The sequence below is a fragment of the Type-E symbiont of Plautia stali genome, assembly GCF_059731115.1.
The window spans coordinates 403,396-518,738 of the sequence record NZ_AP035906.1 but is presented as its reverse complement, the minus strand read 5'-3'; the positions used below and the strand labels follow the sequence as shown (position 1 = coordinate 518,738).

At 55.4% G+C, this 115,343-nt stretch carries 101 protein-coding genes and 1 tRNA gene (2 of these 102 only partly in view); 46 read left to right on the top strand and 56 right to left on the bottom strand.

The window, feature by feature from the left end; genetic code table 11:
- The 4 genes from epmA to efp all read right to left on the bottom strand — a co-directional run.
- Positions 1-468: the 5' end (the start) of an elongation factor P--(R)-beta-lysine ligase gene (gene epmA, locus AC6I8L_RS02280; RefSeq protein WP_058961869.1), read on the bottom strand. The gene continues 510 nt to the left of window position 1, outside the view; the window shows 468 of its 978 coding nt (coding positions 1-468); it begins with the start codon at positions 466-468; its stop codon lies off the left edge, out of view.
- 159 nt (positions 469-627) lie between these two features.
- Entirely contained in the window at positions 628-762 is a 135-nt protein-coding gene (locus AC6I8L_RS02275; RefSeq protein WP_034826665.1) for an entericidin A/B family lipoprotein, read from the bottom strand.
- Positions 763-866: 104 nt separating this feature from the next.
- Positions 867-1,001: an entericidin A/B family lipoprotein gene (locus tag AC6I8L_RS02270; protein WP_034826667.1), complete on the bottom strand. Its 135-nt coding sequence runs from the start codon at positions 999-1,001 to the stop codon at positions 867-869.
- A gap of 55 nt (positions 1,002-1,056) precedes the next feature.
- Positions 1,057-1,623: an elongation factor P gene (gene efp, locus AC6I8L_RS02265; protein ID WP_034826669.1), complete on the bottom strand. Its 567-nt coding sequence runs from the start codon at positions 1,621-1,623 to the stop codon at positions 1,057-1,059.
- A 41-nt stretch (positions 1,624-1,664) separates the two neighbouring features.
- Between efp and epmB the strand changes: the two genes are divergently transcribed.
- Positions 1,665-2,693 (top strand): EF-P beta-lysylation protein EpmB, encoded by a 1,029-nt coding sequence (gene epmB / locus AC6I8L_RS02260; protein ID WP_058961868.1) that lies wholly within the window; start codon positions 1,665-1,667, stop codon positions 2,691-2,693.
- 71 nt (positions 2,694-2,764) lie between these two features.
- Here epmB and AC6I8L_RS02255 read toward each other — a convergent pair whose 3' ends face one another.
- The 4 genes from AC6I8L_RS02255 to AC6I8L_RS02240 form a co-directional block, all read right to left on the bottom strand.
- Positions 2,765-3,112 carry a DUF4156 domain-containing protein gene (locus AC6I8L_RS02255; RefSeq protein WP_034826674.1) on the bottom strand — a complete coding sequence of 116 codons (348 nt, stop codon included), beginning with the start codon at positions 3,110-3,112 and terminating at the stop codon, positions 2,765-2,767.
- Between the two features lie 198 nt (positions 3,113-3,310).
- Positions 3,311-4,963 (bottom strand): chaperonin GroEL, encoded by a 1,653-nt coding sequence (gene groL, locus AC6I8L_RS02250; RefSeq protein WP_034826677.1) that lies wholly within the window; start codon positions 4,961-4,963, stop codon positions 3,311-3,313.
- Positions 4,964-5,008: 45 nt separating this feature from the next.
- A complete protein-coding gene (locus AC6I8L_RS02245; protein WP_021507766.1) occupies positions 5,009-5,302 on the bottom strand; it encodes a co-chaperone GroES in 294 nt (97 codons plus the stop codon).
- A 195-nt stretch (positions 5,303-5,497) separates the two neighbouring features.
- Complete coding sequence (locus tag AC6I8L_RS02240) at positions 5,498-5,950, bottom strand: FxsA family protein (RefSeq protein ID WP_498014099.1); 453 nt, start codon at positions 5,948-5,950, stop codon at positions 5,498-5,500.
- A gap of 375 nt (positions 5,951-6,325) precedes the next feature.
- On the opposite strand from AC6I8L_RS02240, the gene aspA reads away from it, so the two are divergent.
- The 5 genes from aspA (at position 6,326) to AC6I8L_RS02215 (ending at position 11,930) form a co-directional block, all read left to right on the top strand.
- Positions 6,326-7,762: an aspartate ammonia-lyase gene (gene aspA, locus AC6I8L_RS02235; RefSeq protein ID WP_007886584.1), complete on the top strand. Its 1,437-nt coding sequence runs from the start codon at positions 6,326-6,328 to the stop codon at positions 7,760-7,762.
- 117 nt (positions 7,763-7,879) lie between these two features.
- The gene (locus AC6I8L_RS02230; protein ID WP_058961867.1) at positions 7,880-9,181 is read left to right on the top strand and encodes an anaerobic C4-dicarboxylate transporter; all 1,302 of its coding nucleotides are present in this window, start codon (positions 7,880-7,882) and stop codon (positions 9,179-9,181) included.
- An 83-nt stretch (positions 9,182-9,264) separates the two neighbouring features.
- The gene (locus AC6I8L_RS02225; protein WP_058961866.1) at positions 9,265-10,965 is read left to right on the top strand and encodes a protein-disulfide reductase DsbD; all 1,701 of its coding nucleotides are present in this window, start codon (positions 9,265-9,267) and stop codon (positions 10,963-10,965) included.
- Between the two features lie 66 nt (positions 10,966-11,031).
- Positions 11,032-11,610, top strand: a complete 579-nt coding sequence (gene dicD, locus AC6I8L_RS02220; RefSeq protein WP_058961865.1) for a division control transcriptional repressor DicD — start codon at positions 11,032-11,034, stop codon at positions 11,608-11,610.
- A 244-nt stretch (positions 11,611-11,854) separates the two neighbouring features.
- A tRNA-Phe gene (locus tag AC6I8L_RS02215) sits at positions 11,855-11,930 on the top strand.
- A 214-nt stretch (positions 11,931-12,144) separates the two neighbouring features.
- Here AC6I8L_RS02215 and AC6I8L_RS02210 read toward each other — a convergent pair.
- Positions 12,145-12,444 (bottom strand): helix-turn-helix domain-containing protein, encoded by a 300-nt coding sequence (locus tag AC6I8L_RS02210; RefSeq protein ID WP_058961864.1) that lies wholly within the window; start codon positions 12,442-12,444, stop codon positions 12,145-12,147.
- Positions 12,445-12,728: 284 nt separating this feature from the next.
- Here AC6I8L_RS02210 and AC6I8L_RS02205 point away from each other — a divergent pair, with 284 nt between their 5' ends.
- From AC6I8L_RS02205 to AC6I8L_RS02195, 3 genes are all read left to right on the top strand, one after another.
- Positions 12,729-12,995, top strand: coding sequence for an SDR family NAD(P)-dependent oxidoreductase (locus AC6I8L_RS02205; protein ID WP_058961863.1), 267 nt, complete (start codon positions 12,729-12,731; stop codon positions 12,993-12,995).
- A 341-nt stretch (positions 12,996-13,336) separates the two neighbouring features.
- The gene (locus tag AC6I8L_RS02200) at positions 13,337-14,848 is read left to right on the top strand and encodes a sialate:H+ symport family MFS transporter (protein ID WP_058961862.1); all 1,512 of its coding nucleotides are present in this window, start codon (positions 13,337-13,339) and stop codon (positions 14,846-14,848) included.
- Positions 14,849-14,861: 13 nt separating this feature from the next.
- On the top strand, positions 14,862-15,557 hold the full coding sequence (locus AC6I8L_RS02195) for an RraA family protein (protein WP_034826696.1): 696 nt from the start codon (positions 14,862-14,864) through the stop codon (positions 15,555-15,557).
- A 96-nt stretch (positions 15,558-15,653) separates the two neighbouring features.
- Here AC6I8L_RS02195 and AC6I8L_RS02190 read toward each other — a convergent pair whose 3' ends face one another.
- Entirely contained in the window at positions 15,654-16,574 is a 921-nt protein-coding gene (locus AC6I8L_RS02190; protein WP_034826698.1) for a DMT family transporter, read from the bottom strand.
- Between the two features lie 259 nt (positions 16,575-16,833).
- Between AC6I8L_RS02190 and AC6I8L_RS02185 the strand changes: the two genes are divergently transcribed.
- Genes AC6I8L_RS02185 through AC6I8L_RS02170 form a run of 4 tightly spaced genes read left to right on the top strand, consistent with a single transcriptional unit; the run spans position 16,834 to position 20,161 of the window.
- The gene (locus AC6I8L_RS02185) at positions 16,834-17,673 is read left to right on the top strand and encodes a transporter substrate-binding domain-containing protein (RefSeq protein ID WP_058961861.1); all 840 of its coding nucleotides are present in this window, start codon (positions 16,834-16,836) and stop codon (positions 17,671-17,673) included.
- Positions 17,674-17,675: 2 nt separating this feature from the next.
- Complete coding sequence (gene pxpB / locus AC6I8L_RS02180) at positions 17,676-18,386, top strand: 5-oxoprolinase subunit PxpB (RefSeq protein ID WP_058961860.1); 711 nt, start codon at positions 17,676-17,678, stop codon at positions 18,384-18,386.
- The gene (locus AC6I8L_RS02175; protein ID WP_058961859.1) at positions 18,383-19,369 is read left to right on the top strand and encodes a 5-oxoprolinase subunit C family protein; all 987 of its coding nucleotides are present in this window, start codon (positions 18,383-18,385) and stop codon (positions 19,367-19,369) included. The genes pxpB and AC6I8L_RS02175 overlap by 4 nt, the downstream gene beginning before the upstream one ends.
- Positions 19,370-19,390: 21 nt before the next feature.
- Positions 19,391-20,161, top strand: a complete 771-nt coding sequence (locus AC6I8L_RS02170; protein ID WP_058961858.1) for a 5-oxoprolinase subunit PxpA — start codon at positions 19,391-19,393, stop codon at positions 20,159-20,161.
- Positions 20,162-20,225: 64 nt separating this feature from the next.
- On the opposite strand, the gene AC6I8L_RS02165 is transcribed toward AC6I8L_RS02170, so the two are convergent.
- Positions 20,226-21,428: a pyridoxal phosphate-dependent aminotransferase gene (locus AC6I8L_RS02165; protein WP_058961857.1), complete on the bottom strand. Its 1,203-nt coding sequence runs from the start codon at positions 21,426-21,428 to the stop codon at positions 20,226-20,228.
- A 456-nt stretch (positions 21,429-21,884) separates the two neighbouring features.
- Here AC6I8L_RS02165 and nac point away from each other — a divergent pair, with 456 nt between their 5' ends.
- The 6 genes from nac (at position 21,885) to AC6I8L_RS02135 (ending at position 26,449) form a co-directional block, all read left to right on the top strand.
- On the top strand, positions 21,885-22,808 hold the full coding sequence (nac, locus tag AC6I8L_RS02160; RefSeq protein WP_034826712.1) for a nitrogen assimilation transcriptional regulator NAC: 924 nt from the start codon (positions 21,885-21,887) through the stop codon (positions 22,806-22,808).
- A gap of 114 nt (positions 22,809-22,922) precedes the next feature.
- Positions 22,923-23,339: an acetyl-CoA carboxylase biotin carboxyl carrier protein gene (locus AC6I8L_RS02155; protein ID WP_058961856.1), complete on the top strand. Its 417-nt coding sequence runs from the start codon at positions 22,923-22,925 to the stop codon at positions 23,337-23,339.
- A 131-nt stretch (positions 23,340-23,470) separates the two neighbouring features.
- Entirely contained in the window at positions 23,471-24,223 is a 753-nt protein-coding gene (locus AC6I8L_RS02150) for an SDR family oxidoreductase (protein ID WP_058961855.1), read from the top strand.
- 22 nt (positions 24,224-24,245) lie between these two features.
- Positions 24,246-24,941 carry an amino acid ABC transporter permease gene (locus AC6I8L_RS02145; RefSeq protein WP_058961854.1) on the top strand — a complete coding sequence of 232 codons (696 nt, stop codon included), beginning with the start codon at positions 24,246-24,248 and terminating at the stop codon, positions 24,939-24,941.
- A gap of 5 nt (positions 24,942-24,946) precedes the next feature.
- Positions 24,947-25,702, top strand: coding sequence for an amino acid ABC transporter permease (locus AC6I8L_RS02140; RefSeq protein WP_034826721.1), 756 nt, complete (start codon positions 24,947-24,949; stop codon positions 25,700-25,702).
- Positions 25,703-25,711: 9 nt separating this feature from the next.
- Positions 25,712-26,449, top strand: a complete 738-nt coding sequence (locus AC6I8L_RS02135; protein WP_045816006.1) for an amino acid ABC transporter ATP-binding protein — start codon at positions 25,712-25,714, stop codon at positions 26,447-26,449.
- 49 nt (positions 26,450-26,498) lie between these two features.
- Here AC6I8L_RS02135 and AC6I8L_RS02130 read toward each other — a convergent pair whose 3' ends face one another.
- The 3 genes from AC6I8L_RS02130 to AC6I8L_RS02120 all read right to left on the bottom strand — a co-directional run bounded on the left by AC6I8L_RS02130 (position 26,499) and on the right by AC6I8L_RS02120 (position 29,882).
- Positions 26,499-27,668: a Gfo/Idh/MocA family protein gene (locus AC6I8L_RS02130; protein WP_058961853.1), complete on the bottom strand. Its 1,170-nt coding sequence runs from the start codon at positions 27,666-27,668 to the stop codon at positions 26,499-26,501.
- 10 nt (positions 27,669-27,678) lie between these two features.
- The gene (locus AC6I8L_RS02125; protein WP_058961852.1) at positions 27,679-28,602 is read right to left on the bottom strand and encodes a TIM barrel protein; all 924 of its coding nucleotides are present in this window, start codon (positions 28,600-28,602) and stop codon (positions 27,679-27,681) included.
- Between the two features lie 254 nt (positions 28,603-28,856).
- Positions 28,857-29,882 (bottom strand): LacI family DNA-binding transcriptional regulator, encoded by a 1,026-nt coding sequence (locus tag AC6I8L_RS02120; protein ID WP_058961851.1) that lies wholly within the window; start codon positions 29,880-29,882, stop codon positions 28,857-28,859.
- 332 nt (positions 29,883-30,214) lie between these two features.
- Between AC6I8L_RS02120 and AC6I8L_RS02115 the strand changes: the two genes are divergently transcribed.
- On the top strand, positions 30,215-31,252 hold the full coding sequence (locus AC6I8L_RS02115; RefSeq protein WP_058961850.1) for a Gfo/Idh/MocA family protein: 1,038 nt from the start codon (positions 30,215-30,217) through the stop codon (positions 31,250-31,252).
- Between the two features lie 16 nt (positions 31,253-31,268).
- Entirely contained in the window at positions 31,269-32,150 is an 882-nt protein-coding gene (locus AC6I8L_RS02110) for a sugar phosphate isomerase/epimerase family protein (RefSeq protein WP_034827178.1), read from the top strand.
- Positions 32,151-32,291: 141 nt separating this feature from the next.
- Here the strand turns inward: AC6I8L_RS02110 and AC6I8L_RS02105 are convergent, their stop codons facing one another.
- Positions 32,292-33,302: a Gfo/Idh/MocA family oxidoreductase gene (locus AC6I8L_RS02105; RefSeq protein ID WP_058961849.1), complete on the bottom strand. Its 1,011-nt coding sequence runs from the start codon at positions 33,300-33,302 to the stop codon at positions 32,292-32,294.
- A gap of 100 nt (positions 33,303-33,402) precedes the next feature.
- Here AC6I8L_RS02105 and AC6I8L_RS02100 point away from each other — a divergent pair, with 100 nt between their 5' ends.
- From AC6I8L_RS02100 to AC6I8L_RS02090, 3 genes are all read left to right on the top strand, one after another.
- Positions 33,403-34,422 (top strand): LacI family DNA-binding transcriptional regulator, encoded by a 1,020-nt coding sequence (locus tag AC6I8L_RS02100; RefSeq protein ID WP_283216676.1) that lies wholly within the window; start codon positions 33,403-33,405, stop codon positions 34,420-34,422.
- A gap of 102 nt (positions 34,423-34,524) precedes the next feature.
- A complete protein-coding gene (yghU, locus tag AC6I8L_RS02095; RefSeq protein WP_038643540.1) occupies positions 34,525-35,406 on the top strand; it encodes a glutathione-dependent disulfide-bond oxidoreductase in 882 nt (293 codons plus the stop codon).
- Positions 35,406-35,696, top strand: a complete 291-nt coding sequence (locus AC6I8L_RS02090; RefSeq protein WP_058961848.1) for a DUF1330 domain-containing protein — start codon at positions 35,406-35,408, stop codon at positions 35,694-35,696. Before yghU ends, AC6I8L_RS02090 begins: the two co-directional genes overlap by 1 nt.
- Before the next feature lie 76 nt (positions 35,697-35,772).
- Here the strand turns inward: AC6I8L_RS02090 and AC6I8L_RS02085 are convergent, their stop codons facing one another.
- The 4 genes from AC6I8L_RS02085 to AC6I8L_RS02070 form a co-directional block, all read right to left on the bottom strand.
- Complete coding sequence (locus tag AC6I8L_RS02085) at positions 35,773-37,224, bottom strand: methyl-accepting chemotaxis protein (protein WP_058961847.1); 1,452 nt, start codon at positions 37,222-37,224, stop codon at positions 35,773-35,775.
- A 207-nt stretch (positions 37,225-37,431) separates the two neighbouring features.
- A complete protein-coding gene (locus AC6I8L_RS02080) occupies positions 37,432-38,346 on the bottom strand; it encodes a substrate-binding domain-containing protein (protein WP_058961846.1) in 915 nt (304 codons plus the stop codon).
- 73 nt (positions 38,347-38,419) lie between these two features.
- On the bottom strand, positions 38,420-39,199 hold the full coding sequence (locus AC6I8L_RS02075) for a TIM barrel protein (protein ID WP_058961845.1): 780 nt from the start codon (positions 39,197-39,199) through the stop codon (positions 38,420-38,422).
- A complete protein-coding gene (locus tag AC6I8L_RS02070) occupies positions 39,199-40,218 on the bottom strand; it encodes a Gfo/Idh/MocA family oxidoreductase (RefSeq protein ID WP_058961844.1) in 1,020 nt (339 codons plus the stop codon). The genes AC6I8L_RS02075 and AC6I8L_RS02070 overlap by 1 nt, the downstream gene beginning before the upstream one ends.
- A gap of 197 nt (positions 40,219-40,415) precedes the next feature.
- Here AC6I8L_RS02070 and AC6I8L_RS02065 point away from each other — a divergent pair, with 197 nt between their 5' ends.
- Entirely contained in the window at positions 40,416-42,374 is a 1,959-nt protein-coding gene (locus AC6I8L_RS02065) for a sigma-54-dependent Fis family transcriptional regulator (protein WP_058961843.1), read from the top strand.
- A gap of 191 nt (positions 42,375-42,565) precedes the next feature.
- On the opposite strand, the gene AC6I8L_RS02060 is transcribed toward AC6I8L_RS02065, so the two are convergent.
- From AC6I8L_RS02060 to AC6I8L_RS02045, 4 genes are all read right to left on the bottom strand, one after another.
- Positions 42,566-43,243 carry an SDR family NAD(P)-dependent oxidoreductase gene (locus tag AC6I8L_RS02060; protein WP_058961842.1) on the bottom strand — a complete coding sequence of 226 codons (678 nt, stop codon included), beginning with the start codon at positions 43,241-43,243 and terminating at the stop codon, positions 42,566-42,568.
- The gene (locus tag AC6I8L_RS02055; protein ID WP_058961841.1) at positions 43,240-44,427 is read right to left on the bottom strand and encodes a sialidase family protein; all 1,188 of its coding nucleotides are present in this window, start codon (positions 44,425-44,427) and stop codon (positions 43,240-43,242) included. Before AC6I8L_RS02055 ends, AC6I8L_RS02060 begins: the two co-directional genes overlap by 4 nt.
- Before the next feature lies 1 nt (position 44,428).
- Positions 44,429-45,850, bottom strand: coding sequence for a sodium:solute symporter family protein (locus tag AC6I8L_RS02050; RefSeq protein ID WP_058961840.1), 1,422 nt, complete (start codon positions 45,848-45,850; stop codon positions 44,429-44,431).
- 254 nt (positions 45,851-46,104) lie between these two features.
- Entirely contained in the window at positions 46,105-47,010 is a 906-nt protein-coding gene (locus AC6I8L_RS02045) for a LysR family transcriptional regulator (protein WP_058961839.1), read from the bottom strand.
- Between the two features lie 84 nt (positions 47,011-47,094).
- On the opposite strand from AC6I8L_RS02045, the gene AC6I8L_RS02040 reads away from it, so the two are divergent.
- Complete coding sequence (locus AC6I8L_RS02040) at positions 47,095-48,165, top strand: tartrate dehydrogenase (protein WP_058961838.1); 1,071 nt, start codon at positions 47,095-47,097, stop codon at positions 48,163-48,165.
- A 104-nt stretch (positions 48,166-48,269) separates the two neighbouring features.
- On the opposite strand, the gene AC6I8L_RS02035 is transcribed toward AC6I8L_RS02040, so the two are convergent.
- From AC6I8L_RS02035 to AC6I8L_RS02025, 3 genes are read right to left on the bottom strand one after another with little or no spacing between them, the layout of a single operon-like run.
- The gene (locus tag AC6I8L_RS02035) at positions 48,270-49,085 is read right to left on the bottom strand and encodes a carbohydrate ABC transporter permease (protein WP_034826777.1); all 816 of its coding nucleotides are present in this window, start codon (positions 49,083-49,085) and stop codon (positions 48,270-48,272) included.
- The gene (locus tag AC6I8L_RS02030; RefSeq protein ID WP_038643559.1) at positions 49,085-49,957 is read right to left on the bottom strand and encodes a carbohydrate ABC transporter permease; all 873 of its coding nucleotides are present in this window, start codon (positions 49,955-49,957) and stop codon (positions 49,085-49,087) included. The genes AC6I8L_RS02035 and AC6I8L_RS02030 overlap by 1 nt, the downstream gene beginning before the upstream one ends.
- A 58-nt stretch (positions 49,958-50,015) precedes the next feature.
- Complete coding sequence (locus AC6I8L_RS02025; protein WP_153012331.1) at positions 50,016-51,359, bottom strand: extracellular solute-binding protein; 1,344 nt, start codon at positions 51,357-51,359, stop codon at positions 50,016-50,018.
- 531 nt (positions 51,360-51,890) lie between these two features.
- On the opposite strand from AC6I8L_RS02025, the gene AC6I8L_RS02020 reads away from it, so the two are divergent.
- Together AC6I8L_RS02020 and AC6I8L_RS02015 are read left to right on the top strand one after the other, a co-directional pair.
- The gene (locus tag AC6I8L_RS02020; RefSeq protein WP_058961837.1) at positions 51,891-52,490 is read left to right on the top strand and encodes a GNAT family N-acetyltransferase; all 600 of its coding nucleotides are present in this window, start codon (positions 51,891-51,893) and stop codon (positions 52,488-52,490) included.
- A gap of 13 nt (positions 52,491-52,503) precedes the next feature.
- Positions 52,504-53,595, top strand: a complete 1,092-nt coding sequence (locus AC6I8L_RS02015; RefSeq protein ID WP_058961836.1) for an ABC transporter ATP-binding protein — start codon at positions 52,504-52,506, stop codon at positions 53,593-53,595.
- 99 nt (positions 53,596-53,694) lie between these two features.
- Here the strand turns inward: AC6I8L_RS02015 and AC6I8L_RS02010 are convergent, their stop codons facing one another.
- Both AC6I8L_RS02010 and AC6I8L_RS02005 read right to left on the bottom strand, forming a co-directional pair.
- Positions 53,695-54,816, bottom strand: a complete 1,122-nt coding sequence (locus tag AC6I8L_RS02010; protein WP_058961835.1) for an ROK family transcriptional regulator — start codon at positions 54,814-54,816, stop codon at positions 53,695-53,697.
- A gap of 26 nt (positions 54,817-54,842) precedes the next feature.
- A complete protein-coding gene (locus AC6I8L_RS02005; RefSeq protein WP_176505788.1) occupies positions 54,843-55,718 on the bottom strand; it encodes a glucosamine kinase nucleotide-binding domain-containing protein in 876 nt (291 codons plus the stop codon).
- Positions 55,719-55,985: 267 nt separating this feature from the next.
- Between AC6I8L_RS02005 and AC6I8L_RS02000 the strand changes: the two genes are divergently transcribed.
- Entirely contained in the window at positions 55,986-57,146 is a 1,161-nt protein-coding gene (locus AC6I8L_RS02000) for a Gfo/Idh/MocA family protein (RefSeq protein ID WP_160834344.1), read from the top strand.
- Between the two features lie 101 nt (positions 57,147-57,247).
- Here AC6I8L_RS02000 and AC6I8L_RS01995 read toward each other — a convergent pair whose 3' ends face one another.
- Positions 57,248-58,486, bottom strand: coding sequence for an MFS transporter (locus tag AC6I8L_RS01995; RefSeq protein ID WP_058962225.1), 1,239 nt, complete (start codon positions 58,484-58,486; stop codon positions 57,248-57,250).
- A 417-nt stretch (positions 58,487-58,903) separates the two neighbouring features.
- Between AC6I8L_RS01995 and AC6I8L_RS01990 the strand changes: the two genes are divergently transcribed.
- Both AC6I8L_RS01990 and AC6I8L_RS01985 read left to right on the top strand, forming a co-directional pair.
- Entirely contained in the window at positions 58,904-59,503 is a 600-nt protein-coding gene (locus AC6I8L_RS01990; protein WP_058962224.1) for a hypothetical protein, read from the top strand.
- Positions 59,504-59,786: 283 nt separating this feature from the next.
- The gene (locus AC6I8L_RS01985) at positions 59,787-62,177 is read left to right on the top strand and encodes a glucose/quinate/shikimate family membrane-bound PQQ-dependent dehydrogenase (protein WP_058962226.1); all 2,391 of its coding nucleotides are present in this window, start codon (positions 59,787-59,789) and stop codon (positions 62,175-62,177) included.
- A gap of 129 nt (positions 62,178-62,306) precedes the next feature.
- Here the strand turns inward: AC6I8L_RS01985 and AC6I8L_RS01980 are convergent, their stop codons facing one another.
- The 3 genes from AC6I8L_RS01980 to AC6I8L_RS01970 form a co-directional block, all read right to left on the bottom strand.
- Positions 62,307-63,518 (bottom strand): MFS transporter, encoded by a 1,212-nt coding sequence (locus tag AC6I8L_RS01980; RefSeq protein ID WP_058962223.1) that lies wholly within the window; start codon positions 63,516-63,518, stop codon positions 62,307-62,309.
- A 110-nt stretch (positions 63,519-63,628) separates the two neighbouring features.
- A complete protein-coding gene (locus tag AC6I8L_RS01975) occupies positions 63,629-64,519 on the bottom strand; it encodes a LysR family transcriptional regulator (RefSeq protein WP_034826801.1) in 891 nt (296 codons plus the stop codon).
- 179 nt (positions 64,520-64,698) lie between these two features.
- Entirely contained in the window at positions 64,699-65,067 is a 369-nt protein-coding gene (locus AC6I8L_RS01970) for a helix-turn-helix domain-containing protein (protein ID WP_034826803.1), read from the bottom strand.
- A 291-nt stretch (positions 65,068-65,358) separates the two neighbouring features.
- On the opposite strand from AC6I8L_RS01970, the gene AC6I8L_RS01965 reads away from it, so the two are divergent.
- From AC6I8L_RS01965 to AC6I8L_RS01955, 3 genes are all read left to right on the top strand, one after another.
- A complete protein-coding gene (locus tag AC6I8L_RS01965) occupies positions 65,359-66,018 on the top strand; it encodes a response regulator (RefSeq protein ID WP_034826805.1) in 660 nt (219 codons plus the stop codon).
- Positions 66,015-67,373 (top strand): sensor histidine kinase, encoded by a 1,359-nt coding sequence (locus AC6I8L_RS01960; protein ID WP_034826807.1) that lies wholly within the window; start codon positions 66,015-66,017, stop codon positions 67,371-67,373. The genes AC6I8L_RS01965 and AC6I8L_RS01960 overlap by 4 nt, the downstream gene beginning before the upstream one ends.
- A 445-nt stretch (positions 67,374-67,818) precedes the next feature.
- Positions 67,819-68,685 (top strand): nucleoside-specific channel-forming protein Tsx, encoded by an 867-nt coding sequence (locus AC6I8L_RS01955; protein WP_034826809.1) that lies wholly within the window; start codon positions 67,819-67,821, stop codon positions 68,683-68,685.
- A gap of 115 nt (positions 68,686-68,800) precedes the next feature.
- Here AC6I8L_RS01955 and yjdN read toward each other — a convergent pair whose 3' ends face one another.
- Both yjdN and AC6I8L_RS01945 read right to left on the bottom strand, forming a co-directional pair.
- The gene (gene yjdN / locus AC6I8L_RS01950) at positions 68,801-69,232 is read right to left on the bottom strand and encodes a VOC family metalloprotein YjdN (RefSeq protein WP_034826811.1); all 432 of its coding nucleotides are present in this window, start codon (positions 69,230-69,232) and stop codon (positions 68,801-68,803) included.
- 78 nt (positions 69,233-69,310) lie between these two features.
- Positions 69,311-70,213: a LysR family transcriptional regulator gene (locus AC6I8L_RS01945; RefSeq protein WP_034826814.1), complete on the bottom strand. Its 903-nt coding sequence runs from the start codon at positions 70,211-70,213 to the stop codon at positions 69,311-69,313.
- Positions 70,214-70,327: 114 nt separating this feature from the next.
- On the opposite strand from AC6I8L_RS01945, the gene AC6I8L_RS01940 reads away from it, so the two are divergent.
- From AC6I8L_RS01940 to AC6I8L_RS01925, 4 genes are all read left to right on the top strand, one after another.
- Positions 70,328-71,641, top strand: coding sequence for an amidohydrolase (locus tag AC6I8L_RS01940; RefSeq protein ID WP_058962222.1), 1,314 nt, complete (start codon positions 70,328-70,330; stop codon positions 71,639-71,641).
- Entirely contained in the window at positions 71,638-73,077 is a 1,440-nt protein-coding gene (locus AC6I8L_RS01935; protein ID WP_058962221.1) for a M20 family metallopeptidase, read from the top strand. The genes AC6I8L_RS01940 and AC6I8L_RS01935 overlap by 4 nt, the downstream gene beginning before the upstream one ends.
- Positions 73,078-73,300: 223 nt before the next feature.
- On the top strand, positions 73,301-74,821 hold the full coding sequence (gene abgT / locus AC6I8L_RS01930) for a p-aminobenzoyl-glutamate transporter (protein ID WP_058962220.1): 1,521 nt from the start codon (positions 73,301-73,303) through the stop codon (positions 74,819-74,821).
- Positions 74,822-75,009: 188 nt separating this feature from the next.
- Complete coding sequence (locus tag AC6I8L_RS01925; RefSeq protein ID WP_058962219.1) at positions 75,010-76,419, top strand: MFS transporter; 1,410 nt, start codon at positions 75,010-75,012, stop codon at positions 76,417-76,419.
- Positions 76,420-76,580: 161 nt separating this feature from the next.
- On the opposite strand, the gene AC6I8L_RS01920 is transcribed toward AC6I8L_RS01925, so the two are convergent.
- The 3 genes from AC6I8L_RS01920 to AC6I8L_RS01910 are packed head-to-tail and all read right to left on the bottom strand — an operon-like array spanning position 76,581 to position 80,433.
- On the bottom strand, positions 76,581-77,900 hold the full coding sequence (locus AC6I8L_RS01920; protein ID WP_058962218.1) for a c-type cytochrome: 1,320 nt from the start codon (positions 77,898-77,900) through the stop codon (positions 76,581-76,583).
- Between the two features lie 11 nt (positions 77,901-77,911).
- Positions 77,912-79,696 carry a GMC family oxidoreductase gene (locus AC6I8L_RS01915; protein WP_058962217.1) on the bottom strand — a complete coding sequence of 595 codons (1,785 nt, stop codon included), beginning with the start codon at positions 79,694-79,696 and terminating at the stop codon, positions 77,912-77,914.
- 2 nt (positions 79,697-79,698) lie between these two features.
- Positions 79,699-80,433 carry a gluconate 2-dehydrogenase subunit 3 family protein gene (locus tag AC6I8L_RS01910; protein WP_058962216.1) on the bottom strand — a complete coding sequence of 245 codons (735 nt, stop codon included), beginning with the start codon at positions 80,431-80,433 and terminating at the stop codon, positions 79,699-79,701.
- Between the two features lie 294 nt (positions 80,434-80,727).
- Here AC6I8L_RS01910 and sbmA point away from each other — a divergent pair, with 294 nt between their 5' ends.
- Positions 80,728-81,963: a peptide antibiotic transporter SbmA gene (gene sbmA / locus AC6I8L_RS01905; RefSeq protein WP_034826847.1), complete on the top strand. Its 1,236-nt coding sequence runs from the start codon at positions 80,728-80,730 to the stop codon at positions 81,961-81,963.
- An 87-nt stretch (positions 81,964-82,050) separates the two neighbouring features.
- Here sbmA and AC6I8L_RS01900 read toward each other — a convergent pair whose 3' ends face one another.
- From AC6I8L_RS01900 to AC6I8L_RS01885, 4 genes are all read right to left on the bottom strand, one after another.
- The gene (locus tag AC6I8L_RS01900; RefSeq protein WP_058962215.1) at positions 82,051-83,694 is read right to left on the bottom strand and encodes a dihydroxyacetone kinase subunit DhaK; all 1,644 of its coding nucleotides are present in this window, start codon (positions 83,692-83,694) and stop codon (positions 82,051-82,053) included.
- Between the two features lie 123 nt (positions 83,695-83,817).
- Positions 83,818-84,867 carry a 7-bladed beta-propeller protein YncE gene (yncE, locus tag AC6I8L_RS01895; protein ID WP_058962214.1) on the bottom strand — a complete coding sequence of 350 codons (1,050 nt, stop codon included), beginning with the start codon at positions 84,865-84,867 and terminating at the stop codon, positions 83,818-83,820.
- A 215-nt stretch (positions 84,868-85,082) separates the two neighbouring features.
- Complete coding sequence (locus AC6I8L_RS01890; RefSeq protein ID WP_034826853.1) at positions 85,083-85,292, bottom strand: YdgH/BhsA/McbA family protein; 210 nt, start codon at positions 85,290-85,292, stop codon at positions 85,083-85,085.
- 525 nt (positions 85,293-85,817) lie between these two features.
- Positions 85,818-87,005: an MFS transporter gene (locus AC6I8L_RS01885; RefSeq protein ID WP_034826855.1), complete on the bottom strand. Its 1,188-nt coding sequence runs from the start codon at positions 87,003-87,005 to the stop codon at positions 85,818-85,820.
- Between the two features lie 103 nt (positions 87,006-87,108).
- On the opposite strand from AC6I8L_RS01885, the gene AC6I8L_RS01880 reads away from it, so the two are divergent.
- Positions 87,109-88,059 carry an AraC family transcriptional regulator gene (locus AC6I8L_RS01880; RefSeq protein WP_097118970.1) on the top strand — a complete coding sequence of 317 codons (951 nt, stop codon included), beginning with the start codon at positions 87,109-87,111 and terminating at the stop codon, positions 88,057-88,059.
- Here the strand turns inward: AC6I8L_RS01880 and AC6I8L_RS01875 are convergent.
- The 6 genes from AC6I8L_RS01875 to gltP form a co-directional block, all read right to left on the bottom strand.
- Positions 88,056-89,600 (bottom strand): methyl-accepting chemotaxis protein, encoded by a 1,545-nt coding sequence (locus AC6I8L_RS01875; protein WP_058960097.1) that lies wholly within the window; start codon positions 89,598-89,600, stop codon positions 88,056-88,058. The two genes, AC6I8L_RS01880 and AC6I8L_RS01875, sit on opposite strands and share 4 nt — an antisense overlap.
- A 372-nt stretch (positions 89,601-89,972) precedes the next feature.
- Positions 89,973-96,056, bottom strand: a complete 6,084-nt coding sequence (locus tag AC6I8L_RS01870) for an autotransporter outer membrane beta-barrel domain-containing protein (RefSeq protein WP_058960096.1) — start codon at positions 96,054-96,056, stop codon at positions 89,973-89,975.
- A gap of 567 nt (positions 96,057-96,623) precedes the next feature.
- The gene (gene murP / locus AC6I8L_RS01865) at positions 96,624-98,063 is read right to left on the bottom strand and encodes a PTS N-acetylmuramic acid transporter subunit IIBC (RefSeq protein ID WP_058960095.1); all 1,440 of its coding nucleotides are present in this window, start codon (positions 98,061-98,063) and stop codon (positions 96,624-96,626) included.
- On the bottom strand, positions 98,063-98,974 hold the full coding sequence (gene murQ / locus AC6I8L_RS01860; RefSeq protein ID WP_058960094.1) for an N-acetylmuramic acid 6-phosphate etherase: 912 nt from the start codon (positions 98,972-98,974) through the stop codon (positions 98,063-98,065). Before murQ ends, murP begins: the two co-directional genes overlap by 1 nt.
- A 149-nt stretch (positions 98,975-99,123) precedes the next feature.
- Entirely contained in the window at positions 99,124-99,528 is a 405-nt protein-coding gene (locus AC6I8L_RS01855) for a type II toxin-antitoxin system HicB family antitoxin (RefSeq protein WP_058960093.1), read from the bottom strand.
- Positions 99,529-100,248: 720 nt separating this feature from the next.
- The gene (gltP, locus tag AC6I8L_RS01850) at positions 100,249-101,550 is read right to left on the bottom strand and encodes a glutamate/aspartate:proton symporter GltP (RefSeq protein WP_058960091.1); all 1,302 of its coding nucleotides are present in this window, start codon (positions 101,548-101,550) and stop codon (positions 100,249-100,251) included.
- Between the two features lie 581 nt (positions 101,551-102,131).
- On the opposite strand from gltP, the gene acs reads away from it, so the two are divergent.
- From acs to AC6I8L_RS01835, 3 genes are all read left to right on the top strand, one after another.
- Positions 102,132-104,087 carry an acetate--CoA ligase gene (acs, locus tag AC6I8L_RS01845; protein WP_058960090.1) on the top strand — a complete coding sequence of 652 codons (1,956 nt, stop codon included), beginning with the start codon at positions 102,132-102,134 and terminating at the stop codon, positions 104,085-104,087.
- 173 nt (positions 104,088-104,260) lie between these two features.
- Positions 104,261-104,590: a DUF485 domain-containing protein gene (locus tag AC6I8L_RS01840; RefSeq protein ID WP_058960089.1), complete on the top strand. Its 330-nt coding sequence runs from the start codon at positions 104,261-104,263 to the stop codon at positions 104,588-104,590.
- Positions 104,587-106,239, top strand: coding sequence for a cation acetate symporter (locus tag AC6I8L_RS01835; protein WP_034826878.1), 1,653 nt, complete (start codon positions 104,587-104,589; stop codon positions 106,237-106,239). Before AC6I8L_RS01840 ends, AC6I8L_RS01835 begins: the two co-directional genes overlap by 4 nt.
- Before the next feature lie 83 nt (positions 106,240-106,322).
- On the opposite strand, the gene AC6I8L_RS01830 is transcribed toward AC6I8L_RS01835, so the two are convergent.
- The 3 genes from AC6I8L_RS01830 to AC6I8L_RS01820 all read right to left on the bottom strand — a co-directional run bounded on the left by AC6I8L_RS01830 (position 106,323) and on the right by AC6I8L_RS01820 (position 108,102).
- Positions 106,323-106,868, bottom strand: coding sequence for a YfaZ family outer membrane protein (locus AC6I8L_RS01830; protein WP_034826879.1), 546 nt, complete (start codon positions 106,866-106,868; stop codon positions 106,323-106,325).
- Between the two features lie 120 nt (positions 106,869-106,988).
- On the bottom strand, positions 106,989-107,684 hold the full coding sequence (locus AC6I8L_RS01825) for an LrgB family protein (RefSeq protein WP_034826881.1): 696 nt from the start codon (positions 107,682-107,684) through the stop codon (positions 106,989-106,991).
- Positions 107,677-108,102, bottom strand: a complete 426-nt coding sequence (locus tag AC6I8L_RS01820; protein ID WP_034826883.1) for a CidA/LrgA family protein — start codon at positions 108,100-108,102, stop codon at positions 107,677-107,679. Before AC6I8L_RS01820 ends, AC6I8L_RS01825 begins: the two co-directional genes overlap by 8 nt.
- A 104-nt stretch (positions 108,103-108,206) precedes the next feature.
- On the opposite strand from AC6I8L_RS01820, the gene AC6I8L_RS01815 reads away from it, so the two are divergent.
- Entirely contained in the window at positions 108,207-109,109 is a 903-nt protein-coding gene (locus tag AC6I8L_RS01815) for a LysR family transcriptional regulator (RefSeq protein WP_058960088.1), read from the top strand.
- 30 nt (positions 109,110-109,139) lie between these two features.
- Here the strand turns inward: AC6I8L_RS01815 and AC6I8L_RS01810 are convergent, their stop codons facing one another.
- From AC6I8L_RS01810 to soxR, 5 genes are all read right to left on the bottom strand, one after another.
- Entirely contained in the window at positions 109,140-110,789 is a 1,650-nt protein-coding gene (locus AC6I8L_RS01810; RefSeq protein WP_058960087.1) for a Na+/H+ antiporter, read from the bottom strand.
- Between the two features lie 139 nt (positions 110,790-110,928).
- Positions 110,929-112,278, bottom strand: a complete 1,350-nt coding sequence (locus AC6I8L_RS01805) for an NCS2 family permease (protein WP_058960086.1) — start codon at positions 112,276-112,278, stop codon at positions 110,929-110,931.
- Positions 112,279-112,430: 152 nt separating this feature from the next.
- Entirely contained in the window at positions 112,431-112,718 is a 288-nt protein-coding gene (locus tag AC6I8L_RS01800) for a hypothetical protein (RefSeq protein WP_058960085.1), read from the bottom strand.
- A 158-nt stretch (positions 112,719-112,876) separates the two neighbouring features.
- On the bottom strand, positions 112,877-113,539 hold the full coding sequence (locus AC6I8L_RS01795; protein ID WP_058960084.1) for a glutathione S-transferase family protein: 663 nt from the start codon (positions 113,537-113,539) through the stop codon (positions 112,877-112,879).
- A gap of 44 nt (positions 113,540-113,583) precedes the next feature.
- Entirely contained in the window at positions 113,584-114,060 is a 477-nt protein-coding gene (gene soxR, locus AC6I8L_RS01790) for a redox-sensitive transcriptional activator SoxR (RefSeq protein ID WP_034826898.1), read from the bottom strand.
- 97 nt (positions 114,061-114,157) lie between these two features.
- Here soxR and soxS point away from each other — a divergent pair, with 97 nt between their 5' ends.
- Both soxS and AC6I8L_RS01780 read left to right on the top strand, forming a co-directional pair.
- Positions 114,158-114,586: a superoxide response transcriptional regulator SoxS gene (soxS, locus tag AC6I8L_RS01785; protein WP_034826899.1), complete on the top strand. Its 429-nt coding sequence runs from the start codon at positions 114,158-114,160 to the stop codon at positions 114,584-114,586.
- Positions 114,587-114,838: 252 nt separating this feature from the next.
- Positions 114,839-115,120, top strand: coding sequence for a YjcB family protein (locus tag AC6I8L_RS01780; RefSeq protein ID WP_034826901.1), 282 nt, complete (start codon positions 114,839-114,841; stop codon positions 115,118-115,120).
- A gap of 55 nt (positions 115,121-115,175) precedes the next feature.
- Here the strand turns inward: AC6I8L_RS01780 and AC6I8L_RS01775 are convergent, their stop codons facing one another.
- Positions 115,176-115,343, bottom strand: the 3' portion of a protein-coding gene (locus AC6I8L_RS01775; protein WP_034826903.1) for an ATP-grasp fold amidoligase family protein. 783 nt of this gene lie beyond the right edge of the window; only the last 168 of its 951 coding nucleotides appear in the window; the start codon falls outside the window, past its right edge — the gene reads right to left on this strand; its stop codon occupies positions 115,176-115,178.

Genomic DNA, 115,343 nt, shown 5'->3' with positions numbered 1-115,343 from the left:
ATGGCGAATAAATGCCTGCTGATACGATAAAGATTCGGCGCTATCGCACTCCAGCACCTGCTGCATCAGATCGTCGACTTCATTCATCAGGCGATACATATCGTAGTGAGGACGATACCACTCCAGCATGGTGAACTCAGGATTATGGTGGCGCCCTGCTTCTTCGTTACGGAAGCAACGTCCCATCTGATAGATTGGGCCACTGCCCGCCGCCAGCAGACGCTTCATATGATATTCCGGGCTGGTCATCAGCCACAGATCGCGCCCTTCCGCTGCACCTGGACCCACAAAGCGCGTCTGGAACGGCACCAGATGGATATCCGTGATGGTCGCCTGGCTCATCGCCGGGGTATCGACCTCCAGCACGCCGCGATCGGCAAAGAAACGACGAATCTCCGCCAAAATAGCGGCGCGTTTCAACAAATTGGCAATGGGTGCGCTCGGCTGCCAGCTTGCCGTTTCGCTCATGTTGGTGACTCCTTATACAGATAAGGGGGAGAAGTCTACCCGTATTGGCTACGGCAAACAACGGCGTGACGGGATCGAAGGCGTTAGCGGTGCTTTTTCAGACAAAGAAAGAGGGAATCAGGAAATCCGGTACGAAATCGGGTTTCGCACCGGTTTGGATCACTGTGCGCTGCGCTGAATCGCTTTGCCACCGGCCTGAACGTCCTCGCCAACACCACGGGTGGTGTTGCAGGCGGTCAACACAGAGGAAAGCACCAGAACAGAAAGAATCGCGACAATACTTTTCTTAAACATAGCCATATCCTTGTTGGTTGCAGTAAAAGTACAGCCATTCAAGCATAGACCTTATACACAACCTTGCTGGCTAAGCCGCTGAGAAAAGGCGGCGCCCTCGCAATTTATTTATCCGCTGCGCGTGAAATGGCACCGCCCAAATGGGAGACGTCTTCACCAAAGCCGTGGAAAGTGTTGCAGGCACTTAAAGCAGAAGAGACCAGCAACGCAAAAACAGCCAATTTCGCCATCTTTTTCATTATTCTGAACTCAAAGAGAAAAAAGGCGCATCGAGTGATGCGCCTGATTTGACGATTATTTTACGCGCGAAACGTATTCGCCAGAGCGGGTGTCAACTTTAACCACTTCGCCAATCTGCACGAACAGTGGAACTTTGATCACTGCGCCAGTAGACAGAGTCGCTGGCTTGCCACCGGTACCGGCAGTGTCACCTTTCAGACCTGGGTCAGTTTCGATGACTTCTGCTTCGATGAAGTTCGGTGGCTGAACCGCGATGGCTTTATCGTTCCACAGGGTAACGATACAATCCGCATTGTCCTGCAACCATTTGGTCACATCGTCCAGCACTTTAGATTCGATCTGATACTGCTCGAAAGACTCTGGGTGCATGAAGTAGTAGAAGTCGCCGTCGTTGTAAGAGTACTGCAGCGTCATATCACGAACGTCTGCGCCTTCGGCAGAGTCGGTAGATTTGAAGGTCTTCTCAACGCGAGAACCGGTCAGCAGACGACGCATTTTAACGCGTGCAAATGCCTGGCCTTTACCCGGTTTAACAAATTCACTGGCTTCGATGGCATACGGCTCGCCTTCGAACATGATTTTAAGACCGGGACGGAAATCGTTGCTAAGATAAGTCGCCATAAAGGCCCTCTGTAAATATTGAACTGGTAATAGCCAAAAAAATGGCAAACATTGTAACCCTAAATCCCCCCATCAGAGAAGATTGGTTGCAGCAACTTGCTGATGTTGTCACCGATCCTACTGAATTACTGCGACTTTTATCTCTCGAACAGCATGCGGATTTGGCCGCAGGCAACGATGCGCGCAAGCTTTTTGCGCTGCGCGTGCCGCGTGCCTTCATTCAGCGCATGACGCCGGGCAATGCGCACGACCCCCTTTTGCTGCAGGTATTAACCAGCCGTCAGGAATTTGTCGATGCGCCAGGTTACAGCACTGACCCGCTGGATGAGCAAAGTAGCGTGGTGCCCGGTTTACTGCATAAGTACAGAAACCGTGCATTGCTGCTGGTGAAGGGCGGCTGTGCGGTTAACTGCCGCTACTGCTTCCGTCGCCATTTCCCCTATCAGGACAATCAGGGCAATAAGCGTAACTGGCAGGCGGCGATCGATTACATCGCTGAGCATCCAGAACTGGATGAGATTATCTTCTCGGGTGGCGATCCGCTGATGGCTAAAGACCATGAGCTGGCGTGGTTGGTGGGCGCGCTGGAGAAAATCCCCCACCTGAAGCGTCTGCGCATTCATAGCCGCCTCCCAGTGGTGATCCCGGCACGTATTACCGAAGGGTTATGCCAGATTCTGGCCGAGACACGCCTGCAAGTGCTGATGGTGAGCCACATCAACCACGCGCAAGAGATTGACGATGAGCTGCGCTACGGCATGCAGATGCTAAAACGTGCGGGCGTCACTTTACTTAATCAGAGCGTGCTGCTGCGCAGTATCAATGATGATGCACACGCGCTGGCTAATCTGAGCAACGCGTTGTTTGATGCCGGCATTCTGCCCTATTACCTGCACGTGCTGGATAAAGTACAGGGCGCGGCGCATTTCTTTGTGTCGGATGATGAAGCCCGTGCGCTAGTGCGCCAGTTGTTAACCATGGTATCGGGTTATATGGTGCCGAAGCTGGCGCGCGAGATTGGTGGTGAGCCAAGTAAAACGCCGCTGGATTTACAGCTACGTCAGGAATAACCGCCGCGCGAGACATTGCGCCCACAAAAAAAGCCGCATCAGCGGCTTTTTTTTACATTTCTTTCATGCCATTACGGGCACTTATACACCTGACCAGACATTTTGCTGTCAAGCGGCGCGAAAGCTGAAAGCAGGTTCTGCGTTGGGCTGGTTGCACCGTAAATCACGTTGCCACCCATTTCTGCTGCACGGTTACGCAGGTCATTGGCTGCGCCACGCAAAGAACTGCCTTCACCGCCTGAACCGCTCAACCAGTTGCTCTGTGAGCCGGTGACATTGCCCAGCAGCTGACATTGGCTTCCAGGCTGTTGGTCAACGAAAGTGACACGCTGTCCGCCGGAACTCAGTTGATTGGAGCTGCTGCAGCCCGCCAGCAGTAAAGTCCCTACCGCCAGTCCGAGCAAGAGGTTAATCCGCATTGTAATCCCCATTTATTATCATCAGTGTCGGGCGGCAGCGTAGCAGAAAAGCGCACTTTTTTTCTGAACATTCATTGCCCTAAACCCGCAAAGCCGAAGTATTGCGCTCTTACTTATACCTTGTTCGCCGCCAAAAGAAAAACCCCCGACCGTTTCCGATCGAGGGTTTTTCACATGACTTAAGCAGTCAGGGGCAAATTACATCATGCCGCCCATTCCGCCCATGCCACCCATGCCGCCAGCGCCACCTAAATCAGGTGCATCGCCTTTAGGCAGGTCAGTTACCATCGCTTCGGTGGTGATCATCAGGCCCGCAACAGAAGACGCGTACTGCAGCGCAGAACGGGTCACTTTGGTTGGGTCCAGGATACCGAAGTCGATCATGTTGCCGTATTCTTCAGTCTGAGCGTTGTAGCCGTAGTTGCCGTCGCCTGCTTTCACGTTGTTAGCAACAACAGATGGCTCTTCACCGGCGTTAGAAACGATCTGACGCAGTGGAGCTTCCATTGCGCGCAGCGCAACTTTGATACCCACGTTCTGATCTTCGTTCTGACCTTTCAGGCCAGAAGCAGCGATTTTAGCTGCAACGCGAACCAGTGCAACACCACCACCAGCAACCACGCCTTCTTCTACCGCAGCACGGGTAGCGTGCAGGGCATCTTCAACGCGTGCTTTCTTCTCTTTCATTTCAACTTCAGTGGCTGCACCTACTTTCAGAACGGCTACGCCGCCTGCCAGTTTCGCTACGCGCTCCTGCAGTTTTTCTTTGTCGTAATCAGAAGTTGCTTCTTCGATCTGCTGACGGATCTGAGTAACACGGCCAGAGATTGCACCCTGATCGCCCACACCATCGATGATGGTAGAAGTATCTTTGTTGATCACAACACGCTTAGCCTGACCCAGATCTTCCAGAGTCGCTTTTTCCAGCTCCATACCGATCTCTTCAGAGATGACGGTACCGCCGGTCAGGATTGCGATATCCTGCAGCATTGCTTTACGACGGTCGCCGAAGCCAGGTGCTTTAACAGCAGCCACTTTCACGATACCGCGCATGGTGTTAACCACCAGGGTTGCCAGTGCTTCGCCTTCAACATCTTCAGCGATGATCAGCAGTGGCTTACCGGCTTTCGCAACCGCTTCCAGTACTGGCAGCAGTTCACGGATGTTAGAGATCTTCTTGTCAGCCAACAGGATAAACGGTGCATCCAGTTCGATTGCGCCGGTTTCTGGCTTGTTGATGAAGTAAGGAGACAGGTAGCCACGGTCGAACTGCATACCTTCAACGACGTCCAGCTCGTCTTGCAGGCCGGTGCCTTCTTCAACGGTGATAACACCTTCTTTGCCCACTTTATCCATCGCTTTAGCGATCAGGGTACCGACTGACTCGTCAGAGTTAGCAGAGATGGTACCTACCTGAGCAATGGCTTTAGTATCCTGGCAAGGAACAGACAGCGCTTTCAGCTCTTCAACGGCAGCAGCAACGGCTTTATCGATACCGCGCTTCAGGTCCATTGGGTTCATGCCAGCCGCAACGGCTTTCAGGCCTTCGTTCACGATAGACTGAGCCAGAACGGTTGCAGTGGTGGTGCCGTCGCCCGCAGCGTCGTTCGCTTTAGAGGCCACTTCTTTTACCATCTGTGCACCCATGTTCTCGAACTTGTCTTCCAGCTCGATTTCACGTGCTACAGAAACGCCATCTTTGGTGATGGTCGGTGCACCAAAAGATTTATCCAGAACCACGTTACGGCCTTTCGGGCCCAGGGTAACTTTTACTGCATCTGCCAGTACGTTCACGCCACGCAGCATTTTTACGCGCGCGTCATTACCGAATTTTACGTCTTTAGCTGCCATTTCAAATATCCCTTAAATTCGTTTCGTTCAGTGAATTACGCGTAATTACGCTTCGACAATCGCCAGGATGTCGCTTTCAGAGATGATCAGAACTTCTTCGTTATCGATCTTTTCAGTTTTGGCACCGTAGCCTTCGCTGAAGATAACCAGATCGCCAACTTTCACGTCCAGCGGCTTAACATCACCGTTTTCCAGGATGCGGCCATTACCCACAGCCAGAACTTCACCACGGGTTGATTTACCAGCTGCAGAGCCGGTCAGAACGATACCGCCAGCAGATTTAGCTTCAACTTCTTTACGCTTGACGATAACGCGATCGTGCAACGGACGAATTTTCATTTGGTAGCTCTCCTTTGAGAAGTCCAATCATTCAGTTTTTTGGGTTGAACCGGACTGCATGGCTTCCGGCCTCGTGGAGAGAGAGATAGGGTCACTAAAAAGGGCTTTCAAGGGGCAAAAAATAAAAAATTTTCGTTTTTGTAACCATTGACGAAAAAGACAGCAAAAAGGGCGACTCTCGCCGCCCTTCTCTTCTTATCGATCTTTATCGTGTCCGATTTGATCCTGATCTTTACGCTCGTATTCGCCATCCATGGTATAGCCACTGTCCGGCCCGGCGCCGGGTCCGCGCCACACACGCAGATGCGGCATTAATTTCAGCGTCAGATGCTTCTGCACCGGAGGCAACAGCAGCAACAAACCGAGGAAGTCAGTAAAGAAGCCCGGCAACAGCAGTAAGAAGCCCGAAATGATCAGTGAAACGCTTTTGGTCATCTCCGCTGCTGGGCTTTCATTGCGCGCCAGCTTCTCCTGCATCAGGCGGAAGTTCTTCATACCCTGGTTCTTCACCAGCGACACGCCGATGCACGAGGTGAAGATCACCAGCAACATGGTAAACAGCACGCCGAGGGCATGTGCAACCTGAATGAAAATTGAGATCTCAATCCAGGCCAGAACAAAAAAAATCACGAACGGTATCCAGCGCACCGATATCTCCTGTGAGTAGAGCTGCCTCGCTTCTTGCCAGGCAGCAGAAAGGGATGGTCTGTCTGACCGTATTGATAGAGATGGGCATCTCAACCCGCGATTTCAACCGATCCTGCCAAATTTTTCCCACTGACTTAAAATTGCGAACTACATCACATATCGTTATTACCGCTGGGCCAGTAAATGCCCGTAAAGTGATCTGTGCACAAACAATTCTGTAACAACAGAATATGATCGTGCCCGCCAGCCCGAAGATGGATAAAATGTCGGTGCTGGTAATCCACGACAATATAATTGCTTCACCTGCACAGTGATTGCCGCCCGACCATCCCGGTCGCCCGGCAGTGACACCGCAGAAATAATAAGAAGGTAATCATGGCGAACAACATTCGTATCGAAGAAGACCTGTTAGGCATGCGCGAAGTTCCGGCAGACGCTTACTACGGTGTTCATACTCTGCGTGCGATTGAGAACTTCTACATTAGTAACAACAAAATCAGTGACATACCGGAATTTGTCCGCGGTATGGTGATGGTAAAAAAAGCAGCCGCGCTCGCCAACAAAGAGCTGCAAACAATCCCTCGCAACATCGCAAACACCATTATTCAGGCCTGTGATGAAGTGCTGAATAACGGTAAATGCATGGATCAGTTCCCGGTTGACGTCTATCAGGGCGGCGCGGGCACCTCGGTCAACATGAACACCAACGAAGTGCTGGCAAACATCGGTCTGGAACTGATGGGCCACCAAAAAGGTGAATACCAATACCTCAACCCTAACGATCACGTGAATAAGTGTCAGTCGACCAACGATGCTTATCCCACCGGATTCCGTATTGCGGTTTACGCTTCAATTCTGAAACTGCTGGACGGCATCAGCCAGCTCAGTGAAGGCTTCCAGCGTAAAGCGGTCGAGTTCGAAAATATCCTCAAGATGGGTCGTACCCAGCTGCAGGATGCCGTACCGATGACGCTGGGCCAGGAGTTCCACGCGTTTAACGTGCTGCTGAATGAAGAAACCCGCAGCATCCTGCGCACCGCAGAACTGCTGCTGGAAGTAAATCTGGGCGCGACGGCCATCGGGACTCGCCTCAACACCCCGGATGGCTATCAGCAACTGGCGGTTCAGCGTCTGGCGGAAGTCAGTAATCTGCCTGTCGTCCCGGCAGAAGACTTGATTGAAGCGACCTCTGACTGCGGTGCTTACGTGATGGTGCACTCTGCGCTGAAACGTCTGGCGGTGAAACTATCGAAGATCTGTAACGACCTGCGCCTGCTCTCTTCCGGCCCACGTGCGGGTCTGAACGAAATCAACTTGCCAGAATTGCAGGCCGGTTCATCAATCATGCCAGCCAAAGTGAACCCGGTGGTGCCCGAAGTGGTGAACCAGGTGTGCTTCAAGGTTATCGGCAACGACATTACCGTGACCATGGCGTCAGAAGCGGGTCAGCTTCAGCTCAACGTAATGGAACCGGTGATTGGCCAGGCGCTGTTTGAGTCGATCAGCATTCTGACCAACGCCTGCTTCAACCTGCTGGAGAAATGCGTGAATGGCATCACCGCCAACAAAGCTGTTTGTGAAGCTTACGTGTTTAACTCCATCGGTATCGTTACTTACCTTAACCCGTATATCGGCCACCACAATGGCGATATCGTCGGTAAGATTTGTGCGGAAACCGGCAAGAGCGTACGTGAAGTGGTATTGGAACGCGGTCTTCTGACCGAAGCGGAACTGGATGACATCTTCTCTATCCAGAACCTGATGCATCCGACCTACAAAGCCAAACGCTACACCGACGAAAACGAACAGTAATCCGTTCCGGATCAAGTTGCCAAAAGCACGCCTGTATACAATACGGCGTGCTTTTTTCTTATTGGCGGCTACAACTTTAAGAGTCGAGATTTCCCCCACGGCTCAGGAGCGGAATGAATGGTGTTAGTGGAATTATTGATTGTCCTGTTGGCGATCTGGCTGGGTGCACGTCTAGGCGGCATCGGGATTGGATTTGCCGGCGGATTGGGCGTACTGGTGTTGACGCTGTTCTGCGGCATGAAGCCGGGCGCGATTCCCTTCGATGTGATCGAAATTATCATGGCAGTGATTGCCGCAATTGCCGCGATGCAGATTGCAGGCGGACTCGATTACATGGTCGGTTTGGCCGAGCGCCTGCTGCGCCGCCATCCACGTTACGTCACCTTCCTCGCCCCACTCGTCACCTATGTGATGACGCTGCTGGCGGGCACCGGACACACTGCGTTCTCGACGCTACCCGTCATCGCTGAAGTGGCCAAAGAGCAAGGCGTTCGCCCTTCTCGCCCACTGTCGATTGCGGTGGTCGCCTCGCAAATTGCCATTACCGCTTCGCCGCTCTCTGCTGCAGTGGTGTTCTTCGCGTCGATTCTGGAACCGCGCGGTGTCAGCTATCTGGCGCTGCTGGGCGTATCGATCCCAGCCACCATGGCTGCCATCTTCTGTGCCGCCGTGATCACCAGCTTTCTTGGTAAAGAGTTAAAAGAAGACGAGGTGTATCAGGCGCGCTTAGCCAAAGGTGAAGTCACACTGCGCGGAGAACGCGTCTATGACATTAAGCCTGGCGCCAAACGTGCCGTGCTGCTGTTCCTGATCGGCATAGCGGCAGTTGTACTCTACGCCACGGCGATCAGCGACAGCGTTGGGCTAATCAGCAACCCAGTGCTGCCTCGTAACGAAGCGATTGTGGTGTTTATGCTCACCGTTGCCACACTGATTTGCCTAACCTGCAAAGTCGATACCGGCGAAATCCTCAGCGCCAGTACGTTCAAATCCGGCATGAGTGCCTGTATCTGCGTGATGGGCGTGGCATGGCTGGGCGATACCTTTGTCAAAGCCCACCTGGCGGACATCCAGACTGCGGCTGGCGATATGTTGCAGAGCTACCCGTGGATGCTGGCGTTGATATTGTTCTTCGCTGCTACCCTGCTCTATTCACAGGCAGCGACCACCAAGGCGTTGATGCCTGCCGCCCTCATGCTTGGCGTATCCCCTCTCGCCGCCGTTGCCTCCTTTGCCGCCGTCTCAGCCCTGTTCGTGTTGCCGACCTATCCCACCTTATTGGCAGCAGTAGAAATGGATGACACCGGTTCGACCCGAATCGGCAAGTTTGTGTTTAATCACTCCTTTATCATTCCCGGCGTGTTGGCGATTGCCTTCTCCGTGGCGTTTGGCTTCCTGTTTGGTAGCCTGATTCTGTAGCGCCGTTACATCCTGAAAACCTCGTGGCGAGGCGGCCGTGCTATCATCGCGGCTCATTCGCCACCGGAGCTGATTACATCCTCATGGCTGCACGACTTTCTCGCCTGATGGGCCTTTGCCTCGCATTGCTGTTTTGCTTTTCAGCACAGGCCAATATCTTCTCACCTAACAATAACAGCCGCTTTGTGCCGGTGGATCAGGCATTTGGCTTCGATTTCAGCCAGCAGGGCAACCAACTCACACTGAGCTGGAAGGTGAAGGACGGCTATTACCTTTATCGTCAGCAGATTCATGTGACGCCGCAAAAAGCACAGATGGCACCGCTGGCTCTGCCGCCAGGACAGCCGCATGAGGATGAGTTCTTCGGCAAAAGCGAAATCTATCCGCAGGATTTACAGGTGCCGATCACTCTGCATCAGGCTGAGTCCGGTGCCACGCTCACGGTGACCTATCAGGGCTGTGCGGCCGCTGGTTTCTGCTACCCGCCCGAAACCCGCTCAGTGCCGCTCACTCCGGTTGCCGCCAATCACGATGCAACCGCCGTTAACGCGCAGCCTGCACAACAGCGCACGCCACTGCCGTTTTCACCGCTGTGGGCGCTGCTGATTGGCATCGGCGTCGCCTTCACGCCGTGCGTATTACCAATGTATCCGCTGATCTCCAGCATCATTCTCGGCGGCCAACGACGTTACTCTGCTGGCCGCCTGTTCGCGCTGGCGATGGTCTATGTGCAAGGGATGGCACTGACTTACACCGTACTCGGCATGGTGGTGGCCGCCGCAGGTTTACGCTTCCAGGCGGCACTGCAGCATCCTTACGTGTTGATTGGCCTGTCAGCGCTGTTCATCGTGCTAGCGCTGTCGATGTTTGGCCTGTTCTCGCTGCAACTGCCTTCCAGTCTGCAAACGCGCCTGACACTGTGGAGTAATCGTCAGCAAGGCGGTTCATTGCCGGGCGTGTTTATGATGGGCGCACTGGCGGGATTGATCTGCTCACCCTGCACCACCGCGCCGCTGAGTGCCATTCTGCTGTATATCGCGCAAAGCGGTAATCTGTGGGCCGGTGCGGGCACGCTGTGGCTCTATGCGTTCGGCATGGGCCTGCCGCTGGTTGCCGTAACGATGTTCGGCAACAAGCTGCTGCCGAAAAGTGGCCCGTGGATGCAGAGCGTCAAAGAGGGCTTCGGCTTTGTGATTCTGGCGCTGCCGGTGTTCTTACTGGAGCGTGTAGTGGGTGATGTCTGGGGCTTGCGTCTGTGGAGCCTGCTCGGCGTCGCGTTCTTTGCCTGGGCGTTCAGTCTCAGCCTGCGCGCTAATGGCAAATGGCGCATTCTGCAAATTGTGATGCTGGCGGCAGCACTAGTGGCCGCTCGTCCGCTGCAGGATTGGGCTTTTGGCAGCAGCGCCAGCGTGCAGTCTGTGGCGCATCTGCCGTTTAAAACCATTGCCAGCAGTGAACAACTGGATAGCGCACTTCAGCAGGCACAAGGTCGCATTACCATGGTCGATCTCTACGCCGACTGGTGCGTTGCCTGCAAAGAGTTCGAGAAGTACACCTTCAGCGATGAAGGCGTGCGTGCCGATTTGAGTCAGGTGCAGTTACTGCAAGCCAACGTCACCGCGAATAACGCGCAGGATAACGCCCTGTTGCAGCATTTACAGGTATTAGGCTTGCCCACCATTCTGTTCTATGATGCGCAAGGCAAAGAAATCCCTGGCTCACGCGTCACCGGTTTCCTTAACGCTGCCGACTTCCGCACGCATTTGCACAATCTGTCGCGTTAAACGACACTGGTTGCAGGACACTGCCCGTTCGTGCGCGAGCGGGCCCGCACTCCAGAGGAGAGTCACTTGCAACGTGAACAGATTCTTGAGCATGCGCTGAATGTGCTTGAGCAGAGCGGCCTTGCCGCCACCACTTCCCTGCAGCAGTTGGCCGGTGAGACCGGACTTGATGCAGAACATCTTGAACGTTTCTGGCCCGACCGTGACGCATTATTGTATGACGCGCTGCGCTATCACGGTCAGCAGATTGACAGCTGGCGCCGCCAGATACAGCTCAATGAACATCTCACTGCCCAACAAAAATTGCTGGCGCGTTACGACGTGTTAAGTGAGCACGTGAACAAAGGCCGCTTTCCCGGCTGCCTGTTTATCGCCGCCTGCAGCTTCTATCCGCAGCCTGACCAACCCGTACATCAGTTAGCCGAGCAGCAGAAACGCAGCTCATGGCAGTTCACTCATGAAATTCTGGTGGATTTGGCGCTGGATAATCCGACGATGGTGGCCGATCAAATGGAGCTGATTCTCGAGGGTTGCCTGAGCAAGCTTCTAGTGAAACGCAACGTGCAGGATGTGGCCACCGCGCGTCGTCTGGCAGAGGATGTGCTGAGTATCGCGCTGTGCCGGCAGAACGGGGCACTGGCCTAAACTTTCGCAGTAGGCCCTTAAGCCCGTGCATCATGCAGGTCATGCAGGTCATGCAGGTCATGCAGGTCATGCAGGTCATGCAGGTCATGCAGGTCACGCAATCCTGAGTACCGCTTTACCACCAGCGGGCACGTTGAGATTTTGCACATCCTGCCTGAAAAGCAAGCAATCAGTCACGATTGCTACGCTTTTTTGACGAAAGCCGTTGACGGCTGAAAGCCATTAGGGTTTAATGCGCCCCGTTGCCCGGATAGCTCAGTCGGTAGAGCAGGGGATTGAAAATCCCCGTGTCCGTGGTTCGATTCCGCGTCCGGGCACCAACATTCTGAAAACCCAGCTTATGGCTGGGTTTTTGCTTTTCTGCGTTTGTCGTTTTTGTCATTGCTCACTAACACTCCAGACTGACACAAAATGTTATGTCCCATCCTGAGGACTTAATCCATCAAACGGCGCGATAAGTCCCAAATTGAGGACATTACGCAGCATATTCGAATCACTTAACTCTCGCCTGCTCAGCTCAAATGGCCGCATTGCTTAAAGCAGAAAAGTGAGCCCATCGCCCGTTGGTAGTTCAACGTTCAGGCTCAGCTTCCCGCCTAATGCCTCAACATACTTTTTCAGGCTGGAGAGTTTTATCTCATCGCCTCGGGCTTCCATTACCGCTATGGCTGACGGTGAAACGCCCATTTTCTCAGCTAGCTGTACTTGCGAATGCCCCAGCTCTTCACGTAAGTGACGCAACTGAACACCAATAATTATTCCCGCAACTTTAACCTCAATTTTCTTCTGTGACTCATGAGATCGCTGTGCAATGAGTTCTTCAAGTTTAGGCATAGGGTATTGACCTCCTATTCGTCGGTATAAACCAGAAGTTATATTTGAAACATATCCGTTTTCAATACCAGAACGGTTAAGTGAGGTGGAAATAAAGTTGAACTGAGATACATCACGAATAAAATAGCAAATAGTCTGCAAAGTGCAGTTAGTTATAGGTAACGACCCTTTAGCTCAGAACCCATGAGCAGCATTCATAAGCTCATGCCAATTGCCCCTACAGTCATCAATGGCCTTCCCCGCTATGCTTGCCGCATCAGTCATTCCTCAAGGCGGGAGACACAATGAAAGAGATTATGATGGTTATCGGGCCAGGTGCGATTGGACAAGCCATCGCGCGTCGCGTGAGTCAGGGCAAAACTGTGCTGCTGGCGGACCTCAATTCGAGAAACTGTGCGGCTGTCGCACAAACCTTACGTGATGCCGGCTTTACGGTAGAAACCAGCCAGGTCGATGTCAGTTCGCGCCAATCGATTCAACATTTGGTAGCAGGCCACAGCGCTGGCAGCCCTCATAATGGGACCAGAAGGCGGCTACATCAGCGGCAGTGATTTTCTGATGGATGGCGGCGTGACGGCATCTTATTGGTATGGTGATTTGAAGCCTTGATTAATTTTTCCGCCGGAGTTAAAAACCGGCGGAAATTTAAAAACAACTCTCCAGCCATATTATTAATATATGCCACCATAACAAAACCCAATAAAATTAATTATCAGCAAGTTAAAAGGTAGCCTGATAATATTTCGTGATCCTCACTTCGTTAGCCGTAACACAAGATCCGTAACACGATAAATTCCCGTATTCTTGCTCAAACAGAACAATAACCTCCAATCACAGACTGAAATTTACGGTCTGGATTCCCCTACTCTGTTAATTACACCCGGAGTTTATCATGGCTGAAGAGACAATGGCTTTGACCTGGTATAAGCGGCTTAATCGCCAGCAATGGAAAGCCTTTTGGGCGGCCTGGATGGGCTATATGCTGGACGGATTTGACTTCGTCATTATCACATTAGTGCTTACCGAAATAATGGCGGAATTTAAAGTCAGCACTGCCGAAGCGGCTGCATTAATTTCGGCAGCCTTTATCCTGCGTTGGTTCGGCGGTTTAGCGCTCGGTGCCATGGGCGATAAATACGGGCGTAAAAGTGCCATGATCACCAGCATTATATTATTTGCTGGTGGCACCTTTGCCTGCGGTATTGCACCGAATTACACATGGATGTTTGTTGCACGTATTTTAGTCGGTATTGGTATGGCGGGAGAATATGGCACCAGCTCGGCTTATGCCATCGAAACCTGGCCAAAAGATATGCGCAATAAAGCCAGTGCATTCCTTAATTCGGGATTTTCTGCAGGCGCGATCTTGTCGGTGTTAGCCTACAGCTGGATTGTGCCGCTGTGGGGCTGGCGCGCACTCTTTTATCTCGGCATCATCCCGGTGTTTTTTGCTTTGTGGCTACGCCGTGCCATTCCGGAAGCTGAAGAGTGGGCAGCGGCAAAAGCCAGGGCGACCACACCCACCCTCACCATGGTAGATACCCTTTTCCGTGGCCCCAATCGTAAAAGCAACGTTCTCAACATCTTGTTGGGAGTGCTCGCGGCGGCGGCACTTTACATCTGTTTCGACCATCAAAGCTCAGGACTTGTCATCGCAGCATTAGCGCTGATCACCGCTGGCATATTTATTCGTTTTCTGGTGCAAAGCGGGGGAGATCGCTGGCCCACCAGCTTGATGCTCACGGTCACTATCGTCTGCGTATTTTTGTATGGCTGGCCGATTCACGCTCTTTTACCAACCTATCTGAAAACCGATCTGCATTACTCACCTGAAGTGGTGGCACTGGTATTTTCCTTCAGCCGCTTTGGTATGGGCCTCGGGTGCTGCGTGGCGGGGATTGCGGCCGATCGCATCGGCACGCGTAAAACCTATGTACTCAGCCTGCTGGTCGCCCAAGTGCTGATCATCCCGGTATTTATGCTCAACGGCTCAAACGTCTGGCTGCTATGCCTGCTGATCTTCCTGCAGCAGCTGTTTAGCCAGGGAGTGGGTGGCCTGCTGGCGAAAATGATCAGCGGCTATTTTGATACCGAGCAGCGTGCCGCCAATCTTAGCTTTATCTACAACATCGGTTCACTGGGAGGCGCATTGGCACCGGTGCTTGGTGCACTGATTGCCCAGCACGCATCGCTTGGCGGCGCACTGGGCGGGCTTTCCTTTGGCCTGACCTTCGTGGTGATGCTGCTGATTGGTTTTGATATGCCTTCGCGCGTGCAGCGTTGGTTAAAACCACAAGCCATACGTCATTACGACACCGTTGATGGCACGCCACTTTCCGGTGCATTCACCCGTGAAGATCGCGCCAATTCTTCTCTTACCCCTATAAATCCCAGCAAATCCTGACAGGAGAAATAAAATGACCGCAGGAAATCGTATTTATTTACGCCGTCCCTCCGATGCCGAACCGTTACTGGAAGCGTTCCGCCGTTTACCCGCGGCGGTAGTCGCCGACTGCATGAGTCGCTTGCCTGCGCTATCGGCAGAGATCAGCCTGAAAACGGCGCCTAAAGCCCCCATCATGTGCGGCCTGGCAGTGACCGTGAAGGCACGCTCTGGCGATAACCTGATGTTGCATAAAGCGCTGGATATGGCCGGGCCGAACGATGTCATCATCCTGTCGAATGAGGGTGACCGCAGCCAATCATTGATGGGTGAAGTGATGGCCACTTATGCCAGACAGCGTGGTATGGAAGGCATCGTGCTGGACGGCCCGGTGCGTGATATTGAGGGCTTATCACGTATGGATTTCCCGATTTATGCCGCCGGACATACGCCAGGTGGCCCTTTCAAAGATGGCCCAGGCGAAATCAACGTGCCGATTGCCTGCGGTAAAATTCACGTTTCACCTGGCGATATCGTATTAGGCGATGCCGACGGCGTGATCGTCATTCCCCGGCAGGACGCCGCGCGCATTCTCGAAGCAGCACAAGCTTACTTGATCGTCGATGAACACAACTTTGAGCTGGCGAAAACCGGTTCACTGGAACGCGGTTGGCTGGCGGAAGCACTGCAAAACAAGCAGGTAGAAATTATCGATGATGTTTATCGGTAACGTGCCAGCATGACAGCGAAGAATTGCACAGGTCATCATCCATGGTGGCCTGTCTTTCGCTGAGCGCGCAGCTAAAAAACCCGCAATAGCACCGCATCACGGTGTACTGCTCACCATCGCCAATTTGCGCTGACGGTTTTCACGCCATACCGCAAAGATTCCTGCCAGTGCCACAATCGATGCACCGAAGAGGGTTGTCGTGCCTGGCAGGCTGTTGAGAAACAGATAGCCAATCAGCATTGACCACACCAGCGTAGTGTAATCAAACGGTGCCAACAGCGAGGCATCAGCATAGCGCAGGCTGAGTGTCACCAGAATCTGTGCCAGACCGCCAAACAAACCACAGCCCACCAACAGCAGCCACTGCAAGCCAGTGGGCTTTATCCAGCCGAAAAATGCCGTTGCCAGGCCAATCAACGTCGTCATCAGCGAAAAATAGAACACGATCGCGCCCGGTTTTTCGATGCCATTCAAAAAACGGATTTGCACATTCGAGGTGGCCGTACAGAGTGCGGCAATCAATGCAAAAGCAACACCAAGGCTGGCCGTGGTACTGCTGGCGCCACCTGCCAGCACGCCGCCGCTAGCCGCAAGACTGGAGGAGAGCATAATCAGTATGCCCGACAATCCCACCACCACGGCCACCCAGCGCGACACGCGCACCCGTTCCTTCAATAGCATCGCCGCCATGATTACCGTGAAAAGCGGTGCGGCGTAACTCAGTGCCGTGGCATCAGCCAGCGAGATATACACCAGCGCCAGATAGTTAAAATACATGCCGCCGGTGCCGGAGAAACCGCGAATGAAATGGCCAAACAAATTGCGCGTCTTAAGATTCTCCAGCACGTTCCCCTGCACTCTCAGCCAGATTAACAGGGGAAATAGCGCGATAAAGCTGCGGAAAAAAATCACTTCGCCGGTGGGGATAGCACCGTTCAGACCTTTAACACAGGCCAGCATCAGCGTAGCGCTGAGTGCGGCGAATATCTTTAATAACACGCCTAATCGGGGATTCATGCTCTCACTCTTCTCTCTCTACCACGTGCAATCGGCGGGGTTGCCGAGAGGACAACGCGGCTTACACTAGGGTGAAAAATGTGCGCTGGATAACACTTTTTCGCTCTGCCTGAATAGAAATAACTTATCGCCATCGGTCATATCATTTCCCTATTGCATAACACGCTTTCCCTCTTTTTCGCCGCAAAACAAAGCCGATATAGTCCAGAAAAGCGAGATTTTGCGCTCCTAAGCAGTATCCACCATTGAGGGAATGCACATGACCATGAAAAGAGTGACCACCATTGGCTTGGCAATGCTGCCGTTGCTGGCTGTTTCGGCGGCGCAGGCAGATATGATGGCGAACATTAAATCGAGCGGTGAATTGAAATGCGCCGTTTACTCCGACGTACCGCCCTTCTCTTCGCCGGATCCACAAACGCGCCAGCTGGCTGGCATGGATATCGACCTGTGTCACGCTCTGGCCAAGCAGATGAACGTCAAACTGACTCTGGTGCCGACCTCTGTTGAAGCGCGTATCGCGGTGATCGCCACCGGCCGTGCCGATGTGTTGATTGCTAACCTGGCCTACACCAAAACGCGTGGTAATCAGATCCAGTTCAGCGATCCTTACTACGTGGCGAAAGAGATGCTGCTGGTGAAAGCGCCGCTGGCAGATAAACCACTGGACTATTTCAAAGGCAAACGTATCAGCGCCACCAAGGGCACCACGTCAGAGCAATCGATCCACATCAAAGGCGGTAAAGCCGTCACCTTCCAGGATTCTGCCTCCGCCTTCCTGGCGCTGGAGCAGAACAAATCGGTGGGCTTTGTCACTAACACCATGACCGGGATGAAAACCATCGCCCAGGCGAAAAAAGACGGCATCAATCTGGCGATGGTGAAAGAGCCGATGGCGCTGGAACCGATTGGTGTCGGCATGAAAAAGGATGAACCTGCCCTGCTGGCCAGCGTTAACAGCGGCCTGAAAGCGATGGACGACGATGGCACCATCGACAAAATCTGGAACACCTGGATTGGGCCAAATACCGAATACAAAATGGTGCGTGAAGAGCGCGTACAACCGCTCTCCAGCCTGAAATTTGAACCACTGGAATAATCATGCCCGTGATGTCGCACTCTGATATCCAGCCCGCCAGCGCATCTGCGCTGGCTTGTTCCTCTTCGATTACGCTCTCAACCATCGGGGCCCGTGCGTGGCTGGTGGAAGCACCGGGTGGATTTGATCTTTCCGCCCAGCGACGCGTCTGGTCATTAGCGCGTTTGCTTCAGGCGGATGAGGCGGTTGAGGCCCTGATCCCCGGCGTCACCAATCTGCTGGTGCTGTTCCGACACATCCCCGAGGACGAAGCGGCCATACGTGCCTCGCTGCATGCCGCCTGGGATCAAGCGCAGGCGATCAGTCCGCAGGGCAAACTGATTGAAATCCCGGTCTATTACGGCGGCGAGCACGCCACCGATCTGGATGCGGTTTGTCGTCATACCGGATTCAGCGCACGCGAAGTGGTGCGCCGTCACCATCAAAGCGAATACACCGTGTTTGCTCTTGGCAGCGCGCCGGGCTTTGGTTACTTGCATGGACTCGATCCGCAATTAGCCACGCCACGCAAGAAAGTCCCCTCGCTCAGCATGTTGAAAGGCACCGTTACCATTGGCGGCGCCCAGGCAGGTGTCTCTGCACTGACCGGCCCCAACGGCTGGAACGCCATCGGTTTTGCCGAGCTGGAAGTGTTTGATCCAATGGCAGAATCCCCCGCGCTAATGGCACCGGGCGATCGTATCCGTTTTCTGCCGCAGAGGATTGAACTGTGATCGAAATTGAACAGAGCGGCGCCCTGAACACGGTTCAGGATCTGGGGCGTTTCAACTTCCGCCATATGGGCGTCTCGGTGAGTGGTGTGATGGATCCGCTGGCACTGCGCGCCGGAAATCTGCTGCTCGGCAATGAAGAAAATGCCGCCGCCATTGAAGTTCAGCTGTTCCCATTCCGTGTGCGTTTTTTGCAGGACAGCAGCATTGCGGTAACAGGTGCGGATTGTCGCGCCACTTTAGACGGTGCGCCGTTGCCGCCCTGGTGGGGCTGCGGCGTGCGTGCCGGACAGGTGCTGGAAATGCGTTACCCGCGCAGTGGCGCACGCGGTTATCTCTGTATAGCAGGCGGCATTGATGTGCCAATGGTGCTGGGTTCGCGCAGCACGGCACTTCGTGGTGGCTTTGGTGGCCTGGAAGGCCGCCCGCTGCAGCGTGGCGATCGGTTGGCGCTGGGTGAAACACAGGCTTCCCCGTTGCCCAGCTGCGGTATTGGCATTGAGCCACCCGACAGCGCCCTGCGTGCACATTTCCCGCGTAACAGCGCAGGTGAGATTCAGTTGCGCGCCATTCCATCCGGCGAATATCCCTTGTTTGCTGCCGATGCCGGTCGCTTCTGGCAGCAATCATGGCAGGTCTCCAATCAAAGCAATCGCACCGGATATCGACTGGCGGGCGATCCGATTTTCCCGTCAAAAACCATTGAGATGCGTTCTTACGGGCTGATTCCCGGCATTGTGCAGGTGCCGCCCGGCGGCGAGCCGATCATTCAGCTCAGCGATGCCAACACGGCGGGCGGTTATCCCAAGATCGCCGGGGTGATTGAGCAGGATCTGTGGCGTTTAGGACAGGTATTACCCGGCCAATCGATCCAGCTGATCCAGAGCGATACGCGTGAGGCCATCGCCATCGAGCAACAGGTCGCAGGCTGGCTGAGCCGCTTACGTGTGAGCTGCCCACCGCTGCATAAAGCATTAACCGCATAATTTTCCGAAGGAACCCAAACCATGAAGATTGATGTGAACTCCGATATGGGCGAAGGCTTCGGCGTTTATCAACTGTGCGATGACGCCGCGCTGATGAAAGTGGTCTCCTCAGCTAATATCGCCTGCGGATTCCACGCCGGCGATCCGGCGATCATGACCCGAATGGTGCGACTGGCGAAAGAGAATGGTGTCGGCATTGGTGCGCATCCTGGCTTGCCCGATCGCCAGGGCTTTGGTCGTCGCGAGCTGCCGTTCAGTGCCGAAGAGATCTGCCAGCAGGTCGCTTATCAACTCGGCGCGCTGACAGCGATTGCTCAGGCAGAAGGCACGAAGGTGTCGCACTTCAGCTTCCACGCTGCGATGGGCAATATCGTCAATCGCGACGAGGCATTAGCGCAGCAGGTCATGACGCTCGTCGCCCGTATCAATGCAGATCTGATTGTGTTCGCACAACCCGATACCATCATTGAGCGAGCGGCACAGGCAGCGGGCCTGAAAACCCTGACGCTGTTCCTCGCCGACCGCGCTTACGATGCTCAAGGGCGCTTAGTGCCGCGCGGCATTGCCGGCTCGGTGATCAAAGAGGAAGCGGCGCTGCGTGCCCGCGTGCGGCAGTTCCTGCAGCATGGCACCGTCACCACCTTCGAAGGGGAAGTGATAGCCGTGCGTGCCCGGTCGATCCTGGTGCACAGCGATACGCCAGGCTCCCTGGCCCTCGCCACCATCGTACGCAGTGAAATCGAAGCCAGCGGCCATCAGGTGGCGCCGGCGGCAGAGGTGCTTGCTCAATAAGTTTTTTTGAATCGCCCAAATAAAAATGGCTGCCTTATCGGCAGCCATTTTTTTCGCCTTCCTTTTAACGGCAGCCAGCGCAGAATGCCGCAATACGATCGCAGCCCGTCTCTAAGCGCTCCATGCTGGTGGCGTAGGACAAGCGGAAATACGGGCTCATGCCATAAGCCGCACCCTGCACCGTCACCACGTGTTGCTCTTCAATCAGCGCCAGCACAAAATCGGCATCGTTGCTGATGAAGCGTCCACCGGCACTGGTCTTGCCGATCAACCCTTCAATGTTCACAAACAGATAAAATGCGCCTTCTGGCTTATGGCAGCGCAGGCCATCAATCGAGGTCAGACGCTCCAGCACGTAATCACGGCGTTCACGGTAAATGCGTGCGCGCTCCTGCAACAGATCTTGTGGACCTTCCAGCACCGCCACCGTTGCCGCCTGCGTCAGGGTACAGACGCCACCGCTGTTCTGGGTGTTCACATTGCTCATGGCTTTAATCAGCGGTGCAGGACCGCCGCAAAAGCCCAGACGCCAGCCTGTCATCGAATAGGCTTTCGAGACGCCGTTCACCGTCAGCACACGGTCATACAGGCGCGGTTCAACCTGCGCCAGGGTATAGAAACGTACATCGTCGTAGATCAGATGCTCATAGATATCATCCGTCATGATCCACACCTGCGGATGGCGCAGCAGCACGTCACCCAGCGCCTGCAACTCGGCTTTGCTGGCCACCGAACCGGTTGGGTTGCTCGGATAGTTCAGCAGCAGCCATTTGGTCTTGTCAGTGATCGCCGCATCCAGATCCGCAGGCAGTGGTTTAAAGCCATTCTCCTGCGCACACGGCAGCGGCACCGGAACACCACCGGCAAATTTCACGATATCGGCATAGCTGATCCATGACGGCGTCGGGATCACCACTTCATCGCCCGGATTGATGGTCGCCAGGACGGCGTTAAAGATGATCTGCTTAGCGCCACCGGCCGTCAGAATCTGGCTGACGTCATACTCCAGTTGGTTATCCCGTTTGAATTTCAGCTGGATAGCTTTGCGCAGCGCAGGCGTACCGTCGGTCGGTGGATAGCGCGTGTCGCCCGCGCGTGCAGCGGCGTAGGCGGCTTCAATCGCATGTTCCGGCGTGGGGAAATCCGGTTCGCCGGTAGAAAGTGCTACCACATCAACGCCCTGCGCCGCGAGATCGCGCGCTTTTTGGGTCATGGCAACGGAGGCGGAAACGGTCACATTCTTTAAACGATCGGCTATCTCGGGCATGTTCAATCCTGGGTTCGGGGGATGTCAGTTTTCCCTGAGCATAGGATTAGGGCCGAAGCCACGGATAATAGTGCTTTGTTGTGGTGATATAACACAAAGCGATGACTGGACCGACTGCACACTTCTGCCATAAAGGCGGCAGATTGACTCAGAATTGCGCGACAGGTCACGCCCGCACGCCTGACGGAATGTTAATAAAGTGTTACTTTCTTTCCCAGGTTACATCCCGAACCCACGATTTTCCTTGCCCGTCACTGGCAATGCTGATGGGTCAACTGCACTCATTCGGTGCAGCGCTGCATTTTTCAACACCCGCCATGCCGGCGGCTCACTAGCTCAGCACCAGACTCAGGAGGCCCGGTAGCCGTACCCTCCTGTCTGAGTTCAATAACGAAAGCTTATCCTGGCATCAACTTTGCTTGATGAGGATATGCGTTCTGTTTGAGGGAAGTGTCCATGAATCTTCGTCGCCTGAAGTACTTTGTTAAAATTGTTGACGTCGGAAGCCTGACGCAAGCTGCCGATATCCTGCATATAGCCCAACCCGCGTTGAGCCAGCAGCTGGCTACGCTGGAAGGTGAAGTCAATCAACAGCTGTTGATTCGCACCAAACGCGGTGTCACGCCTACTGAAGCCGGGAAAACACTCTATTCCCATGCACAGTCCATTTTGCGCCAGTGCGAACAGGCGCAAAGTGCGATTGATCTGGTCGGCGCTGCGCTGAGCGGCAGCGTTTCCGTCGGGCTGGCACCGGGCACAGCGGCGCAAAACCTGGCGCTACCGCTGATGATGGAAGTGCAGCAGCAGCATCCTGGCATCGTGCTCTATTTTAACGAGAACTTTGGCACCACCCTGAGCGAGCTGATCATGAACGGGCGTATGGATATGGCGGTGATTTACGATCATCGCACCATCCATGGCCTGCGCTTCATGCCGCTGATGAAAGAAGATCTGTGCTTCGTTTGCCCGTTCAGCCTGGCAAAACCGGTGAAAGAGATCCCGCTGTCACAGGTTGCGCAATATGATCTGTTCCTGCCACGTATCTACAACATCATGCGCAAAGTGCTGGATGACGCCTTCGTGCAGAACAATCTGCAGTACCGCGTGAAGTGCGAAATTGAGTCGCAAACCACCCTGAATGCGGCGTTGAGTGCCGGTCTGGGCACCACCATCATGCCGGAATCCGCCGCACGCGCGATGCTGAAAAACGGGGATACCTGGATGGCGAAGATCATCGAACCTGATGTGCAGGCCTCACTATCGTTCTGCATGTCGGATCATCTGCCACTTTCCCAGCCTGCCGAAGCAGTGAAATCCATTTTGCTGTCGCTAATGTCGCGCCGCAACGTGGAGAATCATCCACTGACCCTGGTGGGATAAGACCCGCTTATCACCGCAAAGCGAAACCCTCTTACAACCCGTCTGACGAACGCGCTAGATTGATTCGGTCTGTTGCCCGCTGCGGCGGGCGTGTTTCGCTTTGACGGGAACCCCATGGAAAAAACTGCGATACCGCTGCCGACGCTGCGTGCGTTGGCGCGCAAGATGCAACGATCCGGCCTTAACAGCCTGGCGTTAGAGGGCAAACAGTGGTCGGTGCGTCTGACGTTTGACCCGCCCTCCTTCTCATCCCCAACGGAGATCCCGACGCAAGCGTGCCCGCCCGTGACGCATCGCATTGGCGCGCCCCTGCCCGGCACACTGCTGCGTCGCCACCCACACAGCCAGCAAGATTTTGTCCAGCCTGGACAGCAGGTAGAACCTCAGGATCTGCTGGCGATGGTGCAGGTCGGCCTCCTGTACGTGCCGGTGCTCAGTCCCTGCAAAGGGCGGGTGCAGCCATTCCCCTCTGCAACGCGATCTGCGGTTGAATATGATGAAGAAATTCTTATTCTTCAATCGGATAATTAATCATTAATACGGTTATAAGGGGCTCTTATCGCCTCACAGTTTTTATGTCTTATGCCCTTGCGGCATAACTGCATAAAGTCAAAAAAGACCCATTACGCCGGACACACACCTGGCGAGACGAGGAAACACAAATGCCATTCTCAGATTACAAAACCGCGCTGGTGACCGGCGCATCGGCTGGTATGGGCGAAGCGATTGTTGAGCGCCTGTGCAAAGAAGGGATCACCGTGCACGCGGTGGCACGTCGTAAAGAGCAACTGGCCGCGCTGGCCGATCGCACTGGCTGCATCCCGCATGCCGTGGATGTCAGTGACGTCAATGCGCTGACCGCGCTGTGCAAAGACCTGGAAATCGATATCCTGGTCAACAATGCAGGTATCTCTCATCCTGGTTCGATTCTTGATGCCGACGAAAACGTGGTAGAAACCCAGGTCGATGTCAATCTGCGTGCCGTGCTGCACCTGTGCCGCTTGCTGGTGCCGGGCATGATGGCGCGTGACCGTGGCCACGTATTCAACATCACCTCGATTGCCGCCATCTACAACTTCAACGGCAACTCGGTGTATCACGCCACCAAAGCCGGGGTGCATGCCCTGTCACGCCAGCTGCGCGTGGACTGCTATGGCAAACGTGTGCGCATCACCGAAATCTGCCCAGGCCGCGTCGCCACTGATATTTTCGGCAACGTTTCAGGCGATCACGATGAGGCGCGTCGCCGCTTTATCGATGGCTTCGAACTGCCGCAAGCCAAAGATATTGCCGACTGCGTGGCCTTTGCGCTGTCTGCGCCAGTCGCCGTCAACATTGGCAACATCGAAATTACCCCGACGCTGCAGGTGCCGGGCGGTCTTTCCACTATGCGACCGGGCGACCGCACCGCGTAATACCGTACAATGAGGTAACTGTATGGCACTTGATTTCAGCAGTGTGATAACCGGCCATTACGGCCAGATGATCGTTGACGGAACGGTGGTCACCCTTGAACTGGCGTTGGGTGCCTGGCTGCTGGCGATGGTTCTCGCCCTGCTATTGGTGGTGGTCCGCCTGACGGAGAATCGTCTTGCCGTTGGCCTGGTTAAGGCGTATGTCTCCTATCACCGCAATGTGCCCACGCTGATTCAGTTGATGATGTGGTACTTCGCGATCCCCACCCTGCTGCCGGAATCGCTGCAGATGATGATCGTTGACTACAACGCCGAGTTTTTATTTTCTCTTATCGCGCTCGGGCTGTGCCAGGCCGCTTACTTCTCTGAAGATATCCGTAGCGGCCTGCGGGCCATTCCAGACGGACAGAATGAGGCCGCCCGCGCGCTTGGCATGAGCTATGTCCGCGCCATGCACTCGGTGATTTTGCCGCAGGGTGTGCGCAATGCGCTGCCATCCGTGGTCAATCACACCGTGCTGCTGTTCAAAAACACCAGTCTGGCAATGGTGATTGGCGTGGCAGACCTCACCTATGTGACGCGTGATATCGAGAACCAAACCTTCCGTACCTTCGAATCCTACTTAGTGGCAACCGTGGGTTACCTGTTCTTCTCCCTGCTGCTGATGGGCTTGGGCGCGCTGCTGGCCCGCCGCTTCCAGCGCGTTTACGCGAGGTAATGGCGATGTTTGAGATCTTCACCATTTTGCATGACAACGGCATGCTGCTGTTAATGGGCCAGTATCCTAACGGTCCGCTGGGCGGCGTACTCTGTACGCTTTTGATCTCCGTGCTGGCAGTATTGCTGGCCTTCCCCATCGGTGTGTTGCTCGGCCTGGCGCGTCTGTCGCCGTGGCGCTGGCTGAGCTGGCCCGCCACCTGTTGGGTGTATCTGCTGCGCGGCATTCCGCTGATGATGGTGGTGTTCTGGACCTACTTCTGCGTCCCGTTGCTGATTGGCCACAACATCAGCGGCTTCGCCACCATGCTGTGTACGCTGGTGATTTACGAAAGCGCCTACATCGCTGAGATCGTGCGTGGCGGCATTCAGGCACTGCCGCACGGCCAGTATGAAGCGTCACGCGCGCTGGGTATGAGCCACCTGAAAACCCTGCGTTTAGTGATTCTGCCGCAGGCGCTGTTTAACACTTTGCCGAGCCTGGTGAGCCAGCTGGTTTCGATCATCAAAGACTCCACGCTCGGCTACGTGATTAACGTGCCGGAGCTGACCTTTGCCGCTAATCAGGTCAGCAATCAACTGCTGACCAAACCGTTCCAGGTGTTCGCCATCGTGGCGCTGAGCTACTACATCATCTGCTTCAGCCTCACCTGGCTGGCTAACAAACTTGAAGCGCATATTGCGCAGAAACGTCGCCAACCGCCGCAGGCGAATCCCAGCGTAGCGCCCGCGGTGATGCTGACTAAAACCTCTTCGCAATAAGGAACCACTATGAGCCCGATGATCATGTTTAACCAGGTCAACAAATGGTACGGCGCGTATCAGGCGCTGACTGACCTGAGCGCCGAAATCAATACCGGTGAAGTGGTGGTGGTGTGCGGTCCTTCCGGGTCGGGGAAATCCACCTTGATCCGCACCGTTAATCGCCTGGAACCGATTGATAATGGCCAGATCGTGTTTGATGGCACCGACATTCACGGCAGCAGTACACGCCTCAACCATCTACGCACCCGCATTGGATTTGTGTTTCAGAGCTTCAACCTGTTCCCCCACGTCTCGGTGGCAGAGAACATCATGATGTCACCCATGAAAGTATTGGGCGTGAAGCGTGCCGAAGCGCGTAAACAAGCGGGTGAGTTGCTGGAGCGCGTTGGCTTATCACACAAAGCAGACGCCTATCCGGCGCAGTTGTCTGGCGGCCAGCAGCAGCGCGTGGCGATTGCACGTGCGCTGGCAATGAAGCCGCCGGTGATGCTGTTTGATGAACCGACCTCGGCACTCGATCCTGAAATGGTCGGTGAAGTGTTATCGGTGATGCGCAGCCTGGCGCAGGAAGGGATGACGATGATGTGCGTGACGCACGAGATGAATTTCGCGCGTGAAGTGGCGGACACCATCTGGTTTATGGATCAGGGGCAAATTCTGGAAAAATCGACGCCAGAGAAGTTCTTCACCCAACCGCAGCACCCACGTGCCCAGCGCTTCCTGAGCGATTTGCGTTCGCATTGATGCATCCCGGTCGGCAGAGCCGCCGACCGGTTTGTTGACTTCATCTCAATCAGCAATCCACCCACACCGCACCGGCATCCGCTGACTTCACGCACTGCTCTACCCAACGCACGCCCATCAATCCGGCATGCACATCGGGATACCAGAAGTCAGCCAGAAACGCCTCATCACCGCGATCGGTGGCATCCATCGCCAACGCAAAACGGCGATAGAGATTCGACCAGGCTTCAAACAAACCTTCCGGATGGCCGCCGCCGATACGGTCATCAGCCAGCGCACTTTTGTGCAGATAGCCCATACCACGCTCCAGAATCTGCAGCGGCTCACCCTGCACTTCATAGCGCAATTGGTTCGGCTGCTCATCCCACCACTCCAGACTGGCCTTCTCACCAATCACTCGCACTTTCTGCCCGTGCATCGAGCCACAGTTCACTGCCGAGGCCCACATGGTGCCGACCGCGCCATTGTCGTACTCCATCATCACAAAGGCGTTATCTTCCAGCGGCGCACGGGTTTTCACGAAACTCTGGCGGCTACACAACAGACGTTTCACCTGCAGTTTCGGCACCATGGTTTCGGCGATAAACAGCGGGTGCGTCGCCAGATCGCCCAGCACATAGCTGGGGCCAACAAAGCGTGGATCAACGCGCCACCTCGTACTTTCGTTTTGCAGTTCGACCGCTTCGTTATGGAAGCCGTGCGCGAACTGCATATTAATAATGCGGATCTCGCCGAGCAGCCCTTCCGCGATCATCTCGCGCGCCTGTTGGATCAGCTGATGGCCGGCATAACCGTAAGTCACACCGATGATCTTCTTCTTCTCGGCGCAGAGTTTTTCCAGCTCGTCCGCTTCTTCGGTGGTGAAGCACAGCGGCTTCTCACACACCACATGCAGACCGGCATTGAGCGCAGCACGGCAAATGGTGAAGTGGGTATTGTTCGGCGTGGCGATTGAAACGGCTTCGATGCCGTCTGCACGCGCCGCTTCCGCCGCGAACATCGTTTCGTAATCCGGATAGCAGCGATCCGCGTCGACGCCCAGTGATACGCCAAACGCACGGCCGCGTTCGGCGTTAAGATCAAATGCGCCCGCCTGCAACACAAAGTTGCCATCACGCAGTGCCGATGAACGATGGATGTAGCCAATCTGACTGGTACCGCCGCCGCCCACCATGCCCCAGCGCAGTGAACGATCCAGAGCTTTAATGCCGTTAATCATGATGATCTCCTCAGAATCCGACCGATTGCAGGTAGTGAAGGCTGGCAGTAACGTCGCGCAGGCTGGTGTCGGCGTTGCGGGGATCGCGCTCCTGCTCGATGGTGATCCAGCCCTGATAGTTGCGCTCAGCGAGAAACGCCCGCACTGCCGGATAATCAATCGCGCCTTTGCCAATCGGGCACATCACCCCTTCGGCGCAGGCGGCAAAGAAGTCCACGCCACGCGCAATCACATCGCGCCAGACCGCGTCATTCACATCTTTGAAGTGCAGGTAATCGATCCGATCCCAGTAACGGCTCAGATAAGGGATCGGATCCATACCGGAGTAATAAAGATGCCCGGTGTCGAGGCACAAACCGGCTACCTCATGCGGAATGTCCTGCACCAGTTGCTCCAGCTCGTCGGCGAACTCAATGCAGCCGCCCGCGTGCGGGTGGATCACCGCGCGCACGCCATACTCATCCCGGGCAATCTGGCTCAGGGTGGTGATGTGCTGCATCATGCGCTGCCACTCTGCACTGGAGAGGCGCGGCGCTTTATCTGACTGCCCGGCAAATCTGGCACGCTCAGGGTTACCGAAATCGATAATCACCAGGTAAGGTGCGGGCAGATTATCCGCGTGGGTTTTTTCGGCAGTAGGAACCTGCGATAGGTTGCGGCAGATGTTGTGTGTCAGTTCAACCATCGCCGGGAAATTGGCTTCGCTGACCAGATCGTCAAAGATCGTGCCCGCCACCAGCGAAAGCTGATGGGCTTCCAGCTGGTGACGCAGTTCAGCGGCATCGGTAGGCAAATAAGTCCATGGACCCAGCTCAATACTTTTGTAGCCCGCCTGAGCCGCTTCCGACAGGACTTTCTGCCAGGGTGGCAGGAAAGGGTTTTTAGGATCGTCGACACCCCAGCTGCAGGGCGCATTAGCAATGTGAATCGTCATGATCGTTCCTTGCGGTGTTGGATAGCGCAAGTATCAAATGAAAATTTCACCCACAGCAATCATGAAACATTCATTTTTTGATAGCGATCATGTTATTTTTCATCATTAAAATGATAGATAATCTATCAAATCCATAACTGGCGCCACTTTCAGGCCAACCACTCAAGTAATGCCAACGCATTCCCGGTCAGCCAGCCTGAGAGCGAATCAGGCTGACGCTTCTCATCGCGTCGCCAGACTTCGGTGCTCAGAGGCTAAAGATTCTCACGCGTAATGATCTCAAACGGCAGCGTGACCTGAGAGAAATGCTCACCTGATTCGACAGTTTGTTGAGTCGTGCGGACAAATTGCCGCACCATTTCCTCAATTTCATGGCGAATCATCACGGTGATTGTACCGTCAATCAGTGCCAGTTCGCCCTCTTTCACCGGGCCATGACAGATTAGCGCCACCTCGCGCTGCGGCTGCTGGCGTAACGCATGAATCACGCCTTCAATACCGCCACAGGGCGCGTAGATTAAGGCGAGATCGGCATGATCTTCCAGCAACTGACGCGTGGCGTGATAGCCGCCATCAATCGACTCATGGGTTTTCAGCGGCTCTAATACGCGTCGGGTGCTGTCCTGCTCGCGCAGATAGGAGCGGAAGCTGATCTCGCAGCTCTCCTGACAGGTAAAACGATGGTCGCCCACTAGCACGCCCACCGATCCCGGCTGATGCAGCAAATGCGAGGCCACCCAACCGGCAGTGCGTCCGGCTTTCTGATTATCCAACCCGAAATAGCCCGCATGTCCGCAGGGCGAGAAGTTGGAGAACAGGGCGTAAACCCGCACGCCCTGGCGTGATATCTGCTCGATGGCATGGCGGATCAGTGGGTGATCCAGCGCGACTAAGCCAATCACATCCACCTCTTGCGCCAGCTTGTGCAGTGAGGCCACCACAGCTGCCACATCATCAATGTCATGCCAGTAAAACCGTGGCTCACTGCCCGCAGGATGCAACGGTTGCGTCTGTTGCCTGAGGGCATCTGTCAGCGAGTGATAGAACGAATACGATTTTGATAGCAGCACAAAACCCATGCGCAGCGTCACGTGCGCGGACTGCGACTCAGCGCTGAAAGGCACAACCGGCGCCATGCGATAACCCAGTCGGTTGGCAGCTTCTAACACCTTCTGCTCGGTGGTCGCTCGAACCGGAGCCCGCCGATTCAGTACCCGATCCACCGTGGCGACGCCAACGCCAGCCGCATTGGCGATAGCGTTCATGGTGATTTTGCTCATCAACAGATTCCAGTTTGATAGTAAGTTATCAAAATAATGCCCGAAATGGACCGGGAGTGCGAAGACATTGCGGAGTAAATCGTCATCAAATCTCAATATTTGATAGAGAATCTCTCAGTAATTTGATCGTTATCGCAAAAATGAAATGATCCATTTCATTAAATTACCTACCGGAATAAATGTTTGATATTTTCCTGTTCGAGGACAGAGGTGAGGGCTGATGGATTTGCATCAGTAAATCCATAGAGGCGGCGGTCGCGCCTTTCTATAGTGAAAGCGATCTGCCTTATCGGCTCCCGGCACATGAACGACTCAATAATAACGGAGATGATATGTTCCCTCAGACCCTACCTGCACCTCGCCGTCCCCTTGAAAACCAGATCCCCGCGCTGCGCTGGGGCATTATTGGACCCGGCTGGATCGCCGACCACTTTGCCAATGCGTTGCGTCATCATACTCAGCAACAGCTGGTGGCCGTATCGTCACGCAGTCTGGAGAAAGCACAAGCTTTTGCCAGCAAATGGGATATCCCGCACGCCGTTGAAGGCCTTGACGCACTGCTGAGCCGCCAGGACATTGATGTGGTGTATATCGCCACACCGCACAATCATCACTTTCCTGATGGGCTGCGCACGCTGCAAGCGGGCAAGCATGTGCTGATTGAGAAGCCGCTGGCGCTCAATGCACAGCAGGCGTTGCAGTTGCAGCAGGAAGCGCACAAACAACAACGCTTGTGCGTGGAAGCGATGTGGTGTGATTTTGCGCCGAAATACGATGTGATCCGTCAATTACTGGCCGATGGCGCATTAGGAGATGTTCATACATTGATCGCCGATCATGGTGAATATTTCACCCAGGATCACCGCATTTTCAATCTCGATCTGGCGGGCGGGCCGATGCTGGATCTCGGCAGCTATTTGATCGGCTTCAGCGTGCTGGTCGGCGGCGCACCCGACAGCATTGTGGCGCAAGGCCAGCCTGCACCTGGCGGTGTGAATGGGCAAACATCGATGCTGCTGACCCACGGCAACGGCATGCACTCAGTGCTCAACACCACGCTGTTCAGCAACACACCGGGCACTGCCGTGATCGCCGGTCGTGATGCCACGCTTTATCTCGACGGCCAGTTCTATGCGCCGGGCAATTTCCGTCTCACCTCCAGCGATGGCCGCCATACGCTGCGCTGGGAAGAACCGACTAATCGCTATATTCAGCTCTGTCATGAAATCGAACATACCGCCTGGTGTATCCACCAGAGGCTGCTTGATTCGCCTGTCCGTCCGCTGGCCACCTCACTGGCCACGCTGCACGCCATGGATGAAGTCAGGAAGCAGATCGGTGTGGTGTTTAATGAAGAGCGCACCGCTTAACGATCAGGAGAACAACATGAAAATCGCTTTTGATGTGGATGTCATCAGAGAAATGGGCATCACGCGCATGGTGCATCAGGTGGCCGAATGGGGTTATAAGTACATCGAACAATCGCCCCATCCACAGATCAATCCGTTTTATAAACACCCGAAAGCCAGCCGGGAAATCATGCGCGAATACAAAAATGCGCTGAATGCCACTGGCGTGGAAATCTCATCGTTTATCACGGTTTATCGCTGGTCAGGCCCGGACGAGTTGCGTCGTCAGGCGGCGGTGAAGAACTGGAAACGCATGATCGAGATCGCCGTCGAGATGGGGGTGCAGGTGATCAATACCGAACTCTCCGGCAACCCGAACGAGCCGGAGATTTGTGAAGAGATGTTCTATCGCTCGATGGATGAGTTACTGCCGATTATCGAACGTGAAGGTATCCGCGTCGAAATTCAGGCACATCCGTGGGATTTCTGCGAACAAAGCAACGAAACGGCAGATATCGTGAAATCGTTCCGCAGCGATAACGTCAAATACATCTATAGCGCACCGCACACCTTCTACTACGACAAAGGCGTGGGCGATGTGAAAAACATGCTGCACTACGCGGGCGACGATCTGTCGCATATGTTGATTGCCGATACCATGAACCACACCAAGCACTGCCGCTATATCGTCAACCCACCGGGTGTCGATGCTACCATCCACCAGCACGTGGCGGTGGGTGAAGGGGAAGTGAACTTCGATGCGCTGTTTGAAGCGCTGCGCGAGATGGATTTCGCCAACCGCACCTATAAAGTCGGGGGAGAGTCGATTATCTCGGCGGCGTTGTTTGGCTATCCTGAGAAGATGAAATATCAAGCAGTGGAAACACGTGAATTAATTGAGCGTGAACTGCTGAAGTAGCGCGGCTAACGGCTAATAATTTCCCCCTCTTCCGTCGCGAGAGGGGGAATACATCGTGCCAATATTTAATCTATGAGCGGGGAAAACGCTCTGCCCATCGACACGCTCCCCCACCTGCGGGAGAGCGTTGGGATAACGGCATCAAATTGCCACCCACTCCACTTCGACAAATTCACCCCGCGTCAGTGATTGCTGTGCCGCCTCGGCAATCGCCTGCGCGCGCAGCCCGTCGATCAATCCCGGCAGCCCCTCGATTTTCTCTCCGCCGATATGACGCACAAACGCATCCAGATGGGTGTAATACGTCTCTTTCACCCGACTAAACCAGTCGGGATACAAGCCGGGCTGAGTGATGCCTTTGCCCTGATAAAGGGTCGCACCGCGCGATGACTGGCTCTCTGAAGCCAGCATCCCTTCACTGCCCATCACGCTGATGCGTTCGTCGTAGCCGTAAGCCGTACGCCGGGTGTTATCCAGCTGCGCCAAAGCGCCCTGCTGCATACGCATGATCAGCACCGAAGTATCGACATCAAAATCACGGATCTCCGGCATCGCCAATGCGGCACCGAGTGCGCCAACGGTGCTGACTTCATCTTCTGTCAGCCAGCGCAGCAGATCAAAAAAGTGGATCGCCTGATCGCGCATTTGGCCGCCAGAAGCTTGCAGATAACTGATCGGCGGTAATTCTGACGCGCGGCACACCATCTGAATCAGCTCAGTGCGGCCAATCAGCCCCTGTTTGAGCTGGGATTTAAGTTGCTGATGGCTGTGGTCAAAACGACGGTTAAAGCCGACGGTAACGGGAACCTGCACCGGAGTGATTTTTTCCACGACTTCCCGCGCGCGCTGCAACGACAGGTCGATCGGTTTCTCGCAGTACACCGCTTTGCCCGCCAGCACCGCCTGCTCCAGCAGTTCGGCATGGGTTGGCGTAGCGCTGGCGATCAGCACCGCGTCGATCCCATCACTGCTCAGCGCCTGCTGCACGCTGGCCGCTTTTGCGCCATAGCGCTGTGCCACCGCTTCGGCACGCGACGCATCGATATCACACACCAGCGCCAGCTCAACGCCGGGATGCGCTGCCAGGTTGGCAGCGTGCACCTGGCCGATAAATCCACTGCCAATCAAGGCAAAACGTTGCGGAGTCCGCATTTTAACGCTCCTTTTGTTCACACTTCGGAATAGCCGATGTTGTCAAAATAGCGCTTTCTGGCAGGCTAGCTGTACGCGGTTTTTGATGGAATTACCTCAGATGAAAGCACTGACGCTGGCGGAGCTGGCGAAGCAAGTAGGCGTGGGCGTGGCCACGGTTGATCGGGTACTCAACGATCGCGGTGGTGTGTCCCCGGCGATGACAAAAAAAATTCTGCAGGCGGCGCGGGATGCGGGTTTGAAGCGTATTTTGCCAGAGGAGCATCGCCATAGCTGGCAGATCGAAGTGCTGCTCAGCGGCAACGGCTCGTTCTTCTTCCAGCAGCTGGCACAGGACTTTGCCCGACTGGCTGATGAGCTGGGCTATCGTCGACTGCGCCTGCATCGCACGTTGATCCCGGAAAACGCCCCCGAGAAGCTGGCGGCACACATTGCGGCCAGTAGTAAGAAAATGGATGCGCTGATCGTTTTCGCCCATGAAAATCCGCTGATTTATGATGCCTTAGCGGCGTGTCAGGCGCGCGGCGTACCGGTGATCACTATGGTGACGGACCTGCCCAATGCGGCACGCCTGTGTCATGTCGGCATCGATCAATACAAAGCCGGACGCACCGCCGGGTTGATGCTTGGCAGTATGATCAATGCACCGGGCGATGTGGTGCTGGTGAGTGGCCGCGCAGATTACTCAGCACATCGTCAGCGCATTGAAGGTTTTCAAGCCGTGCTGGCGGAGCGTTTCCCGCAGCTGCGTCTGCGGGAAATTCTTGCCGGTCAGGATGAACGCGATCGCATCAGCCGTCTGCTGGAGAAAACCCTGGCCGGATCGCAAAATATCGTCGGACTCTACAACACCGGCCTCGGCAATACGCAGATTCACGAAGCGCTGGCGCGCCATCGACTCGGCGGCAAAGTGGTGTACGTGACGCATGAACTTTATGCCACCACGCGCCAGCTTTTTGAGAAGCGCGTGCTGACGCTAACACTCGATCAAAACACCCTGCGCCATGCTCAGCTGGCGCTGACCTTATTGCTAAAACATCTCGAAGAGGGTGAACAGCCTGACACCTACCAGTCCGGCAAAGTCGACTTTATGCTGTTTACGCAAGAGAACTTCGCATAATCACACTTTGCATCTCACCGCCAGCGCGGTTAAATCGCCTTCATCTGTCGCTGCTACACTCAGTAGCAGCAAAAAACGCAATCACAACAAGGCGAAATCATTATGTCGGAAAATCAGTATCAGCCCGCGAAAGTCTGGACCTGGGACCCGGAAGCCAAAGGTAACGGCGCAAAAACCAACCGTCCGTTCGCCGGGCCGACGCATGAGAAGACCCTGCCGGTGGGCAAACATCCGCTGCAGCTCTATTCGCTCGGTACGCCAAACGGCCAGAAGGTCACCATCCTGCTGGAAGAGTTGCTGGCCGTCGGGGCTAAAGAAGCCGAATACGATGCCTGGCTGATTCGCATCGGTGATGGCGATCAGTTCTCCAGCGGTTTTGTTGACGTGAACCCGAACTCCAAAATTCCGGCACTGAGTGACCACTCAGTGACGCCACCGCTGCGCGTGTTCGAATCAGGCAACATCCTGCTGTATCTGGCCGAGAAATTTGGTCACTTCATCCCGGCGGATATTGCAGGCCGCACCGAAACCCTGAACTGGTTGTTCTGGCTGCAGGGCTCTGCACCTTACCTAGGCGGCGGCTATGGTCACTTCTATTTCTACGCACCAGAAAAAATCGAGTACGCCGTCAACCGCTTCACGCTGGAAGCCAAGCGTCAGCTGGATGTGCTGGATCGTCAGCTCGCCAATAACCGATTCCTCGCCGGTGAGGAATACACCATCGCCGATATCGCCACCTGGCCGTGGTACGGCAACCTGGTGCTGAACAACATCTATGGCGGCGGCGAGTTCCTTGATGTGCAGTCGTACAAAAACGTGGTGCGCTGGGCTAAAGAGATCGCTGAGCGTCCAGCGGTGATTCGGGGTCGCAAAGTGAATAAGGCATTTGGTGCCGAACCACAGGATCAACTGCTGGAACGCCACGATGCCTCTGATTTCGATACCAACACCGAAGACAAACGTCAGGCGCGAGGAGAGCAGTAATGGCCGCTTATGTGGTGATGATTAAAGACGAAACGCTGGATAAAGATGAGCTGGCGACCTACGCGCAGAAAGCCGATGAGGCACGCGGCGATCATCAGATCACGCCGCTGGCATTTTATGGCGATCTTGAAGTGCTGGAAGGCCGTGAGGCGGAAGGCGTAGTGGTGCTGGAATTTGCGGATATTGATGCAGCAAAAGCCTGGTACCACAGCCCGGCGTATCAGGAAGCGAAAGCCCATCGGGTCAAAGGCGCGAACTATCGCGTGTTACTGGTCAAGGGTGTGGCTTAACCTGCCAACAGGGGCGCACTTCATTCGGTGCGCCCTGCCAGCCAGAGAAGTCGTGATTTATTCGTCTCGCCGGTGATCACTCCAGCCTGAATAACGCAATCGCCTGCTGTAATTGGTTGGCCTGCTGTTGCTGCTGATGCGCCACCTGCAAGGTTTCGGCCACATGCTGAACGTTGTGATGCACGCTGTGATCGATGCTATTAATACTCTGCTGAATCTGCTCGATGCTTAAATTCTGCTGCTCACTCATCTCAGACAGTTCGGTGACCAGCTGTGACAATCCGCTGATGCTGCTGTGAATCGCGCACATGGTCTGCGCTGCATGCTCAATCTGCACCCTTCCATGCTCGGTGCTCTGGCTGCTGGTATCCATCAGTTGGCGAATTTCGCGGGCGGCATTCTCGCTGCGCATCGCCAGGTTGCGCACTTCGCTTGCCACTACGGCAAAACCGCGCCCCTGACTTCCGGCGCGCGCCGCTTCTACTGAGGCGTTCAGTGAAAGAATATTGGTCTGGAAAGCGATACCGTCGATCAATGCTAAAATCACTTTCACCCGCTGTGACTCTTCGCTGATTTTCGCCATTGAGCCCATCGCCGACTGAATATTTTCCTCTCCGCGCGTCGCCACCGCGCGCGTGTCCCGCGCTAACGCGCTTGCGCTCTGCGCTTTATCACGCGTTAAGCTGGCGGCGATGCTGATTTCCGTCATCGCACTGGCCGCGACTTCCAGTGCCTGCGCCTGTTCATCGGTGCGGGTTGAAAGGGCGGCGTTGCGTTGCAAAATACTCTCAGACTCAGTCAGCAAGGCACTCACGCCAAGGCTCACCTGATGGAGCGTGCCATGCATGGTGCCTAATGTGGTACTGAAAGTACGTGCGAACGGGGTTTCGCTCTGCTGGGTATCCGCATTCAGCGTCAGATATCCGGCCTGCCGGTTGATCTGTGATGCCAGCTCTGCCACTTCGCTTGCGGAACGTGCATCGGCGGCCATCTGACGCGCAATCACCAGCAAGATGGCGGTCTGCGCCACCACAAACAGGGCATGGAACAGCACCATATCCCAGCCCGGATGATGGAACACCACCACGCCAAACAGATCGTTTTCCTGCAGATAATTAAACAGAATGTGATGCGTGGCCGCTGCTGCCGCGCCCATCAGCAGCGGGCGGATGTCGCGCCACGCCAGCAGTACCGACATCAACACAAATACTGAGAAGTGATATTCGGTTTCACCACCGCCGAGTTGAATCAGTAAACCTGCCCAGCCGATCAACAGGGCTGAGAGCACCAACCTTGAAGTCAGCGTGCCGCGCAGGACGGTGCCAAAGAAGGTCGACAGCAGTGCCAACGCAAGGCCAGCAATCAGCGCTACGGTTAAACTGTCATTCATCCACCCAACGCCGAGTGCAATCGGCCACAATCCCCAGTTGAGGATCACCGCAAGGCTATCTGCGCGCTGTGCAATACGTCGCAGCGAAACCATCTCCACCGGCGCGGCATCCGGGCCTGACAAGGGCGTTGCGATCATGGCAATTTTCCACACCAGAGGTTGATTAAGATGCCCAAACGTCAGGGCAAAATGCTCAGACTGAGTGGTGAAATTATCGGCGCGTTAATGGGAAAGTTTAGGACCGTGAATAATTGAAAGAGAAGGATGTGAGCAGGTTCACTTGAATGCGATGATTTCCCGGGCAGCACAGGCGCAACGTCGTGCGCCTGTGCCATGACGCTCAACTTACTTTGCAGCAAACTGCGCGTAGTTTTCCGGAGTGATGGTCTGATACGGCACCCAGTTGTACTCCTGCACTTTCTGTTTATCCAGCAGTGCCTTCGTCACCTGTACTGCACCGGTTGCCTGACCTTTAGCGTCCTGGAAAATGGTCAGTGTCATCTTGCCGTTCTTCACAAACTGCTGTCCATCAGGCGTGCCATCGATTCCCGCGACCAGAATCTTTTCATTTTTCGCCTGACTGAGCGCCATGATGGCACCAATCGCCATTTCATCATTGTTAGCGGCAATCGCATCGATCGGACGCTGGTTCAGCAACCAACTCGATACCACATCCACGGCTTCATTGCGCTGCCACTTGGCGGTCTGCTTCTCGATCACTTTCATGTCTTTATATCTGGCGATCACCGCTTCAACTGCACGGGTGCGCTCACGCGCTTCTTCATTGGACAGTGCGCCCATCAGAATCGCCACATTGCCTTTGTAATTCATCTTCTTCGCTAACGCTTCCATCTGCATCTCACCGCCCAATGCAGAGTCAGAACCCACATAAGCCATGTCGCCCGGCAGTTTCACTTCTGGCTTACGATTGACGAAAATCAGCGGGATATTGGCGTTTTTCGCGGCGGTGATCATCGGCAACACGCCCTGCGTATCGACGGGATTAAGGATGATGGCGTCCACGCCCTGGTTAATAAAATCATCAACCTGCTGCACTTGTAGTGCCACATCTCCTTTGGCATCCACGAACTGGCCGTTGAGCTGATTGGCCATTAACTCTGCCTGCATCTGCGTACGCAGAATCGAGACAAAGTTAAGGTCGAAGTTAGCCAGCGCGACGCCGACGGTGAAAGTTTTCGCACTGACGCTCAAACTCAGCAGCAGCGAGCACAGACAAAGCACGATGTTTCGGATGTTCATGAGGTGATTCCTGTAGGTTGAGGTTTTATTGTTATGACGCCGGGCAACAGGCAAATACCCGGCGGTAAAACGCTTAAATCGTGAAGTGATCGCGGAACTGCTCTAGCGCAGCGGTGCTGTCACCACTGGCCCAGCCCTCCATCGCTACCGTGCCGCCGTAACCCACTTCCTGCAGCGCGCGCGCGATAGCACGATAGTTGATCTCGCCGGTGCCCGGCTGCTGGCGGCCCGGGACGTCCGCCACCTGAACTTCGCCAATCGCGGAACCGCTGCGGCGAATCAGCTCAATCAAATTGCCCTCGCCAATCTGCGCGTGATAAAGGTCGAGATTCATCTTCAGCGCCGGGCTGTTGACCGCTTCCACCAGTGCCAGGGTATCGGCAGCCAGCGCAAACGGGGTGCCGGGATGATCGACCGGCAGGTTGAGGTTTTCGAGGGTGAACACGCGCCCGGCGCGCTCGCCCAGTTGCGCCACTTTGCGCAAGGTATCGACCGCTTTCAGCCACATCGCACCGGTTACCACTTCCACAGGTTTGACCGGCAAGCCTTTGTCATCCAGCCCGGTGCCGTGCAGATTTAATCCCGGGCAGTTAAGCCGTTCAGCCACCGCCAGCGAGGCTTCAGCACTTTGCAGCAGCTGCTGGATCTCGTCATCGTCGGTGAGATTGCCGGTGAGATAGCCGGTCATGGAGGTGAATCGCGCACCTGTGGCGACCAGCGCATCAATGTCTTTATTGGTCCATCCCCAGATTTCGACGCCAAACCCCAGCGCGTGAATGCGTTTCACACGCTCGACGAAAGGCAGATCGAGGAACACCATCTCGGCACAAACTGAGAGTTGATAAGCAGCCATTAGCGCGCTCCCACTTTGACAGGCAGGTTGTGGGTGACCGATTCAATACAGGCCAGCGCAATCTCCAGCGCATTGCGCGCGTCTTCGCCGGTGGCGCGCGGTGTTTCACCGGTGCGGATACAGCGGGCAAACTCGATCATTTCCGCCACATAAGCTTCGCGCAGCAGATCCGAATCCATGCGCGAGGTCTCCATGCTGATGCCGCTGGCGCTGTAGCGCACACAGTTAGAAGAGGTGATATGGCCCGCCTGCAGCATCCCTTTGCTGCCAAACACTTCGCCGCGCACGTCATAGCCGTACACTGCCTGGAAGTTGGCTTCCGCAATGGCTATCGCTCCGTTATCAAAGCGAATGGTCACCACCGAAGTATCCAGTAAGCCTTTATCTTTGAAGTCCGGGCGCACCAGCGCATCGGCGATGGCATACACTTCCACCGGCTTCGCCCCGTGGTTGAAATGCAGCAGGGTGTCAAAATCGTGGATCAGCGTTTCGAGATAAATGGTCCACTGCGGGATGCGCGACGGATCGTGCAGCGCCGGATCGCGCGTTACAGAACGGCTCAACTGCGTAATACCGTTCTCGCCTGCCTTCACTGCCGCAATCGCCGCCGCAAAACCCGTATCGAAACGGCGATTAAAGCCCACCTGCAACACTACGCCTGCGCTTTTGGCGGCGGCAATCGCGCGGTCAGCTTCCTCCAGCGTGACCGCCATTGGCTTCTCACAAAATACGTGCTTACCGGCATTCGCAGCGGCAATCACCCACTCGGCATGGGTGCGAGCGGGCGCCGCAATGGCAATCGCATCAATTTCAGGATCGAGTAGCAGCGCATGCAAATCGCTATAGGCTTTCGCGACACCCAGCTTGCTGGCGAGCTTTTCCGCCGCACCGGGCTGCGGATCGGCGACGGCTGCCAGCGTGGCGCCGGGGACGCGATATGCCAGATTCTCGGCGTGGAAGCTGCCCATTCGCCCTGCGCCAATCAGACCAACACGTACCGGTTGAAGATGAAATGTCATAAATCATTCCTTACTGTTTTGGATATGTTCGTTCGGGACAGGTGAGATAGGCATTTCATTGCAATCCAGATGCCAACTAAAAAGGGGCAATTTATGTGAGGAACCACACAGCGTTGCGCTTTGAATTGGTCATAAACTTTACATGTCAACTTCACATGTCAATAAAATGGACATTCCAGATTGACCAGGAGCCTCTGATGCGCGCCAGCGAACGTTTGCCGTTTAAAGATGAAAGCGACCCGATTTTCAGCCTGCCGGAAGGGGCTGAAGCGGGCGAATGGGATACCTTGCTCTGGCAGGGCTGGCACAGCTTTGTCCGGGGGGAACAACCGGGCTGGATGCGGCGCAGTATCTTGCAGTCATGGCAGCGATCGCAGCAGCGCGCCATCGATCCACACACCTTCATCTACACTTCGCCTCCTGCGGATGAGCTGAAGGTCATCCTGGCGCACAATGCCGAGCTGATTGCGGTGGCGCGTAACGTAATGGAAAACCTGCTGGCCTATAACCCGGATGGCCATATCAACCTCACCGACGCGCAAGGTGTCACGCTGCATTTTTGCGGCGCTGATTTGACGCCGATTGGTAGCATCCTGAGCGAAGAGGTGCTCGGCACCAACTGCACAGCTCGTTGCCTGATTGAGCAACGGCTGGTGTATGTGTTGAGCGGTGAAAACTGGAAGATCGATCTGCGTAAGCGCCACTACCAGTGCGCAGCCGCGCCGATTCGAGATGCCAGCGGCCAACTGCTCGGCGTGCTCACACTCACCGCCACACCGGATAACTTTAATGCGCACACGCTGGGCACGGTACAGGCCGCTGCAGAAGCGGTGGGACAACAATTAATGTTGCGCAGTTTGCTGGCAGAACAACAGTCGATCCTGGAAACCCTGAATGAGGGCGTGATCGTCTGCGATCGCCACGGACGGATCAAAACGTTAAACCGCTATGCGCGGCAGATCTTTAGTGGTCTCGATCCTCAAGCCGGGCCGATTGATGTGTTACTGCAACCCCAGGGAGGATCGCTGCTGACCATGCCATTCTGTAATGACCGTGAGTTGCAGTTTATCCCGGACGGCGTGCAGCCCCTCTCCTGTCTGATTTCATTGATGCCGGCACCCGATGGTGGACGTGTGCTGTCTCTGCGCGAGAACCAGCGCATCCGGGCGATTACGCGGCAGGTAATGGGCGTCAGCGCCAGTTATACCTTTGAGATGATTCGCGGCCACGCTCCGCGCGTGCAGCAAGCCATTCAGAAGGCACGCGCCAGCAGCCGCACAGATAGCACCGTGCTGTTAAGCGGTGAAAGCGGCACCGGCAAGGAGCTGTTCGCGCAGGCGATCCATAACGCCAGCCCACGACATCAGGAGCCCTTTATCGCCCTCAACTGCGGCGCCCTGCCGCGTGACCTGGTGCAGAGCGAACTGTTTGGTTATGTCGATGGCGCATTCACCGGCTCCCGGCGCGGCGGCTCAGCGGGAAAATTCGAGCTGGCGGATGGCGGTACGCTGTTTCTGGATGAAATTGGCGAAATGCCGCTGGAGGCGCAAACCAGCCTGCTGCGCGTATTACAAGAGAGTGAAGTGGTGCGTATTGGCGCCGCGCATCCGCTGAAGGTCAATGTGCGCATTATTGCCGCCACGCACTGTAATCTGCTGGATGCGGTGGAAAAAGGCGCCTTTCGCCGCGACCTGTATTACCGTCTTAACGTGATTTCATTAGCCATTCCGCCGTTGCGAGAACGTCAGGAAGATATTCCAGGTCTGGTGAATACGTTTATTCAGGCGCTCTGTACCCGCTTGAAACGTATCGCGCCGCAGGTGTCGTCTGAAGCCATGCACTGCTTGCAGACGTGGCACTGGCCGGGCAACGTGCGTGAACTGGAGAACCTGGTCGAACGCATGGTGAATTTGTGTGAAGGGCTGGAGATTGGCAAGCCGGATTTGCCGGAAGAGATGACGCAGCGCGTCTCGCCGCCACAATCCAGCGTTTTAACATCATTGCAGGAGAATGAGCGTCAGCATGTATTGCAGGTGGTGAGTGAGCAGAAAGGCAACCTGCGCCAGTCAGCACAGCAACTGGGGATTTCACGTACCGCGCTGTATAACAAACTGAATGTCTGGCAGGTGGATGTCACGGCCTTGCGAAGGAGATAGGTTAAAAAGGGTTCATGTGCTTCCTTTAGCCCACCCGCTCTCGTCCCAACACTCCCTGAATCCCGGACGGGATTCAGGGAAGACGGATGAGGGGGAGCATATTGACCGCTATCTACAATGACGCTCTACCGCAAATCATTCACTCTTGCCCGGTGATTGCATCAGCTGCGGATAACAACACGAATCGCTATCTACAACGACGCTCCACCGCAGATAACCAATTCCTGCCCGGTTATTGCATCAGCAGCGGGGGACAGCACAAAACCCGCCAGCGCCGCCACTTCCTCCGGCTTGATGTAGCGCCCAATGGGCGGCAGCTTGGGTGGTGAACTGGCACGGCCAGGTTGCAGCAACATGGGCGTTTCAGTGGCACCGGGCGCGATCACATTCACGGTGATCCCCTGCGGCGCTAATTCAGCCGCCCAGCTGCGCGCCATCCCAACCATTGCCGCTTTGGTGCTGACATACTGGCTGCGATGAGCGGCGCCGCGTGAAGTGCGACTGCCGATCAGCAAAATACGATCGCCCTGCGTCATCTGCGGCTGCAACGCGTTCGCCATGATCTGCGCCACCTGCACATGCAGATACCACAGGCGCGCGCTCTGCTCCTCATCGAGATCGCCGAGCGGCGCTGCCGCCATCATGCCTGCGGCATGCACCAGCGCATCCACCTTTGGCAAAGCGGCCAGCGCCTGCTTCAGCAAACTGGCATCGAACAGATCCACGCTCACCGAGGTAAAGCCCGGATGATCTTTCTTGACCAGTGTGCGACTGAACCCCGTCACCTGCCAGCCCTGCGCCAGCAGATGATCAGCAATCGCCGCGCCAATACCTGAACTGACACCCGTGACCAGCGCGTGTCGACTCATTTTTCGCCCCTCACCCACGCTTCGTTAACGCGGACGTACTTAATCGCCTGACGGAAATAGGTGTAGGCGATATGCAGTGCGCCGTCCTCACTCTGCTTGATGCTGGGATAGGAGAACTCACGGTTGAGTTTCTGCTGCGAATTGTTGGTCATGCAGTAGCCGTCGCCTTCATCGAGATGACGCTGCCACGGCCAGCTTTTGCCGCCGTCTGGGGAGATGGCCAGCGTCATCGGTGCGCGCGGTGCGCCCCAAAATGCGGTGCGTCCGCTATGCACCACCGGTTCAGCGGCCACCGCCACATCGTCATCCTCATCTTCGATTTCGTCATACAGTGACAGGCGACGCTCGCTGGCATCTTTGGCGCTCATGGCGTTGAACACCAGCGCCAGATGGCCGTTGTTCAGCGTGGTCACCTGAATTGAGGAGTTGTTGTTGGGCAGTTCCGTCGCCACCGGCGCACTCCAGCTTTCACCACCGTCAACAGAACGACTTTGGTAGATAAAGTCTGCCCAACGGCTGCGATACAGCGCCAGTAAGCTACCATCCTGCAATAAAGTAATGTTCATGTGCACGCAGCCGAGGCTATCCGGCACCGCCACATCTCGCCAGCTTTTGCCTTTATCGCTGGAGATTTTTACCGCGCTAATGTCGTCATTACCGACCCATTTTACGCCCGGCTGAGTGCGGCAATAGAACACCGGCAACAGCCAGTTGCCATTCGGTAACACCGTAATCGGCTGGCGAATAAAGGTGCCGGGCTGATCGAGCAGCGTGTCGATGGCGCTCCAGCTGCGGCCAAAATCGCGTGACTGGCGATAGCGCACAATCGCCGTGTCCTGATTACCGGACTTCTGCGCTGTCCATAACAGCCACAATATCTGGTCAGGATCGAGGAACAGCACCGGATTCTGCTCAGAGCGCGTCGAATCATCAGAAAGTTTCTGCGCCTCACTCCACTGGCTGCCACCTTGTTCCAGGCGCGAGCACCACACGGAGATATCGGCAATCCCTTCCTGCGTGCCACCAAACCAGACACACAGCAGGTCGCCGTTGGGCAGCGGCAGCAGATTAGCGGCATGATTCTGCGGACAGACCGAAGGCAGCATCGCCGTGAGCTGCTGCGCATCCCGCGCGTGCGGATGAAGGTTACCGTTACGTTCGACGGTAATCGTTGAATCGGTCATATCAGGCTCCACTGTTTTGCATTGAAGATTTTGGTGCTTTTTTGTCGTGCGTTTGTGCCGAAGGGATCAGGCGATCAATCACCATGATCGCTGCAGGCGTAATCAACGCCACGTACATATTGTTGATGCCGAACGGATCGCCGAGCAGATACCAGACGGTGGTGACCACGCAGGCCCCAATCAGACCGGCATTCGCCCCGCGGGTACTCTTATAGAACGGCAGGTAGAAGGCAATAATCGCCACCACCGAGATCGACAGACGAATCGCGCGGGTGAAGAAGGAGAGCTTCAGCACCTCGGGGACGAACAGCACCAGGATTAACGGCAGGAAACCAATCAGCAGCGACAGCCAGCGCGTCATACGGAATTCACGTTCTGGCGTTGGGTTGCGATACGGCACATAGAAATCTTTCACCACCAGCGAGGCAATCGCCAGCGCCACGGTACTAACACTGACGAAGATGGAGGCCACCAGCGAGGTGGTCACAATCCCCGCCAGCCATGGGCTCATATCCTGCAGGAACACCGGCAGTGCATACAGGCTTTTGATATCCGGATGCAGGTACTTCGCCGCCACGCCAATCAACGCAATGGCAATCGCAATCGGCATGCAAAAGAAGAAGGCAACCCAGGTTGCACGCTTAGCGGATGCGGCACTTTTGGTGGAAGCGATGGCCTGAATCACAAACTGGGTGCAGAAAATCGAACCGATGGTGCCAATCATCCAGGCAAATATGGTGCTGGCCCCAATGTTACCGTCCCACGTCCAGTAGAAATGCGGCATCTCTTTGATCATCGGGCTAACGCCGCCGGTCATATGCAGTGCGACGCCGAGAATGATCAGGATACCGATATATTTCAGCCCGCTGTGCAGCAGCGTGACCCAGGCAATGCCCTTCATGCCACCGAACATAAAGTAGAAGGTACTGACGATTGCGGTGATCACGGCCGCCGTGGTGAGATCGAGGTTCAACACGGTCGAGATCGCCGCTGCGCCGCTCACATAGTTCCCCACGTTCACCAGCAGCAGCGCATAGATCATGATGAGGGAAATGATGTTCTTGGTTGAGTTGCCGTACCGTTCGGCAATCGCACCCGAAATGGTGATTTTGCCAGTGTTATAGATGCGCTTAACCAGCAGGAATCCAAACAGCGGGAAGCCAATCGCGGCACCAATCACCGACCAGGATGCGGCAAACCCACCTTCAAACGCCGCCTGGGCGGTACCAATGGTCGATTTTGCGCCAATGTACTCAGACATTAACATCACACCCACAACAAAAGCCGGCATCACGTTGGATCCCGCCATAAAGTCGCCGCTGTTTTTACTGCGCAGATGCCAGGTCAGCCAGGTGGTAAACAGAATATACGCGATGACGATCCCGACAATAATCATCATCCCTTCTGCAGAAAACTGTTTCATTTTAGCCTCATTGATAACGTAGGGTCGTGGCCTGCGCTGGGCTTCACGCTTGCCGTTAATGAGGTTGCCTGTTTTGTTATTTTAGTGTCTGTGCACAAAGGCAACCCTGTTTATGCTCATTGATTTATTTCACTCACATGAGAAAGAATTCACGCATAAGCAGGGCAATTTATAGGCTAAATAGCCAATGATTTGTTTGATCATGCTCACAAACAGTCAATGATGATTATAAATAATCAAATATTATTTAATAGTTACAAGGCGGACTGCAAAAAATCCACAAAGGCGCTAATGCGGGCGAGTAACTGACGCTGTGGCCGCCATACGGCAAAAATATCCCCGTCCGCGCTGCTCCATGCGGGCAGCACATGCAGCAGATCGCCGCGTTCAATCATGTGCTGGGCATCCCACCAGGAACGCAGCAAAATGCCGTGCCCATCCATCGCTAACTGCATCGCCACTTCGCCATCGTTGGTGATCAGGCTGCCCTGCACTTTTTGCGTCACCTGCTGCTGGCCATCACTCAATCGCCACAATGCGAAATCGCTTTCGTACTGGCGTAGCAAAATACAGTTGTGCTGCGCCAGCGCCGCAATACTGTCAGGCAGGCCGTGACGTTGCGCATAAATCGGGGCGCAGCATAGCACGCGGGGATTGGTGCGTAACTTGCGCGCGATGAGTCGCGCATCGGGCGGTTCGCCAATACGGATATCAATGTCGATGTGCGAATCGATGAAATTCAGTGGCTGGCTGCTGAGTTGTAATGATAACGAGACTTCAGGATGCAGCGCAGCAAAACGGGACACGCAGGGGGCAACATGGCGGCGACCAAATCCAAACGAGGCGTTAATGTTCAGGCTGCCACGCAGCACCGCCGCCTGACTGCTCACCGACTCCTCCAGTTCTGCCAGTTGATCCAGCAACGGGCGAGCCCCTTCCAGATAGCGTTTTCCTTCAGCGGTGAGCTCCAGCCGCCGCGTGGTGCGTTTAAGCAGTTGCACCCCCAGACGCTGTTCAAGGTGGCTGAGACGTTTGCTGACGGCGGGCAGCGACAACCCCAGTTCACGCGCCGCAGCGGTTAAACTCTCCAGCGCGGCGACGCGCACAAAGAAGGCCAGATCGTCGGTGGAGGTGCGCGATTCTCTACTTTTATTCAACATTGGCTTGCCGCTCAGGCTAATTATTTCCCGGTGATGCATGGTTATACTGCGTTCAGAACATCAACAGCAACCTGCGAGAACCCTATGAGCGGCAAAACCTACAAAATCGCCGTCATCCCTGGCGATGGCATTGGCAAAGAAGTGATGCCAGAAGGCATCCGTGTAATGGATGCAGCGGCAAAGAAATTCGATATTTCTCTGGAGTGGCAATGGTTTGACTTCGCCAGCGCTGAATACTGGCAAGAGCACGGCAAGATGTTGCCGGATGACTGGTTCGCCACCCTCAGCCAGTTTGATGCCATCTATTTTGGCGCGGTGGGCTGGCCGGATGTGGTACCGGATCACGTGTCGCTGTGGGGATCGCTGCTGCAGTTCCGCCGCGAATTTGATCAATACGTCAACCTGCGTCCGGTTCGCCTGATGCCGGGCGTCAAAGCGCCGCTGGCCAATCGTCAGCCCGGCGATATCGATTTCTACGTGGTGCGTGAAAATACCGAGGGCGAGTACTCGTCCGTCGGCGGCACCATGTTCCCTGGCACCGACCGCGAGGTGGTGATTCAGGAGACGGTGATGACGCGTACGGGCGTCGATCGCATCCTGAAGTTTGCCTATGAGTTAGCGCAGAAGCGTCCGAAAAAACACCTGACCTCTGCCACCAAATCGAACGGCATTGCTATCACCATGCCATATTGGGACAGCCGCGTCGAAGCCATGGCACCGAGCTATCCGGAAGTGAAAGTCGATAAGTATCATATCGATATTCTGACCGCGAACTTCGTGCTGCATCCGGACTGGTTTGATGTAGTAGTGGCCAGCAACCTGTTTGGCGACATTCTGTCGGATCTCGGCCCGGCCTGTACCGGCACCATTGGTATTGCCCCTTCCGCGAACATCAACCCGGAAGGGAAATTCCCGAGCCTGTTTGAACCGGTACACGGCTCAGCGCCGGATATCGCGGGCAAAGGCGTGGCAAACCCGATTGGACAGATCTGGTGTGGTGCGATGATGCTGGAGCACCTCGGTTACGCCGAAGCGGGTGCCGCCGTGCTGGATGCCATTGAGCGCACCCTGGCCGCCGGTAATAGCCTGACGCGCGACCTCGGCGGCAGCGCCTCAACGGAAGAGTTGGGTGCGGCGATCGCAGCAGCGCTTTAAATAGGCTTAACGGATGCGCCCGCTATCAACTCGGGCGCCCCAATGGCCACGGCCTGTAATGTTCGCAGTTGCAGGTGCTCACAGAGTCGTGCTCTGGCGCACCCCTACTTCACCGCCCCTTCCGTCACTCCGCTGATAAACTTGCGCTGGAACACCAGGAACACCGCCACCAGCGGCATGATCACAATCATCGCGCCCGCCATTAGCACCGGAATATCAATGGTGTTTTTGTTCTGGAAGAACATCATGCCGATTGGCAAGGTGCGCAGTTCATCCTTGTTTACCAGAATCAGCGGAATCAGGAACTCATTCCACGTCCAGATAAACAGCAGCAGCGCCAGCGTCGAGAGCGTCGGCCAGATGGCGGGCACCAGAATGCCCCACAGGATTTTGCGCCGGGATGCACCATCCATCACTGACGCTTCAACCAGTTCACGTGGCACCTGTTGCAGTGCAGTGGCAATCATCAACGTGGTGAACGGCAGTGATAAGGCAATTTGTGGCAGGATCAGCGCCAGATACGTGTTCGTCAGCCCCATCCAGCGCAGTTCGTGGTAGAGCGGGATAATGAAAGCCTCGCTCGGTAGCACCATGCCCAGACCCAGCATCGCCGCTATTACTTTCTTACCGGGGATTTTCAGCCAGGCAAAACCAAATCCCGCCAGAATCCCTAACAAAATGCTGCTGATCACCACCGGAATCACCACCAGCACCGAGTTCATAAAGTAGACGTTGAAGTGCCCCTGCTGCCAGGCCGTCACGTAATTTTTAAAGTTCAGCGATGAAGGTAGCGTGAACACGCCCTGAAACAACTCCATCTGGGTTTTGAACGAGGTCATCAGCGCCATTAAAAACGGCAGGATGGTCATCAGCGCGACAATCCAAATCAGTGCGCGTGAGACAACAGGCGTACCGCGCATCAGTGACGCTCCCGAATAGCAAAATGAATACAGGCGTTGATCATCAGCACAATCAACATACTGAACACGGCCACCGCAGACGCGTAACCAAAGTAGTGCAGATCAAAGCCCTGCTTATACATAAAGATGTTGGTCACCATAGTCGACGTACCCGGCCCGCCTTGCGTCATCACATACACCAGATCAAAGGCCTTCAGGCTGGCAATCACCGTCAGCAGCAGCGCGATGCGCAACTCCGGGCGCAGCGAGGGCAGCGTGATACGCATAAACTTCTGGCGGCGAGAAGAACCATCCAAATCGGCGGCTTCTAACAGCGAAGGATCCATGCGCTGTAATCCAGCCATAAACAGCACCAGACAGAATCCAAAGAAATACCAGGTGGCGACAAAACCCACTGCCGGTAACGCCCAGGTGAAATCCCCCAGCCACGACAGAGCCAACTGCGGCAAGCCAATCGCGCGCAGGAACTGATCGATAGGACCAAACGCTGGGTTATACAGCCAGCGCCACACCACGCCCAATACCGCCATCGGCATGATGTAAGGCAGGAAAAACAGAATACGCAATACGCTGCGCTCTTTGCCGTTGCGCGTTTCATACAGGAAGCTGCACAACAGCAGACCGACGCCAATTGGCAGCAAGGTGTAAAACAACATCAGCAGCGCGTTGTTGCCGAGCGCCACCCAGAACACCGGATCCTGGAACATGCGCACGTAGTTGCTGATACCGGTGAAAATCGGCAAGGAGGTGCCATCCCACTCGGTGAAACTGATGCCGAGCGAGGCCAGCAGCGGCAGGAGTAAAAACACCGCATAGACCAGTACGGCAGGCAGAAGATAGAGCGCATTGCGCCAGGCAGATTTGTTCAGCATAACCTTACTCGCTTGCAGGCTAATTCACGGCCCGGCATTGCTGTCGGGCCGGACATCATCAGTGCTTCAGGGTTTTCAGGTAACGTTGATAGTTGTTGTCGAAATTGGTGACCATCTGCTCCGGCGTCTGTCTTCCGGCCAGTAACAGCTGCACGTTCTGATTCAGCTCGGCGTTCATGGTCGGCGTGGCCCAATCCAGATAATGGCCGAGGCCATCATGCTCGTTGAGGGTCACCCAAACCTGATATGTCTCTGCCAGCAACGGGTTATCCGCCGGGATTTGTGCATTCTTGCTGGTGCCTGCCGGCAGGAAGCCCACTTTCAACCAGCGGTTAGCCATCTCATCCGATACGATGTAATCGATAAATTTGGCCGCCGCATCCTGCTGCTCTTTGGTTTTCGCGGTGTTGGTGATCGAGAACGCCAGATCGGTACCGCCCACCATTAGCGCATGTTGCACACCCTCACCCATCGGCATCGCCGCGAAGTGCACATCTTTATTGTCTTTGAACTGACCGAGATACCAGGTGCCACTCACCAGGAACGCGGCCTGACCATTCTGGAACAGCGTGGCCGCATCATCATGGCCAATGCCTTCGAAGCCAGGGAAGAAGTAGCCTTTATCTTTCCAGCTTTTCATCATGCTCGCCGCTTTCACCAGCTTGTCGTCTTTGAAGGTGCCGCCGACGTCGTAAATCAGATCGTCGAGGGCTTTGCGATCTTTACTCTCAATCTGTGCTTCCCATACCGTACTCAGCAGCTGCTGGCCCATATTGCCATCCAGCAGGCCGAGCATCATCGGCGGCGTACCCGCGGCTTTCAGTTTCTCCATTGCCGCTTCGAGTTCAGGCAGGGTTTTCGGTACCGCAACACCCGCTTTGTCCAGCAGCGCCTTGTTGTAATACAGCCCCACCATTTCACCGAGACTCGCCACGCCATACAGTTTGCCGCTACCAAAGTCTTGTTTATCAGACCAGCGGTTACGCTTGAGGATCGAATCCGGGAAGCGCGTGCTCCAGCCGTAAGTTTTGGCATAATCGTCCAGCGGCCACAGCAGTTTGTCTTTCACCAGCGAACCCATATCGCCACCGCCCTGATTGACCTGCGCGATTTGCGGGCCATCACCGGCAGTCAGCGCCAGCTTCAGTGGAATGCGTGTGTCTTCAAAAGAGTGAACCGAGCGCTGGATGGTAATGCCCGGATTCTTCTGCTGGAACGCTTTAACTGCTTCATCCACGGCTTCGGTTTGCTGCGGATAGTTATAAATATCCCATTCGTTCAGCGTGACCGCTTGTGCCGTCGCCAGGGTCGCACCGAGCAAAATCCCGGCTGAAACCAGACGCGACACACTGCGCAGTGAGCTTTTCATACGGGACGGACGTTTGGTTGAATCACACATCATGCTCGGTTTCTCCAACAGATGACTGGCATCCCTTCATCGCGACACCTGCATGTCCTGGCAGGTTGATTCAGCAGCAGTAATAACGACGTTAATTCATACTTACTTTATGCACAAAAGAAAGTCAAACACCCTCACTGCGGAATTTTTGCTCTGTGATACAGTGCAAACTGTGAGAAGAAAAGCGGGCTATGCAGTAGAGAATTCTGCATGGCAGCCGCTGAAGCGCACACCATAAGAAGACATAGCCCTGCCGACAGCACAAATCACTCACGCCATTCAGCCGCATTAACCCACTGACAGACCATATGAAAATTCTATACTTATTGAGAGAGGTGAGAGGCTTCTGCGGCAAAATCATCCCAGAACACAGGCACCACAGGCTCTGCGCCGCTTCACGTGGCCGTTCACGCCACCGTCCCCCCTCAGGATTTACCTCGATGTTGTGCGGTAGCGCAATTATTACACCTTGAAAACTAAGTCAGCTTTATTTACCGTAAAATCTGTTTATCTCATGACCACAGAGGCATCACCATGACGGCTAAAGGTGTTATTCGCCGCGCCAGCGAGAGCGATTTTCCGGCCCTGTCGCGCATCTGCTTAGAAACGGCCAATGCGGGCACTGATGCCACCGCGCTCTATTCCGACCCGGCACTGCCCGGCCTGCGCTTTGTCATTCCCTACGCGCGCTTTGCGCCTGACTTCGCTTATGCCATTGAAATAGAAAGCAAAGTGATGGGTTATGCGGTGGCAGCACCGGATACACGCGCCTTCGAAGCAGAACTGGATGCGCATTGGTGGCCGCCACTGCAACAGCAATATCGCGACTACACGCCGCGAGCCCCCCTCGACAGCAAAGTGCTGGATGCCATTTTTCAGCCGGATGCCGCTGCTGAACAACTGGTAGCGCAATGGCCTGCACATCTGCATATCAATCTGCTGCCGCCGGCCCAGCAAGGCGGCTGGGGACGAAAACTGATTGAGCAACTGCTGCAGGACCTACGCGCCGCTGGCGTACCGGGTGTTTATCTGGGCGTAAGCCTGCAAAACGAGAAGGTGTGCGGCTTTTATCAACGTCTCGGTTTCACGCCCATTATGCGCAGCAACGCCATCTACATGGGCCAACTACTCTGATTGAGGCATCACCATGACCAGCCTGCATCTGCAAAGCGTTAAAAAGTCCTACGACCATGTGAATGTGATTCACGGTATCGATCTCACCATTAACAGCGGCGAGTTCGTGGTGTTTGTCGGCCCTTCCGGCTGCGGTAAATCGACCTTGCTGCGCATGATTGCCGGGCTGGAGGAGATCAGCGACGGCAAGCTGTTGATTGAAGGCGCAGACATGACGCACCAGCCCGCCACCGAGCGTGGCATTGCCATGGTGTTTCAGTCCTATGCGCTCTATCCGAATATGACGGTGCGCGGCAATCTGGCTTACCCGCTGGAAGTGATGAAGAAATCCAAAGCGGAAATTGAGAAAGCGATTAACCAGACGGCGGCGCGTCTGCATCTGACGGAACTGCTGGATCGCCTGCCACGTGCGCTCTCCGGCGGCCAGCGTCAGCGTGTGGCCATCGGTCGTGCCATCATCCGCCATCCACGTATTTTCCTGTTTGATGAACCGCTCTCCAATCTGGATGCTGAGCTGCGGTTACAGATGCGCATTGAGATTGCTCGCCTGCACGCCTCACTGGGCAACACCATGATTTATGTCACGCACGACCAACTGGAAGCGATGACGCTGGCCGATCGCATCGTCGTACTTCGCCAGGGCAAAATTGAGCAGGTGGGTGCTCCGATGGCGTTGTATCACGATCCCGACAATCTGTTTGTCGCCGGGTTTATCGGTTCTCCGAAGATGAACTTCCTGCAGGCGGAAATTGCCACGATCGCACCAGGTGCCGTGCAGTTGCGCGTGCCTGCCTTAGGCATTCACACGCTGACCATGAAGATCGACGCAGCCTGTCATGAAGGGCAAAAAGTCACATTGGGAATTCGACCTGAACACTTCTCGCCGGCTAATCAGGATACCGATGCGCTGAGCTTTAGCGCTGATTTGTCATTCAGCGAGATGCTGGGGCACACCAACTATCTTTACCTGGATATCGGTGAGGAGAAGTTACTGGTGATTGAGGAGCGTAACGCGGCAGAACATGAGATTGGCGACCGCGTCAGCTATCAGATCAATGCTGAGCGCGGAATGTTGTTTGATGAGCAGGGATTGCGCCTGCGTTAAGCGCCTGAACGAAGCAAGCGCCGTAGTTATGCTACGGCGCTCTCCTTATAACGAGTGAACAACGTCGATGCAGATCGCGCCACTACAGCTATTGCTGCTTTAAGACACCGTCTCTTCATCAGCCTGCGCCGCCAGTAAATCCAACAGCTTATTCACCGCAAAACCTGCCGCACCCTGTGCCCACATCCGATTCGACTCAGTGAGGAACTGCAGCGGCGTCATCTGCGGCGTGATCTTCAGGCGATAGGTCTGGAAGCTCTGCGTAATGTGGTCGAGCAGGATGCGCGAGGCCATCTGCGGCTCCATCGCCAGATACACCACGTCAGGATCGTAAGCCACCGACAGATTCGCCAGCGACATGCCCAGATGCTGCCCGGCCTCCGCCAGCGCGCTAAGCACTTCAGGTGTGGGCTGGCTATCCAGATCGCGTAACGTCTGCGGCAGCGCCTCTTTCAGTGAAACTGCCACACGCTGCAAAATCGCCTGTGACGAGGCGACATCTTCCAGCAAACGTTCGGAGCCATCACCGAGCAATGACACACCAATCTCACCGGCTTTGCCATGGCGGCCGCGATAGAGCTGGCGATCCAGCAAGATTCCGGCCCCAATCCCTTTGCCAAAGGTGGCGATCACTGCTGACTGCGCATGGCCCAATTGACCAAATACCAGCGCGGCCATGGCTAAGGCATTGGCATCATTTTCGATAAAGACCGGCAGTGAAAAACGTTCTTCCAGCAGGCGTGCAATCGGCACGTTGTTCCAGCCCAGCGCGCGTGACAAGACGCAAACGCCGTTGCTGGCATCCACCAGCCCCGAGAGTGCAAGCCCAATGGCACCGACTTTCTTTCCTTCCACACCACGCAAAAACTTCGCCAGCGCATCACCCAGTTGCTTGGGGGTCATCGCGCCTGAAGGGATCTGCTGTTCGCCAATAATGTTGCCGCTGAGATCGGTTAAGACGATCAAATTACGTTCGGCGTTAAGCTGAATGCCCACCACACTGGCGTGATCCGGGTTGAGGCCGAGCAGGGTTTTCGGTCGTCCCATTGATACACGACGCAACCCCAGCTCCTGCACAATACCGCCGGAGAGCAAGCGGTTGGTGGCCTGCGAAACCGTGGACATACTCAGGCCGCTACGGACTTTGAGGTCAGACTGGCTGATTGGCGCATTTTCGACAATCAGCCGCAAAATGCGTGCAGTTACGTTGGGAGCGCTCATGGATCTCTTTTTTAAGTTAGAAGAGGCTAAGCCGGTTGCTGGCTGAACTGGCTGGCAAGGCGCAGTGCGCCGCTTAAGGCATCGCCCTGCGGCGGCACAAGCTGTGCAGCAATCTCGGCCGGTAACCAGGGCTGAATCGGCACCGCAAGCCCCCCCATCAGGGCCAGTTTGCCGTGACTGCGTGCCAGCAAGGGTTGCACCATCTGCACGATATCGGCAGCGGCCTGCTGCACCAGCGCAATGCCATGGGGATCGCCCTGCTGTGCAGCGGCAAAGACTTCAGGTACCACGCTGCCCCACTCGGCGGGTGTTGCCTGCTGTGACCAGAGTAACATCTGTTCCGGGCTGTGTTGATGCAACGCCATAATACGTTCAGTCAGCGCTGAAGCAGGCACGATAGCTTCGTGCGCCAGCAACGCTAAGCGCCGTGCACGGCGTCCAAGGATGGCGCCTGAACCGGCATCCGACAGGGCAAAACCCCAGCCACCCAGCAGGGTAAACTGCGCGCCGTCCCAGGCTGCGCCCTGGCTGCCCGTCCCGACAATCAGCACCGCGCCTGGTGCACCATCGTGCGCACCCGCGCAGGCGATCTCGACATCGGTAAACAGATAACGCGCCTGACAACGAGGCTGCCAGCTTTGCAGCCGTGAATGCACCGATGCCACATTGGCCCCCGCCAAACCCGCCACCAGCAGGGTGCGGTCACGCGCATCAGCAGCCAGCCCCGCTTGTTGAAAGAGCGTGTCGATGACCGATTCAATGGCGTTGATGGCGGCATCATACTGCGACCAGACATTGGCGGGCCCGCCCGTTGCTTCCGCCAGCACGTGGCCAGCGTGGTCCGTCAGGCGCCCGCGACAGTGTGTACCACCGCCATCAATACCCAGCAAAAGTGATTGCACGCGCTTCCTCCTGCCTGCCACGAACGGCATGATGCTTATAGATGTGCGAAAGATAGGGGAAAAAAACTTAAATCGCAATCACAAATAAATACGCATTCCGTATAGTTAATTAATATTCATTTAAAACATAAAGATAACAAAAAGTACCAATTTGAGATCGGCGTTACGGATTGACATTAGTTTTTCTGCCGTAATAAGTTAATGGTCAGATTATCAGCAGCCTGATGGGTCGGGCAGCTAACAAGCAACGGGCTTCAGGGGTACAACATGAAAGTGGGCATTATTGGTCTGGGCTTTCGTCTTTCCCATGTGGTGAAAGAGTTCAACAAAGCTGACGCAGAGTTCTCCGTGGTGGGTTACGTCGATCCGGCTCCCGCTGGCTTGCCAAATCTTCACACCTTCGGTATTGATGCCGGGAAGGCGTTCGACAGCGTGGATGCGCTGCTCCAGCACGGTGGTTTCGATCTGTTGCTGGTGGGGTCACCCAACTTTATGCACCTCGAGCATATCCGTCAGGGGCTGGCCGCCGGTTACACCGTGTTTACCGAGAAACCGGTGGTGATCAATGAAGAGCAGACGATGGCGATGGCGCAACTGGTACAACAATATGGCCATGAGCGCATTCTGGTCGGCCTGGTGCTGCGTTACTCACCGCTGTATCACGATCTATTGAACGCACGCGATGAAAATCGTCTCGGTGAAATCACCTCAATCGAAGCCACTGAACACATCAAGCCTTATCACGGCGCCTTCTTCCAGCGCGACTGGCGACGTCTGGAAAAATACGCCGGTCCTTATATTCTGGAAAAATGCTGCCACGACATCGACCTCTATCAGGGATTGGTCGGTGAACGCCCGGTGCGCGTTGCCAGCTTTGGTGGACGTAAGAACTTCACCCCGCAGCATGCACCCACCGGGGCTGTCACGCCGCAATCAGAGGTGTATCACGTGAAGCCCAGCGGCTGGTCGAGCACGGATGCGGTGTTTGACGGCGACGCCGATATCGTCGATTACCAGACGGCGCTGATCGAATACGCCAATGGCGCAACTCTCGCCTTCCACGCCAACCTCAACGTGCCGGATGAATTTCGTCGTTTCTGCGTGATGGGCACCGACGGCATGGCCGAGGGCGACTTTGTGCGTAACTACTTCCGCGTACACAACGCCCGTACCGGCGAGCGCGAAGTCGATACCACCTACAGCGGCAATGCTTATGACGGTCACTATGGTGCCGATGCGTTGATGGCTGAAGAGATCGTCAAACACATTAAACAGGGAACGCCACTGAAAGTATCCGTGGTGGATGCACTGGAAGCGGGTCTGACCGCGATCAAAATCGATGAAGCACGAAAATCGAAAACCGTGGTGGATATGACAGACAGCTGGAAACAATTTGACGCCAGCCTGGGGAAAACCGCGACCGTATAAGGTCAACCTCCCCGCGCAGATCCCCCTTTGCGCGGGGCTTTTCATGGCAGTGCAGAGTGGTGACATCATTAACCGGCCCGCGAGCCGGTTTTTGTTGGCACTTAACCTGCGTTTTCATTCTCCAGCTTCTGCCGTTTGCGCAGATGCGGGAAAATCGTCATCCACACCGCTACCACCACTAGCGTGCCAATACCGCCAAGTGCTGCGGCAGGCACCGCCCCCATCCACGCTGCCAGCATGCCTGACTCAAACTCACCCAGCTGATTTGAGGTGTTAATAAAGATGGCGTTGACCGCATTCACGCGACCGCGCATGTCATCCGGCGTATCCAGCTGCACCAGCGCGCCGCGAATCACCATGCTCACCATATCGAATCCACCCAGCGCGGCCAGCGCCAGCAGAGAGAGCCATAATTGCGTGGAGAGCGCGAACACCAGCGTGGCGACCCCAAAGCCCGCCACCGAACCAAACATAATCATGCCGACGTGTTTTTCCAGCTTGTGACGGCTGAGCCACACGCCAACAATGAGCGCCCCTACAGAAGGCGCACCGCGCAGCATGCCCAATCCCCAGGGGCCGGTATGCAGAATATCCTGCGCGAAGATCGGCAACAGCGCGGTGGCACCTCCCAGTAACACGGCGAACAGATCGAGAGAGATCACACCCAACACATCTTTGCGCTCACGAATAAAACGCACGCCCGCAAACATGGTGGTGAGATTCGTCGGCATCCGCGTTTGGGGCGGACGTTCATAACGAAGGCGGCTGACCAGCACCAGAGAGGAGAGATAAAACAGGGCGGAGACGCCGTAAACCACCTCGGGACCGGCCACATACAGCAGGCCACCCAAGGTTGGGCCGACGATCACCGCTGCCTGACCGCCCACTGAACTCGCCGCCATGGCACGCGCGAGAATCGGTGGAGGAACCAGCGCAGGGAGCATCGACGTGATCGACGGCCACTCCAGCGCTTTGGCCACGGAGATCAGAAACACCAGTCCCCAAATTTCAATTTTATCCGCCCAGTGCACCAGCGTCAGTGCCACCAGGCCAAGCAGAGCTAGCCATTCAATCAATTGCCCGACCAGCACAATGCGGCGGCGATCAAACTGGTCGGCAAGATGGCCGGCCGGCAGAGCCAGTAATACCGAAGGCAGGAACTGCATCAGGCCAATCATCCCCAACGCCATCGCGCTGTGCGTAAGGGCGTAGATTTGCCAGCTAACCGCCACGGAGAACATCTGGAAACCAAACGATGAACAGGTGCGCGCCAGCCAGAAGGCGACAAACGACCTGTGCCGCAACAGAGAGTCTTCTGCTGCGGATAACGGTGAAGCCATATTTTATCCCATCCTAAATCATCTTCCGGCCAGCATCATTGCACCAGCCTGGTGAAAAGCCGTTTACCGACTCTCATTATCATTTTGCGGCCACAGAGTGCGACATCTGACGCTGGCAAGCAATGGCTAGCCGTGCGCTTTAAAAACAGTTGCTTATCTAAAATTTAACTAAGCATAGAGTTCTGAATATTAGCAGGCTGATTGTTTTCACCTGAAAATATCTGAATCATTCCAGAAATTCCAATAACTCAATATTAAATACATCTTTTAGCCGCCATATCTCTCTATCAGAGACAGCTAAAAAAGGTGACCTTAACAAACATTTCGATCTATATTGGAAGCGTAAAGATCACAGCAACCTTGCCGTCCTTATAATAATTAAGACGTTCCAGTTAATTAATTTATTCATAGAGATAAATGGAAAACAGTTCATACAATCCTTATGTTACTGAGCGTATCCGTCGCCTCGACGGGGCACTGATGGGCGTGTGTTATTCAGCACCCTTTATGCATTGTGAACAGGAAAGCACAGTATTACTTAACGGAAGCAACATAATTTCACTGCACAATCAGTTGCCCGATGCGCCCGAACGAATAATTATCCCTTTAGTGGGAAATAGTCTTGCGCGCTTTTTAAAGGCGCCAGAAAATTATCCCAGCCTGCAAATGGAAAATGTCTCCCTTGCTATCAATTATGCCAGTTTAGTTAAGCATGAAGCGGCATTGCGAGAAGCCGTACAGCATCACGCATTCTGGCTTTATGATTTGGCTCCGCCAGGAACGTGCTGGAAGAATATTGCCTCTTTTCCCTTTAGTAGAATTGTCCTGAACGATGATTTCTTCAATGATAATTATCTCAAGTTCAGCTTTCCCTTTTTGCTCGGATCCTGCCGGGAAAGAGAAGCAGAGGTGATATTACGCACTCCGCAATTAACTCTGCCGTTGTCTGTCTATGAAGACCTGCAACTTTCTGGCTGGCAGGAACAACGCACCAGCAACACCCTGTTCGAAGTGTAAACGCTTACACGAAATGCCGCCGCTTGCCGTTATGACCCGATCTCTTCGGGCATAACGTTAGAATCTCCTCATAAAATGTCGCACTACTACCATTCCACAAGCGCAAAGCACTAAAAAAATCAAACCCGTTAACGTTTTTAAGATAAAATTTAACGCAAAGGGATCATCTGGCGTAACGGAAGCGCTGCGATCGAACATTTTAAGTCACTTCGTACTCTATGTCGGGAAACAACCTAATGCGTTGTTTCCTTTTAAGTTTATGGCAAAGAAAGAGGTTAATATTATGGGGAAAGCTTCCTCATCTTTTGGCGTGATTCGCTTTTTGACGGTGCTGTTCGCACTGCTCACAGGCGCATTTATGCTGGTAGGCGGTGTATGGCTAGCCGCAATTGGTGGTTCCTGGTACTACGTTATTGGCGGTGTGATTATGTTGATCACCGCTATCCTGCTGTGGCGCCGTAGCGGTGCAGCGATCATGCTGTATGCACTGTTGCTGTTGGCAACGCTGGTGTGGGGCGTTTGGGAAGTTGGTTTCGACTTCTGGGCGCTGGCACCACGTACCGATGTGCTGGTGATCTTCGGCATCTGGCTGATTCTGCCGTTTGTGTATCGCGGTCTGAATCATGCAGGTAAAGGCGCGCTGGGTCTGATGGCCGTTGCGCTGATTGCCAGCGTGCTGGTGCTGGCGTGGGCAGTGTTCCACGATCCGCAGGAGCTGAACGGTGAAATCCCAGCGGCGGCAGATAATGCCCCGCAAGCGCAGCCGCTGAGCAACATCAAGGATGCTGACTGGCCTGCGTACGCGCGTGACCAGCAAGGCACGCGCTTCTCTCCACTGAAGCAAATCAACACCGGTAATGTGAAAGAGTTGCAGGTAGCCTGGCAGTTCCAGACGGGCGATCTGAAAACCCCGAACGACCCAGGTGAAATCACCGACGAAGTGACGCCGATTAAAATCCGCGACACCTTGTATCTCTGCTCTCCGCACCAGATTCTGTTTGCGCTGGATGCAAAAACCGGTAAGCAGAAGTGGAAATTTGATCCGGGCTTAAAACCGAATCCAACCTTCCAGCATGTGACCTGCCGTGGTGTCTCTTACCATGAAATGCCAGCAGCAGCGGATGCGTCTAACACCCAGCCTGCGCTGTGTTCACGTCGCATTTATCTGCCAGTGAACGACGGTCGTCTGTTCGCGCTGGATGCCGAAACCGGTGAACGTTGTGCCGCGTTTGGTAACAACGGTGAGCTGGATCTGCAGCACAAACAGCCGGTACTGACCCCAGGCCAGTATGAGCCGACTTCACCACCGATCATCACGGATACCACTATCGTGATTGCCGGTGCGGTCACTGATAACTACTCTACCCGTGAACCGTCAGGCGCTATTCGTGGCTTTGATGTGAACACCGGTAAACTGCTGTGGGTGTTTGATCCGGGCGCGAAAGATCCCAACGCGATTCCAGATGATGAACATACCTTCACCATGAACTCGCCGAACTCCTGGGCACCGGCAGTATACGATCCAAAACTGGATACCGTATTCCTGCCAATGGGCGTGACGACACCAGATATCTGGGGTGGTAACCGTACGCCTGACCAGGAACGTTTCGCGAGCAGCGTACTGGCACTGAATGCCACCACCGGCAAGCTGGTGTGGTCGTATCAGACCGTGCATCACGATTTGTGGGATATGGACCTGCCGTCACAACCGACGCTGGCCGATATCACTGACAAAGATGGCAACACCGTTCCGGTGATTTATGCCCCGGCCAAAACCGGTAACATCTTTGTCCTGGATCGTCGTACCGGTAAGCCAGTTGTCCCCGCACCGGAAACTCCAGTGCCACAGGGCGCTGCGAAAGGTGATCATGTATCCGCAACTCAGCCGTACTCCGAACTGACCTTCCGTCCGAAGAACAATCTGACGGACAAGGACATGTGGGGCGCAACCATGTTCGACCAACTGGTGTGCCGCGTGATCTTCAAGCGTCTGCGCTACGAAGGTCCGTTCACCCCGCCGTCTGAGCAAGGTACGCTGGTGTTCCCTGGAAACCTCGGTATGTTCGAGTGGGGCGGTATCGCGGTAGATCCACATCGCCAGATCGCGATTGCTAACCCAATGGCGCTGCCGTTTGTCTCTAAACTGGTGCCACGCGGTCCGGGCAACCCGATCGAGCCACCAGCCGATGACAAAGGCGGTTCAGGTACTGAAACCGGTATCCAGCCACAGTACGGTGTCCCGTATGGCGTGGAACTGAATCCGTTCCTGTCTCCGTTGGGTCTGCCATGTAAACAACCGGCCTGGGGCTATGTCTCAGCGGTTGACCTGAAAACCAACGAAACCGTGTGGAAAAAACGTATCGGTACCGTTCGCGACAGCGCGCCGGTTCCGGTTCCGTTCAAAATGGGTATGCCAATGCTGGGCGGCCCAATAACCACGGCCGGTAACGTGTTCTTTATTGGTGCGACTGCCGATAACTATCTGCGCGCGTTCGACACCAACACCGGGGAAATGCTGTGGCAGGCACGTCTGCCAGCCGGTGGCCAGGCAACACCGATGACCTACGAAGTGGATGGCAAGCAGTACGTTGTCATTGCTGCAGGTGGTCACGGTTCGTTTGGTACTAAGCTGGGCGATTACGTCATTGCCTACGCACTGCCAGATGCTAAATAAGTTTCTGGTTTGATGTGACAAAGGCGGGCTGCGAAGCCCGCCTTTTTTGTTGTCTGACTGCCCGCGCTCTGGCGTATCGCATCGTTATGAAGAAGCTAAAGGTTGTTCGAAGCGCCATACCTGTCGCCGTTACGGCTTCTTTAACACCCGCGCATTTAACAGCGCGCACAGCGCCATGATCACACAGGTCGCCAGAAACACTGGCCGCATGCCGAAAGCACCACCGACAAACCCGCCAAATAACGGACCTGAGACCTGACCGACATACTGGGCCGAGGTCGAATACCCCAACATTTTCCCCACCTGCCCTTGCGGCACATTGTGGCGAATCAGCGCCGTCACGCACGGCATCAAACCGCCCAACGCCATGCCCATCAGAAAACGCAGCACCACTAATTGCCAGGCTTGAGTAATAAACGCCTGCGGGATTAACAACAGGGCACAAACGACCAGGCCGTAAACCAGCACGCGGCCATGCCCTACCCGATCCGCCAGGCGCCCCAAACGCGGCGCAGAGAGAATACTGCCCAGTGCAGCCGCCGCCATCACCACGCCCGCCGTCACCGTAATCGCATGATCGCCCTGCACGAACTGACCGATATACAGCGTGATAATCGGTTCAATCGACATATTGGCAAAAATCAGCAGCATGCCGGACAGCCACATCAGTCGCACCAGTGGCAGATTGACCGGCTTCTCACTCTCATCGTGAGTTTGCACCGTCTTTTTACCCGGCTGACGCGGCGCTTCTTTTAATAAAAAGGTGGTGGCAAGGAAGGCGAGGAAAATCACGGCGCCGGTCAGCCAGAAGGTATGGCGAATGCCAATCAGCGGTGGCAACACCCCGCCCAGCAGTGGCCCCACCACGTTGCCCGCCATAATGCCGGAAGACAACACGCCCAGCGCCCAACCGGTCTGCTCTTTTGGCGTTTGCGCCGCGACCATGATGGTTGAACCCGATGCGTAGCCCCCCAATAATCCCGCCAGCAAACGCAAGGCAACCAGTTGCCACGGCGCCGTCGCCATGCCAATCAGCGACATGGCAATCGCCATTCCGAGGCTGGCACGAATCAACATCAGTTTGCGGCCATAGCGATCCGCCAGTTTGCCCCACAACGGTGCGGTTAACGCGGCGCTGAGGAAAGTGGCACCATATGCAGCACCCGACCAGCGCGCAATCGCGGCAGGTTCCTGCACGCCAAGTTGCTGCACATAGAGTGGCAGAAACGGCAGCAGCAACGTCATCGCCACAATGGTGCTGAACGAACCCAGCACGCAGACAAACAAATTACGTTTCCAGTGTTGCTGCTCAGGCGCTAACACTGTTGATGATTGCGACATAGTCATTCCCTGTTTTTGCTTTTTTAGCAGGCTAACAGCGGAGCACGACATAAAACAGGGAGAGAGAGATATTTGCCAACCAGCGTAATATTGTTGTCAGGCAACAACAATTAACTGCCGCTCAAGGCATTAATTAACGCATCACACAGCAACGTCACGGGGGATGAAGGTTGCGGCTGCTCTTTGAGCAGCAGATAACTGTGTAAACGATCCATTTGCCACTCAGGCAACACCTGTTGGATCTCGCCGCGCCCCAGCGCCTCTTGCGTCATATACGCTGGCAAATAAGCGATGCCGGTGCCGGCCAGCGCCGCATTCAGCAGCGCCATGCTGTTATTGGCGCGGAAACGGCTATGCACATCCAACGCCAGCCGCTGTTTATCGCGGCGAAACGGCAGTGCGGCAGTATGCGCGGGACCGTGGAACAGCAACAAATCGTGACGTGTCAGGCGCTCTGGATGGTCGATAGCGGGATGCGCTGCCAGATAATCCGGCGTGGCATAGAGTCCCCACTCGATGGTGCTCAGTTCGCGATAATTAGCGACTTCCGGCGCGCGCGCACGAATCACGATTGCCACATCCGCGCTGGGCTGCGGATCGTCACTGGTGGTGAGGTCGAGATCGACATTGATATGAATATGACGGCGGATAAAGTCATTTAGAGTGGGGACGACGCACTGGCAGCCATAGGTGATTGGCGCCTGTAAGCGCACATTACCCGCGGGCAGTTGATGAACCTGCTGCACAAACGCATCGGCGCGGTGCATCTCTTCCAGCATGCGGGTACAAAACGGATAGTAAGCCTGACCCAGCTCGGTCAACGCCACTTTCCGCGTGGTGCGCTGCAGCAGTTTGATGCCGAGTCGCACTTCCAGCCGCGCGATTTCGCGACTGACATGCGATTTAGAGACACCTAAGGTTCGCGCGGCTTCGCTAAAGCTTTGCCGCTCAACGACGCGCGCAAACAGCATCATGGCGGTGAGATTATCGCTGTTGTCCATGTTCTCTGGTGGTTAACAAACTGAGAACAGCAGCTTAAAAGTAAAAGCCGCAATAAGCACCGAATTTAATCAGCGAACGGGGTGGAGCGGCGTAATTTATCGCGCAATCCCTTCGCGATTTACTGCGCAATAAATTGCGCCGCTACGTCTACTTTGCAGATCACTATCAGCGTCATCAATCAACTGGCCACCGCCAGCGGGAACAACAAACGTTCCTGTTCAACGCGGCGCTGACGACGCAATTGACCCGGCGTGACGCTGAAGTAGTTCTTAAAGGTGCGGGTATACGCCTGCTGCGTATCAAACCCGTAGCTCATCGCCACCTGCAGAATCGCTTCATCGCTGTTGATCAGCGTGAGCGCGGACTCAGTCAACCGGCGCTGACGGATGTACTCTGCCAGAGAAAAACCGGTGTGCTGACGGAACAGACGTTGCAGATGCCAGCGGGAGTATCCCGAGCGGCGTGCTACTTCATCCAGATGCAAATCGTGCCCTAAGTTGTCTTCAATCCAGTCCAGCAAACTACGGATAAATTCGCGCTGATTCATGGGAATCTCCTGCTTCGACAATATGTCCAGTGCAGTCACTGTAGCGCGTTAAATTTATCCCTTAATTAGCAGAAAATTAGCGCAGAATTAGCAAGGGGGGAAATGGGTGCTCCGCCTGAATAAGTCCAGCGGCAGAAAGGCAGCAAGAGCGTGAATCCTCAGGCTCTTATATAAGTCAGTAATGGGGGGGAACGCTCGCAGCTAACGCATCTGCAGCGGGAAGTATGACGGAGGGTAATTCTGGCCTAATTATCTGGCGCTACACTGCGTCCATCAGTTTGGGAGAACACTATGCGTGTGCTGCTGGTAGAAGATGATGAAATGATTGGCGCCAACTTGCAGCAGGCGCTGGAAGCGGCGGGCTGGTCGGTGGACTGGGTGCGCGATGGCGTATTTGCCACCAATGCCTGGGCCGAAGGCGGTTATACCTGCGTGCTGCTCGATCTCGGTTTACCGCGTGAAGACGGTATTCACGTATTGAAGCGTGCGCGTACGCGTGGCGATATGACGCCCGTGCTGGTGCTGACTGCGCGTGACACCGTGCAACAACGCATTCAGGGACTCGACAGCGGCGCCGATGACTATTTGCTTAAACCCTTTGATCTGCAAGAGGTACTGGCGCGCATGCGTGCAATCACCCGACGTCGTCACGGAGCGGCGGATTCCCTGTTAGGCAGTGGCGATGTGCAGCTGGATATGATGACGCGCGAAGTGCTTTACAAAGGCCAACGCGAACAGCTAACCGCCCGCGAATATGCCCTGCTCTACGCTCTGCTGGAGCGACCAGGTGCCATACTGTCACGCGAACAATTAGAGAACCGCATTTACGGCTGGGGTGAAGAAGTCACCAGCAACGCCGTTGATGTACTGATCCACGGCATGCGCCGCAAGCTCGATAACGAAGTGATTCGCAACGTGCGCGGTTTGGGCTGGCGAGTACCGGCAATATGAAACCTTTCACTTTTATGCGCTCCCTGCGTAACAAACTGCTCGCCACGCTGGTGCTGCTGCACCTGGCGATGATCGGCGGCGTCACCTGGTATTTCTACCATTGTTATGGCGACATGATGGGCACCATGAAGGACGATCAGCTCGCCAAGATTGCTGATGCCTGGTCCTCCAGCCAGCGTATGCCTGCGCTGATGCCAATGGTGATGCAGCAAGAGAAGCTGAAGAGCACCTACATCGTTCAGCTGTGGGACACCAATAATCATCTGCGTGCCAGCTCATGGCCTGCTTTACAGGCGCCGCTGCAGGCAAAAAAAGGCTGGTCCGATTTAAAAGTCGGCGACTGTGGCGATGACTGTGACTGGCGCGTGTATACCCGTCCCGGCGAACTGGGCAGTGAAATCGGTAATATTCAGGTTTTACACAACATCGGCTACATGAAAAGTTTGATGGTGAAGCGGGTGCTGTCCGCCATCATTCCCTTAATGCTGATGATGCCGCTGTCACTGCTGGTGATCTGGCTGGTAGTACGTGCCATCACGCGAGATTTGCGCGTTGCCTCGCGACAGATTGCCGCACAAGAAACAATGCATCCACACTCGGTATCGCCGGATGGCTTACCGGATGAAGTGCTACCGCTGGTGGCTGCTTATAACTCTCTGCTCGATAAGCTACGGGCAGCCTGGTCATCGCAGCGACAGTTCCTTGAAGATGCGGCACATGAACTGCGCACGCCGGTTACCGCCGTCACCTTGCAGCTGGAGAATCTGCGCCAGCATATTCAGCCTGGTGAAGCCAGTCGCCAGTTTGATCAGCTGGAAGCCGGCGTCACGCGGACGCGCCATCTGGTGACGCAGTTGCTGAATATCTCGCGCCAGGAAGATCAGTCAGTGGTGGCCACGGTGGAAACCATCCAGCTCGATGATTTGCTGAAAGAGAGCATCGAGCAGTTGATGGTGGTCGCCGATAAACGCGGCATTGATATCGGTTTTAATGGCACCACGCACTATCGCCTGCACGCCAGCCGTTCCGATTTGCGTAGCCTGTTTGATAACCTCATCGGCAACGCGATGCTGCACACGCCGGAAGGCAGCCTGGTAGATGTGCTACTGCATCGCGTGGGCAATCACACCGTGGTGGATATCGTCGATAACGGGCCGGGCATGCCGGAGTCCTTTATCGAACGCGCCTTTGATCGCTTCACCCGTTCGCCAGATGTACAGGCGCAAGGCAGCGGTTTGGGTCTGTCGATTGTGCGCAGCGTAGCGCAGAAGCATCAGATGCAGGTCGCGCTGTCGAACTGCCATAACGCCCAGGGACAAATCTCCGGCCTGCAGGTGCGTGTGACCTTGCCATAACCGACGTGTCGCTACCGCCTTGAATATCCAGCGCGGTAGCGGCACAACGTATTGCGTCTTTTCCTCATCTAAATCGCCCTACACGATGAACCACGCATTTTTCGCCGCCAAATTTTAAAGGCGCACGATAAATCGTGCCGCTACATTCTTTTTCTGCATCTGACATTTTTGCGGTTGTACGCGACAACGTAAACGGTTGCGGGGTTCCGTTCGCCACACGGCATTTATGTGATCAAAATCACATATTCAGTGAATCAAAATGCAACACATTTTGACAAACGTGATCAAAATCTATTTCCTATCGCTCTGTTACAGGCACATTACGCACATTTGAAAATTCGGCGATTCAGACCGGATAAAAACAACACACGGCCCATCCCCTGGGATCGATTTCACTCGATTGCGGCGCAACCGCAGCAATCACTAGCATGTGGTTAATAAAATAATGAAATTTAAAGCATTGATAGCAGGGGCCTTACTGGCCAGCAGCTGGACCGGCGCGGCACAAGCGGCAGACAGCGATCCGCAGTATCTTTCAGACTGGTGGCATCAGAGCGTTAACGTCGTGGGCAGTACGCACACCCGCTTCGGGCCGCAGTTCAACAATGACGTGTATCTCGAATACGAAGCCTTTGCTAAAAAAGACTGGTTCGATTTCTACGGCTATGCGGACTTGACCAACTTCTTTGGCGTGGGTAACAGCAACGCTAACGGCATTTTTGACCACGGTTCGCCGCTGTTCATGGAAATTGAGCCACGTTTCTCTATCGATAAACTGACCGGCACCAGCCTGGCGTTTGGTCCGTTTAAAGAGTGGTATTTCGCGAACAACTATATCTATGACATGGGCCGCAACGCTTCACAGCGTCAGAACACCTGGTACATGGGTCTGGGTACCGACATCGATACCCACAGCGATATCGGTCTGTCATTGAACGTGTATGCCAAATACCAGTGGCAGAACTACGGTGCAGCGAACGAAAACAGCTGGGATGGTTATCGCTTCAAAGTGAAATACTTTGTGCCGATTACCGATCTGTGGGGCGGCAAGCTGAGCTACATCGGCTTCACCAACTTCGACTGGGGTTCAGACCTGCGCGATGAGACCGGTCCATCACGTACCAGCAACTCGATCGCGTCCAGCCACATTCTGTCGCTGAACTACGATCACTGGCACGTTTCTACCGTGGCACGTTATTTCCACAATGGCGGTCAGTGGGCGGATGGACAAGAGCTGAACTTCGGCAACGGTCCGTTTGAAGTGAAATCAACCGGTTGGGGTTACTACCTGGTCGTGGGTTACAACTTCTAATTAGCTAGATCCTTAGCGGCGCAATTTTCGCGCGTTACTGAAACGGCAATATCGCTATCAGAAACGCATTAAATTGTGCCGCTACGTAGGCTGACCGGCTGTAAAACCCTGCCCGTCAAATCTGCGGCTTATAGGCATTCACCATCCACGGCACGCCGAACTTATCGGTAAACATGCCGAAACCGTGCGCCCAGAACGTCGGTTCCCACTTTTTCGTCACTTCCCCACCCTCTGACAACGCGTCAAACCAACGTTTACCCTGCGCTTCATCTGGCGTGGATAGACTCACGGAAAATCCGGCATAACTTGCCTGCTGTGCACCGTCGCTCATCATTAATTCACCCTGCCCGATGCGCAGATGGGCATGCATGATCTGTTCAGGCGAGAAGGTCACGCCAGAGGGGCAACCTTCATCTTCGACGGTGGTTTCATCGGGCATATCGCCAAAGGTCATTTTAAACAGCAGTTCGCCGTCGGTGGCCGCAAGATAGAAGGCTATCGCCTCTTCACAGCGACCGTTGTAAAACACATAAGGTGTAATTTGCATGGTCAGTTCTCCACAATTGGAACGTCCAGTGCAAGTGTAGTGCGCAATAAGTAATCAGCTGCGAGCCAGGCCGCACTCTTACCTTTGTTGACAATAGCGGCGGAACAGCTGAGCCATATACGCGCTCATTGGGGTCAGCGCCGTGTCTTTCCGCTGGATCAAATAGAAGGTGGCTTTGGGTAGCGGATCGTCAAGATCGAGGGCAATGAGCTGCCCACCGTGCGTCGGATCTTCGATCACATCGCGCGAGATGATGCTGACAAAATCACTTTTGGCGACCAAACTGGTGCAGGCCATAAAGGTTTCGCAGGTCACCACGATCTTCGGTGCCATACCGCGCTCGCCAAACAGATCGTGCAGCAAGCGGTAATAACTGCCCTGCGGGGTCGGCATGGTCCAGTCGCAGTGCTGCAACTCATTCAGTGAGCGGGCATGCGCCATCGGATGGCCTTTACGCATCACCACCTGATAGTCACGCTCCATTAGCCGCTCAAAAATCAGCTCCTGATCCAGATGATGTTGATCGTAGGTATTAATGGTGAAATCCAGCGCGCCCTGACGCAGTTCATGCACCATCGACACCAGTTGCCCCTCAACGATACGCACCTTCACCAGCGGGTATTCACGATGAAACTGAGTGATCACCTGCGGCATGATAGTGCGCGCAATACTGCCGCCCACACCGATATTCACCCGCCCCCCTGCCAATCCCAATCGCTGCTGAATATCCTCCTGCGCCACGCGCAATTCTTCCAGCACCAGACTGGCATGACGAAAAAAGTTATCACCGATATCCGTTAGCGTGACGCCTTGCTGACGACGTTCGAACAAACGTGCGCCAAGCGCCAGCTCCAGTTCCTGAATCGCTTTGGTCAGCGCAGGCTGTGAAAGTCCCGATAAGCGGCTGGCAGCGCGAATACTGCCCTGGCGGGCCACATCGACAAAAGCGCGCAGCTGATGAAGTTTGAGGTTGGCAGGCATGATTTTTGTGATAACCGTTGTTTATCAGTGACAAGATATTCGCATCTTATGCGCACCAATACCATTGTGTAGATTCGGGATAATGCATAAAAAACCAACACAAAGGATATGCCGATGAAAAACCTCTCCGACCTCGTCAACGCGCGGATTCCGCAGATGCAAAGCTGGCGTCGCGACCTCCACCATTTTGCCGAATCGGGCTGGCTGGAGTTCCGTACTGCAACGATAGTGGCCGAAGAGCTGCATCGTCTTGGTTATCAGCTCAAGCTCGGCCGCGACGTGATCGATGCCGATGCGCGCATGGGCTTACCTTCTGACGAGGTGCTGGCACAGCAGGAAGCCCGCGCACTGGAACAAGGCGCACTGCCACAGTGGATCTCACATTTCTCAGGCGGCTTCTGCGGCGTAGTCGCCACGCTGGAGACCGGTCGTCCCGGCCCGGTGATGGGCTTCCGTGTCGATATGGATGCGCTGGACCAGAACGAAAGCCGTGATGCCGACCACCTCCCTACCCGTGAAGGATTTGCCTCCTGCAACCCCGGCATGATGCACGCCTGCGGTCACGATGGCCACACTACCATCGGTCTGGCGCTGGCGGGCGTGTTGATGGAGATGAAAGATCAGCTCAGCGGCACGATTAAAATTATCTTCCAGCCTGCCGAAGAGGGCGTGCGTGGCGCTAAAGCGATGGTGGCCGCAGGCGTGGTGGATGATGTGGATCTGTTTACCGCTATCCATCTCGGCACAGGCGTACCTGCTGGCGAAATCGTTTGCGGCAGCGACAGCTTCCTGGCCACCACCAAACTGGACGTCAATTTCACTGGCGTCGGCGCGCATGCGGGCGGTAAACCAGAAGAGGGTCGTAACGCCTTGCTGGCCGCCGCGCAAGCTACACTGGCGCTGCACAACCTGCCACAACACAGCGGCGGTGTCGCACGCGTCAACGTAGGTGTGTTGCAGGCGGGATCCGGACGCAACGTGGTACCCGATTATGCCCTGATGAAAGTGGAAACCCGTGGCGTCAGCAATCAGGTTAACGATGACATCTATCAGCAAGCCCTGCGCGTGATTTCCGGCGCGGCGGCGATGTATGGCGTTGAGTACGACATCAAACTAATGGGTGGCGCACGCAGCTGTACCCCAAGCCAGCCGTGGGTCGATTTTATCCACCAGCAGGCCGATGCCATGGGGATTTTCACCTCGGTAGTGGATACCAAAAAGCAGGCGGCGGGTTCGGAAGATGCCACATACATGCTGGAGCGCGTGCAGCAGCGTGGCGGTCAGTCATCCTATGTGATCTTTGGTTGCGATCTGGCGGCAGGCCACCACAACGCGAAGTTCGATTTTGACGAAGCGATCATGGCTACGGCGGTGCAAACCCTTGCGACGCTGGCGCTGAACCAGGCACAGTTTGGAGGTCAGCGATGAGCCATCACGATTTTATCGATCGTTACATCAACGAAAACCAGCCGCGCTTCACCGCCCTTAGCGATGCCATCTGGGATGTACCGGAAACCCGCTTTGAAGAGACGCAATCCGCCGCCATTCTGGCCGATGCGCTGGAGCAGGAAGGCTTTGCCGTCGAGCGTGGCGTCGGCAATATCGACACCGCCTTTATCGCCAGCATCGGCAGTGGAAAACCGGTGATTGCTATCCTCGGTGAGTTTGATGCGCTGGCCGGTTTGAGCCAGCAATCAGGCTGCGCCACACCACAACCACTGGTGGAAAACGGCAACGGGCACGGCTGCGGCCATAATCTGCTGGGCACCGCCGGACTGGCCGCGGCCTTCGCCATCAAGGCATGGTGGGCGGAGAACAGCCAGCGCGGCACGCTACGCTTTTACGGTTGCCCAGGCGAGGAAGGCGGTTCTGGCAAAACCTTTATGGTGCGCGAAGGGCTGTTTGATGACGTGGATGCCGCTGTCACCTGGCATCCTGAAGGCTTCAGCGGCATGTTCAACCTCAGCACGCTGGCCAATATCCAGGCCGCATTTCACTTCAAAGGCGTGGCCGCGCACGCCGCTAACTCGCCGCATCTGGGCCGCAGTGCGCTGGATGCCGTCACCCTGATGAACACCGGTGCCAATTTCCTGCGCGAACATATCGTGCAGGAAGCGCGCGTGCACTACGCCGTGACCAACACCGGCGGCGTTTCCCCCAATGTGGTGCAAGCCGATGCCGAAGTGCTGTATCTGATCCGCGCGCCAGAACTCGATCAGGCACAGGATATTTATCAGCGGGTGATCAATATCGCCAAAGGCGCGGCCCTGATGACCGACACCACCATGACGGTGCGCTTCGATAAAGCCTGCTCCAACTATGTGCCGAATCGCGTGCTGGAAGCGGTGATGGAGCGCAACTTGCATCAGTTTGGCTTGCCCGAGTACAGCGCGGAGGAGCAGCAGTTCGCCGCCGAGATTCGTGCCACGCTAACGAAGGATGATCTGCGCAATGCGCGTTTGAACGCAGCGCGCACCGGCGGCGAGGCAGGCGTGGCATGGACCGAGGCGCTGGGCGACAAAATTTTGATGGATGAAGTGGCACCGTATGCCATAACGCGCGAGCTGCTGTATGGCTCAACCGATGTCGGCGATGTGAGTTGGATGACGCCAACCGCGCAGTGCTTTGCGCCTTGCTTCGCCTTTGGTACCCCGCTGCACACCTGGCAACTGGTGGCGCAGGGCCGCACTTCGCTGGGCCACAAAGGCATGTGTCTGGCCGCCAAAGTGATGGCCGCCACCGCGCTGACCTTGTTGCAGGATGAAGAAGCACTGGCGCGCTGCCGCGAAGAGTTCCAGCGCGTGCGCCGCGAACAGCCCTACAGCTGCCCGATTCCGGCAGATGTGACGCCATCAAAATTATAAAAGCCTTAGCGGCATAAAAGATTCAATCCGGCGCAAACCCGGATGCAGTAACCCAAAAATAAAAACTAAAGCTCCAAATAATTCGAGTCGCAGTAAGGCGGCAAGTGCGGGCAGCTCCAGGAGCTGACATCAGTCAGTGACGGGGGGGCCCGCACGCAGACAACGCATCTGCGGCTTGAAGTATGACGGGCGCAAATACAACAGACATGACGAGGAATAACCGATGGAAGTGACCACGGAGAACCGCAGCCCAGGGAAGCTGTTTAGCTGGATTGAGCGGGTCGGCAACAAAGTGCCCAACCCGTTCTTACTGTTTGTCTATTTGATCGTGGTATTGATGGTCGCCACCGCGATTATCAGCTACTTCGATCTGGCAGTGAAAAATCCCACCAATGGCGAACTGGTACGGGTAAACAACCTGCTGAGCGTGGCCGGGATTCAATGGATTCTGCCTAACATCATCAAAAACTTCAGCGGCTTTACCCCGCTGGGCTCGATTCTGGCGCTGGTGATTGGTGCGGGTCTGGCGGAGAAAGTCGGCCTGCTGCAATCGCTGATGGTGAAGATGGCCTCACGCGTGAGCCGCCGCTACGCCAGCTATATGGTGCTGTTTATCGCCTTCTTCAGCCATATCTCATCGGATGCCGCACTGGTGGTGATGCCACCGCTGGGCGCGCTGATCTTCCTCGCCGTGGGTCGTCATCCGGTGGCGGGTTTACTGGCGGCTATCGCGGGTGTCGCTTCCGGCTTTACCGCCAACCTGCTGATCGTTACCACCGACGTGCTGCTCTCCGGCATCAGTACCGAAGCGGCGAAAGCGGTGAGCGATACCGTGCACGTGAGTGTGATCGATAACTGGTTCTTTATGGCCAGCTCGGTGATTGTGCTGACGATTGCCGGTGCCATCCTTACTGATAAGTTTGTCGAGCCGCGTCTTCCTGCGTGGAACGGCGGCAACAACGATCGCCTGCCGCCGCTGACCGCGCTAGAAAATCGGGGCCTGCGGGCTGCGGGCATTGCCGCGCTGGTGTTTATCGCCCTGATGGCCCTGCTGGTGGTGCCAGAACATGCCCCCCTGCGTAACCCGAAAACCGGCGGCATCATTCCTTCGCCGTTTATTCAGGGCATTGTGCCGATCATCATCCTGTTCTTCTTTGTGGTGGCGATTGCTTACGGCGCCGTGACAAAGCAAATCCGTCGGGCCGATGACATCCCGCAGCTGCTGGTGGATCCGATGAAGAGCATGGCGGGCTTTATTGTGATGGTGTTCCCGCTGTCGCAGTTTGTCGCCTTCTTTAACTGGAGCAACATGGGCAAATTCATGGCGATCGGTCTGACCGATATGCTGGAAAGTGCCGGCATCAGTGGCGCGCCCGCGTTCCTAGGTTTGATGTTCCTGTCGGCATTCTTGTGCATGTTTATTGCCAGCGGCTCAGCCATCTGGTCGATTCTGGCGCCAGTGTTCGTGCCGATGTTTATGCTGCTCGGATTCCATCCGGCCTTCGCGCAGATGATTTTCCGTATCGCGGATTCTGCCGTATTGCCCCTCGCGCCGATGTCACCGTTCCTGCCGTTGTTCCTTGGATTCCTGCAGCGATACCAAAAAGATGCGCAACTTGGCACCTATTATGTGCTGATCTTCCCGTATCCGGTGGTGTTCTTTATCAGCTGGATCATCCTGCTGCTGGCATGGTACGCACTGGGTTTACCGATTGGACCGGGCGTTTACCCCAGCCTGCATTAATCGCATCGCCATGGACGGCGATCACACTTCTGTGAACTGCAACGTAGATTGCGAAAATGTCACCGTTGCCCCTCTCGGCAACCCGCGATGAATTGATTATCCTGCTATTCCTTCGCTTGCTAACGGTTAATTATTTTTAAAACCCATAAAACCGTGCGAGTTCTGCAAACACCGAGGTTTATCCACTAATGACAACAATCACTTCGACAGGGATGGCGAACGATCACATCGCAGCGGATCGCCGCACCTTAGCCGGGCGCATCGATGCACTGCCCTCATCCGCAGGCTTATGGCGTTTTATTACGCTGCTGGCGCTGGGCGGTTTTTTTGAGCTCTACGATCTGTTTGAAACCGGCTATATCAGTTCTGGTCTACTGGCTGCTGGCGTGTTTCATACCGGCTCGGAAGGGGTCTTCGGCATTGCTGACCAGGCTGCCTTTGCTTCTGCCACTTTCCTCGGCCTGTTCGTCGGCGCCAGCCTGCTAGCCCCATATGCCGACCGCTTTGGTCGCCGTCTGACCTTTATGTGCGCACTGGCATGGTATGGCGTGTTCTCGCTGTTGATGGCCTTCCAGCAGAGCGCTGAAATGATCATCCTGTTCCGCTTCCTGGTCGGTATCGGCCTCGGTGTTGAGCTGGTGACCATTGATACCTATCTGTCCGAATGGGTGCCTGCTCATCTGCGCAGCCGCGCCTTTGCCTACTCTTTCTTTATCCAGTTCCTGTCGGTGCCTGCCGTGGCGCTGATGTCATGGTGGCTGGTACCGCAAACTATTCTCAACCTTGAAGGCTGGCGCTGGGTGGTGATCGCCGGTGCGGTTTGCTCGCTGGTGATCTGGCTGATTCGTAAAAACCTGCCGGAATCGGCGCGCTGGCTGGCGCAGCAGGGCTGTCATCAGGAAGCGCATAAGGTGCTGAGTGAGATGGAAAAACGCTGCGGGATTGCGCCGGGCGAAGATTTCTCTGACAGCGATGCCGCAGCAGCGTTGCCAAAAAAAGGTCGCTTCAGCGAGATTTGGTCCCCCGCTTACCGCAAGCGTACACTGATGCTGGTCGTGATGAACTTCTTCCAGGCAATTGGCTTCTTCGGCTTCGGTAACTGGCTGCCTGCACTGCTGTCCGGCAAAGGCGCAACGGTGACCCACAGCCTGCTGTATGCGTTCTTTATCACCCTGGCTTATCCGCTCGGCTCACTGATTTGCAGTCGCTACGCCGATAAGCTCGAGAACAAATGGCAGATCGTTTTCTCCTCCCTGATGACCGTGGTATTCGGCACGCTGTTCGCGCTGGCAACCAATCCGGTGCTGATGATCATCTGTGGCTTCCTGATCACCTACAGCAACGCGTGGCTGACCATTAGCTACCACGCCTATCAGACCGAGATTTTCCCGACGCATATTCGCGCGCGTGCGGTCGGCTTCTGCTACTCCTTTAGCCGCCTGTCGACGGTATTCAGCAGCATTTTGATCGGCATTATTTTGCAGTACGCCGGCAGCCAGGGCGTGATCGTCTTTATCGTGCTGAGCATGCTGATGGTGATGCTGTCAGTGGGGATTTACGGTCCGAAAACACGCGGGCTGGATTTGGAGAATATTTAACAAGACGTAAGGAGTCTTGATATCCAGCGGTAAGTAACGGGTGATAACGCAGTCTGGAGCCGCTTAGGGTCTGGCGTTTTGTAAAAAGGCCGCCAATGATGAAAATGGCGGCCCTATCTGGTTAAAGCGGTACGCAAATTTGCGCCCCGCTTTATGTCACTTTACTGCCCTTCCAGCACCTTAATGTCCGCGCTGCCCTGCTTCGACTCGACCGCTTCATCCTTGCGTAGCTTCGCCACATCCTTCGCCGTCACCGACGACTTCACGCCATTACCCCAGCTGCCGCGAATGAAGTTCACCACATCCGCCACCTGGTTGTCGTTCAGACGCCAACCGAATGCCGGCATGGTGATGGCTGACGGGGCGCCCTGCACGCCAGGCAAGGTGCCGCCCACCAATACGATGTGTATCAGCGAGGTCGGGTCCTCCGCCATGACGACCGGGTTGCCGCGCAGTGCCGGGTAGAAACGTTGATAACCGCTGCCGTCGGTCTTATGACAGGCCGCACAGCTATCGACATACACCGAAGCACCTGGCTGGCTGTCATCGCCCTTCCACAACGCTTTGGCGACCGCATCATCCTGCGTGAACACCGTCTGGCTAGCGTCCTTCGCGCCCAGCGACTTCAGATATTTGGCAATCGCGCTGATATCTTCATCGTTGAGATATTGCAGGCTGTGCTGCACCACGTCGGTCATGCCACCAAATACGGCGGTGTGATCGTTGCGGCCAAAGCGCAGGAACTGCTTCAGATCGTCTTCGCTCCAGCGGCCTAAACCATCACGGTTGTCACCGCGCAGATTGCTGGCGGTCCAGCCATCAATCGGTGCGCTACTGCCTGACAGGTAATCATTGCCTTCGCCGTTGGTCAGCGCTTTTTCCTGCATGGTGATGCTACGCGGTGTATGGCAGGCACCGCAGTGACCCAGACCTTCCACCAGATAGCGACCACGAGCTAGCGCCGGATCTTCCTGCGCGGCGGGCTGGAACGCTTTCACGTCTGGCGCGAAGATGCCACGCCAGATGGAGAGCGGCCAGCGCATCGACAGCGGCCAGGGAATGTCGCTGTCTTTGTTGGCCTGCGCCACCGGCTGTACGCCATGCATAAAGTAGGCATACAGCGCCTGCATGTCTTCATCGCTGACTACCGCGTAGGACGGATATGGCATCGCCGGATAGAGCGTCTCGCCATTTTTCGCCACGCCATGACGCACCGCTTTCTGGAAATCGTCGTAGCTGTAGTCACCAATACCGGTGGTTTTATCCGGGGTGATGTTAGTGGAGTAAATGGTGCCAATTGGCGTCGCCATCGGTAAGCCACCGGCAAACGGCTTGCCGCCCTCGGTGCTGTGGCACGCCACGCAGTCACCCGCGCGTGCCAGATACTCACCGCGCTTCACCAGAGCGTCCGAACCTGCTTCGTCCGCCACTGCGGCGAACGTCATCGTGCCCAGAAACAGGGCCAAAATGCTTTTGATCATCGCCGTGTTCCTTATGCCTGAACCAGGGGGCCGGGGTTCTTCAGATACTGTTCGCGGATAGCTTTAGCTGACCAATAGCTCAGCGCCGCCACCATGCCGGTTGGGTTATAGCCGAGGCCCTGCGGGAACGCAGAGGCACCTGGCACAAACACGTTAGGCACATCCCAGCTCTGCAGATAACGGTTCACCGCACTGGTTTTCGGATCTTCACCCATGATCGCACCGCCGCTCATATGCGTGGTCTGGTACACGGTGGTATCGAAGTGAGAGCCTGGTCCTTTGGCGCCACCGATGATCATTTTCGGGTTCATCGCTTCGGTGATCTTGCGCATCTTACCGACCATAAACTGCGCCATCTTGATGTCGTTGTCCTGCCAGTCAAAGGTCATGCGCAGCAGCGGCTGGCCATAGACATCTTTGTAGTTCGGATCGAGATCGAGATAGTTGGCGCGATACGACTGGTGCGCGCCGTGCGCATCCATCGAAATATGATGGTTATAGGTATCAGCCACAGCGGCTTTCCACTGGCTGCCCCAGTTTGGCGTGCCTTTCGGCGTCGGCAAACCGGAGATCGGTTTGGTACCCGCCTGGTTCACCCAGAACGGGGAGCCGCCAACAAAACCATGTGGGCCGTGGTCGAAGTTGTCTGCGTTGAAGTCATCCACTGCCACGCCCGCACCGCCCGCACCAATAAACGGGTTGGTGGTGGTGTTTTTGTCGAACAGCGCTTTCAGGGTCGAGATGTTCTGATAGGCGAAGTTACGGCCCACCACACCTTCGTTGCTGATCGGATTGTACGGTTTGCCAATACCCGAAAGCAGCATCAGATGCACGTTGTGGAACTGGAACGCAGACAGGATCACCAGATCCGCTGGCTGCACCACTTCACGCCCCTGACCATCCAGATAGGTCACGCCGGTGGCGCGCTTCTTGTCATCGGTCAGATTGACGCGCAGCACGTAGGAGTTGTTACGCAGTTCAAACTTCGGCTCCTGACGCAGCGCGGGCAGAATATTCACGTTCGGCGAAGCTTTGGAGTACATGTAGCAGGCATAACCGCTGCAGTAACCGCAGAAGTTGCACGGCCCCATCTGCGCACCATAGGTGTTGGTATACGGGCCAGAGGTGTTGGCTGACGGCATATCATAGGGATGATAACCCACTGATTCAGCAGCCTGGGCAAACAACTGTGCCGAGTAAGTACGCTTCTGTGCAGGCAGTGGGAAAGCACTGGAACGATCCGGCGCGTAAGGGTTACCGCCTTTCTCTTTGCCTTGCAGCTGGCCTTTGATCGACCAGGCGCTGCCGGATGTACCAAATACTTTCTCAGCCTGATCAAAGAACGGCTCCAGCTCATCATAGCTGACGCCGAAATCCTGAATGGTCATGCCTTCCGGGATGAAGTTTTTGCCGTAGCGCTGCTCGTAGTGGCTGCGCAGGTTCAGCTCCACCGGATCGACACGGAAATGCACGCCTGACCAGTGCAGACCTGCACCGCCGGTGCCGGTGCCCGGCAAAAACGCCGCCAGCTGACGATACGGCACCGCAGTTTGCGAGGCATCGTGACGGATGGTCACGGTGCTTTTCGACAGATCCTGGAACAGCTTTTTACGGATGTTATAGGTCAGTTCATCAATCGACTGCGGATAGGATCCATCAGGATAGGTATCACGATGTGGACCGCGCTCCAGCGCCACCACCGTCAGACCGGCTTCGGTCAGCTCTTTCGCCATGATGGCTCCGGCCCAGCCGAAACCCACCACCACCGCGTCTACTTTTTTCAATTCATTTGCCACGGTTACGCCCTCTCCCCGCGAATATCCACTGACGGGAACGGATAACGTTCACCGCGCTCCACCCAATCCATAAAGTCGGCACGTGCGCCAGGGAAGCCAATCAGCTTCCAGCCCACCATGCCCTGATTTCCACCGTGGATCGGATCGCTGAAGTAACCCTCGCGGGTGTTCTGCAGCAGGAAGGAGAAGAAGGTTTTGCTATTGAGCTGCGGGAACTGTGCCTCACCGCTCTCAAACGTGGTCAGCAGTGCGTCCTGCTGTTCGCCGGTTAGCTCAGCGAACACTTTGCCGTGCTGCTTTTTGCTCCAGCCATCGGCATCGGCCAGACCCAGACGATAAATCTGCTGCGGCACCAGCGGAGACTGATAACCCAGCTCTTTAGGCAGATCGGGATTGAACGGCCCCTGCATATACCAGTTGCTGCCGGTGGCATACGGCGTGTTCATCTGACGATCGATAAACTCCGGCACACCGGCTTCCAGTGCGCCAGGCCCGCGTTCATCATTGGGGATCAGGCGCGCCACTGCCGCGGTGATAAAGGCGAACTCTTCCGCCGTAAACCAGCTTGGCTGATAAGCGCGTGCTTGTTGAGGTGCGACGGGTTGCTCTGCTGCTCCTGCGGCCATCGGCACCACTAACGCGCCCATTGCCGAACCGCCAACGGCCATGGCTGGCGCCAGGGTGATGGTTCTCAGCAGAAAGTCCCTGCGACTGTGACCATTTTTTTGTTCTGACATGACATTGCCTCATTACCACATGAATGCGGTATGAAAGTTAACTCGTTGCGTTGTATTGTTTTTTAGTTGTGGCTTAAGGGATACAGCGTCACTGTTACCGGTAACAGTGCGTATAGTGTAACACCACAACTGTTATTAATTTAGTTTCTCGAAACAAATGCGCACAAAATACTTAACAAGTCATGGTGTCGCTTTACATCGCAGCAGGGATGCTGTCATCGTCAGATACAACCCACAACAGACAAAGCACTGTCTGACGCGGTATAAAAGAGTACACACAACAGCGGAGTGCCTATGTTTAAGTCCTACTTTCCGCGGCCAGCGCTGTTTTTCAGCTCGGCCGCGATTTGGAGTTTGATTGCGATTTTTGCCTGGTTTGGCTTTTTCAATGATTTTCCAGCACGCTGGCCTGCGCTACAGGCCGCAATGCAGCAGCCATTGCCAACCAATGCCAGCCGCTTTATTCATGCGAGCCAACTGTGGTTTTATGCCTATTACTGGATCGTCGCAGCGATTTTCGCCCTTGCATGGAAGGTGATCGATAACCATCCGTGGCAGCGCTGGTCAGTGTGGGGCGCAGCATTGATCATCTTTGTCACCTGGTTTGGTGTGCAGGTCGGCGTAGCGGTCAATGCCTGGTATGGTCCATTCTATGACTTGATTCAAAAAGCCTTAACCAAAGCCGGGTCGGTGCAGATTGCTGAATTTTACCAGCAGGTTCTTGCCTTTTTAGGTATCGCATTGATTGCGGTGGTGATTGGCGTGATGAACTCATTCTTTATCAGCCACTGGGTGTTCCGCTGGCGCACCGCGATGAACAATTACTACATGCACAACTGGCAGCGCCTGCGCCATGTGGAAGGTGCCGCTCAGCGTGTGCAGGAAGACACCATGCGATTTGCCAGCACGCTGGAAGATTGGGGCGTGAGTTTTATTCAGGCGATCATGACGCTGGTAGCGTTCCTGCCGGTGTTGATCACCCTGTCACATCACGTGAAAGATATCCCGCTGTTAGGCAATATCCCGTATGCGTTGGTGATTGCGGCGGTGCTGTGGTCGGTGTTTGGCACCGGACTGCTGGCAATCGTCGGGATTAAGCTGCCAGGGCTGGAGTTCCGCAATCAACGTGTGGAAGCGGCCTATCGTAAAGAGCTGGTGTATGGCGAAGACAACGCCGATCGCGCGTCACCGCCGACGGTGAATGAGCTGTTTAGCCGCGTGCGCTTTAACTATTTCCGTCTCTATTTCCACTATCTCTATTTCAACATCACCCGCATTCTCTATCTGCAGGTCGATAATGTGTTTGGGCTGTTCCTGCTGTTTCCATCGATTGTTGCCGGGACCATCACACTCGGTTTGCTCAACCAGATTACTAATGTGTTTGACCAGGTGCGCTCATCGTTCCAGTATCTGATCTCCTCCTGGTCAACACTGGTCGAACTGATGTCGATCTACAAACGTCTGCGCAGTTTCGAGCAGATTCTGTCGGATATCCCGCATCAAGAGATGATGCGCGAGTCGGCGGAGTAAGGTTGTTGTAGCGGCGTTATTTATTGCGCATCTGTCAGCGGTTATATCGCTAGGTGTGCGCGATAAATCGCGCCGCTACCCTTCTCATCAATCAGCTGCTAACACCGCAAACACCTTCTCCACCGCGTACGCACCCGGATCTTTCACCCCATCCAGACTCTGCTGATTCAGATAGGCCGAACGGCCCGCTTTGGCGCTCTGCATTTGTGCCGTGGCATCGGCGCCTTGCTGAGCGGCTTTCGCGGCCGACGCCAGCGACTCACCCGCCACTAACGCTTCCAGTGCCGGCTGCAGTGCATCCACTAACGTACGATGCCCCGGCTGCGCGCCACCGTAATGCTTCATGCGCTCCAGACCATGCATTAAGGCCTGCGGCAGTGCGCTGCCCTCTTCCAGTTTTTGCCCGGCGCTGGTGAACAGAATCGACATCAGTACGCCGCTTGAGCCGCCCATCACCGTGGCCAGTTGCTCTCCGATCAGCGCCATCAGCGTTGGCAACTCATCCAGCGGCAGTTGCTTGTCGCGCAGGCCGCGCTGAATCTTCTTCGCACCTGCCGCAAAGGTTGAGCCGGTATCGCCGTCGCCGACTTTGGTATCCAGCGCGTTAAGTTCGCTTTCCAGATCGATTAAGGTCTGCGTCACGCGCTCAACGTGTTTTGCCACTTCAGCGTTGTCGGACGGATCGAAATCCAGCACGCTGCCGACTTTTTCCGCGCTCTGCAAACTGATCGGAGCGAAATCATAGACCGGCACCCAGCCCAGCACCTGCACCGGCGCATTGAGTGCCTCAAGGAAGGGTTCCTCCAGCGCCAGCAATGACAGCGAGAAGCCTTTCATATCTAAAGCGCTGACCAGGGTTGCCGGACCGATAAGGTGGGTAACCCGCGCCGCCAGTGGCGATTGCAATACTTCGCGCGTCAACACCGCCAGCTCCAGCTGGGAGAAGCCGCCGAGGTTGTTGATCAACAGCAGCGCCTGTTTGCCGTCTGGCAGCGACTGCGCCAGCTTATCGGTCATAATACTGCTGATTTTTCGACTATTTTGGGTATCCAGTGTCACCACGCCCGGTTCGCCGTGGATGCCCATGCCCAGCTCGCTGTGGCCCGCTTCGACACGTTCATCACGCTTTTCGCCCGGGATATGGCAGGTAGCAAACGCCAGCCCAAGCGATGAGGTGGCGTCTATGGCACGCTGCGCCAGCGCTTTGACTTCATCCAGCGATTGCCCCTGCTCGGCAGCAAAACCGGCGATCTTATGCACCAGCACGGTTCCAGCGATGCCGCGCGGTTGAGGATTTTCGGGCAGCGCAATATCGTCCTGCACCATTACCAACTCGACGTTGTAGCCGAGATTTTTCGCTTTCTCCGCCGCCAGCCCGAAGTTCAACCGGTCGCCAGTGTAGTTCTTCACAATCAGCAGACAACCTGCATCGCCCGTGACATTGATGATGGCATTGAGCACCGCATCGACGCTCGGTGAGGCAAAGATATCGCCGCACACCGCCGCCGTGAGCATGCCTTTGCCGACAAAACCGGCGTGCGCCGGTTCATGGCCCGATCCGCCGCCGGAGATCAGCGCCACTTTGCTCTTATCCCAATCTGTGCGCACCACCACGCGGATCTCATCACCGAGATCGAGGCGGCTCAGGTTATGCCAGGGCGTGCTCAGCAAAACCCCTTCGATAGCTTCGTTCACCAGATCGTTTTTCTCATGCATAAAAAACTGGCTCATTGCTTCCTCTCCATTGGTGTTGTCGAGGTAAAAGGTAGCGTATATCGCGGGGCGAGCGGGGAAGGAAAGTGCGGAAATGCAAAGGGCGGCACACGCCGCCCTTGAGTTTCAGATAACTGCCGCTTACAGCGCGATGCGCAGGACGCTATCCGGATTTTTTGGTGGCTCTTTACGGGTGCCCGGCTGCTTAATGCTAACAAACAGCGCTTTACCGTCTGCTGACAGCGCCAGGCTGTTTGGCAGGCCCGGTGCTTTCACCGTGCGCTTCACTTTATAAGAGCTGGCGTCGATGATGCTGATTTCACCCGCTTTGCGATGGGTCACGTACAGCTCGTTGCGATCGGCATTGAACAGCACCGCCAGCGATTCTGGCACATCAATCTTATGAATCACCTGCTGAGTGCGGGAATCCAGCACCAGCACCTGAGGCTGTTTAGAGTCGCTCAGGAAAATGCGATGGCCATGGGTATCCAGCGCAATATTCAGGAAGAAGTGATCTTTGTCGCCATCAATTTTCTGACGTTTTTCAATCGCGTTCAGGCGCGTATTGATGGTCACCAGTTCGCCATCGGCGTTGGTTACGTACAACTTCTGTGCCGCAGAATCGATGGCCAGGCCAGTACCCATTTTACCGGTGTTCGGTACGGTGCTAACCAGCTTCAGGGTTTTGCCATCCACAACCCACACCACGCTCTGCTCACCGAGGCCGGTGACATACACGCGGTCGGTGGCCGCATCCGCAACCACTTCACGCGGCTGCAGTGGACGGACGGTTTCGCTGCGCTGACGTGCATCCAGCACCAGCGAGTTCAGCACTTTACCGCTGCTGGCATCCACCGAGGTCAGTGCCGCATCGCGTGTATTGCCAAAGAACAGCGTGTTGGTTTTCTGGTTGATGGCGGCGCCAAAGGTCGGCAGATCGGTATTGATGGTCTGCTTCACCGACAGATCCTGCGGATCGAGACGATAAACGGTGCCGCCTTTGGTGCTGGCGTTTTGCGCCGTGGCGAGGAACAGCGCGTTATCGCTGTTGCTGAATGCCAGTTCGTAAGCACCTTTGGAAATCACCTGGTTCAGCGGCTGAGACTCCGCTGCCAGTACCGCAGAGGAAGATAACAGCGCCGTTGCCAGCAGCAATGGACGCAACGCCCATGTTGTTTTAATCGCTTTCATAACTTCTCCATAGCAAATCCACCGCCTCATGGCAGTGAAGTGAAAGCCCGACAATGCAACCAATTTCAGAATGACAGCCCGAGGCGAGCCGACGAAGGATGTTAGTTTTTGAGAATAGTAATCATTTAGGTAGGAAAGTAACAGAATTTTATGCAGTTACCAACGCCGCCAGGGCGCCCTAAGGCACCCTGTCAGCACAGATCGTTAACGCAGACTTATTTGATCAACTCAGCAGTCATGTGCACGCCGTTGTTGAAATTGGCTTCAGTCACTTTATAGGAAGCACCAGCTTTGTGCGCCTGAGCAGCGATTTGCGCTTCTGCACCATCCAGCGTTGAAGCACATGCGGTGACGCTTTGCGCGAAGCTGGCGAATGGCAGAGCAGAGAGAGCGATAACAGCAGCAAAAGTTTTGATAGATTTCATGGTCAATTCCTCAATGATTTTTTATCGGATAAGGCGTCATCGCCTTGTTGAGATAAATAGTAGGCGTGAATTCGATCACAAAAAAGCAGAGAGATTTGCCGTAGTTATTCGATTAATTTGAATATAAAAAGCACATTTGGATTAACCTGTGTGCAAAGGGTTAAAAAACTGGTTTTTTAGAGTGGTGCAGGATTTATGTCTGAAACAGCTGCTTTTCAATCTGTCACCGTTTATGGCTTGAGGCAGGCATTTCAAAGAGATTGCTAACAATACGCACAAGTGTTCAGAAGCAGGCTGGGGCCGCTTTGGGACGGGCAATCCGCAGCGCCGAACAGAATGAGTCTGCCAGGATAGCCCGCAGGACGCGGGCGGAAGGCGGGGCGGCACAGGGACGTGCCATCCCCCGCCGTTCCGTCAGGCAGACGAATGACGTGAGGGCACCGCGTAGCGGCGCGAGGACGCCAGTCCCAAAGCGGCCCCAGCCTGCGTGATTACGCGTGACTAAACACCGGTGCCGCAGGTCAATTAACCGTGATGTCGAACGCGGGTGAAAATAGTGATAGCCGCCAGCAGCATCAGCACGCCGCTGGCGAGGAACACACCGCCCGCGCCGTTGAGATCAAACATCCAGCCACCGGCCGCAGCACCTGCGGTGATCGCCAACTGAATGGTCGCCACCAGCAAACCGCCGCCGGATTCCGCATCATCCGGCACCGCACGGGAGATCCACGTTGACCAGCCGGTCGGCATCGAACCGAATGCCAGGCCCCACATCGCCACGCCGGCACCGACCAGCCACGGCAGATTGCCAAAACTCACCAGCACCACCGCTGTCACACTCATTACCAGCGCCATGCCGGTCAGCGTCAGCGACACGCTGCGCGTCACCAGGTAACCCGCCAGTGAGGTGCCGAAGAAGTTCGCCACGCCAAACGCCAGCAGCACCAGCGACAGCTGATTGATATTGAGCTGCGCGCTGCTTTCCAGGAACGGACGCAGATAAGTAAAGAAGGCAAAGTGTCCGGTGAACATCATGATCACCGCCAGCATGCCCCAGCGCATCAAGCCGTTACGCAGCAGATCCAGCACGCCGCCGCTGCGCGCTTTATTCTCTGGTGGCATCGCAGGCAGTGTGAAGAACTGCCAGAACAGCGCCAGCACGCCCAATGCACCGGTCAGCAGGAAGATATTACGCCAGCCAATAATGCCGCCGAGATAACTGCCCAACGGTGCGGCAATGATGGTCGCCAGCGAAATGCCGCTAAACACTATCGACAGCGCCTTTGGCACCTGATCGCTGGGTACCAGCCGCATAGTGATGGCAGTGGAAAGCGTCCAGAAGCCGCCAATCGCCATGCCGAGCAGCACGCGCGCCAGCAGGATCATTGGCAGATTTTCTGCAAAGGCCACCAGCAGCGCCGAGGCAATCAGCAGCAGCGTAAAGGCCAGCATCACGACACGACGATCGAGACGACGCGTAAGGTTGCCGACCACCAGACTGGTGAGCAATGCCACCAGCGCAGTCACGGTCACCGTTTGGCCCGCTTGCCCTTCGCTCACCTGCAGCGAGTCGGCAATCGGTGTCAGCAAGCTCACCGGCAGAAATTCGGCAGTGATCAGGCCGAACACGCCAAACGCCATGGCAAACACCGCGCCCCATGCGGGTTTATCCACCGCTATACTTGTTTCGACTACTTCAGTATCCAGACTCATTTGCGATCCCCATCACAAAAATTCAGGTTGTAAGCATAGTGAGATGACGCAAGACGATCTATGATACAAAAACTTTGTTTTTTGATAATTCGTCTGGATTCGTATGAGCCGCTATGAAGATCTGACCAGTGAACTGCTGATGGGCATGCGCCTGTACGGCGTGAAATATCAGCGTATCGCCTTACATAACCCTTTTGGTTTGCAATACGATGACGCGCCGGGCAAGGCACAATTGCACTTTGTTGGCCGTGGATCGTTAATGATCCGCTCAGCGTCTGGCGTGATCTATCCGTTGCAGGCAGGCGATGCGATGCTGATCCCGCACGGCAAAGCGCACGCGTTGATCTCCAGCGAAGACGCCATTTGTGAACCGATTGGCACCTTCAACAGCAAACCGATCTGTGGCAGCGTCTGTGACATCGCTGACAGCAGCGAAGGTTGCCCGGACGACAGCGATGTCATTTTATTTAGCGCCTGCATGGCGTTTGAACTCGGCGGCATGCAGCCGCTGGTACACACCATGCCGGATGTCATGCTGGTGAGTACCTTGCTGGCGCAGTACCCGGAAATCCAGCCGATTCTCGATGCGATGGAGCGTGAAACCCGCGAGCGCAAAGCCGGTTTCGCCGGGATTCTGTCCCGACTGGCGGATGTGGTGGCGGCGCAGATTGTGCGCGGCTGGGTGGAAAACGGCTGCGGCAAAGGCAGTGGATTAGTGCAGGCACTGCGCGATCCGCGTCTTAGCCTGGCGATGGCAGCCATGCATCGTGAGCCGGGCGAAAACTGGACGGTGGAGCGGCTGGCACGCGAATCGGGCAGTTCACGCTCAGTGTTTGCCGCCCGTTTTCAAACGGCTACCGGCATGACGCCGCTGCGCTACCTCACTGAACTGCGCATGCGGCTGGCGGTGGAACGTATCGTCAATGAGGGCGAAGCGGTGGAAAGCGTCGCCTTCCACCTCGGATACGGCTCGCTGGCGGCGTTTAGCCGGGCGTTTAAACGCATTGTCGGCTCACCACCCGGCGCATTAAGGGCAGCGCGCGAGACGCTTTAACGAAACACGCTGATCGCTTCCACCAGGCGATTCGCCTGACGCGTCATGCGCCCGGACGCTTCGGCGCTTTCCGCCACGCGAGCGGCATTCTGGTGCGTGATATCGTCGAGATCTTCCACTGCAGTACTCACTTCACTTAACGCGATGGACTGTTCCGCCGTGGCAGAACTGATCTGGGCAATCAATGCCGTGACATTTTGCACCTGGTCGACAATATCCTGCATGGTGCGCCCGGCCGCATCAGCGTGATTACTGCCCGACTGCACGCGACCCGCGCTGGTCTCCACCAGTGTTTTGATTTCACTGGCGGCTTTGGCGCTACGCTGCGCCAGGCTGCGCACCTCGCCCGCGACCACCGCAAACCCTTTGCCCTGCTCACCGGCACGCGCCGCTTCCACCGCGGCGTTTAACGCCAGAATGTTGGTCTGGAAAGCGATGCCGTCAATCACGCTGGTAATATTGGCGATGCGTTTCGAGCTGTCGGCGATCTCCGCCATCATCCCCACCATCTCCTGCATCACTTCACCGCCTTTCAGCGCGGCGTGGCTGGTATTTTCTGACAGCTTGTTTACTTCATTAGCCGTATCGGTGTTGCTTTTCACCGTGGCGGTCATTTCATTCATGGTGGCGGCGGTCTGCTGCACGTTGGCCGCCGCCTGCTCAGTGCGACGGCTCAATTCGTCGTTGCTGCGCGCTATCGCACCGCTGGCACTGAGTACATTGATCGCCTGGCCGCTCACATCATCCACCAGCCAGCGGAACATCAGGCCGAGCTGTCCGATGGCACGCAGCGTGATGCCGATTTCATCCACACGATCTAACTGATCCACCTTATGACTGGCGCCAGTGGCGACGCTTAATGCCTGGCGGCAGATGCGCTCCATCGGACGGGAAATCTGCTGCTCCAGCCATAGGCTCGCCAGCAGCAATAAACCTGCCATGCCTGCGGCAAAGCCGCCCAGCGCCATTGGTGACATCCCCAGCAGCCAGACGCCGATAACAGACAGCGGCAGTACGGCCAGCAAAGTAGAGCGAATACGCCAGCGCAGCGGCATAATTTTTAACAGTGATCCGAGACGACGCCAGCCGGTGCCGACCAGCAACCCTTTATGGAAACGGCGGCCTTTGGCCCGCCCTTCGCGGAAATCACGGTACAGCGCTTCGGTCTGACGGATCTCTTCGGCGGAAGGTTTGGTGCGTACCGACATGTAACCCTGCACCTTACCTTCGCGCACCACCGGAATCGCATTGGCTCGCACCCAATAGTGATCACCGTTCTTACGACGATTTTTCACCAGCGCGGTCCAGGGTTCGCCCTGTTTCAGCGTAGCCCACATATCGGCAAACGCTTCCGGCGGCATATCCGGGTGACGCACCATGTTATGCGGTTGACCGTTAACCTCCTCCGGCTCAAAGCCGCTGACCTCAATAAAGGCGTCGTTGGCATAGGTAATGTGGCTATTGAGGTCGGTGGTCGACATCAGCGTGGCGTCATCGTCAAAGATGAATTCACGCTGAGTGATAGGCTGGTTGTTCCGCATGTGTGTTGTCCTTGCAAAATGCAGGCTAAAGGAAAAAATCAATTACACTTTTTTACCTTTTCGGCAGCGCAGGGAGCGGTCTTTAGCGATGAGAATTAATTTTTATCTTGAATTAAAGCCACAGTGAACAATATCCCTGTTTTTTGTAGCAGAAATTCATCGATAAAATTTTATTTAGAGTATATGAAATCAAGGTTTTGCCGAGGCGCAAGATGAGAAAGGTGCACAGCAATATGCACCTCAGCCCATCCTGCAATTAATGGCGATCAGGCCGAATACCGTATCCGTTTAACAACGCCATATAACGCGACTTGTCCAAATACCGCAGCCCTTTAATGACGACATTAAAGGCAACGCTTGAAATGTCCTCATTTAAAACTGCCACCTTACGCCCACGTTATAGCGCCAACCTTTGGCACCGTTGCCGCTGATCTCTTTGCGATAATCCGCCTCTGCATACAGTGACACATCTTTCTGCAACGTGGCGGTCCCGCCTGCGCCCACTTCCCACATCTGACCAAAGTGGCCGCTGGTGAAAGTGGCGCTCAATGCCGGGTTTTCCAGCGAGGAGACGTTGGTGTCCGCCGTGCCGCCCCAACCTTTGTAGTAATTGGCGCGCAGGTAAGGGGTGTACTGGCGGTTGCTGTCATCCGTCCAGGTGCGATCGAGTCGTGCGCCCAAACGTCCGATGGTCTGGTTGTAATCGCCGTAACGCACCTTGTTGCCGTCTTCATCGGTAAAATCGTTCATATTCAGCTTCATGTACATCAACTGCGCCTGCGGTTCCAGTTTGTAGCCATCGCCGAGAGCAAACGGATAACCGCTCTCGAGTGAGGCCGTCCAGCCATGACCTTTTAGCTTCGCCTCTTGTTTTTGCCGTGCGATATCGGTTTCACCACGATGCCAGTCGAATGACAGCACGCCATCCAGATAAAACCCGTTCTGTCGCTGCCAGGTGCCGTAAAAGGCCAGGCTATCGCTATCGAAGGTGGTGCTGCTGTAACCGTCGGCGGCATCCGGACGGATGCGCGTGTTACCTCGGGTATAGGCTAAGCCACCGCGCAGGCTGTCTTTCTCACCGTCGAGGCGTAGCACGTTACCACCCACCTGCACCGCGCTGTAATCCAGATCGAAGTCATAGCCGTAATCGCGGAAGCGCTGGTCACTTTTGTATTTCAGGTTGGAACCGATGTAGCGCAGGAACATTTCGCCGCCATCGCCTTCCGGTCGTGTCTGCTCATGACGCAACTCACCAAGACGCTTATGCAAATCGTCGATAATCGCCGAGGTATAATAAGCAAGGCCAACCGGGGCGGAGATATAGGACGGCACCTGCGGCACCACAGCGGGACGCGCATCGTAGCTTTGCCCGCTGCCGAACGCATCGGTAATAAAGGTCGATGGGCAGCTGGCGCCATCTTCACACACGTAATAATTCGCCAGCCGGTAATCCCAGTAATTGTTGCCACTGCCGCTGACTAAACGCTGGCTGGGATCGGTACTGCCCGGTGCGAAGGTGTAGAGCCGGTATTGCCAGGGCCCTGCGCCGAGATAACCATCTTTAAGGACAAAACTCTCAGGGCCAGCGCTACCCGCGACCTGTGCCAGAGAAATCCCCTCGTTGCCTTCAATGCCGCCATTGCGATTCAGGTCCGTTAGCGCGCCGGTACTGCTGTCGGTCAGTTTAATATTCACCAGCGTGGTGCCGGTGGCATTACCCGTGACATTGAGATGGTCGGTGAACTGGTTGTTCAGCGCGCCACCTGCGTTAAGGTCAGTGATCAGATTAAGCTGGCCGCCACTGGAAGCCAGCGAACCATTGATATTCAAGGTGTTGCCCGGCGATCCCGCGCCGTTAGTCAGGTCGAGAATACCGGCGTTGTTCACCGTAAGTGAATCCGCCGTGCCCCCCGCTAACGTCGGATGCACATTGTTGCCCGCATACAGCGTTGAATTCTCATCGATATTAATGGTGCTGTGCGCCAGTTTGAGGTTGTCAGTGAGCGTCCATTGGGTATCGGCAAAATTGATGGTGCTCCAACCGCTGCCGAGGTTTACCCCTTTATTGAGATCGTCAGCGCCCAGGCTGCCACCACGTGAATCGATCTGATTAAACGTCAGCGTGTTTCCGGTTCCGCTGCCGCTGGTGAGGTGGTAGGTGGTGCCGAGATCCACCTTACTGACCTCCGCATTATTGTTATTGTCATTGCCCATGGTCAGGCTGCCGTTAAGCGATCCGCCCGTCCAGCGGAACACATCGGCCCCGCCACCGGGGTTGATATCGCCGCGCACCTCCCCTTCGGTCAGCAGGATTTCATCATTAGCATTGCTGCCTGCCACCGCCACGGTTTGTGGATTGACGGTGATGATTTTACCGAAGTTTTCGAAGAGGGTTTTACCGCCGCGCAAATCCACCACCGGCGCCGTCAGGCTGTTGGAGGAGAACGTCCCGGTGTTGACGATAGTGCCCGCCGTGCTGGAGATCAGGGCCGATCCGCCCGCCGGATTATCGATCGTGACATCTGCGGCGGTAGTGACATTGCCGGTGGTGTTGGCGCGGATGCCGCTGCCGCCCGCGCCGGTGACATTAAATTGATAGCCGGAGCCCAGTGTTAAATCGCCGCTGGTGGTCGATCCATCCGCATTAGCGATGTTCAGACCCGTACCGCTGCCGGTCACATTGGTGGTGACCGTTGAGGCCGGATCAAACGGCACCGCAGTGCGGATCCCGTTGCCATTCGCCACGTTGAGCGTCAGGTTGCTCAGGCTAACATTGCTAAGTTCTGCCCGGTTTTCGATGCCATTGCCGCTGCCCAGTACGTTGACCGTGGCGTCGCTGGCGCTAAGCGCGCTGGCACCGTTATCGACCAGGATGCCGTGCGCAGTGCCACGCGTGGTGATCACGGTATCGCTGCCGGTTAACGCCAGCTGTGCGCCGTCACTGATGCGCACGCCTGCCACACCGTTATCGACATTGATCACGCCGCCTTTGGCCAGCGTGCTGCCGCTGCCAGACACATCCAACCCGGTGCCATTCGCCACATTGACCGTACCGTTATTGGTCAGCGTGCTGCCCACGCGTGAGCGAATACCGATAGTGTTGCTGCCGGTAAGATCCACCGTACCGTTGTTCACCAGTGTGGCGCCGTTGGTGACATCAAAGCCGATGGCGTTGCTGCCTGCGCCGTTGAGATTGCCATTGCTGGTGACGGTGGTGGCTGCTGAGGTACCATCCAGCGCGTTGCTGAGATCGGTGCGCAGATTATTGACCAGCACACCGACAGCACGATTGCCGCTCAGGTTAATGCTGCTGCCGCTATCGAGTGTTGCCGCGGCGCCGCCTTCGGCACGGATCGCCGTGCTGTCCTGGCCGCTGGCGGTAAGATTGACATTCGCCGTGTTCAGCGTGCTGCCACGGCCAGAAACGATCACGCCGGTGCTGTTGGCAGCACTGGCGGTGAGCGTCACTGGGTTGCTGAAGCTCAGCCCAGCGCCATCATCAATACGGTATCCGGTGGAATTCAGCGTATTCACGTCCAGCGCGTTGGCGGCAGAGTTGATACGTGAACCACTGCCCGCCGCGTGATAAGCAATCTGATCGCTGCTGTTGAAGTTAGGCGTCGAGCCAGTCGCGATATTCACCAATGCGCCGTTGAGCGCTTCCGCGCCTATCGCACCTGTGCCGTTAAGATTCAAGCTGCCACTGTTGAGGTTAGCAATCGCCCGGCTACCGCTGGCGCTCACGCCCCGGCTGCGACTGGTGGTGCTGCCGCCATTAACGTCGATGTTGCCGCTGTTGTTGGCCGTGGTATTGGCCGTGCTGCCGCTGCTGTTCACCGCAATGCCGGTACCGCCATCGTTGATGCTGATGTTACCGCTGTTAGTACCGGTCGCACCGCTCTCCACGCGAATGCCAGTGGCGTTAGCGCCGCTGAAAGCAATGTTGCCAGTGTTATTGAGCTGTGCGCGATTGCGCGCCAGATAGCCAATCAATCCACTTTGCGATGAATTCAGTGCCGCAGCAGAACTTAACGTCGTGCTGGTCACCGGCGCACCGCTATTACTGCCTGCCAGCGTATGCTTTTGCCCATCGACAATCGCGCCAATCGCGTTGTTGCCGGTGAGGTTGATGGTAGTGTCATTGTCGATGGTGCCCGTTGCCCCGCCTTCAATATTCACACCAGTGGCGCCTGCACCACTGACGTTGAGCGTGGCATTGCGGGTGTTAACTTCGGTACCGCCGGTGCCGCTGCCGTTCACCGCCACAGAACCCGCGCCCGATGCGGTGAGTGACAGATCGGTGCCGTCAAAATCCGCGCCCTGCTCAACGCGGAACAGTGTCGAGTTGGTGGTGGTGACATTGAACGGATTGTTGCCTGCTATGTTAATCCGCGCATTGGGGCCATAGGCGAAGAAAGCGATTTGATTACTGCCGTTACTGAACGTCGGTATTGCGTTAGCCGCTACTTCCACCGTGGCATTGCCGCGTGCGTGCACGCCAATCGCGCCCGTGCCGCTCAGATTCACCGGTCCGTTGACGTCTGCACTGGCCTGTCCGGTGCCCTGGCCCTCCACCCACACGCCAAAGTTGCGTGTACCGCTGGCGGGATCGGCCCCCCCGGCAACGTTAATGGTCCCCGTTGAACTTGCAGAAGCGTTATTGCCACTGGTCGCCACGACTTTCACGCCCGTGCCATTGACGCCGTTAAGGTTAATGGTGCCACTGTTATCGATGGTGCCGCTGCTGTTGGTCACCGACATCCCGACGTTTTCACGCGGCACGGTCGCGGCAGCACCATTCACATCAATGGTGCCATTATTGACCATCGTGACCCCGCTGGCACCGGTCGCCGACATGCCCGCCGCGTTCTGCACCTTTGAGCCAATCACGATGTTGCCGTTGTTGGTGGCAGAACCGTTTGCCACCAGCGCGATCCCGCTGGTCAGGCCGCTCTGATTCATGGCGGTATCCGCCACGTTGTCGGTCAGGCTGTTTTGAGGACCACGACCAATATAAATCTGCCCATCGGCATTGTTGGTGAAGGTGGAGGTCGGCGATGTCAGCAGTACGCCCGATGCTGTACCGCGCGCGCTGGAGCCGTTCACGCCGACGTTGATATTGCCGCTGTTGCGGGATGTAGCGTCATCCTCCAACCGAATACCGGCTACGCCATACTGCGAGTTACTACCGATCGTCGCCAGATTGACGATGCCGTTGTTGTTAAACGCACTGCCGCTCTGCACAAGCACCCCATTGGCACCGTAGCCGGTGGAGCCAATACCCGTGCCATCCTGGCGATTGAGGAACCCACCGTTGATCACGCCAGTCGTGCTGGTACTGCCGTTGCTGTTGCCAGAAAGCACCAGTGCCGTGCCGTTATTGGCGAGGGTGCCGCGGCTGGCGAGCTTGCCATTAATCACCGCCTGCGCGCCGTTGGAGGCTTTAATCGCCCCGCCTGTCGAACCCACGAATTCCAGTGTGTTGCCCGCCACGAGATTGACGCGAGCGTCTGGGCCATCGGCATTGACCACGATGCGGTTGCCAATCGGCTGCGTGACTTCATCCGGCGGTGTGGCGCTGACGTCGTACACAATATTGCCATTGGTGACGGTCACCGCTTTGTTGAATTCGGTCAGGTAGTTGGCTTTATCAAGATTGCCCGCCTGCAACTGACCAATCAGCCAGTTATTGTAAGTCTGCAATTCGCTGGCGCTGGTGACGGTGAAGGTGTGTGTGACGCCATCCAGCGTTTGCACATTCACGCTGCCGTTGTAAGTCGCCAGATTTTGCACCTGAAAGGATTGCGTGGCGCCTGCACCATCCGGTGTCGCGGCAGTGCCGAAGAAGCTGATGCGGTTGTTGGAATTCCAGTTCAGCGTGCTGTTGCTGCCCACCTGAAACAGCGTGGTCTGCTTCGCTGCCATGCTCCAGCTGTTGGTGCTGGCGCTGCTGGCGGCATTCGCTTGCCCAAGATTTACATCAAGCAGGCCACCGTTGGAAACATCCGCGATGCGCGTGTTGATGTATTGATCGCCGTTAACGTTGACTACGTCCGGCACGGCGGTATCGGAAGTCACTGGCGTTTGTGCCACCAGGCTGGCGGAGTTGTAGACCTGGAAGGTGGTGTTACCGCCCGTGGTAGAATCGGGAACGGTGATGGCGAAGTTCTGCGGACCGGGATCAAGACGCGTTTGATTCAGAAACTGCGCACCCGATGTGATATTGACCTGACCGAGACTGGAGTTCACTGAACCATCAGTTCCCGGTGCAAAATCAGGATTGCCGTCCAGCGTTTCGTTACTGCCATTAACGTCAATACGCTGCTCGCCAAAGAGGTTGTCATTAATTTTCGGTGAATAGCTTCCCAGCGTAATGGCTTGCGCACTTATCGCCGGATAAAACAGCGCCTGCGCGGCTAATATTCCGAACGCAATCGGGTTTAATTTAAACTTCATACTTCCTCCAGTGGGCGTGCAGCGTCCACGCTGTTATTGCAACAGCGTTAAATTCATCGCGAGGGATGCAACGGCAGGAATAACACCAACCCCGATGAGCAATTAATTTCTGAGAGCCACTGTGTGAAGAAAGTCTGGTGCAGCGAATAAGCGGTTAAAACTGTTTTTATAGATTAATTGGCTTTAGGTATAGACTTTTCTGCCATCGGACGCAAAAGGTAAATAGGGGTAACCCATTGTCATAATGGCGAAATAATTGTGAGGCGGGGTAAATTATTGGCAATAATTGAGTCCAGGAGTTTCCAATAATTAGCCTGCTATCTTATTAATATTTTCTTTATTTTTTTTTAGCAGTTTACTTACGAATGGCACGGCATGTTCGGCGATATCCGCGTCAGGCTAAGCGATACGGCGAATCGCAAAAATGTGACACGCATCACATTTAAAATCATCCAATCATCAAGGTTTTGCCGGCGTACCCCCCTAGCAGCACGACATATCAGGCTTCATTCCAGCTTCACCGTAGCGGCATAATGTCGTGTGCTGCTACGGTGAATAACAATGGCGTTAGCTGAGATCGACGCCTTTGGTTCCGCCCCACCAGGTAAAGGCAAATCCACCGACCCACGCCACGATTAATCCGGCGAGATACACCGCCATACCGGCAAAGATCCCCTGTGAAGAGGTCATCAGCGGCAACGTAACTAATCCGGAAGGCCCAAATACCGTATTCATCCCCACCGGCAGACCAAGCCAGGCTACCAGACCAATGAAGAATCCACCCAGCGCACCGCCACAACAGGCAGTAATAAATGGCTTCAGGCGCGGCAGCGTAACGCCATAAATCAACGGTTCGCCCACGCCCAACAGGCCCGGCACTATTGCGCCCTTGATTTGCGTACGCAGCAGCGAGTGCTTATCGGCCTTGCACCACAGCGCGAGAGAAGCCCCAACCTGACCCGCACCCGCCATCGCCAGAATCGGGAATAATGAGTTAAAGCCCTGGGTTTCCATCAGCGCAAAATAGACCGGGATGAAACCCTGATGAATCCCGAACATCACTGCAATTAAAAACAGACCGGCCAAAATAGCGCAGCCAAAGGGATTGTTATTGAGATGAATAAACAACCATGACATGCCTTTAAATAACTCACCGCCAATCGGCATAATCACCATAAAGGTGATGGCGCCGGTAATTAATAACGTGAGTAACGATGTTAAAATCATGTCGAGATTATCGGGGATAATTTTACGCAGTTGTTTCTCAATCCACGCACCGAATATCGCCGCCAATAATACGCCGATAATATTGCCGCGCGGGTCAATCGCCATGCCAAAGAAATCTGACATTCCGCTGTAATAACCCACGGTGGCTTTTGGCATATAACCGAGCACAAACAGTGAAGCGATAATGGCACCGTTCACGCCAGTGCCACCAAAGGCTTTCTGCGCGTTATAACCAATGAGGATGCTCAGGAAGGTGAACAGCCCCTTGCCGAACACTTTCATGTAGGCCACGGTATCCAGCAGCCACTGCGCATGTTCACCGGGCTGGTTGAGGTGGAAAATCTGCTCAATCAGTGTGGCAAATCCCAACAGCAAACCGGCACCAATAAAGCCGGGAATCAATGGCGTGAAGATGGTGGCGAAGCAGGAGAGAAAACGGTGCAGCGCGCTGGTTTGCTTCGCTTTCATCTGCTGCTTTTGGGCAGCAGCAATAGTGCTGAGATCCTGCGGTTTTTCCGTTTCATCGCTATCCAGTAATCCCTGCATTTTCTCAGCGGCGGTTTGCGCTTTGCCGGGCCCCAGTACGATTTGCAGCTGCGCATCACTGTCGATCACCCCCAATACGCCGGGCAGCGTTTTCAGTTGGGCATGATCGACTAATGTGGCATCCGCGAGCGTCAGGCGCAGACGCGTCATGCAATTGCCGCACTGCACAATGTTATGTGCGCCTCCCACCGCTTGCCGAATATCGCGCAGTAATCCTTCGGTGATGGCAGCCATTATTGCGCTCCTGCGTCACGCAACGCGTTACGGATAAAGCCGCTGTTTTGCTTCAGCAGCGCCTGGGCCTCGCTGGCATCCAATCCTGCCAGCACCATCACAATCGCCGTTTTGCAGTGACCGTGACACGCGTTCAGCGCCTGCTGCGCGGTGGCATCGTCGCAGTCAGTGGCCTGTTTGACGATGTTGATTTGGCGCTGCACCAGTTTTTGGTTAGTGGCTTCGACATCCACCATCAGGTTGCCGTACACCTTGCCACTGCGGATCATCGCGCCGGTGGTCAGCATATTGAGCACCAGCTTTTGTGCCGTACCGGCTTTCATACGCGAAGAACCGGTGACCACTTCTGGCCCCACTACCGGGGTGAGTGCCACATCCGCAGCCTGTGACATTGGGCTGTTAGGATTGCAGGTTAACGCCGCGCTAAATGCGCCCTGCTGTTTCGCATAGGCTAACGCGCCCAATACATAGGGTGTACGGCCACTGGCGGCAATCCCCACCAGTACATCATTAGCGTTGAAATCGATGTCCTTTAAATCCTGTGCGCCCTGTTCTACGTTATCTTCCGCGTTCTCCACCGCCTGCAAAATCGCGGTGTGGCCGCCAGCAATTAAACCGACGACCTGCGAGCGCGGCGTGCCAAAAGTCGGTGGGCACTCGCTGGCATCGAGAATACCGAGGCGGCCTGACGTGCCCGCTCCGCAATAAATGAGGCGCCCGCCTTTACTGAAGGCTGCAGTAATCGCATCCACCACCTGCGCAATCTGCGGCACAATCGCTTCCACTGCCAGTGCCACTTTTTTGTCTTCATCATTAATGACGCGCAACATCGCTTCGGTGGGTAGCTCGTCAATGTTTTGGCTCGCTGGGTTACGCCCTTCGGTGATCATCTGGCTCAGGTCGATCTGCATCACGCACTCCTGTAAAAGAATAATTTATTCGAAAAAATATATACTATTTTGAATTGTTAATTCCTGATCGGTCATCATGTTTTTGTACTTTTTGCAGAGGCTGGCAAAAAAAAACCGCCGGATGGCGGGTAGATGTTTAGCTATGTTGGTTACGCGTTCGCTAATTCTCTGCGCGCTAACTCCGCCAGGAAACCGCTGCGCGAACCATATTCGCGGTGGGATTCGACATAACTGTCAATTTTGCTGAGTAGATTTTGTGGCAAAGTGATATTGAGCTTTACCGCTTTACCTTCATAGCGACTCAGATCGATCTCCACAAATGCCCAGTAACCTCCCTGACAGGCTTCATCATGAATGTGAGTCTCAATATCTGCCGCTTTAGGGATGGCTTTGCTGGCATCCGCTAAAGATTCTACGTGTACATCAATCGCGTTAAATGCATCGCGCAGCGCATCATCTACGCTTTTGCCTGCAAAAAAACATCCCTCCACATCTGGCACAAAACCTGACCAGCTGTTGTCCTCTGTCCTATGCAGATAAACGGGGAATCTCATGTTCAGTCCTCACTAAAAAGGAATATTTGAGTGGTTATAGTGGGTATAAAATTAAGCATGATTCAGGCAATGGAAAATACAGGACGCGTCTTGGATAGTAAAAAAACAGCTGAATGACGTGCATTGTGCAATAACGCAGTCTGGGGCCGCTTAGGGTCTGGCGTCCTCACGCCGCTAACGCGGTGCCCTCACGTCATTCGTCTGCCTGACGGAACGGCGGGGGATGGCACATCCATGTGCCGCCCCGCCTTCCGCCCGCGTCCTGCGGGCTATCCTGGCAGACTTATTCTGTTCGGCGCTGCGGATTGCCCGTCCCTAAGCGGCCCCAGCCTGCTCCTGAACTTTTGTGCGTTTTGCTAAAAAAGGCACCAATACAAATGGCCGTAGGCCCTCTGCGGCTGCAAGGACTATCCGCAGCGCTGAGGCTTTTACGTTGGGCCAGGAGCCAGGCGCAGGGATACGACTGGCAGTTCGGGTTGGCCAGGATGGCCTTACCCGAACGATCCGTCGGCACGACGTGGAAGCCGAAGGCACCGCGTCAGCGGCGCGAGGACTGACCTTGTAGCCGCAGAGGGGCCAAGGCCCGCACCCACGTACAAACAAAAAAGGCTGCCATTTATGAAAATGGCAGCCTTACAGGAACTCTACTTAACTAACAATCCATTCACCAAATGGCGAGGCTTGAGCGGCGCGATGATGAAACACTCACTTTATCGTGCCTTAACTGGCTTTCTGTGTGCGCAGTTCCAGCTCGTAGGCTTCGGCCTGCCTGGTGTCGAACTGGTTTTCCCAGCGTGCAATCACCAGCACCGCCAGCGCATTACCGATCACATTCAGCGCAGTACGCGCCATGTCCATGATGCGGTCCACACCGGCGATAAACGCCAGGCCTTCCAGTGGAATACCCACGCTGCCCAGCGTTGCCAGCAGCACTACGAAGGAGACGCCCGGCACGCCAGCAATCCCTTTCGAGGTCACCATCAGCGTCAGCACCAGAATGATTTCATCGGTCAGCGACAGGTCGATACCGTACAGCTGCGCGATAAAGATCGCCGCGATGCTCTGATACAGCGTTGAACCATCGAGGTTGAATGAGTAACCGGTCGGCACCACGAAGCTGGTGATGGCTTTCGGCGCACCGTAGGCTTCCATCTTCTGCATGATGCGTGGCAGCACGGTTTCTGAACTGGAGGTGGAATAGGCCAGAATCAGCTCATCTTTCAGGATGCGCATCAGCGTGGTAATACGCAGTTTACACATGCGCGCGACCGTTCCCAGCACCACGAAGGCAAAGAACAGAATCGCTACGTACACCAGTAGCACCAGCTTGGCCAGCGGATAGAGCGAGGCAAAACCAAAGTTGGCGATAGTGACCGCAATCAGCGCAAACACACCGACTGGTGCATAACGCATGATCATGTGCGTCACTTTAAACATGGTTTCAGACACTGAACGGAACACGGTCACCAGCGGATCACGATGTTCTGAAGGCAGCGCTGACAAGCCCATACCAAACAGCACCGAGAAGAAGATAATCGGCAGCATGTCGCCCTTCACCAGCGAGGCGAAAATGTTCTGCGGGATCAGCGACAGAATGGTGGTCACCAGGCCGTGAGGCGCCCCCTGTACCGCTTCCGTTGTGGCTTCGTATTTAGAGATGTCCACCGTTACCAGCGTAGACATATCAATGCCGCTACCTGGCTGGAATACGTTGGCCAGCGTAATGCCGACCACAATGGCAATGGTGGTGATCACTTCAAAATAGACGATGGTTTTGACACCAATACGCCCCAGTTTTTTCGCATCGCCAACGCCAGCAATGCCGACAATCAGGGAGGAAATTACAATCGGCACCACAATCATCTTGATCAGATGAATGAAGATGTCGCCTGCAGGGGTGAGAATGTTAGTGATTAACCATTCACGATCGTCTGGCTGATTATGCAGCACGGTTCCGACGATAACGCCGAGAATCAAGGCAATCAAGATTTGCCAGGCAAGGGTGAGCTTAAAACCTTTCATAACGCGTTACTTTCCTCAGTAAAAACCCCTTTGCTCCTCTGCGAAGCTGCAGAAGACATGACGCACAGGGAAGTGAGCAAAAGCCCGATAAAATAGAGGGTTATAGTGGACTGCATCAGACACTGCTGCGTAAGCATTTTGCGCCTGCGCGATGATGCAGCCTGAGTGGATACCTGCTGAACAGGGCCGAGATAAGTACCATTTTCACTGCGGTAATTGCAACCCCTGGGGGGTTAGCGTAAATCCTGCGCAACTGAGTAGCATAAAATGCTGACATTAACTTTTAGTCATAACTCGCTGTTATGAAAAGTGTTAATTCGATAATTTTCCGCATAGCTATTCAATTTCGGGCAAAAAACCGCCTGGCGCGTTTGCTGATTATTTAACCAGAGACAACGTCTGATTCCGCGAAAAATCCCAGACTGGGCCTCATTGGTTTCCGTGATGAACAGTATGAATTCGGGCGCTTTTCAGGCATACAAAAGGTCGTGATCCAGACTACAAAACAGAAACAAAGCCCAGTCACGCTCTTCAATTAACCTTTGATTGACATATGATTAACATCTTCAAGGAGGTCAGCCATGAGCCAAATACATAAGCATCCTGTACCCGCTGCCGTTGCAGCGAATGCCCTGATTAATGCCGACCAGTATGCGGCGCTGTATCAACAATCGGTTGACGATCCCGACGCCTTTTGGGGTGAACAAGGTAAAATCCTCGACTGGATCAAACCTTACAGCAAGGTGAAAAATACCTCTTTTGCACCGGGCAATATTTCTATTCGCTGGTATGAAGATGGCGCGCTGAATCTCGCCGCCAACTGCCTCGACCGCCATTTGCAAACGCGTGGCGATCACCCGGCGATTATCTGGGAAGGCGATGACGCCAGCGAAAGCAAAACCATCACGTTCCGTGAACTGCACGGCGACGTGTGCCGCTTTGCCAACGTGCTGCTGAGCCTTGGCGTGAAGAAAGGCGATGTGGTCGCCATCTACATGCCGATGGTACCGGAAGCGGCCGTGGCGATGCTGGCCTGTGCGCGTATTGGCGCAGTGCACTCCGTCATTTTCGGCGGTTTCTCACCGGAGGCGGTGGCCGGTCGCGTAGTGGATTCCAACGCTAAACTGGTGATCACCGCAGATGAAGGGGTGCGCGCCGGACGCAGCATTCCGCTGAAGAAAAACGTCGATGATGCACTGAACAACCCGAGCGTCACCAGCGTGAAAAACGTGGTGGTATTCAAGCGCACCGGTAAAGACACCGGCTGGCATGAAGGCCGCGATCTTTGGTGGCACGAGTTGGTGGCGAAGGCCAGCGATCAGCACGAACCGGTCGCGGTTGAAGCCGAGCATCCACTGTTTATCCTTTATACCTCCGGTTCCACCGGCAAACCGAAAGGCGTGCTGCATACCACCGGGGGTTATCTGGTGTATGCCGCCAGCACCTTCAAATATGTGTTTGATTACCATCCGGATGATGTCTACTGGTGCACCGCCGATGTCGGCTGGATCACCGGACACAGCTATCTGATTTACGGCCCACTGGCCTGCGGCGCCACTACCCTGATGTTCGAAGGTGTGCCGAACTGGCCGAAGCCGAGCCGTATGGCTGAAGTCGTCGATAAACATAAGGTGACGCTGTTGTATACCGCGCCAACCGCCATCCGCGCCCTGATGGCCGAAGGCGACAAGGCGATTGAAGGTACCAGCCGCAGCAGCCTGCGCATCATGGGTTCCGTCGGTGAGCCAATCAACCCGGAAGCCTGGGAGTGGTATTACAAGAAGATTGGCGACAGCCGCTGTCCGATTGTGGATACCTGGTGGCAGACCGAAACCGGTGGTTTCATGATTACGCCGCTGCCAGGCGCGATTGAGCTAAAAGCCGGATCGGCCACCAAGCCGTTCTTTGGTGTGCAGCCCGCCTTGGTGGATAACGAAGGCAATGCGCTGGAAGGGGCGACTGAAGGCAATCTGGTGATCAACGATTCGTGGCCAGGCCAGGCGCGTACGCTGTTTGGCGATCACGATCGCTTCGAACAAACCTACTTCTCCACCTTCAAAAACCGCTACTTCAGCGGAGACGGCGCACGCCGTGACGAAGATGGTTACTACTGGATCACTGGCCGCGTCGATGACGTGCTGAACGTCTCCGGCCATCGTCTCGGCACTGCAGAGATCGAATCGGCGCTGGTGTCACATCCGAAGATTGCGGAAGCGGCGGTTGTGGGTATTCCTCACAGCATTAAAGGCCAGGCGATCTATGCTTATATCACACTGAACCACGGCGAAGAACCCTCGCCAGAGCTGTATACCGAAGTGCGTAACTGGGTGCGTAAAGAGATCGGCCCGATTGCCACGCCGGATGTGCTGCACTGGACCGACTCACTGCCGAAAACCCGCTCCGGCAAGATTATGCGTCGTATTCTGCGCAAAATCGCGGCGGGCGATACCAGTAATCTCGGCGATACCTCAACCCTGGCCGATCCGGGCGTGGTAGAGAAATTGCTGGAGGAGAAGCAGTCCATCACCATGCCGTAACCGGCATCGACGCGACGGAGAGTGTCAGCCTGTTCACGGCAGGCTACTCTCCGTCATCCCTACCTTACGCCGTACGCTTTTCACCATCGCAAAACCTATATAACTAGAATATTCAGCAGTTTAAATCATTTAACCGTGAGATATCTGCCTGCCTTTCCTCTGGAGAAACTGTGATGAACGAAGCCCTAAATCAACCGGAAGCAGTCTGGCAACAAATCGAGAGTAATCCGCGTTTTCAGGAACTGGTGCACAAGCGCCAGTCCTTTGCGCTGTTGCTCAGTATCATCATGCTGGTGTTGTACGTCGGCTTTATTTTGCTGATTGCCTTTGCCCCTGGCTGGCTCGGTACGCCGCTGCATGAAGGCACCAATGTCACACGCGGCATCCCCATCGGCGTTGGCCTCATTGTGGTGTCGTTTCTGCTCACTGGCGTCTATGTCTGGCGCGCTAACGGCGAGTTTGATCGCCTGACCAAACAAATCCTGAGCGAGGTGAAATCATGAAGCGCCTGTTCTCAGCCTTGTTAGCGGTAGTGCCTGCCAGCGTGTTTGCCGCCGACGCCATTACCGGCGCAGTGCAAAAACAGGCCACCAACTACGAAGCCATCATCATGTTTGTGGTGTTTGTGGCGGCGACGCTCGGCATCACCTATTGGGCCTCCAAACGCACCCGTTCACGTAGCGATTACTACACGGCGGGCGGCAATATTACCGGCTTCCAGAACGGTCTGGCGATGGCGGGTGACTTTATGTCTGCGGCCTCGTTCCTCGGTATCTCGGCGCTGGTTTACACCTCGGGCTACGATGGGTTGATCTACTCGCTCGGCTTCCTGGTGGGCTGGCCGATGATTCTGTTCCTCATTGCGGAGCGCTTACGTAACCTCGGGCGCTATACCTTTGCCGATGTGGCGTCATATCGCCTGCAGCAAAAACCGATTCGTACCCTGTCGGCCTGTGGCTCGCTGGTCGTCGTGGCGCTGTATTTGATAGCGCAAATGGTGGGTGCAGGCAAACTCATCCAGCTACTGTTTGGCCTCGATTATCACATCGCCGTGGTACTGGTGGGGATTTTGATGGTGATGTATGTGCTGTTTGGCGGCATGCTGGCCACCACATGGGTACAGATTATCAAAGCCGTGCTGCTGCTGTTTGGGGCCAGCTTTATGGCGATTATGGTAATGAAAGCCACCGGCTTCAGCTTCAACACGCTGTTTACCGAAGCGATGGCGGTCCATCCGAAAGGTGCCGCGATCATGCAACCGGGCGGTCTGGTGAAAGATCCGATATCGGCGCTGTCTCTTGGTCTTGGATTGATGTTCGGCACCGCTGGCTTACCGCATATTCTGATGCGCTTCTTTACCGTGGCGGATGCACGTGAAGCGCGTAAGAGCGTGTTCTGGGCCACCGGCTTTATGGGCTATTTCTACTTCCTCACCTTTATCATTGGTTTTGGCGCGATTCTGCTGGTCGGCGCAAATCCAGCCTTCAAAGATGCTTCTGGCGCGCTGATTGGTGGCACCAATATGGCGGCGGTGCATCTGGCGAATGCGGTGGGCGGCAGCCTGTTCCTTGGCTTTATCTCGGCGGTGGCTTTCGCCACGATCCTGGCCGTTGTTGCCGGGCTGACGCTGGCCGGTGCTTCTGCGGTTTCTCATGACCTGTATGCCAGCGTGATTCGCAAAGGTCAGGCGACTGAGCGTGATGAGCTGCGGGTGTCGAAAATTACCGTGCTGATTCTTGGCGTGGTGGCGATTGTGTTGGGTATCGCGTTTGAGAAACAGAACATCGCCTTTATGGTCGGACTGGCGTTCTCGATTGCGGCCAGCTGTAACTTCCCGATTATTTTGCTCTCAATGTACTGGTCGAAGCTGACCACGCGCGGCGCGATGATTGGCGGCTGGCTGGGATTGATTACGGCGGTTGTGTTGATGATCCTCGGGCCGACCATCTGGGTGCAGGTGCTGGGGCATGCCACCCCGGTCTATCCGTATGAGTATCCGGCGCTGTTCTCAATGGCGGCAGCGTTTATCGGTACCTGGCTGTTCTCGATTACCGATCACTCCAGACAGGGTGCTGAAGAGCGGGCTAAATTCCGTGGTCAGTTTATTCGTTCACAAACGGGCGTAGGCATTTCGCAGGGCAAAGCGCACTAAACAAAAAATGCCGCCCAAATGGGCGGCATTCAGTTTGTGCGATGATGAATCCGACGCGCCATCAGGTGCATCGGGTTTCATCATTAAAAACGCAGTGACGCGCCCACGTATGGGCCATCGACCAGCACGTTGTCTTTGCGATCGCCTTTGTTGTTCAGCTCGATGTACTGATAACCCACACGCAGATTCAGCAGTGAAATCGGGGTGAAGCTCAGACCACCAGACGCTTCTTTGTAGCTGTCCAGACGATCGGAGAACGCTTCCGGCGCGTAGTAGTATTCGCCGTACAGGCCCCACATGCTGTTGAAGTTGTACTGTGCACCGGCACCTACAGCCACGGTGAAGCCATCACGACCATCTTCCGGATGGGTGAACAGTGCTTTGGCGGTAGGGGCAATGCGGAAGTCGCCAAAATCGATGTTGTAGCCCGCGCCCAGACCGTAGGTGCTGCCATCGTGATCGCTGCGCAGCCAGTTGCCTTTCAGGAACAGGCCAGGAGAGGTGGTGCCGAGGCCAAGGTTCAGGTTGGTGCTATGCTCACCCACGTCAACACTGCCCTCAATTGCCTGCGCGCCGCTGCTCAGCAGTGCCAGACCCAATACGCTTCCAGTAACAAGTTGCTTAAACATATGATTCCACTCCATGAAGGACAAATAAGTCGGCGCAAAGGGTAACAGCCTGGCAGCAGGAGACAACTTTATTTGGAAACCTTTACGTAAAAATCGATGACAGTGCGCAAAAAGCGACCATCAGGCCGCCCATAACAAGTGGCTCAACAGCGGTGCCAGAATCACCGTCACCACGCCTGACAGCATCATTACCAGGCTCGATACCACACCCTCTTGCTGACCTAATTGATAAGCGCGAGCCGTTCCCGCACCGTGCGACGCAGCACCAAAACCCGCGCCTTTTGCCACGCCCTGCTTGATGGCAATACGCAGAAACAGCACATCGCCTACTGCCATGCCAAACACCCCGGTTATCACCACAAACAGCGCCACCAAATCCGGCTGGCCGCCAATCGGCAGTGCAGCCGCCAGTGCAAATGGCGTAGTAATCGAGCGCACCGCGAGGCTGCGCTGGATGGTTTCCGGCAGCATTAGCAGTCGCGCCAGCCATACCGAACTGCACACCGCCACCAGCGTGGCGGTTAACACGCCGACACTCAGCGATAACCAGTGGCGCTTGATGATCTCCAGGTTCTCATACACCGGCACGGCAAACGCCAGCGTTGCCGGGCCCAGCAGCCAGATCAGCCAATGACTCTCGGCAATGTAATCCTTCCAGCTGACGTGCGTCAGCAGTAGCAGCGCCACCAGCACCACCGGCGTCATTACCAGCGGCATCAGCAGCAATGTCTGTTTGCGGCGATAGAGGCGTTTGTTGACGTAATAGACCAGCAGCGTCAGCGCCAGACACAGCAGGCTAATGATGAAATCAGCCATGATGTGCCTGCTTACGCGCCGCACGCGCCAGTTCGAAGCGGTACAGACGATCCACCACCAGCGAGGTCGCCGCCAGCACTAATAAGGTACTCACCGCAATCACTACACAGATGCGCCAGCCTTCGCTGCGCAATAAATCGCTGTAATTGACCACCGCCACCACCGCAGGAATAAAGAACAACAGCATTTCCGCCAGCAGCCAGTTGGCCCCGGCTTTCACCCAACGCAGCGGCACCACGCGTGTCATGATCAATAACAACAGCAGTACCATTCCCACCACATTGGCAGGCAGCGGCAAATGCAGCCAGCTCACCAGTTTGTCGCTGGCCATAAACAGGCCGATATACAGCACCAACTGCAATGGCACAAAAACACGTTGCAGGATGTCCGTTCTGCGCGGACTCAATGCAAGCGCCATTTTCCTTCTCCCCAGAATTAAACGTTGGGCTTAGTATAAATCCGCGTCAAACTGTGAAAGAAATGAATTAAAATTATTCAAACTATGCCAAAAAGGAATGCTTGATGGACGTCCGCGCCCTGCGCTATTTCACCGAGGTGGTACGCCAGCAAAGTTTCACCCGTGCCGCTGAGAAGCTGTTTGTCACGCAACCTACCATCAGCAAAATGCTGCGCCAGTTAGAGGAAGAACTCGGCTGCACGCTGCTGCTGCGTGAGGGCCGCAAGCTGCATCTCACCGACAGCGGTCAGGCGGTGTATCAACGCGGGCTGGCGATTCTGCAGGAGTTTCATCAACTGGAAGCGCAGATTGGCGATATCAATGAATTGAAAACCGGTGAACTGCGGCTGGGTATCCCGCCGATGGTCGGGATGCAGATCGCCGGTTCGATCTCCGCGTTTCGCCGCCGCTATCCGGGTGTGCAGTTGAAGATTGTTGAGTCCGGCGGCTTAACGGTGCAGCAGGCCGTGCTGAACGGCGGGCTGGATATCGCCCTCACTGCGCTGCCGGTCGATGCGGATTTGCCGCTCAATACGCTGGAACTGATGCGTCATCCTTTGTGCGTGCTGCTGCCGCGCAGCGCGCAGTGGCTCAATCGCAGCAGCCTGGGTCTCAAGGAACTGGCGGCTCATCCACTGCTGATCCTGAATGAAGAGTTCTCGCTTAATCGTCAGTTGATGAAGGCATTTCAGCGTCAGGGGCTGACGCCGGAGATTGCGGTGCGCAGCGCGCAGTGGGATTTCCTGGCAGCAATGGTACAAGCCGAAATGGGACTGGCAATTTTACCCGAGCCGATTTGCCAGCGGCTGGATAAGCAATCGCTGCTATGGTTGCCACTGGAATCGGAGTTGCAGTGGAGTCTGGGTTTGATCTGGCGAGAAGGCAGCTATCTGTCGCGCAGTGCGCAGGCGTGGATCGATTGCTGCCGCGAGCATTGGCCGGACGCGCCGCCACGGTTATCAGTGTAGCGACGCTATATGCCAGCTATTGAGCTGTGCTTACTCCTCTTTCTCAATCAGCAACGCTTCCAGCAGATCGAGATCGCGCAGCAGCTTCTGCATCGTCTCATTAGAAATCTCCTGCGTCGCGCGCAAATGGTAAACCTCGGCGCGCTCGGCACGCAGGGCATTGAGGCGGAAACGACGCTCCAGGTTTTCGGCAAACAACGCCTGATCCACCTCATCTTTGCCCACCACGCGGCGGCGCAAATTGCCAATCACGCGCAAACTGACCTCTTTTAACAGCTCCGGATCGATATTCTCTTCCGCATCGTTTTCCAGCCGCTGCTCCATTTTGTGCAGGCTCTCAATCGCCACATTGGCCATTGCCGCACGCGCATGCTGGATTTCACGGCGATGTCCCGATTTATCGGTGCTTTCCATACCGCGTAACAATATCGGCAGCAGAATCACCCCGACAAACAGCGAGAACAGAATCACGCCGGTGGCAATAAACACCAGCTCATAGCGCGCCGGGAACGGTTCGCCATTGCTAAGAAACAGCGGAATCGACAGCACACCGGCCAGCGTAATGGCACCACGCACACCGGCAAAAGAGGCGATGAGCAACTCGCGGAAAGAGTAGTTAGAGAATTCCAGCGGCTTCTTCTTCAGGAAACGCAAACTGGCACGTTGCATCATCCACAACCAGCCAAAGCGCACGATCATCAAGGCGATATACACCAGGGCAACATCGGTGAACAGCATCCACAGCTCGACGTTCGGATCGGCATTGGCTTGCGCGACGGAGGTTTCCAGAATGTCCGGCAGTTGCAGGCCCAGCATCAGGAACACCATGCCGTTAAACACAAACTCCAGCATCTGCCATACGCTATTCGCACGTAAACGCATCGCCAGCGGTGCCTGGCGGATAATGCCAGAGCGCGTGATGGTCATACCCGCCGCAACTGCCGCGAGGATACCTGACACGCCCAGATGCTCAGCAATCAGATAAGAGGCGAAAGGCAGCAGCAGCAGTAGCACGGTTTGCGTCGCCGGATCGTCACCGCTCCAGCGGCTCAGCAGACGCAGCGAGCGGCCATATAGCCAGCATACCGCCACACCCGCGACCAGACCGCCGATCGCCACTTTGAGGAACTCCACGCTGGCGCCACCCCAGGTAAACACCATGGTGCCCATCGCCACCGCGACCGCAAACTTCAGTGATACCAGGCCGGATGCGTCGTTCATCAGGGCTTCGCCCTGCACAATCGACATGATCTTTTTCGGGATGCGCCCTTCCCCGACAATGCCGGAGAGCGCCACGGCATCGGTAGGTGACAGCACCGCAGCCAGCGCGAAGGCAGGGATCAGTGGAATACCCGGCACCAGCCAGTAAATCAGATAACCAATTCCGACCACGGTAATCAGCACCAGCACCAGTGCCAGGCCCATGATTTCGCGTCCGTGGTGCAGGAATTCGTTAATCGGCGTTTTCCAGCCATCGGCAAACAGCAATGGCGGAATGAACAGCACGAGGAACAGTTCGGGGTCAAAATCGACATGCAGGCCAAAGCTCGGCACGGCCAGCAATGCACCAGCGGCAATCTGCACCAACGGCAGGGGAATTTGGAACGGCAATATGCGCGCCGCCACGCCGGAGAGTGACACCACCAGCGTCATGATGAGAATAGTAAAGAAGATTTCCATGCTTTCCTTAGGCGAATCAATTTCATTAAAGCGATGTTGTTGCGCAGGAAAGTGTAAAACAAAACGCCGCACAAAGGGGCAACCCTGCGTGCGGCGTGAACCAGAAAGAGACTTATCTGGAAATAAGCGCGTTCAAAAGTCAGATGGCCCAACCACCCGCGTAGAAGGCCACCAGTGCAACAGCAATCACCACGGTGCCCACGTTCAGCCTGCGCCATTCACCCGCAAAGAGGCGGCCAATCACCAACGAGCCGAAGCCGAGCATGATGCCAGTCACGATGTTGCAAGTCAGGACGATGAACACGGCAGTGACCAAACCCGACATCGCATCGACAAAGTCATTGAAGTCAATCTTCGCCACGTTGCTCAGCATCAGCAGGCCAACGTACATCAACGCTGGCGCCGTCGCGTAGGCCGGAACCAGATAGGCCAGTGGGGACATAAACAGAATCAACAGGAACAACAGACCGACGACAATCGCTGTCAGGCCAGTTTTACCGCCCGCAGCCGTTCCGGCTGCAGATTCGATATACACCGCCGCAGGCGAAGCACCGACTAAACCGGCAAACAGGCTGCTGACGGAGTCGGTGGTCAACGCGCGGCCACCGTTAATGATCTGGCCGTTTTTATCCAGCAGATTCGCCTGGCCCGCCACTGCACGAATGGTGCCGGTGGCATCAAATACCGCGGTCATCACCAGCGCCAGCACACTTGGCAGCACCACCGGTTGCAGCGCACCCATGATATCGAGACTAAACATCGCGGATTGGCCGTTGGCATCCTTCAGGCTCGGCATAGCGAATAGCCCCTGATAGGTGACAGCCGGATCAAAGATCAGACCCACCACAGAAATCGCTACGATGGTCAGCAAAATTCCGCCTGGCACACGACGTTTTTCCAGACCAAAGATGGCCGCCAGCCCGATCAGCGCCATAATCACCGGGAACGAGGTGAAGTGGCCGAGTGCCACCGGCAAGCCCGGCGCTGGGTTCTTCACAACCAGGCCAATACCATCGGCCGCAATCAGCAGCAGGAACAAGCCAATACCGACTCCCGTGCCGTGCGCCACGCCCATCGGCAGGTTACGCAAAATCCAGGCGCGAATCCCGGTGACCGAAATCAACGTGAACAGCAAGCCCATCAGGAATACCGCGCCAAGGGCAACCGGGACGCTAATGTGCTGGCCCAGCACCAGGCTAAACGCGGTGAAGGCGGTCAGGGAAATCGCACAGCCGATCGCCATGGGCAGGTTGGCCCACAATCCCATGATGATCGAACCAAAGCTGGCGACCAGGCAGGTCGCTACAAACACGGCAGTCGGCGAGAAGCCGGCTTTACCCAGCATACCCGGTACGACAATGACGGAGTAAACCATGGCTAAAAAGGTGGTTAGCCCCGCCAAAATTTCCTGACGCACGCTGCTGCCGCGTGCCGAGATGTTGAACCAGGCGTCCAGTTTTCCACTGGCCGGGCGTGAGTCGCCAGACATAGTAAATCCTCTGCGTTTTTTAAGATGTAATGAGCCCCACGGCCCGCGTTTGCGCATCATCCTGGTGAAGGTTCTCAAAGAGAAAAGAGGCAAACGTTTACGTGGCCGCGTATTCCAGGTCGTAAAAGGGGGACACGGAAAAAGGCAAACGATTATCTGGCGTTTGCTATGGGGTTTTCAACTACTAATCGATTATCAGGCAGGATAAAGCGCAGACTGGCGCGGGTTAACAACGTGGTTACACTGCTTTTGGCGAAACTTAAGGGGTCGGAACTGGCTGGAAAATATCGATATTTTTCATTCATCGCACAGTTTTCCTCCCCAACTGCACCGATGGTAAGAGGTGGATGCCTCATGAAGCGATAATTAACTTGAGGCCCAGCAAAGGCCCGCCCGAAGAGCAAAGCGTCCGCGCCATGGACGGCGCGGCCGATCTGCATGGATGCGTTATTCCTTTGCGATCGGGCGGGCCTTTGCTGGGCATGACACCCAACTCACAGCGATAATCCACAGCACCCAACCCATAACGACTAACCCACAGTACTCAACCTATAGTACCCAACTCACAGCACCCAACCCACAGCACTGCAGCGACAAACTAACTAAACGTAATCGCCCCGCCCTGCTCAATCGCGCGTTGCCAGGCAGCACGTTGCTGCATCGATTCCAGCCAGCGTGCGGTGGCCGGCATCTCTTTCAACGATCCCCGCACTTCCAACGCCAGCAGCGGGAAACTCATCTGCACATCGGCGATGCTAAACCGTGACCCGGCGAAATAACGATGCTGGCTAAGATGCTGCTCAATCACGCCACTGTGCAGTTTTAGCTGCTTGTTCAACCAGGCCTTCTGAATCCCTTTGCTCAACGCCACGCCTGCCGGACGTAAAATCCACGGCACCGGCTTCTTCCCGAGTTGCCCAAACACCAGCTTCATTACCAGCAATGGCATCAGCGACCCTTCTGCGTAATGCAGCCAGTAACGCGCCTGAATCTGTTCATCCTCATCCGTGATGGCGAACAAATGCTCTCTATCATATTTCTGCTGCAGATACGCCAGAATCGCCCCTGACTCGGCGATCACCCGATTGCCATCAGTAATCACCGGCGACTTACCCAGCGGATGAATCTTCTTTAATGAATCCGGCGCCAGCAGCGTGTCCTCGCGCTGATAACGCTTAATTTGATACGGCACCGACAGCTCTTCCAGCAGCCACAACACGCGATGCGAACGGGAATTTTCCAGATGGTGAACAGTAATCATGCGGTTTTCCTTGCCGGTCAAAGTCTCCCGGCAAGTATAGCGGATTAACCTTTATGCTCGTCCTGCTCAGGGTCGAGTAACACCGCTCCCGAACCTTGCTGCGCCAGACGGTCACCGGGATTACGCAGTGGACAATCGCGCATCGATAAGCAGCCACAGCCAATACACCCATCCAAATCGTTGCGCAGGCGCGTCAGGGTTTCGATACGCTTATCCAGCTCTTCACGCCAGTGCTGCGTCAGCGCATCCCACTCCTGCGTCGACATACGCTTGTTGGCTGGTACATGCATCAAACTATCGCTGACAGTGGCCAGCGGAATACCGATGCGCTGCGCAATCTTGATAATCGCCACACGGCGCAGCACATCGCGGCTGTAACGCCGTTGATTGCCGCCATTGCGCGAACTGAAAATTAAACCTTTGGTTTCATAAAAGTGCAGCGCGGAAACGGCCACGCCGCTACGTTTCGCCACTTCACCCGGCGTTAACACCGGTTTTGGGTAATTGCGTTCTTTTTTCATTTAGGGCCTTTACCTCAAGTTAACTTGAGGAATTATACTCGCACCCCATCAAAACTTCGAATTTCAAACCCGATAAACCTTTCAGAAGGATGAGGCTATGATGCAACAGGAAATCATTCATTCACTGACACACTGGATCGATGAAAATCTGGATAAGGCCCTGTCGATCGACGAAGTGGCAGCAAAATCCGGCTACTCAAAATGGCACCTGCAGCGTATGTTCCGTACCGTGACGAAACAAACGCTGGGTGGCTATATTCGTGAGCGCCGCCTGACTCTGGCCGCTGAAGCGTTACGCCAGACTCAGCGTCCAGTGTTCGATATCGCGATGCAATACGGTTACGATTCACAGCAAACTTTTTCGCGCGTGTTCCGCCGTCAGTTTTCCCAGACGCCGACCGCCTATCGTCACACCATGCGCCGTCAGGCGATGATTCAGCGTCCGCGTCTGCTGAGTTTCGATTGCAGTGAAAACATGAACAGCTTTGCCCAGCGCACAACCGGCGAGTGCTGCCCGGTTCAGTGACATTCTGCGCGCCCTTCACGGGCGCACCTTCCCGCTTTGCCTCTGCCATCTCCCCCGCTTCGATAAAAATCTTTCTACCATACCAGGTATAAATTTTGTTCAAACTTTCAAATCGGGTGATATAATGTGACCCAAGTCACAGATTTACCCCCGCGTAAGACGGCCAGAAGGGCCTCCCTGACCCTCCTTCTCTGCCGCCAGTGATGTCCAATCAATGTCAGGGATATTACTGATTTGAAGAGGTTTTTGCAGATGGCTACGTTAACCACCAGTTTAATCGTCATGCGTTGGGAGCTGCTCAGCGCCATCATGATGTTCTTTGCCAGCACCATGAAAATTAAACTGCGTCAGAACAGTCACCACGTGATGGCACTGATGTGCGGCGGTATTGGTGTAGGCATGTCATGCTGGTTCGTTACCGGCCTGCTCGGCATTACCCTGAGCATGGAAAATCTGCACAACTTCATGGAAATCTCCAAAAACGCCTTCGTAGAAGTGATGAGCCAGACGCCTGCTGATTGGCCGATGCCTTAATCGCAGCCAATAAAAAACCCCGCTAAGCGGGGTTTTTTATTTTGCTGTGTGATACTCAAATTTTCTTCAGTACGGCTGGAATAGCGACTTCCGGCACCGTCACACCCGGTATCTGCGTACCGCGGCGGTCTTGAATCCACATATCACCCATCATCTGGTTTAATCCACGGTCCAACCCGGTCACTAACCCGGCACCTGGCGTAAACGTCAGCTCGCCAAAGTA

Coding starts and splice junctions, on each gene's coding strand:
- AC6I8L_RS02275 (WP_034826665.1), bottom strand. CDS start 762: ATGTTTAAGAAAAGTATTGTCGCGATTCTTTCTGTTCTGGTGCTTTCC.
- AC6I8L_RS02270 (WP_034826667.1), bottom strand. CDS start 1,001: ATGAAAAAGATGGCGAAATTGGCTGTTTTTGCGTTGCTGGTCTCTTCT.
- efp (WP_034826669.1), bottom strand. CDS start 1,623: ATGGCGACTTATCTTAGCAACGATTTCCGTCCCGGTCTTAAAATCATG.
- epmB (WP_058961868.1), top strand. CDS start 1,665: ATGGCAAACATTGTAACCCTAAATCCCCCCATCAGAGAAGATTGGTTG.
- AC6I8L_RS02255 (WP_034826674.1), bottom strand. CDS start 3,112: ATGCGGATTAACCTCTTGCTCGGACTGGCGGTAGGGACTTTACTGCTG.
- groL (WP_034826677.1), bottom strand. CDS start 4,963: ATGGCAGCTAAAGACGTAAAATTCGGTAATGACGCGCGCGTAAAAATG.
- AC6I8L_RS02245 (WP_021507766.1), bottom strand. CDS start 5,302: ATGAAAATTCGTCCGTTGCACGATCGCGTTATCGTCAAGCGTAAAGAA.
- aspA (WP_007886584.1), top strand. CDS start 6,326: ATGGCGAACAACATTCGTATCGAAGAAGACCTGTTAGGCATGCGCGAA.
- AC6I8L_RS02230 (WP_058961867.1), top strand. CDS start 7,880: ATGGTGTTAGTGGAATTATTGATTGTCCTGTTGGCGATCTGGCTGGGT.
- AC6I8L_RS02225 (WP_058961866.1), top strand. CDS start 9,265: ATGGCTGCACGACTTTCTCGCCTGATGGGCCTTTGCCTCGCATTGCTG.
- AC6I8L_RS02210 (WP_058961864.1), bottom strand. CDS start 12,444: ATGCCTAAACTTGAAGAACTCATTGCACAGCGATCTCATGAGTCACAG.
- AC6I8L_RS02205 (WP_058961863.1), top strand. CDS start 12,729: ATGAAAGAGATTATGATGGTTATCGGGCCAGGTGCGATTGGACAAGCC.
- AC6I8L_RS02200 (WP_058961862.1), top strand. CDS start 13,337: ATGGCTGAAGAGACAATGGCTTTGACCTGGTATAAGCGGCTTAATCGC.
- AC6I8L_RS02195 (WP_034826696.1), top strand. CDS start 14,862: ATGACCGCAGGAAATCGTATTTATTTACGCCGTCCCTCCGATGCCGAA.
- AC6I8L_RS02190 (WP_034826698.1), bottom strand. CDS start 16,574: ATGAATCCCCGATTAGGCGTGTTATTAAAGATATTCGCCGCACTCAGC.
- AC6I8L_RS02185 (WP_058961861.1), top strand. CDS start 16,834: ATGACCATGAAAAGAGTGACCACCATTGGCTTGGCAATGCTGCCGTTG.
- pxpB (WP_058961860.1), top strand. CDS start 17,676: ATGCCCGTGATGTCGCACTCTGATATCCAGCCCGCCAGCGCATCTGCG.
- AC6I8L_RS02170 (WP_058961858.1), top strand. CDS start 19,391: ATGAAGATTGATGTGAACTCCGATATGGGCGAAGGCTTCGGCGTTTAT.
- AC6I8L_RS02165 (WP_058961857.1), bottom strand. CDS start 21,428: ATGCCCGAGATAGCCGATCGTTTAAAGAATGTGACCGTTTCCGCCTCC.
- nac (WP_034826712.1), top strand. CDS start 21,885: ATGAATCTTCGTCGCCTGAAGTACTTTGTTAAAATTGTTGACGTCGGA.
- AC6I8L_RS02155 (WP_058961856.1), top strand. CDS start 22,923: ATGGAAAAAACTGCGATACCGCTGCCGACGCTGCGTGCGTTGGCGCGC.
- AC6I8L_RS02150 (WP_058961855.1), top strand. CDS start 23,471: ATGCCATTCTCAGATTACAAAACCGCGCTGGTGACCGGCGCATCGGCT.
- AC6I8L_RS02145 (WP_058961854.1), top strand. CDS start 24,246: ATGGCACTTGATTTCAGCAGTGTGATAACCGGCCATTACGGCCAGATG.
- AC6I8L_RS02140 (WP_034826721.1), top strand. CDS start 24,947: ATGTTTGAGATCTTCACCATTTTGCATGACAACGGCATGCTGCTGTTA.
- AC6I8L_RS02135 (WP_045816006.1), top strand. CDS start 25,712: ATGAGCCCGATGATCATGTTTAACCAGGTCAACAAATGGTACGGCGCG.
- AC6I8L_RS02130 (WP_058961853.1), bottom strand. CDS start 27,668: ATGATTAACGGCATTAAAGCTCTGGATCGTTCACTGCGCTGGGGCATG.
- AC6I8L_RS02125 (WP_058961852.1), bottom strand. CDS start 28,602: ATGACGATTCACATTGCTAATGCGCCCTGCAGCTGGGGTGTCGACGAT.
- AC6I8L_RS02120 (WP_058961851.1), bottom strand. CDS start 29,882: ATGAGCAAAATCACCATGAACGCTATCGCCAATGCGGCTGGCGTTGGC.
- AC6I8L_RS02115 (WP_058961850.1), top strand. CDS start 30,215: ATGTTCCCTCAGACCCTACCTGCACCTCGCCGTCCCCTTGAAAACCAG.
- AC6I8L_RS02110 (WP_034827178.1), top strand. CDS start 31,269: ATGAAAATCGCTTTTGATGTGGATGTCATCAGAGAAATGGGCATCACG.
- AC6I8L_RS02105 (WP_058961849.1), bottom strand. CDS start 33,302: ATGCGGACTCCGCAACGTTTTGCCTTGATTGGCAGTGGATTTATCGGC.
- AC6I8L_RS02100 (WP_283216676.1), top strand. CDS start 33,403: ATGAAAGCACTGACGCTGGCGGAGCTGGCGAAGCAAGTAGGCGTGGGC.
- yghU (WP_038643540.1), top strand. CDS start 34,525: ATGTCGGAAAATCAGTATCAGCCCGCGAAAGTCTGGACCTGGGACCCG.
- AC6I8L_RS02090 (WP_058961848.1), top strand. CDS start 35,406: ATGGCCGCTTATGTGGTGATGATTAAAGACGAAACGCTGGATAAAGAT.
- AC6I8L_RS02085 (WP_058961847.1), bottom strand. CDS start 37,224: ATGATCGCAACGCCCTTGTCAGGCCCGGATGCCGCGCCGGTGGAGATG.
- AC6I8L_RS02080 (WP_058961846.1), bottom strand. CDS start 38,346: ATGAACATCCGAAACATCGTGCTTTGTCTGTGCTCGCTGCTGCTGAGT.
- AC6I8L_RS02075 (WP_058961845.1), bottom strand. CDS start 39,199: ATGGCTGCTTATCAACTCTCAGTTTGTGCCGAGATGGTGTTCCTCGAT.
- AC6I8L_RS02070 (WP_058961844.1), bottom strand. CDS start 40,218: ATGACATTTCATCTTCAACCGGTACGTGTTGGTCTGATTGGCGCAGGG.
- AC6I8L_RS02065 (WP_058961843.1), top strand. CDS start 40,416: ATGCGCGCCAGCGAACGTTTGCCGTTTAAAGATGAAAGCGACCCGATT.
- AC6I8L_RS02060 (WP_058961842.1), bottom strand. CDS start 43,243: ATGAGTCGACACGCGCTGGTCACGGGTGTCAGTTCAGGTATTGGCGCG.
- AC6I8L_RS02055 (WP_058961841.1), bottom strand. CDS start 44,427: ATGACCGATTCAACGATTACCGTCGAACGTAACGGTAACCTTCATCCG.
- AC6I8L_RS02050 (WP_058961840.1), bottom strand. CDS start 45,850: ATGAAACAGTTTTCTGCAGAAGGGATGATGATTATTGTCGGGATCGTC.
- AC6I8L_RS02045 (WP_058961839.1), bottom strand. CDS start 47,010: ATGTTGAATAAAAGTAGAGAATCGCGCACCTCCACCGACGATCTGGCC.
- AC6I8L_RS02040 (WP_058961838.1), top strand. CDS start 47,095: ATGAGCGGCAAAACCTACAAAATCGCCGTCATCCCTGGCGATGGCATT.
- AC6I8L_RS02035 (WP_034826777.1), bottom strand. CDS start 49,085: ATGCGCGGTACGCCTGTTGTCTCACGCGCACTGATTTGGATTGTCGCG.
- AC6I8L_RS02030 (WP_038643559.1), bottom strand. CDS start 49,957: ATGCTGAACAAATCTGCCTGGCGCAATGCGCTCTATCTTCTGCCTGCC.
- AC6I8L_RS02025 (WP_153012331.1), bottom strand. CDS start 51,359: ATGATGTGTGATTCAACCAAACGTCCGTCCCGTATGAAAAGCTCACTG.
- AC6I8L_RS02020 (WP_058961837.1), top strand. CDS start 51,891: ATGACGGCTAAAGGTGTTATTCGCCGCGCCAGCGAGAGCGATTTTCCG.
- AC6I8L_RS02015 (WP_058961836.1), top strand. CDS start 52,504: ATGACCAGCCTGCATCTGCAAAGCGTTAAAAAGTCCTACGACCATGTG.
- AC6I8L_RS02010 (WP_058961835.1), bottom strand. CDS start 54,816: ATGAGCGCTCCCAACGTAACTGCACGCATTTTGCGGCTGATTGTCGAA.
- AC6I8L_RS02000 (WP_160834344.1), top strand. CDS start 55,986: ATGAAAGTGGGCATTATTGGTCTGGGCTTTCGTCTTTCCCATGTGGTG.
- AC6I8L_RS01995 (WP_058962225.1), bottom strand. CDS start 58,486: ATGGCTTCACCGTTATCCGCAGCAGAAGACTCTCTGTTGCGGCACAGG.
- AC6I8L_RS01990 (WP_058962224.1), top strand. CDS start 58,904: ATGGAAAACAGTTCATACAATCCTTATGTTACTGAGCGTATCCGTCGC.
- AC6I8L_RS01985 (WP_058962226.1), top strand. CDS start 59,787: ATGGGGAAAGCTTCCTCATCTTTTGGCGTGATTCGCTTTTTGACGGTG.
- AC6I8L_RS01980 (WP_058962223.1), bottom strand. CDS start 63,518: ATGTCGCAATCATCAACAGTGTTAGCGCCTGAGCAGCAACACTGGAAA.
- AC6I8L_RS01975 (WP_034826801.1), bottom strand. CDS start 64,519: ATGGACAACAGCGATAATCTCACCGCCATGATGCTGTTTGCGCGCGTC.
- AC6I8L_RS01970 (WP_034826803.1), bottom strand. CDS start 65,067: ATGAATCAGCGCGAATTTATCCGTAGTTTGCTGGACTGGATTGAAGAC.
- AC6I8L_RS01965 (WP_034826805.1), top strand. CDS start 65,359: ATGCGTGTGCTGCTGGTAGAAGATGATGAAATGATTGGCGCCAACTTG.
- AC6I8L_RS01960 (WP_034826807.1), top strand. CDS start 66,015: ATGAAACCTTTCACTTTTATGCGCTCCCTGCGTAACAAACTGCTCGCC.
- AC6I8L_RS01955 (WP_034826809.1), top strand. CDS start 67,819: ATGAAATTTAAAGCATTGATAGCAGGGGCCTTACTGGCCAGCAGCTGG.
- yjdN (WP_034826811.1), bottom strand. CDS start 69,232: ATGCAAATTACACCTTATGTGTTTTACAACGGTCGCTGTGAAGAGGCG.
- AC6I8L_RS01945 (WP_034826814.1), bottom strand. CDS start 70,213: ATGCCTGCCAACCTCAAACTTCATCAGCTGCGCGCTTTTGTCGATGTG.
- AC6I8L_RS01940 (WP_058962222.1), top strand. CDS start 70,328: ATGAAAAACCTCTCCGACCTCGTCAACGCGCGGATTCCGCAGATGCAA.
- AC6I8L_RS01935 (WP_058962221.1), top strand. CDS start 71,638: ATGAGCCATCACGATTTTATCGATCGTTACATCAACGAAAACCAGCCG.
- abgT (WP_058962220.1), top strand. CDS start 73,301: ATGGAAGTGACCACGGAGAACCGCAGCCCAGGGAAGCTGTTTAGCTGG.
- AC6I8L_RS01925 (WP_058962219.1), top strand. CDS start 75,010: ATGACAACAATCACTTCGACAGGGATGGCGAACGATCACATCGCAGCG.
- AC6I8L_RS01920 (WP_058962218.1), bottom strand. CDS start 77,900: ATGATCAAAAGCATTTTGGCCCTGTTTCTGGGCACGATGACGTTCGCC.
- AC6I8L_RS01910 (WP_058962216.1), bottom strand. CDS start 80,433: ATGTCAGAACAAAAAAATGGTCACAGTCGCAGGGACTTTCTGCTGAGA.
- sbmA (WP_034826847.1), top strand. CDS start 80,728: ATGTTTAAGTCCTACTTTCCGCGGCCAGCGCTGTTTTTCAGCTCGGCC.
- AC6I8L_RS01900 (WP_058962215.1), bottom strand. CDS start 83,694: ATGAGCCAGTTTTTTATGCATGAGAAAAACGATCTGGTGAACGAAGCT.
- yncE (WP_058962214.1), bottom strand. CDS start 84,867: ATGAAAGCGATTAAAACAACATGGGCGTTGCGTCCATTGCTGCTGGCA.
- AC6I8L_RS01890 (WP_034826853.1), bottom strand. CDS start 85,292: ATGAAATCTATCAAAACTTTTGCTGCTGTTATCGCTCTCTCTGCTCTG.
- AC6I8L_RS01885 (WP_034826855.1), bottom strand. CDS start 87,005: ATGAGTCTGGATACTGAAGTAGTCGAAACAAGTATAGCGGTGGATAAA.
- AC6I8L_RS01880 (WP_097118970.1), top strand. CDS start 87,109: ATGAGCCGCTATGAAGATCTGACCAGTGAACTGCTGATGGGCATGCGC.
- AC6I8L_RS01875 (WP_058960097.1), bottom strand. CDS start 89,600: ATGCGGAACAACCAGCCTATCACTCAGCGTGAATTCATCTTTGACGAT.
- AC6I8L_RS01870 (WP_058960096.1), bottom strand. CDS start 96,056: ATGAAGTTTAAATTAAACCCGATTGCGTTCGGAATATTAGCCGCGCAG.
- murP (WP_058960095.1), bottom strand. CDS start 98,063: ATGGCTGCCATCACCGAAGGATTACTGCGCGATATTCGGCAAGCGGTG.
- murQ (WP_058960094.1), bottom strand. CDS start 98,974: ATGCAGATCGACCTGAGCCAGATGATCACCGAAGGGCGTAACCCAGCG.
- AC6I8L_RS01855 (WP_058960093.1), bottom strand. CDS start 99,528: ATGAGATTCCCCGTTTATCTGCATAGGACAGAGGACAACAGCTGGTCA.
- gltP (WP_058960091.1), bottom strand. CDS start 101,550: ATGAAAGGTTTTAAGCTCACCCTTGCCTGGCAAATCTTGATTGCCTTG.
- acs (WP_058960090.1), top strand. CDS start 102,132: ATGAGCCAAATACATAAGCATCCTGTACCCGCTGCCGTTGCAGCGAAT.
- AC6I8L_RS01840 (WP_058960089.1), top strand. CDS start 104,261: ATGAACGAAGCCCTAAATCAACCGGAAGCAGTCTGGCAACAAATCGAG.
- AC6I8L_RS01835 (WP_034826878.1), top strand. CDS start 104,587: ATGAAGCGCCTGTTCTCAGCCTTGTTAGCGGTAGTGCCTGCCAGCGTG.
- AC6I8L_RS01830 (WP_034826879.1), bottom strand. CDS start 106,868: ATGTTTAAGCAACTTGTTACTGGAAGCGTATTGGGTCTGGCACTGCTG.
- AC6I8L_RS01825 (WP_034826881.1), bottom strand. CDS start 107,684: ATGGCTGATTTCATCATTAGCCTGCTGTGTCTGGCGCTGACGCTGCTG.
- AC6I8L_RS01820 (WP_034826883.1), bottom strand. CDS start 108,102: ATGGCGCTTGCATTGAGTCCGCGCAGAACGGACATCCTGCAACGTGTT.
- AC6I8L_RS01815 (WP_058960088.1), top strand. CDS start 108,207: ATGGACGTCCGCGCCCTGCGCTATTTCACCGAGGTGGTACGCCAGCAA.
- AC6I8L_RS01810 (WP_058960087.1), bottom strand. CDS start 110,789: ATGGAAATCTTCTTTACTATTCTCATCATGACGCTGGTGGTGTCACTC.
- AC6I8L_RS01805 (WP_058960086.1), bottom strand. CDS start 112,278: ATGTCTGGCGACTCACGCCCGGCCAGTGGAAAACTGGACGCCTGGTTC.
- AC6I8L_RS01800 (WP_058960085.1), bottom strand. CDS start 112,718: ATGCAGATCGGCCGCGCCGTCCATGGCGCGGACGCTTTGCTCTTCGGG.
- AC6I8L_RS01795 (WP_058960084.1), bottom strand. CDS start 113,539: ATGATTACTGTTCACCATCTGGAAAATTCCCGTTCGCATCGCGTGTTG.
- soxR (WP_034826898.1), bottom strand. CDS start 114,060: ATGAAAAAAGAACGCAATTACCCAAAACCGGTGTTAACGCCGGGTGAA.
- soxS (WP_034826899.1), top strand. CDS start 114,158: ATGATGCAACAGGAAATCATTCATTCACTGACACACTGGATCGATGAA.
- AC6I8L_RS01780 (WP_034826901.1), top strand. CDS start 114,839: ATGGCTACGTTAACCACCAGTTTAATCGTCATGCGTTGGGAGCTGCTC.